Below are 115,343 nucleotides of genomic sequence, written 5' to 3' on the forward strand. Positions count from 1 at the left end.
CTGGCGATTCGGCGATGCGCACGATGGTCGCGCCCCGGTCGCCCCAGACGGCGATGGCCACCGTCTGGCCGATCTGCTGCGCCAGCTCGGCGATCAGCGGCGTCGCGACGTGCACCGGATTGGCCTGCTGCAGGCTGATCAAACCCAGTTGCAAGGCAAGCGGTCCAAGCAGATAGTGGCCGCTGGTGCGGTCCTGCTCGATCAGCCCGAGGCGGCCGAAGCTGACCATGTAGGGATGCGCCTTGGCGGGGGACATCTCGGCCTCGCGCGCCAGGTCCTTCAGGGCCATCGGCCGGCCGTGGTGCACCAGGGCGCGCAGCAGCTGCCCGCCGACTTCGATGCTCTGGATGCCGCGTTGCGCGCGGTCGCTGTCAGTGCTCATGGCCTTGCCCGTCGTTCGTTCATGCAGAAGACATTAGACATTATCCAATCCTCGAATTACACTCCGCTCATTCGTTCCATGCGAATTCGTTCACCTTAGACAAATCAAGGAGACCCACGATGTCAGAGACCAAGAAGTTCGCCAGCCAGGCCGACCTGGAAGAAAAGCAGATCACCTTCAGCCAGATTTCCGAGCACGCCTGGGCCTACACGGCCGAGGGCGACCCCAACACCGGCATCGTCATCGGCGACGACTGCGTGCTGGTGGCCGACACCCAGGCCACGCCCGCCATGGCGGCCGACGTGGTCCGCCGCATCCGCGAGGTGACCGACAAGCCCATCAAGTACGTGGTGCTGACGCACTACCACGCGGTACGCGTGCTGGGCGCGGCCGGCTACAAGCCGGAGCACATCATTGCGAGCCAGGACACGCGCGACCTCATCGTCGAGCGCGGCGAGCAGGACAAGGCGAGCGAGATCGGCCGCTTCCCGCGCCTGTTCCAGAACGTCGAGACCGTGCCGCCGGGGCTCACCTGGCCCACCATGACCTTCAGCGGCAAGATGACCCTGTGGCTCGGCAAGCTCGAAGTGCAGCTGATCCAGCTCGGCCGCGGCCACACCAAGGGCGACACCGTCGTCTGGCTGCCGCAGGAGCGCACGCTGCTCTCGGGCGACCTGGTGGAGTTCGACGCCACGCCCTATGCCGGCGACGCCTATTTCCAGGACTGGCCGCAGACGCTGGACAACATCGCCGCCCTCCAGCCCAAGGCGCTGGTGCCCGGCCGCGGTGCCGCGCTGACCACGCCCGAGGAAGTCGCCAAGGGCCTGGCCGGCACGCGCAGCTTCATCGCCGACGTCTACAGCAGCGTGCAGGAAGGCGTGAAGGCGGGCCGCGACCTGAACGCGGTCTACAAGGACACCTACGCCAGGCTCAAGCCCAAGTACAGCCAGTGGGTCATCTTCGATCACTGCATGCCTTTCGACGTGAGCCGCGCGTACGACGAAGCCTCGGGCCATGCCGACCCGCGCATCTGGACGGCACAGCGCGACATCGAGATGTGGAAGGCCCTGGAAGGCTAGGCTGGCTGGAGACGAGCACCGTGGACGCACTCGCATCAGGCACCGCGCCAATCGACTACCAGTCGCTGCGCTTCGACTACCGCCGCCACCCGGACCAGGACGCAGCGTCGCCGGTCCGCCACCCGGTCGTGGTGGTCGGCGCGGGCCCCGTGGGCCTCGCCCTGGCCATCGACCTCGCGCAGCGGCGGATCCCCGTCGTGCTGCTCGACAACGACTGCACTCTCTCGACCGGCTCGCGCGCCATCTGCTTCGCCAAGCGCACGCTGGAGGTGTTCGACCGCCTCGGCTGTGCAGAGCGCATGGTCGCGAAGGGCGTGTCCTGGCACGTCGGCAAGGTGTTCTTCCGGGACGAGCAGGTCTATCGGTTCGACCTGCTGCCCGAGACCGGGCACGAACGCCCCGCCTTCATCAACCTGCAGCAGTACTACGTCGAGGGCTACCTCTCGGAGCGCGCGGCGGAACTGCCGCTGATCGACCTGCGCTGGAACAACAAGGTGATCGGCGTCGAGCAGGCCGCAGACCACGCTCTGCTCACCATCGAGACGCCGGAAGGCAATTACCAGCTCGCCGGCGAGTACGTGGCGGCTTGTGACGGCTCGCGCTCCAACATGCGGCAACTGCTCGGCCAGGAGGCCAAGGGCCGCGTGTTCCGCGATCGCTTCCTGATCGCCGACGTGACGATGGACGCCGACCTCCCCACCGAGCGGCGCTTCTGGTTCGACCCGCCTTTCCATCCGCGACAAAGCGTGCTGCTGCACAAGCAGGCCGACGGCATGTGGCGCGTCGACTTCCAGCTCGGCTGGGACGCCGATCCGGTGGAAGAGCGCAAGCACGAGAACATCATCCCGCGCGTGCGTGCGCTGCTCGACAGCATCGGCCATGAGAAGGTGCAGTTCCAGATCGGCTGGGCCAGCGTCTACACCTTTGCCTGCCAGCGCATGGAGCATTTCCGCCACGGGCGCGTGCTGTTCGCGGGCGACTCCGCGCACGGCGTGTCGCCCTTCGGTGCGCGCGGCGCGAACTCCGGGGTGCAGGACGCCGACAACCTCGCGTGGAAGCTCGCCGCCGTGGTCCAGCGCGAAGCGCCGGACGCGCTGCTCGACAGCTATGCGAGCGAACGCGAATACGCGGCCGACGAGAACATCCGCAACTCGACCCGTGCCACCGACTTCATCACGCCCAAGAGCGAGGTCAGCCGGTTGTTCCGCGATGCGGTGCTGGACCTTTCCAAGCGCCATGCCTTCGCGCGTGCGCTGGTGAACAGCGGGCGCCTGTCGGTTCCGACCACCCTGCAAGGGTCGCCGCTGAACACGGCCGACGTCGATGTCTTCGCCGGCCCGATGGTGCCCGGCGCCCCGGCCGCCGATGCGCCGATCGTGTGCGCCCATGGCGGCGCGGGCTGGCTGCTGCGCGAGCTGTGCCCCGCGTCGTCCTCCGAAGCCGCGACGCGCTTCACCGCCGTGGTCTTCGGCGAAGGCGAGGCCGCGGAGCGCAGCCTTCAGGCGCTGGCGCAAGCCGACGCGCCGCTGCACATCGTGCGCGTCGCCGCCACCGGCGAGGGCGAGCTTGCAACGCAGCGCTACGACGCCCGGCCCGGCACCGTCTACCTGCTGCGCCCCGACCAGCACGTGTGCGCGCGCTGGCGGAACCCCACCCCCGAGGCCGTGCGCGCAGCGCGCGACCGCGCGCTGGCAAAGGCATAGAGCCATGGAACTGATCACCACGCCCAACCTCGACGCGCCCGACGACTTCTACGAGGCGCTGATCGAGGCGCACCAGGGCCTGTCGACCGACGAGAGCCACGCCTTCAACGCACGCCTCGTGCTCGTGCTTGCCAACCACATCGGTTCCACCGCCGTGCTTCGGCAAGCCTTCGAGGCCGCCGCGCCATCCCGCTGAACTTCAAGAGAGAGGACACCATGACCAACGCAGCCGCCGAGCGCCGCTACCAGAGCGGTTTCGGCAACGAGTACGCCACCGAAGCCGTTCCCGGCGCCTTGCCGCAGGGCCGCAACAGTCCGCAGCGCGCGCCCTTCGATCTGTATCCGGAGCTGATCTCCGGCACGGCCTTCACCGCGCCGCGCCATGAGAACCGCCGCACGTGGATGTATCGCCGCCAGCCCTCGGTGGTCTCCGGCCGCTACAAGCCCTACGCGCAGGCGCAGTGGACCACCGGCGCCAACCGCGAGATCGCGCTGCCGCCCGAGCCGCTGCGCTGGGCGCCGATTCCGTTGGACAACGCGGACGTCGATTTCATCGATGGCGTCCACACGCTGGCCGCCAATGGCGATGCAGAGGCGCAGACCGGGATCGCCGCGCACGTCTACGTCGCGAGCCGTTCGATGGAGCGCCGCGCCGTCGTCAACGCCGACGGCGAGATGCTCTTCGTGCCGCAGCAAGGCCGGCTGGTCGTCACCACCGAAATGGGCGTGCTGGACGTCAAGCCCGGCGAGATCGCGCTGGTGCCGCGCGGCGTCGTCTTCAAGGTGGCATTGCCCGACGGCTTGTCGCGCGGCTACCTGTGCGAGAACTACGGCGCGCAGTTCCGCCTGCCGGAACTGGGCCCGATCGGCTCGAATGGCCTCGCGAACGCACGCGACTTCCAGGCGCCGGTCGCCGCCTTCGAGGATGCGAGCGGCGGCTATGAGCTCATCAAGAAATCGGGCGGACGGTTCTGGTCCGCGCCCACGAAGCAATCGCCCTTCAATGTCGTCGCCTGGCACGGCAACCTCTCGCCGGTGAAGTACGACACGGTGCACTTCATGACCATCGGATCGATCAGCTTCGACCATCCGGACCCGTCCATCTTCACCGTGCTCACCTCGCCGAGCGACACGCCCGGCACGGCCAACTGCGACTTCGTGATCTTCCCGCCGCGCTGGCTGGTGATGGAGGACACCTTCCGTCCGCCCTGGTACCACCGCAATCTCATGAGCGAGTTCATGGGGCTGGTCTACGGCGAGTACGACGCCAAGCCCGGCGGCTTCAAGCCCGGCGGCGCCAGCCTGCACAACTGCATGGTGCCGCACGGCCCCGACGAGGAAGCCTTCGAGAAGGCGAGTCACAGCGACCTCAAGCCGCAGAAGCTCGACAACACGCTGGCCTTCATGTTCGAGAGCCGCTACCGCTTCATTCCCACCGAGTTCGCGATGCACAGCCCCGCGCTCGACAACGACTACGCCGACTGCTGGGCCGGCCTCAAGGACATGTACAAGAGCTAACCCTCAGGCGTGCCACTTCGTGTGGCCGCCGGCCCCCTTGCAGGGGGCAACACCAGCGGACCGGCGGAGCCGGCTCCGCGGTGTCCCTTGAACAACCGAATCGAAAGACCTGCCATGACTGCACTCAATCCCACCCATGACCCGAAGCTGCGCAGCTGGGTGGCCTCGGCCAACGAAGCCGGCTGCGACTTCCCGATCCAGAACCTGCCCTTCGGCCGCTTCCGTCCTGCCGGTGGCAGTGAAGGCTTCCGCATCGGCGTCGCCATCGGCGACCAGGTGCTCGACCTGAGGGCAGCGGGGCTCGTCGACACCGATGACATGAACGTGCTGCTGGCGCATGGCGCGGCCGAGCGGCAGGCGCTGCGCACCGCCATCTCCGAGGGCCTGCGCGAAGGCAGCCCGAAGCAGGCCGCCTGGAGCAAGGCCCTGCTCGCCCAGTCGGCCGTCGAGCTGACCGTGCCCTGCCGCATCGGCGACTACACCGACTTCTACACCGGCATCCACCATGCCACCACCGTCGGCAAGCTGTTCCGCCCGGACCAGCCGCTGATGCCCAACTACAAGTGGGTGCCCATCGGCTACCACGGCCGCGCGTCGTCGATCGGCGTGAGCGGCCAGCGCTTCAAGCGCCCGCAGGGCCAGACCAAGGCGCCGGGCACCGATCCTTCGGAGGCGCCAAGCTTCGGTCCGTCGAAGCGGCTCGACTACGAGCTGGAACTGGGCTTCGTCGTCGGCCAGGGCAACGCGCTGGGCGAGCCGATCGACATAGCCAGTGCCGAACAGCACCTGTTCGGCGTGACGCTGCTCAACGACTGGTCCGCACGCGACCTGCAGGCCTGGGAATACCAGCCGCTCGGTCCCTTCCTCTCGAAGAGCTTCACGACCACGCTGTCGCCCTGGATCGTGACGATGGAAGCGCTCGCGCCCTTCCGAGCGAAGTTCGAGCGGTCTGCGGGCGACCCCCAGCCCTTGCCCTACCTTGATTCGCCCGCCAACCGCGAAGCCGGCGCGCTCGACATCACGCTCGAGGTCTGGCTGCAGACCGCGAAGATGCGCGAAGCCGGAGAAGAGGCCGTGCGCCTGACGCGCGGCAACACGACGCAGGCCGCCTACTGGACCGCCGCGCAGCTCGTCACGCACCACACGGTGAACGGCTGCAACCTGCAGCCGGGCGACCTGCTCGGCTCCGGCACGCTGTCGGGCCCGCAGCCCGACGAAGCGGGATCGCTGCTGGAACTCACGCTGGGCGGCAAGCAGCCGATCACGCTGCCCAACGGCGAGCGCCGCACCTTCCTGGAAGACGGTGACACCTTGAGCCTGCGCGGCTATTGCGAGCGGGCAGGCGCCACGCGCATCGGCCTGGGCGAAGTCAGCGGAACAGTGCTGGCCGCGGCCTGACCGGACGACCCGCCTCGCAGGGTCGGGCGACGTCCGATCGCAACGGGCGCGATGGCCGGCATGGACCACGCGCCTGACCCGTCGCCCAAAGCCCCTGAACCCCTTTCCGGTGACCGAGAACCAGCCGTCGTCCCGACGCGGCCGGCTCGGATTCGCGCGCTCGCGAATTGCCCCGGTGGCGCTGTGCACTATTGCAAGCGCGCGCCTCCGTTGATTGCTCGCTGGCAGTAAAAAAGGTAAATGAGATTCGGCGGTTGGAATTTGGGAAATTTCACCCTAAGAATATTCTCATTTCCTATTTCTTATCTGCTCTCCCTTTCATAGAGTTCTTGGTTCAAACCAAGTAGATAGGGAGGGGGCGCCGTTTCCTGCGGCATCCCCGAAGCAGTGCACACGCACTGCGTCACCGAGGCTCGTGTCCTGAGTGGAGCGGGCTGCACGGGGTGACGCAGCCGCAATTGCTGCAGTCGCGCGCGTCATGACGTACACGTCTTCAAATGCGCCGCGCGATGCGACATATCCATTTGAGTTTGCGCCGGTTCGCGGGTCTTGCCGTTTGGCTTGGCCTGTCTGTGCTGATTTTATAGTTTTTAACTTTTCAATTCAACAGTCAGGGGAATTAAGTGGCAAAAAAGAAGACAGCGCTCGCCATCAACAAGCACGGGAAAAAGCCGGGCGACGCGATTGCCTTGGACAGCGCAGCGCCGCTCAAGATCAAGGCCCTGCCGAACGTCAAGTACCTGCTCAAGGTCGAGAGTGGCGTCGCCCCCGAGGAGGCCTCGCTGGTTCGCGTCGGCAACGATCTGCATGTCATCCTGGAGGGTGACAGCACCCCCGCGTTGGTGCTGGAGGGCTATTTCGACCTGGCCGACCCCTCGGGCCTCTACGGCGTGGCCGAGAACGGCCAGCTCTATGCCTACGGTCGCACCGACGGCGGCGACATCTTTGCCTTGGCGGACGGCGAAATGGCGCCGGTCGCGCTCGCCGGCAATCCGGTTCCGCCCGGCCCTGTCGGCGAGGATGACGGCTTTGCTTTCTGGCCGCTGCTGCTGGGCGCCGCCGCGCTGGCGGGCCTGATCGCCGTGGCGCGCGACGACGGTTCCGTCAATCCGGTTCCTCCGGACCCGGAGAAGCCGGAGCCGCTGCCATCCCTGAAGCCCGTCACCCGCGGTGTCGATCGTGCGATCGACGACGTCGGCCCGGTGACCGGCGACATTCCTGCCGGTGGATCGACGGACGACGCCCAGCCGACTTTCGTCGGCACTGGCACCCCGGACAACGTCATCCATATCTATGACCATGGCAGGTTGATCGGTTCGACCCAGGTCGACGGGGGCGGCAACTGGCGCTTGACTCCGAACGTGCCGCTGACGGAGGGGCCGCATTCCATCACCACGACCGAGACCGACCGGGAAGACGTCAGCAACATCAGTGATCCGTCGCGCCCTCTTGAATTCGAGGTCGACCTGACGGCGCCGAGCGCACTGGCGAAGCTGGTGTCGATCACGGAGGACACGGGGACGTCGGCGAGCGACTTCGAGACGAACGATGCGAGCCTGGTGCTGGGCATCGCGGTGGAGGGCGATCTGGGCGCGGACGAGCGCGTGCAGGTGTCGCTGGACGGCGGCGCGACGTGGCTGGACGCGACCCGGGACGCGGGTGGGTTGTGGAGCTACGACAACACGGGCGTCGACCTGGCCGAAGGCGAGCACGCCATCCAGACGCGGGTGATCGATGCGGTGGGCAACCCCGGCGTGGCCAGCAGCCAGACCGTGAAGATCGATACGACGCCGCCCATCGAGGGCAATGAGATCGCGATCACGGCCTACGGTGACAACGTGGCGCCCCAGGAAGGCGACTTCGGCAGCGGGACATCGACCAACGACACCTCGCCGCTGCTCAAGGGCAGTGTCGCTGGCCTGCAGGATGGCGACGTGGTGCATGTGTACGAAGGCACGAGGCTGTTGGGCCAGGCGATAGTGAGCGGAGGCAGCTGGAGCCTGCAGCTCACGGGCGTGAGCCCGGGCCTGCACAGCTACACGGCGGTGATCGTGGACGCGGCGGGCAACAAGGGCACGATCTCGAATGAGTTCAATTTGACGGTGGACCTGACTGCGCCGCCGCCGCTCGACGCGCTCAGCCTGCTCGACGACGTGGGCGACAAGGTTGGCCTGATCGCCCGGGGCGACCTGACGGACGATAGCCAGCCGACCTTCAGCGGCAAGGCCGATGCGACGGCGGTGAAGTACGTCGTCGTGTACGACAACGGCGTGCTGCTGGGCAGCACCGAAGTGAGGGCGGACGGCACGTGGAGCTTCGATCCGGCGGCGGCGCTGAGCAGCGGGGCGCACAACTTCACGGCCAAGCCGGTGGACGCTGCAGGCAACGTGGGTCCGGAGACCACCCCGGGATGGAACTTCACGCTGGCGGGTGAGGCGCCGCCGGCGCCGGCGATCACGCGAGTGGAGTCGGACGACGGCTCGGTGACCGGTCCGCTGGCCAAGGGAGATTCGACCAACGACACCACGCCGGTGATCAGCGGCACGGGCACGATCGGCACGACGGTGACGGTGTTCGTGGACGATGTTCCCGCGGGCAGCGCGGTGGTGCAGGGCGACGGCCGCTGGACGGTGACGGTGAACCCGCCGCTGTCGGGCGACGGCACCAAGAACATCACGGCACAGGCCGAGGACGGTGCGGGCCAGAAGAGCCCGAAGACGGGCGAATACCCGATCGTCCTGGACACGAGTGCGCCTGCGACGCCGACGCTGCAGGCACTGGACGACCAGGGCGGCGTGACGGGCCCGATCGGTTCGGGCAGCGTGACCGACGACGACCTGCCGGCGCTCAGCGGCACGGGCGAGGCCGGCGCGACGGTGAGCGTGTACGACGGCACGACGCTGCTGGGCACGGCCACCGTGCAGGGCGACAACACGTGGACGCTGTCGCTGAGCAGCCCGCTGGCTCAGGGGGGACACTCGCTGACGGCGAAACAGACGGACAAGGCGGGCAACGCGAGCGGGTCGAGTGATCCGCTGGCGTTCGAAGTGAATCGCGACCCCGTGATCGTGAGCGTCACGCGCGCGGACGACGACTACGGCAGCAAGACCGGCCCGATCGCCAATGGCGGCGTGACCGACGACGAGACGCCCACGCTGGTGGGCCAGGCGACACCGGGCGCGGTCGTGACGATCAAGGAAGGCCAGGCGGTGCTGGGCTCGGCGACGGCGGACTCGACGACCGGCAACTGGAGCTTCGCCCTGCCGGTGCAGGCCCCTGGCGCACATACCTACACGGTGGTGGCGAAGAACCTGGCGGGCACCGAAGGCAGCGCGGAGTTCAGGCTGGAGATCGACCGGACGGCGCCGTCGGTGCCCGAGATCGACAAGGTGGTCGACGACGTGGGCCTGGTGAAGGGGCCGTTGACCAGCGGCGACACGACGGACGACACGACGCCCACGGTGTCGGGCAGGGGTGCGACGCCCGGGGACACGGTGAAGGTGTACGACGACGGCAAGCTGCTGGGCTCCACGCAGGTGAAGGACGACGGCACGTGGGAGTACACGCCGCTGTCGGAGCTGACGCCGGGCGAGCACAGGCTGACGGTGACGGCGACGGACCCGGTGGGCAACGAGAGCGGGCCTTCGCAGCCCTGGCTGCTGACGGTGGACGTGACGGCGCCCAGCGCACTGGCGAAGCTGGTGTCGATCACGGAGGACACGGGGACGTCGGCGAGCGACTTCGAGACGAACGATGCGAGCCTGGTGCTGGGCATCGCGGTGGAGGGCGATCTGGGCGCGGACGAGCGCGTGCAGGTGTCGCTGGACGGCGGCGCGACGTGGCTGGACGCGACCCGGGACGCGGGTGGGTTGTGGAGCTACGACAACACGGGCGTCGACCTGGCCGAGGGCGAGCACGCCATCCAGACGCGGGTGATCGATGCGGCGGGCAACCCCGGCGTCGCCAGCAGCCAGACCGTGGTGATCGATACGACACCGCCCGTCGAGGGCAATGAGATCGCGATCACGGCCTACGGCGACAACGTGGCGCCCGAGGAGGGCGACTTCGGCAACGGGACGTCGACCAACGACGCCGGTGGCGGTCGTTCGCGCTGGGATGTGGCCATCGAGTCCCTGCGCGAGCTGCTCGACGGGTACGAGAGGTCGTATTCGACGGACACCGAGTTCCAGGTGAACCTCGTGTTCTTCGACGAGGAGCTGTATCGCCCCTACGCCACCCTCGACTCGCTGGAGGCGGCCGCGAACTTCCTCGCCTCGGCCGCGCCAGGCCACGGCGGCACCTACTACGAGCCTCCGATGGACAAGGCCCAGGAACTGATCCAGGCGTCGATGAACAGGCATCCCGACTGGGACCAGAAGGTGTATTTCCTCACCGACGGCAAGCCGCAGGACGACGGTGTGCCGCAGTCCTGGAAGGACTTCGTGAAGACGAACAAGGACGCGATCGACGTGTATGGCGTGGCTTACGGCTCCGAAGTCGCGGGGGATCCGACCGCCAGGGATCGCATCAAGGCAGCCCTCCATCTGGAGGAAGGCTCCGGCGACAAGTACATCGAGGTGAAGAACCCGCAGGATCTGCGCGACGAGCTGGAGGACACCCTGCCGACCATCGAGGGCAACCTGTTCGCCGCGGGCGTGGGCCTGGATGGCGACGGCGGCTTCAGCCTGTCCAACAAGGTCGTCTTCAAGGGCCAGGACTACGTGTTCGTCGGGGACGAGCCGGTCACCATCCCGGTGGTGGCGGGATTGACGATGAAGCTCTACCGCGACGGCAACTACAAGCTCACCTCCTCGCTGCACGAGCCCAATGTCAATGTGGAGATGACCTTCGACGTGACCGACCAGGATGGCGACACGGCGACGATCGTGCAGAAGCTTCACTTCGGCCTTCCGCAGGCGGCACCGGCCACCGTGCAAGCCACGCTCGAGGACGCGGCGGCCCTGGCCCTCGCGCCGGACGCTCCCGTCGAGGCGCACCCGCTCGCCGACGAGGCGGTCCAGGCGGCGGACGACGGCGCGGGATGGACCCTCAGCGGCATCCATGACGCCTACGGCGGCGTGGATGGGATCGGCATTGCCCTCGGTGGCTTCGATCGGGCCGGCGACGACACCGTCGCCATCGCCGCCATCGCCGGCGATCACCCCGAGCGCGTGGACGGCGGCGCCGGCATCGATACCCTGGTGCTCGACGGCGAGGCCATGCACATCGACCTGTCCGCGCTGGACGGCAGCGACGGCGAAGTCGACCTGCATGGCGGCGACGCCGGCGACGCCGGCGGGGACTGGAGCAGCACCGGCGCGGCCAGGGTGGATGGCGTGAACTACGTCTACACCAACGTCGCGGGCACCGGCGAACTGCTGGTCCAGGACAAGGTCCACGCCACGATCCTCTAAGCGCCTGCGGCGGCGCAGGGCGGCTTGCCGGTCGCCCTGCGCTGCGCCAGTGCATCCCCCGAGAGCCTACACACATCCCTTACCCATGCAAAACCAAAACTCGATTCGCCGGCGCTCGCATGCCGGCCGCACCTTCCTGGCGTCCGCGCTGCCAGTCCTGTGCCTGATGGTGGCGCCGTGCGCCTTCGCGCAGAACTCGCCGAAGTTCTATAGCGCGGTGCCGCCGGTCTCGGCGCAGCAGGCGCAGGTCGTCTTCTTCAGGAAGCCGGTGGACAGCGTGCCCGTGGACGGCGAAGCCGCGCACGTGTATGTCAACGGCGCCTTCCACACCGCGCTGCAACCGCACTCGTACACGCGCTTCTGCGTGGACCGGGGCAACTATTCGATCGAAGCCCACATCGGCGACGCGCCGAAGTTCGAGGCCAAGGCCCGCCCGAGCACGCAAGTCAACCTGGAAGGCGGCAAGACCTACTTCGTGGCCGTGTCGGAGAACCGCACGGGCGAGCCCGCGCCGGTGCGCCGAGCCGATGCCGAGCAGCTCCTGGAGGGCGCCTACGAGCAGCGCCATTTCGTCAACCGCGCGGGCGCCATCGTGCCCTGCCAGGAGACCGCGCCGGTGCCGCAGGCCCCCGAGAAGGTCAGCTACACGATCAATGCGGACGTGCTGTTCGAGTTCGACCGGGGCGACTACGCATCGATCACCCCGATCGGGCGCGAGGAACTGCGCAGGGTCGCGCAGCAGATCCGCGAGCACTCGCCGAGCACGGTGAGCCGTGTCGCGGTGCGCGGCCACGCCGACCCGATCGGCACGCCCCCGTACAACCAGCGCCTGTCCGAGCAGCGCGCGCGCACCGTTGCTCGCGTGATGACGGAAGAAGGCATCGCCTCGGACCGCGTGAGCGTCGAAGGCGTCGGCAGCGCCGAACCCGTCGTGTCCTGCCCCACCACCGGCGCCAAGTCGGCGCGGGTGGCCTGCAATGCACCGAACCGCCGCGTCGAGGTGATCGGGGGAGGGACCAAGTAGCGGCAATTGACGAATTGAAGGATTGACCTTAGGTTGGGTGCTTCGCAGAAGCACCCGATGGAGGGCCGCACCCATGAGCCTCGGCACGAACGAAACCGCGAGCCCGCAAGCCAGGCCCGCCGGACAGCCCGCGGCGCCTGCAGTACGCAAGCCCGTTCCCTGGGGCCTCTACATCGCCGCAGCAGCGATGCTCGGGGTGCTTGCCCTCCCGCTGCCGGAGGGCCTGCCGGTCGCCGGACATCGCATGCTGGCGATCCTTGTCTTCGCGGTCATCGTCTGGATCAGCGAAGCGGTGAGCTACGAAGCCAGTGCCATCATGATCACTTCGCTGATCGCAGCGCTGATCGGGCTGGCGCCCAAGGTGGGCGACCCTTCCGCCACCTACGGCACGGGGCAGGCCTTGGGCATGGCGCTGGCCGGGTTCTCCAGCACGGCGCTGGCGCTGGTGGGTGCTGCGCTGTGCATCGCTGCGGCCATGACCATCACCGGGCTGGACCGGCGCATTGCGCTGGTCACGCTTTCCACCATCGGCACCAGCACGCGGCGCATCCTGATCGGCAGCATCGTGGTCACGATCGTCCTGTCGCTCGTGGTCCCGAGCGCGACGGCTCGCAGCGCCTGCGTGGTCCCGATCATGATGGGGGTCATCATGGCCTTCGGTGTCGATCGCCGCTCGAACATCGCCGCCGGCATCATGATCACCGTGGCGATGGCGACCAGCGTCTGGAATGTCGGCATACAGACCGCCGCTGCGCAGAACCTCCTGACCGTGGGCTTCATGGACAAGCTGCTGGGCGAGCGGGTCAGCTGGATCCAATGGCTGATTGCCGGCGCCCCCTGGGCTGTCGTGATGTCGATCGTGCTTTATTTCGTCGTTCGCTGGCTGCTGCCGCCCGAGGCGGAAGCGATCGCCGGCGGCAAGGAAGCGGTGCAGCGCGAACTGAGCGCGCTGGGCCCGATGACCGGCCCGCAGAAGCGGCTGGCCGCGGTGTCGATCGCCCTGCTGCTGTTCTGGTCCACCGAGGGCAAGCTGCACGAGATCGACACGGCCACCATCACCTACGTCGGCCTCGTGGTGCTCATGCTGCCGCGGCTCGGCGTGATGGACTGGAAGACGCTCCAGGGGCGTATTCCCTGGGGCACGCTGATCGTCTTCGGCGTGGGCATCAGCCTGGGGACCGCGTTGCTCTCGACGCAGGCGGGCCAGTGGCTGGGCGCTTTCGTGGTTGCGCATTCCGGCCTGGCCACGCAGGGGCCGGTGGCCGTGTTCGCCGTGCTGGCCGCCTTCCTGATCCTGATCCATCTCGGCTTCGCCAGCGCGACCGCGCTGACTGCCGCGCTCCTGCCCATCCTGATCTCCGTGCTGCAGACACTGCCGGGCGATTTCAACAAGGTGGGCATGACGATGCTGCTCGGCTTTACCGTGAGTTTCGGATTCATCCTGCCGATCAATGCGCCGCAGAACATGGTGTGCCTGGGCACCGAGACCTTCAATGGCAAGCAGTTCGCGCGTGTGGGCGTTCCTATCACCGTGGTCGGCTACCTGCTGATGCTGGTGTTCGCGGTGACCTACTGGCGCTGGCTGGGCTGGACTTGAGGGAGTCGCCATGAAAATCACGCTGGAAGGCGCCCGCTCGCTGGGCACGCAACTCCTCGCGGCACAGGGAGTGCCGGACGACATCGCAGCGGATGTGGCCGAGCACCTGGTCGAATCCGACCGCTGCGGCTACACGAGCCACGGGCTGTCGATCCTGCCGACCTATCGCAATTCGCTCCAGCGCGGCCACCTTCAGGCCGCCGCGCGTGCCGAATGCATCTCCGATCGCGGCGGATTGCTGGTATTCGATGGTCATTCAGGCTTCGGGCAGCACGTCGGCAAGACCGTGATGCAGGCCGGCATCGATCGCGTGCGGCAGACCGGCCATTGCATCCTCACGCTCAGGCGGTCCCATCATCTAGGCCGGATGGGCCACTACGGAGAAATGGCGGCCGCGGCGGGATTCGTATTGCTGAGCTTCACGAACGTCATCAACCGCCCTCCGATGGTCGCGCCCTACGGCGGCAAGGTGGCGCGGCTGACCACCAATCCGCTGTGCTTTGCCGGCCCGATGCCCAACGGCCGTCCTCCGTTGGTGGTCGACATCGCGACCAGCGCAGTCGCATTCAACAAGACGCGCGTGGCGGCCGAGAAGGGCGAGCCGCTTCCCGAGGGCTGCATCATCGACGCCGATGGCCTGCCGACCACCGATGCCTCCGTGATGTTCGCAGACCCGCCGGGCGCATTGCTGCCTTTCGGCGGGCACAAGGGCTACGCGCTGGGCGTCGTCGCGGAACTGCTGGCCGGCGTGCTCTCGGGCGGCGGCACGATCCAGCCCGTCAACCCGCCTGACGGCATGGCCGTCAACAACATGTTCGCGGTGTTGATCGACCCGGCGCTGGAGTTCGGGATGGAATGGAAAAGCGCGGAGGTCGAGGGCTTTCTCGACTACCTGCACGACACGCCGCCGTCTCCCGGTTTCGATCGCGTGCAGTATCCCGGCGAGTTCGAGGCGCAGCACAGGGAACGCAACGCGACCCATCTGGAGATTGCGCCGGCGATCTGGACCTCGCTGGCCCGCCTCGCGGAGGCGCTCGCCGTGCCGATGCCTGCTCAGGCGTGATCCGGACGCGGACTACGTCCCCGCGGCGGCGCGCGAGGCTTCGAGGTGCTGCCGGGCCCGTTCGGCCAGCGCCATTTCACCCGGCGTACCGGGCGTGAAGGCATCGACCGGCAGCGTGCGCCCATGCGAATCGACCGAGACGAAGACGACCAGGCATTCGGTCGTCTTCTGCATCTCGCCGCCCTTCATGTCGCCGCTGCGAACCTCGACCGAGATGTTCATGCTGCTGTTGCCGGTGTAGGCCAGCCGGGCCTCGACCTCGACCAGGTCGCCGATCATGATCGGGCGGTGGAAGCGGATGCTGCCGATGAAGACCGTCACGCAATAGCGCTTGGACCAGCTCGTCGCGCAGGCGTAGCCAGCTTCGTCGATCCACTTCATGACGGTGCCGCCGTGAACCTTGCCCCCGAAATTGACGGTGCTGGGTTCGGCAAGAAAGCGCAAGGTGATGGAAGACATGAGTGCCTGGGCGATGAGTTGATCGGGAGGGCGCCGGTTCCGATTATGCGAGCGCCGCGACAGTCTTTGGGCCAAAGAGTTGCGCCACGGTGCGCCGCAGCCATGCGTTGCCCGCATCCGCGTGGAAGCGCTCGTGCCAGTGCTGCTTGACGGCGTAGGGCGGCAGCGTGAAGGGCGGATCCAGCAGCCGCACCGGCTCCTGCGTCTCCAGCACCTCGCCAAGGATGCGCGGAACGATCACGATCAGTTCCGTCTGCGCCACGATGCGCGCCACGCTCAGGAAGCTGGACAGCCGCGCCACGACGTTGCACTCGATGCCCAGGCGCGTGATCGTCTTGTCGACGATGGCGTGGCCGGTGCCCGAGGACGAGATCACCGCATGCGCCTCCGCCTCGAAGCGCTTGCGCGTGAGCCGGGCGCCGATGCGGGGATGGTTCCGCGCCGCCAGGCAGACGAAGTTCTGCATGAAGAGGGTCTGCTGGTAGAAGCCCGCGTCGAGCTGCGGCATGAAGCCCACCGCCAGGTCGACCTCGCCGTCTTCCAGCCGGCGGCCGCTTTCGGTCGAGATGATCTCGGTCTCGATGTGCACGCCCGGCGCGACGCGCCGCAGGTGATCGAGCAGGCCCGGCAGCAGCACCACTTCGCTGATGTCGGTCATGCAGACGCGGAAGTTGCGCCTCGCCTCGCCCGGGTCGAAGCCGCCGCGGCTGCCGCGCGCCTGGTCGAGCTGCGAGAGCACCTCGCGCACGTGGACGACCAGCCGCTGCGCGTAGGGCGTTGGCTGCATGCCCAGCGCGGTGCGCGCGAACAGCCGGTCGTCGAAGTGCGCGCGCAGCTTGTTCAGCATGGTGCTGGCCGCTGCCTGCGCCATGCCCAGGCGGTCGGCCGCCTTGGACACGCTGGCGGTCTTGTAGACCTCGTCGAACACGGCGAGCCATTCGAGATCGAGCTTGGACATGGGGACTTTCCTCGGAATGCGGCAGGACCCATTATCGAAAAACAATATTCAAGGTATTGGATGCAGGTCTTGAACAAATAGTGGGGTCGTCCAACAATCTGTCCCATCGGCGGCCCACCGCCAGGAGACAAGCCCCATGAACACCGCCCCGCAGGCCGTGCGTACCGACGCCGCCGAACGCCGCGCCTATTACGAGCGCATCCGCCCGCTGAATCTCACGCCGCTGTGGGAGTCGCTCCACGCGCTGGTGCCGCGCGAGCCCCAGACCCCCTGCGTGCCCGCGCTGTGGCGCTACGACGAGATCCGCCCGCTCCTGATGGAGTCGGCCGAACTGATCACCGCCGAGGAAGCCGTGCGCCGGGTGCTGGTGCTGGAGAACCCGGCCATCCCGGGCCGCTCGTCGATCACGCAGTCGCTCTACGCCGGGCTGCAACTCATCATGCCGGGAGAGGTGGCGCCCTCGCACCGCCACGTGCAGTCGGCTCTGCGCTTCATCGTCGACGGCAAGGGCGCCTACACCACGGTGGCGGGCGAGCGCACCACCATGTACCCCGGCGACTTCATCATCACGCCGTCCTGGGCCTGGCATGACCACGGCAACGAAGGCATCGGGGGCGTGAGCGAACCCGTCGTATGGCTCGACGGGCTCGACATCCCGATGCTGCGCTTCTTCGACGCCGGCTTCGCCGAGAACGACGATGCCAAGGTGCAGCACGTTGCGCGGCCCGAAGGCCACAGCCTGGCGCGCTTCGGCCACAACATGGTGCCCGTGCGGCACGACCACAGCACGCCGACTTCGCCGATCTTCAACTACCCCTATGCACGCAGCCGCGACGCGCTGGCCCAGTTGCAGAAACAGGAAGCACCCGACGCCTGGCTCGGCCACAAGCTGCGCTACATCAATCCGCTGACCGGCGGCTCGCCGATGCCGACGATCGGCACCCACCTGCAACTGCTGCCCGCAGGCTTTGCCGGGAAGACGCACCGGGCGACCGATGGCGCCATCTACAGCGTGGTCGAAGGCCGTGGCGTCGCGGAAATCGGCGGGCAGCGCTTTGCCTTTGGCCCGCGCGACACCTTTGTGGTCCCGTCGTGGGCGCCGCTGCGCCTGTCGGCGAGTGAAGAAACGGTTCTGTTCAGCTTCTCGGACCGTCCGGTGCAACAGGCCATGGGCGTGCTGCGCGAAGCCTTTCTCAACGAGGGCTGAACCGGTGCTGCCGCCGCCGGCGGCCGCGGTTTTGCCTTCCCGGTCTTTTTCTTGATCAACGTGCCGCACGCCGCGGCAGGAGTCCCCATGCCTTTCGTCGTTTCCCCTCCGGCCGTCGTCGGCCTTCCCGTGGCCGGCTCGGCCGACCTGTTCCCTGTACGCCGCGTCTACTGCGTCGGCCGCAACTACGCGGCGCATGCACGCGAGATGGGATTTGATCCCGATCGCGAGCCGCCCTTCTTCTTCTGCAAGCCGAACGACGACGCGTCGATCGTGCCGGTGCCCGCCGCCAAGTCCGCGAGCATTCCCTACCCGGGCCAGACCGCGAACTACCACTACGAGGCCGAGTTGGTGGTGCTGATCGGCAAGGCCGGCCGCGACATCGCGGTCGACGACGCGGTCAACCACATCTACGGCTACGCGGTCGGCCTCGACATGACCCGCCGCGACCTGCAGATGAAGATGCGCGAGCAGGGGCGCCCCTGGGAGATCGGCAAGGCCTTCGACTTCTCCGCGCCAGTCGGCGTTGTGCGTCCGCGCGCGGCAATGGGCGAGATGAAGGACGGCGAGATCGTGCTCGAAGTCGACGGCGAAGTCCGCCAGAAGAGCAATATCCGCAACCTGATCTGGTCGGTGAGCGAAGTCATCGCCAACCTGTCGACCCTGTTCGCGCTGCAGCCGGGCGACCTGATCTTCACCGGCACGCCCGAAGGCGTCGGCGCGGTGAAAAGCGGCCAGACGATGAGCGTGCGCATCGACGGCCTGGAGCCGATTTCCGTACGCGTGGACTGATCACTCTCCGGAAGGCAAGCACATGAACACGAAATCCCACGCAAAACCGACGGTCCTGCTGGTGGGCGGCGGCATTGGCGGCATGGCCGCCGCGCTGGCCCTCGCACGGCTCGGCATCTCGGTGGATCTGCTGGAGCAGAGCGCCGCCATCGGCGAGATCGGCGCTGGTTTGCAGCTCGGGCCCAATGCCTTCGCGGCCCTGGACGCGCTGGGCGTCGGCGAGGCGGTGCGGCGCGGGTCCGTCTTCACCGACCGGCTCGTGATGATGGATGCGGTCGATTGCAGCGAAGTCGCTTCGGTGCCCGTCGGCGAGGCCTTTCGCGCGCGCTTTCGCAATCCCTACGCGGTGAGCCATCGCGCCGACCTGCACGGTGCGATCCACGATGCCGTCAAGGATCATCCGTTGATCCGCTTCCACACCTCGGCGCAGGTCGAGGCGCTGGACATCGGTACCCGCGGCGTGACCGCCGTGACGCGGGATGGCCGGCGCTTCAGCGCGGATGCCATCGTCGGCTGCGACGGCGTCAAGTCGGTGGTCCGCTCGAAGCTCATCGGTGATGCGCCGCGCGTGTCGGGCCATGTGGTGTACCGCGCCGTGGTGCCCGCCGCCGACATGCCGGAGGACCTGCGCTGGAACGCGCCCGTGGTCTGGGCCGGCCCCAACTGCCACCTGGTGCACTACCCGCTGCGCCACGGCGAGCAATACAACCTGGTCGTGACCTTCCACAGCCGCGATCGCGAAGAGTGGGGCGTGAGCGACGGCAGCAAGCAGGAGGTGCTGTCGTACTTCGAGGGCGTGCACGCACGGCCGCGCCAGTTGCTGGACCGGCCCACCTCGTGGCGCCGCTGGAGCACCGCCGACCGCGACCCGGTGGCGAACTGGAGCGAAGGCCCCGCCACGCTGCTGGGCGACGCGGCCCATCCGATGATGCAGTACCTCGCGCAGGGCGCCTGCATGGCGCTGGAGGATGCGGTGACGCTGGGCAAGGCCGTCGAGGCCTGCGATTTCGATCTGCCGGCGGCCTTCCGCCTGTATGCCGCGGCGCGCATTCCGCGCACGGCCCGTGTCGTGCTGTCGGTGCGCGAGATGGGGCGTCTCTATCACGCGAAGGGGGTCGAGCGGCTGGTCCGCAACAACCTCTGGACGGGTCGTTCGCCAGAGCGTTTCTATGACGCGGTCGAGTGGCTCTATGCGTGGAATCCCGAACAGTGCCTGGCCGACGCGCGCCTGGCCGCCGCCTGATACTTCGCACCCTCATCCAACCATCCGGAGACAAGCCTTTCATGAAATCCATCCTCTCGCTGATTGCCGGCACCGCCGCGGCACTCCTGGCCGCGACTGCTACCGCGCAATCGCCTGCCGCCGACTTTCCGAGCAAGCCCGTCACCATCGTCACGCCCTTCGCCGCCGGCAGCGGGCCCGACGCGGTGCTGCGCCTGGTCTCGGACAAGCTCGGCCGGCTGTGGAATCAGCGCGTGCTGGTGGACAACAAGCCGGGTGGCGGCGGCTTCATCGCCATCGAGCAGGTGCGCCGCGCTGCGCCGGATGGCTACACGCTGCTGCAGCTCGACAGCGAGCACATCGCGGCTCTGCCGCATCTCTACAAGTCGCGCAACTTCGTGACCCTGCAGCACTTCGATCCTGTGGCGTCGCTGTTCCGCACGCCCTTCTTCGTCGCGGTGCCGACCGACTCGAAGTGGAAGAACATGACCGATCTCATCGCCTCGGCAAAGGAGAAGTCGGGACAGGTCAGCTACGGCTCGTGGGGCGTCGGCAGCCCGGGTCATCTCGGCGGGCAGCAGCTCGAAGCGCTGACCGGTACGCACATGCAGCACGTGCCTTATCGCGAGGTGTCGCAGCTGTTCGCCAACGTCGGTTCGGGCGAGGTGCAGTGGAGCTTTGCGAGCATTCCGTCCAGCCAGGGCATCTACAAGGCCGGCAAGCTGCGCTACATCGCCATCGCGGCGCCCAAGCGCATTCCGCAGATGCCGGACGTGCCCACCATGGCCGAGGCGGGTGGGCCGGCCGGCCTGGAGGTCAACTCCTTCGTGTCGCTGCTGACGCCCAAGGGCGTGCCGCCCGCCATCAAGGCGAAGATCAACGCGGACGTCGCCAAGGTCATTGCCGACCCCGAGATTCGCGCGCGTTTCGACACCTTCGCGTTCGAGCCGCTGGCATGGTCGCCGGAGGAGATCGAGCGCAACGCCGAGGCCAAGTCGAAGATCTACGGAGAGCTGGTGCGCCGGGGCAATATCAGTCTCGAATGACCAATTGACGTCTTGTTACAAGCGGGGCTTATCCTTCGTTTCCTCATTTCCCTTCCCCTCGCTTCACTTTTTATGCACGCATCCAAGAGAGCCCTCCTGATTGCTGCCTGCGGCCTGGCCGCGGGCACCTTGCCCATGGCGGCTTCGGCCCAAGCCGCCGCGTGGCCCACCAAGCCCGTGCGCCTCATCGTCGGCTTCCCCGGCGGATCGACGCCCGACATCGCCGCGCGCACCATCGCCGAGCCGCTGGCGAAGGCCCTCGGCCAGCCGGTGGTGGTCGACAACAAGCCCGGCGCGTCGGGCAACATCGCGGCCGACCAGGTGGCCAAGGCGACGGACGATCACACGATCGGCATCGTCATCAACGGCAACCTGACCTCGTCGAAGATGCTGTACCCCAAGCTGCCCTACGACCCGGCCAAGGACTTCACCTACCTGTCGCTGATCGCCACGGCGCCGCTGGTGCTGGTGTCGCAAAGCAGCCTGCCCACCGGCGCGGCCTTCTTCGACGCCGCGCGCAAGGGCGGCGACAAGTGGAGCTACGGCTCCGTGGGCGTCGGCTCGGTCGGCCACCTGGGCATGGAACTGCTCAAGAGCCGCGTGCCGGGCCTGAAGGCCGAGCACGTGCCCTACCAGGGCAATCCGCAGGTGATGACCGACCTGATCGGCAATCAGATCCAGATGGCGCTCATTCCGCCGGGCGTGGCGCTGCCGCAGATCAAGGCAGGCAAGGTCAAGGCCGTCGGTCTCACGAGCGGCCGCAGCACCCTCGCGCCGGACGTTCCGCCGCTGTCGGATGCCGGCGTGCGCGATTTCAGCCTCGAGGTGTGGACCGCACTTCTCGGGCCCGCGAATCTCTCGAAGACCGCGCAGGACCGCATCTCGAAGGAACTCGCGACCATCATGAAGTCGCCGGAAGTGCGGCAGAAGCTGTTCGAGCAGGGCTGGCAGGCGGTGGGGACGTCGCCGGATGGCATGCGCGCACGCGTCAAGGAAGAAGCGGCCATCATGAGCCGAATCATTTCTACCAACGGCATCAAGTTGCAGTAGCTCGCCCCTTCAATAGCTCGCCCCCAGGCTTGCTCACCTCGTGTAGCCGCCTCCCCCCTGCCGGGGGCAACACCGGCGGCCCGGCTGAGCCGGTTCCGCGGTGTTTTCCGAAGGGCAGGGTCCCTTGGAACCATTGATATGAATTCGATCCTTCGTGAACCGGCGCGTGATCTGCCGGTCTTTGGCGAGTACGACGTCGTGGTGGTCGGCGGCGGGCCCGCCGGCATCGCGGCCAGCGTGAGCGCGGCACGCCATGGCGCGCGCACGCTGCTGGTGGAGCGCTACGGCTTTCTCGGCGGCATGGGCACGGCCGGCGGCGTGACGAACTTTGCCGGCCTGTACGGCAAGCGCAATGGCGAGATGACGCAACTCGTGCACGGCGTTGCCGACGACCTGCTTGCGCGCATCGACGCGTTGGGCGGGCTGAACAAGCCGCAGGACGGGATGCAGGGGCGTATCCGCGTGCGTTCCTACGACACCTCGATCTACAAGTGCGCCGCCGACCGGTTGCTGCTGGACGCGGGTGTGCATCTGCTTTTCCACGCCTGGGCTGCAGCCGTCGTCATGGACGGCAGCCGCATCGCCGCGCTGGTGGTGGAGACCAAGTCGGGCCGCCAGGCGATCCGCGCCAACGCTTTCATCGACGGCAGCGGCGATGCCGATGTCGCGGCCTTTGCGGGCGTGCCTTTCGCGGTCGGCGACGGCCACGGCAGCGGGCTGTTCCCGTCGACCATGTTCCGTGTCGGCAACGTCGATGCGTCGCGTGCGCTGGCGGCGGTGGGCGAGTTCAAGGCCATCAACGACCTGATGGCGAAGGCGCGCGAGCGCGATCCGCAGGCCTACCGCTTCCCGCGCGAAGGCGCGATCCTGCGGCCGCAGATCGACCCGCGCGAGTGGCGCGCCAACGTCACGCAAATCTGCAATGCCGAGGGCGGCGCGATGAACGGCGTCGATGCGCGCCAGCTCAGCGACGGCGAGATCGAAGGACGGCGGCAGATTGGCGAGTACTTCCGCTTTCTCAAGGCCGAGGTGCCGGGCTTCGAACAATCGGCGATCGTCGAGATCGCGCCGCAGGTCGGCATCCGCGAGACGCGGCGCATCGAGGGCCTCTATGCGCTGACCGGAGAGGACATCCTTTCGTCCGCGCGCTTCGACGACAGCATCGGCATCAACGCCTGGCCGATGGAGATGCATGCGGCGGGCAAGATCGAATGGGCTTTCCCGCGCGACGACAAGCGCACCTACAACCAGTTGCCCTGGCGCATGCTGGTGCCTCGCGGCGTCGACAACCTGCTGGTGGCCGGCCGCTGTGCGGCGATGACGCACGAGGGCCAGTCCGCGGCGCGGGCGAGCGGTGGCTGCTTCGTGATGGGCCAGGCCGCAGGGACCGCCGCGGCGGCGCTGGGCAGTGGCGCCTTTGATGCCGTCGATGTGCCGAAGCTCCAGCAAAAGCTGGCCGCCGACGGCGCTGACCTCGACCGTTGACTTCGGCCGGGTGACAGCCGCGGGACAGCGCCGCGGCTCTCTCTTTGCTATCGTTGCAGGCTCTCCCACGCTGCCTGTGACTGCTTTCCCCCCCGATGACCGATTCCGCCACCGCCGCCCGCCTCGTCGACGAGCTTGTCGAACTGATGCGCCTTGAACCGCTGGGCAATGACCGCTTCCTGGCCCAGAGCGAGGACATCGGCACGCCGGCCGTGTTCGGCGGCCAGGTGCTGGGGCAGGCGCTGATGGCAGCCAGCCAGACCGTTGCCGCGGACCGCCCGGCGCACTCGATGCACGCCTACTTCCTGCTGCCCGGCGAGCACGCACCCACCGAATACGCGGTGGACCGCGTGCGCGATGGCCGCAGCTTCACCACGCGGCACGTCGTGGCGCGGCAAGGCGAGCGCATCATCTTCGAGATGTCCGCGTCCTTCCAGACGGTGGACGACGGCATCGATCACCAGCTTCCGATGCCCGAAGCGGCCGGCCCCGAGGGCCTGCCGAGCGAGCTGGACCAGCGCATCGCCCTGGGCGATCGCCTGCCCGAGCGCTGGCGCGTCAAGGGCCTGGCGCCGCACGGCATCGAGTACCGCCGCGTCGAGCCCGACGACCTGCTCACGCCGGAACCGCGCCCCTCCGAAAGCGCGATCTGGATGCGTGCGATCGCGCCGATGCCGGATGACCCCAACGTGCACCGCGCACTGTTGGCCTATGCATCCGACCACGGCCTGCTGCGCGCCGCGATGCTCCCGCACGGCCTGAGTTTCATGAGTGGAAGGGTGCGTCCCGCGAGCCTCGACCACGCGATGTGGTTCCACCGCGATTTCCGGATGGACGACTGGCTGCTCTACAGCCTCGACTCGCCGAGCGCAAGCGGCGCCCGCGGGCTGTGCCGCGGCAGCATCTTCACGCGCGACGGCCGGCTCGTGGCCTCGACGGCGCAGGAAGGCATGCTGCGGATTCTTCGCGAGGGAAGTCCTTCGTCGAGCGCTGGCGGCGCGGCACCGATATAAGGGACGGCTTCATTCCCTTCCGGTCGCCGCCATGAGTGTCCTGTTCTCGCCCTACGCCCTCGGCCCTCTGCAGCTTCGCAACCGCATCGTCATCGCGCCGATGTGCCAGTACTCCGCCGAGAACGGCAATGCCGGCGACTGGCACATGATCCATCTCGGGCAGCTCTCGCTGTCCGGCGCAGGGCTGCTCATCATCGAGGCCACTGCGGTCGAGGAGACCGGGCGCATCACCCCCGGCGACCTCGGCCTCTACTCCGACGACAACGAGGCGGCGCTGGCGCGCGTGCTGGCCGCCATCCGCCGCCATTCGCGCATCCCGGTGGCGATCCAGCTCGCGCATGCCGGCCGCAAGGCGTCGAGCCATGCGCCGTGGGAAGGCGGGCAATGCCTGACGCCGGACGAAGGTGCCTGGCAGACGGAGGCCCCGTCCGCCCTCCCGCATGCGCCTGGCGAGCCGCCGCCCGTCGCCCTCGATTCCGGAGGCCTGTCTCGCGTGAAGGCCGCCTTCGTGCGCGCGGCGCAGCGAGCCGACGCCCTGGGCCTCGACGCGATCGAGCTGCATGCGGCGCATGGCTACCTGCTGCATCAGTTCCTCTCGCCGGTCTCGAACCAGCGCGACGATGCCTATGGCGGCTCGCTCGAGAACCGCATGCGCTTCCCGCTGGAGGTGTTCGATGCGGTGCGCGCCGCCGTGCCGCCGCGCATGCCCGTCGGCCTGCGCATTTCCGCCACCGACTGGGTGGAGGGCGGATGGGATGCGGAGCAGAGCATCGCGTTCGGCAAGGCCCTCTCAGAGCGCGGCTGCAGCTTCATGCACGTGTCGTCGGGTGGCGTGTCGCCACAGCAGAAGATCCCCTTGTCGCCTGGCTACCAGGTGCCGATGGCCGAGCGCGTCAAGGCGGCGGTGGGCCTGCCGACCATCGCGGTGGGGCTCGTGACCGAGCCGGCGCAGGCCGAGGCCATCGTCGCGGCGGGTCAAGCTGATCTGGTCGCATTGGCCCGGGCGATCCTGTTCGAGCCGCACTGGCCGTGGCGCGCCGCGGCTGAACTGGGGGCGCAAGTCGAGGCGCCGCGGCAGTACTGGCGCTCCCAGCCGCGCGAACTGAAGGCACTGTTCGGCGACACCCGCATCGGGCAGCGCTGAGCGGCTCAGGCAGAGCCCGCGAGCGCCGCCCGCATGCCGCCGAAGCGCCGCCGGTACTGCGCCGGCGTCAGGTTCACGCTGCGCCGGAAGAGGCGGCCGAAGAAGGCCGCGTCGTCGTAGCCCACTTCCCCGGCGATGGCTTCGATGCCATCGACGGTCGTTTCCAGCAGGTGCTTGGCTTCCTCGATGCGAAGCGTCTGCACGTACTCCATCGGCGTCATGCCGGTCGCGAGCTTGAAGCGGCGCTGGAACGACCGCTCCGCCAGCCCGCTGTGCCCCGTCATCGCTGCGACCGGCGCGGGGTGCGCGTAGTGGTCGGCAATCCAGGCCTGGCAGCGGCCGATCACCGCGTCCTCCACCTGGCGAGTGCTTCCCACGCGCGCGAAGGGTTGCTGGCCCACGTGGTGCCAGTCGATCAGATTGATCCGCGCGACCTGCATCGCGGCCTCGATGCCGGCGCAGCGCGCAATCAGGTAGAGCGCGAGATCCATCCACGAGCTGCCGCCACCCGCCATCACCAGGCGCTGCCCGTCGCCCGAGGCGACCAGCGCGCGCTGCGGCCGCACGCGCACGCGCGGATAGCGGCGCTGCATCACCTCGCAGAAGGCCCAGTGGGTGGTGGCATCCTCGTCGTCGAGCAGGCCCGCTTCGCCCAGCAGCATCGCGCCGGAGCAGGCCGTGGCGATGAGCGCACCGCTGGCGTGGCAACGGCGGACCCAATCGACCTCGGCGTCGAAGAGGCCGTCGAGCGGACTATGCGGCGCGATCATGAGTTCCGGCACGCAGACCACCGCAGGTTCGCTGACCTCGCCAAGGCCGTGGTGTGCCTCGATCGGCACGCCGTTGGCGACGTGCACGACACCGGCCCGCCTGCTGACGATCACCGGGTCGAGCAGCGCGGGACCGGGTTCGCCGCCGACCACCATCGGCCAGTCTCGGCCCGCGCACTTGAAAAGGTCGAACATGCCGTAGACCACCGAGGCCGCGCTCTCGGGCGTGACCAGGATGGCGATCTGCGGAAGACCGTGGTCGGCGGGCATCGTCGGCGGTTGGCGGAATCGTCAGGCTTGTTGCGGGAATCGCTGCGGGCGATTGCGCGATCCGAACTTACGCTCGTCCCGTCATTCATTCAAGGAGCGGCGATGAATCAGCATGATGCGCGAGGGGAAGCACTTTCCACTGACCGGCCGGCCTCGGTGGCCGTCTACGAGCATGCGCTCGACCTCTTCAACAGCCTGCGTCTCGACCCCGTCGCCGTGCTGCAGCCGGCGCTGGAAGCGGACCCGGACTTCGTCTCGGGCCACCTGATGATGACCGGCTTCATGCTCAGCGCCTTCGATGCGCAACTGCTGCCAGCGGCGCGCGCGAGCCTGGAGGCGGCCGCCGCTAGTGGCCGCCCGCCCACCGCGCGCGACCAATCGTTCCAGGCAGCGTTGCACCTGTGGGCGGAAGGCGATCTGGGCCGCGCCCATCGCCTGCTCGACCGCCATGTGATCGACCACCCGCGCGATCTCTTCGCGCTGCAGCTCACGCACATGAGCGATCTCGTGCTCGGCCAGCCCACCATGCTGCGCGACCGCATCGGCCGCGCGCTCGGGCAGTGGAGCGAAGGCGATGCGGGCTATGGCTACGTACTCGGCATGCATGCCTTCGGGCTGGAAGAGTGCAACGAGTACGCACGTGCCGAGTCACTGGGCCGGCGTGCGCTGGACCTCAATCCGCACGACACCTGGGCCGTGCATGCGGTCGCGCATGTGTACGAGATGCAAGGCCGGGTGGACGAAGGCATCCGTTGGCTCACCACCGGCACGGCGCATTGGCAGCAAGGCAACGCGCTCGCAGTGCACAACCACTGGCATCTCGCGCTGATGCATCTGTGGAACGAAGACCACGCATCCGCGCTGGCGCTCTATGACCGCGCGATCGCGCCGGGCGCCGCATCGATGGCGATGGATCTGGTCGACGCGAGCGCACTCCTGTGGCGGCTCGGACTGCGCGGCGTCGACGTGGCTTCGCGATGGGCCGCGCTGGCGTCACGTTGGCGCGATCAGGCGGCATGGGGATGGTCGGTCTTCAACGACGTGCATGCGCTGCTGGCGTTCGTGGGCGACGGCCATTCCCCCTATATAGAGACCGCGCGCCGCGCTATCGAAGCCGTGCCGCCGACTGCGCCCGCACCTTGGTGGAACGAAGCGGGCACGCTGTGCGAAGCGGTGATGGCCTTCGGCGAGGGCCGGTACGCGCATTGCGCGGATCTTCTCCTGCCTCTGCTGCCTGACACGCGCGGCTTCGGCGGCAGCCAGGCGCAGCGCAGTCTCATCTACCTGACGGCGACCGAGGCATCTCGCCGCGCGGGCGATACCGCGCTGTGGAAGGCGCTGCGCAGCGAGGGGATGGCTCGGAAGGCCCCGGTTGTGCAGGTTGCCCGCCACGAGCGCCTGCTCAAGGCCGCCTGAGCGCCGCGCGTCAGCCCCGGAAGGGATTGGCCGTGGCGAACCACAGGCCGATGCCGGTCGCGATGATGAAGGCCCCGTCGGTCACGCCCGCGATCAGGAAGAACAGCGTCTGCAGCGTGTCCTTGAGTTCCGGCTGCCGGGCCGTGCCTTCGAGAAGCTTCGACCCGACGATGCCGATGCCGATGCAGGAGCCCACGGCGGCGATGCCGATGAGAAGCGCGACGGCGAGGGGGAGGATGTCGAAACCTGAGGTCATGGTGCTCTTTCGTGGCCTGGGAAGTTCGGCCTGGTTGCTGCCGGCGCCGCCCTGGCTCCGGCTTGCATCCAATGTCGTCGAGCGCCTGCGCGGCGTCGATGACCTCGCAGGTCATGGCCGGGCAGCGGCGCCGTCTTCTCAGCCCGGCAGCAGCCGCTTCAGGTAGCGCCCGGTGTGGCTCGCCTCGTTCGCCGCGATGTCCTCGGGCGTACCGACGCCCACCACCGTGCCGCCGCCGGCGCCGCCTTCCGGCCCCATGTCGATGAGCCAGTCCGCGGTCTTGATCACGTCGAGGTTGTGCTCGATCACCACGATGGTGTTGCCCGCGTCGCGCAACTGGTGAAGCACCTTCAGCAGCAACTCGATGTCCGCGAAGTGCAGGCCGGTCGTCGGCTCGTCGAGGATGTAGAGCGTTCGGCCCGTGTCGCGCTTGCTGAGTTCGAGCGCAAGCTTCACGCGCTGCGCCTCGCCGCCCGACAGCGTGGTCGCGGCCTGGCCCAGCTTGATGTAGCTGAGGCCGACGTCGAGCAGGGTGCGCAGCTTGCGCTCGATGGTGGGCACCGCCTTGAGGAAGTCGTGCGCGGTCTCCACCGTCATGTCGAGGATCTGGGCGATGTTCCGGCCCTTGTATTGCACTTCCAGCGTCTCGCGGTTGTAGCGCTGGCCGTGGCACACCTCGCAGGGAACGTAGACGTCGGGCAGGAAATGCATCTCGACCTTGACGACGCCGTCGCCCTGGCAGGCCTCGCAGCGCCCGCCCGCGACGTTGAAGCTGAAGCGTCCCGGTCCGTAGCCGCGCTCGCGGGCCGTGTTGGTCTCGGCCATCAGCTCGCGGATCGGGGTGAACAGGCCGGTGTAGGTCGCAGGGTTGCTGCGCGGCGTGCGGCCGATCGGCGACTGGTCGACGTTGATGACCTTGTCGAAGTACTCGATGCCTTCGATCGCCTCGTGCGCGGCGGGCTCTTCGTGCGCGCGATAGAGCGTGCGTGCCACTGCGGCGTAGAGCGTGTCGTTGACCAGCGTGGACTTGCCCGATCCCGAGACGCCGGTCACGCAGGTCAGCAGTCCGACGGGAAAAGCCACGTCGACGCTCTTGAGGTTGTTCCCCGACGCGCCGATCACGCGGATTTCCTGCAGGTCCGTTTGCGATGCCAGATGTGCGGCTTCACGCGCCGCGCGCCGCTCCGCCGCGGGGCTTTGTGGAAAGCGCGACGGCTTCTTGCCCTCGTTGAACGCCGGCTTGGCGACCACCGGCAGCCATGGCGTGCGGCGTTGAGGCACCGCGATCTTCTTGGTGCCCGCGAGGTATTGGCCCGTGAGCGACTCCGGACTGGCCGCGACTTGCTCGTAGGTTCCCTGCGCCATGACGCGCCCGCCATGCACGCCGGCGCCCGGGCCCATGTCGATCACGTGGTCGGCCGCGTGGATCATGTCCTCGTCGTGCTCGACGACGATCACGCTGTTGCCGATGTCGCGCAGATGCTTGAGCGTGCCGATGAGCCGGTCGTTGTCGCGCTGGTGCAGGCCGATGCTCGGCTCGTCGAGGACGTACATCACGCCCGTGAGGCCGGAGCCGATCTGCGAGGCGAGGCGAATGCGTTGCGCCTCGCCGCCGGACAGGGTCTCGGCGCTGCGGTCCAGGCTCAGGTAGTTGAGGCCGACATCGTTCAGGAACTTCAGCCGCAGGCCGATCTCGCGCACCACCTTGTCGGCGATCTCGGCCTTGGCGCCGCGCAGGTGCAGCTTCTGGAAGTACGCGAAGCTCTCGCGCAAGGTGGCGCGGCTGATCTCGTAGATCGCCATGCGCTGCGGCTCGGGGCCGGTGTCGTCGACCAGGAACACGTTTCGCGCCTCGCGCCGCAGGCGCGTGCCTTCGCAGTCGGGGCAAGGCTGCATGTTGCGAAAGCGCGAGAGGTCCTCGCGCACCATCGTCGAGTCGGTCTCCCGATAGCGGCGCGCCATGTTCGGGATGATCCCCTCGAACGGATGCTTGCGCACCAGCTTCTTGCCGGCCTGCTGGCCGCTGTCCATCACGTAGGTGAACTTGATCTCTTCCGACGCGGAGCCGTGAAGCACGGTCTGCTGGATGGAGGCGGGCAGTTCCTCGAAGGGATTGTCGATGTCGAACTTGTAGTGCTTGGCCACGCTCTCCAGCATGCTGAAGTAATAGCCGTTGCGGCGGTCCCAGCCCTTGACGGCGCCGCTCGCGAGGCTCAGCGACGGAAACGCGACCACGCGTGCAGGGTCGAAGAACTCGCGGTGGCCGAGGCCGTCGCAACTCGGGCATGCGCCGACCGGCGAGTTGAAGGAGAACAACCGGGGTTCCAGTTCGGCCAGCGAGTAGTGGCAGATCGGGCAGGCGAACTTGGCGTTGAAGAGATGTTCGCGTGCAGGCTTCGGCGCAGGCGCCGATTCAGGCTCGCTCGCAGGTGCATCCATCTCGAGTGCGATGGCGCGGCCGTCGGCGAGCCGCAGCGCCGCCTCGAAGCTCTCGGCCAGCCGCTGCTGCATGTCGGGGCGTGCGCGCAGGCGGTCGATGACCACGTCGATGTCGTGCTTCTCGGTCTTCTTGAGCTTGGGCAGGTCGTTGTACTCGTAGGTCTGCCCATCGACGCGGAAGCGGATGTATCCCTGCGCCTGCATCTCGGCGAAGAGTTCGAGGAACTCGCCCTTCTTCTCGCGCGCGACGGGCGCCAGGATCATGAGGCGCGGCTCGTTGGGAATGGCAAGCACCGCGTCCACCATCTGGCTCACCGTCTGCGCCTGCAGGGGCAGGTGGTGGTCGGGGCAGTAGGGCGTGCCGGCGCGGGCGTAGAGCAGCCGCAGGTAGTCGTGGATCTCGGTCACCGTGCCCACGGTCGAGCGCGGGTTGTGGCTGGTGGCCTTCTGCTCGATGCTGATCGCGGGCGACAGGCCCTCGATCACATCGACATCCGGCTTGTCCATCAGTTGCAGGAACTGTCGCGCATAGGCCGAGAGGCTCTCGACGTAGCGGCGCTGGCCTTCGGCATAGAGGGTGTCGAAGGCCAGGCTCGACTTGCCCGAGCCGGACAGGCCGGTGATCACCACCAGCTTGTTGCGCGGAATGTCGAGATCGACGTTCTTGAGGTTGTGCGTGCGCGCGCCGCGGATGCTGATGCGTTGCTGCGCGAGCACGGCGCCGAGGTAGGCGTCATCGGAGGGGGAATTCACGGGCGGTCGGTCCTGGGCAACCGGACATGATAAGTCCCCGGGGATTTCGGGGCCTGCGCGAGGAATCGTCGGGCAGGACGGAGCGGCCGCCGGGGTGCAATTGATCCCGATTCGAGGAATATTCTTGAAAGCTTCTTCGGAAAAATCTGAAAAGGGTCCCCGATACGGTCGGGCTGATGAGGTCGCCGCTATGCTTCGGCGCCTGCGAGCCATGACTTGCGTTCACACGGAAGCCACGCCCATGTCAAAGGGCCAGCCGGGCGGTTCGGACATCGAACCGATTCATCCCTGTGGATGCGCAGCATGGGTCAATTTTTCAACCCAGGGGATACAAATGCACTCAGTCGTTCTAGTCGATGATCATCCGGCCATCCGGCTGGCCGTCCGGTCTGCCTTGGAGGCGACCGGCGATTTCAGCGTGGTGGCCGAAGCGGCCGATGGACCGTCGGCGCTCGCCACCATCCGCGAACATCAGCCCGACCTGGTGATCCTTGATGTCGACCTGCCGCGCCTGAACGGCCTCGATGTCATCGAGCGCGTGAGGAAGCTCCAGCGCCAGACCAAGTTGCTTGTCCTCTCGGGCCAGCAGGAATCGATTTTCGGCGCCCGGGCCGTGAAAGCCGGCGCCAACGCCTTCATCAGCAAGACGGAAGACCTGGAACGTGTCGTCCAGGCCTCCTACACCGTGCTGGCCGGCTACAGCATGTTCGCGACTTCCGTACTGAAGGACCAGGCGGTCCTCGGAGACGGAAAGCCCGGCACCTTGATCAAGAGCCTGTCCGATCGCGAATTGACGGTTCTGCAATACCTCGCTCGTGGTCTGAGCAACAAGGAAATCGCCGACACGCTGCTCATCAGCAACAAGACGATCAGCGGCTACAAGACGCGCATCTTCGAGAAACTGAGCATCTCCACGCTCGTGGAACTGGTCGATTTTTCTCGTGCACATCATCTGGTTACCTGAGCAATCGCGTTATTTCCAGGCGCCAGCGCCGAACTTGAACCTCCGGTTGACAAGGGAGGATGTTCGGTCTGATAGTTCCTGCAGCCTTCGAGCCGGGCGGGCTTATTGCATGCGACGGTTTTCGGGAACGCTTCAAAAGGACGATCGGATCGTGACGCTGCGCTTGATCATTGCTGACGACCATCCGTTCATTCGTGCAGGCGTCAAGATGCTCCTCGAAGGAGATCGCGGCTTGAGCGTCGTCGCCGAGGCCGATTCGCCTGAACAGGTGTTGTCGGCATTGCGTGACACGCCCGCCGACCTGCTCATCACCGATTTCTCGATGCCTGGCGGTCAGACGGCCGACGGACTGGGCTTGATCCAGCGAATCCGGCGCGACCATCCGGCCATGCCGATCATCGTCCTGACGATGATTTCCAACGCGGCCGTGCACGGAACCATCCTGGAGACGGGCGTGCGCGGCCTGGTCGACAAGTCAGCCGGCATGACCGAGGTGTCTCTCGCGATCCAGGCGGTGCAACAAGGCCAGACCTTCGTCAGCACGACATTCCGGCAGACCCTGTTCGAAAGCGAGTTCAACCTGAAAGCGGGGGAGTCGGCCCGGCTTTCTCCGCGCGAGGTCGAAGTGCTGCGACTGTTCGCATCAGGCATGACGGTCACGGCGATCGCCGAGCGCCTGTCGCGCAGCATCAAGACAGTGAGCCGGCAAAAATCGGACGCGATGGTCAAGCTGGGTCTGAAGAGCGATCTCGACATCTATACCTATGCGCGCGAGAACGGCATGATTTCCTGAGCCCCTGGACTCAGGCCTGCCGGCGCGTGAAGTCCGACGCGCGCTCCAGCACCGAAGACAAGTCTTTCCTGGCGGCATCGTAGAGTTGGCGCAGCGCGTCCGTCCGCCGGGAGTCGTCCGGTTCTTCCATGTGCTCGATCGCCCGCAGCCGGGTGACCGTGCCGGATTCGCCGAGCTGGTGGCACGCCGAACTCAACCGGTGCGCCAGTTGTCGCAGCACGGCATGGTCGCCGGCCTCGAATGCCCGATCCATCGCCTTCAAGTCCTCCGAGGTCGCCGCTACGAAGATGTCGACCAGCTTCGCGACCTTGCCGAGGTCGCCTCCGCACAGTTCCGCGAGGTCTTCGTAGGCGGGTTTCGACCCCGCCTTGGCTGAATCCGTTGCCCCTGGCGCTCGCTCGGCGGCATTCGACGCCGGCTGCCTCAGCATGACTTCGGCCAGCGTCTTGCGAAGGTCGTCGATCTGCAACGGCTTGGACATGTAGGCGTCCATTCCAAGCGCGATGCAGCGCTCGGCCTCGCCCTGCAATGCGTTGGCCGTCAGCGCGACGATCGGCAGCCTCGCCAGTCCCAGCCTGGCCTCGCGGTCGCGCAGGCGTTGCGTCAGTTCGTACCCATCGAGCCGCGGCATGTGGCAGTCCGTCAGCAGCATCGAATAGGACGCACTTGGCGAGGTGAGGCTGTCCCACGCCTGCTCGCCATCCTCCGCGCAGTCGCATTCGTAGCCGAGCTTGGAGAGCTGCCGCGTGATGACTTCCCGATTGATCGGATGGTCTTCCGCGAGGAGAACCTTGTGCCCGGTGGAGGGCCGGGTCGATTCGTCGGATGCAGCAGGGTTGGCCGCCGCATGGCCATGCGCCGAAGCCGCGCTCGGAATCCACGCATGCAGCGGCAAGGTCACCGCGAACCGGCTGCCCGCGTTCAGCCGGCTTTGACAATCGATGCGGCCCTGCATCAGCTCGACCAACTGCTTGACGATGGTGAGTCCCAGCCCGGTGCCACCATAGCGCCGGGTGGTGGCAACGTCGGCTTGCCGGAAGGGCTGGAAGAGCGACTTCGTCACGCGCGGGTCGATGCCGATGCCGGTGTCTTCCACCGCGAACTCGAACTGCGCGTCCGATATCCGACGCGCCTCGACCTTGACACCGCCCTGGTGGGTGAACTTGACCGCATTGCCGATGAGATTCGTGAGCACTTGCCGCAGACGCACGGAATCGCCAACGATGAAAGGGGGAATCCCTGCATCGACCTTGCAATCGAGTCGAATCCCTTTGCGATTCGCTTCCGGCGCCATCGACGCGCACACGTCTTCGATGAGTCCGTCCAGCGACAGCGGCCGACGCTCCAGAGCGAGCATGCGCGCCTCGATCTTCGAGAAGTCGAGGATGTCGTTGATGATCGTGAGCAGGGCAACGGATGATTCCCGGCTTCGCAGCAGCATGCTTCGCTGGTCTTCCGTCAGCGGCGTGTCGATGACAAGATCGATCATCCCCAGCACGCCGTTGAGCGGCGTGCGAACTTCGTGGCTCATCATTGCGAGGAAGTGCGCCTTGGCCTCCACGGCGGATCGCGCTTCCTCGGCCTTGGCCATGAGGTCGGTCTTGAGTGCTTCTTCCTTCGTGATGTCCTTGGCGATGCCCGTGAAGGAGATGTCCACGGTGTCGCCGTCACCGTGGACGCGCCTCGTCATGCTGCCCTGCATATCGAGCGTGCGGACCACGCCGTCACGGCTGCATACGCGGAAATGGTCGCTGTAGGCCGTCTGTCTGCGGCGATAGGTCAGGTCGAGCCGTGCCGCAACGCGATCGCGATCCTCCGGATGCAGCATCGTGAGCAGATCGCGGTAGGTGATGACCGCACGCTCTTCGCAACCGAGGAACTCGCGGACCTTCGCATCCGTCGTGAGGGCGGTGTCGAGAAATGCCGCATCCGCCAATTGGGCGCGCCTGGGCAACACGGTCAAGGATCGCCACACGCCCAACCCTCCGATGCTCAGCGCCAGCGCCAGGTTGTTTCGGGACAGCTCGAGTTCGGCGAGCGCCCGATCGGCTCTCCGCTTCGCTTCATTGAGTTCGAGTTCGCTGCGGCGGCGTTCGGTGATGTCGCGATTGACGCCGATCAGGTAGTCGGAGCCTCCCCGTGCCCGGTCGATCGAGGAGAAGCCTTCCACCCAGCGCTCCTCGCCGGACGGATGGATGACCCGGAACTCGTAGGCGGCAATCTCCTTGCGTGTGCGCACGACTTCGATGCGCGCCATGATGCCGTCGACGTCATCGGGGTGCAGGTTGGCGAATGCCGCGGTCGCATCATGAATGGTGTCGTCGAAGCCAAGGATCTCGCGAGCGCGCTCGTCGGCGCGAATCTCGCCGGTTGCCAGGTTCCATTCCCAGAAGCCCATGCGCGCCGCTTCGAGCGCAATGCCGAGTCGAACGTTGGAATCCTCCAGCTGACGCTGGATCAGCCGCTGATCCGTGACGTCGATCGCCACGCCCACGATGCCGAGAAGTTTTCCGCGGCGATCGAAGACCGGGCGCTTAGCGTCTGGACGGTGCGCAGGCCGCCGCTGCCGAACACGACCTGTTGTTCGTACGTGTGGGCCGCTCCCGACGCGAGGAGTTCGCGGTCCTGGGACGCCAGGCGCTCCTGGATCTCGGGCGCAAAGGTTTCCTTGTCGGTCTTGCCCAGCACAGTGTCCACATCGAGGTCGAACACCTTCTCGAACTCCGCATTCAGGGTCCGATACCGGAACTGGGTGTCCTTGAAGAAAACGACGTGCGGGACCGCATCCACGATCGCCTGCAGTTCATCGTCCCTGCGCTGTACCCGGCGAGCCCGGACGTACTGCAGGACGGCCAGGCTGACGATGCAGAGCGAGCCCAGCGCCACCCAGAACCAGCTCAGTTCGATCGCCGACGGCTGCCCGACGAAGTAGCTCGCCACACCGAGCAGACAGGTCAGCGCCATGGTGCCGACACCGCCGTCGAGCGTCCGAATGATTCGACGGACCTTTGGGGTCATGGAAGCTCCGCGTCCGTTGGACAAATGCAGAACGAGACTAATCGATCCTCGCTCCGGCCACCATCACATCGACACTGGACCGAAGCTTCCCTGGCGGCGGCTCGAAAGGTCGTTCGTAGTACCAGACCGGTCTCGTAGACGCGCGGGAGCGGCGTTTCTAAAGTCAGAGGTCCGCTGGACCGATCGCCGGTTCGGCTCTCTACAACGCAAGAAACGAAGAAGGTATGCAATGGGACTAAGAACGGGCGTGTTGCTCATCGTCATGGTGCTGATCGCGGCCCTGGCCGCCTTGAACTGGGGCGTCCTGGCCGCGCCGGTCGCCATGTCGCTCGGCTTCATGCGCATGACAGCGCCGCTGGGGCTGGTCATGCTGGCGCTGACGGGGCTCCTGGTCGTCGTCTCCGCGACCTACGTGGTGTATCTGCAGAGCTCGATGCTGCTCGAAACGCGCCGGCAATCGAAGGAGATCCAGGCCCAGCGCACGCTCGCCGACAAGGCGGAGGCTTCGCGATTCACCGAACTGCGCAACTTCCTGGAGGCGCAGGAAAACACCCACACGGAGCGCAATGCCGAGCGCCATGCCTCGCTGCTGGCGCGCGTGGAGCAGGTCGAGGCCTCGATCAAACTGCGCTCCGAACTGCTGGAGCGCGCGATTTCCAGCCGCGCCGAGCCACTGAAGGCTTAACGGCAAGCCCGCGCTCAAGCAAACTGCGGGTTGTCCAAGAAACTGGTGACCCTCATGACCGATCCTCGCTCCGACCTTGCCAAGATCACCTTTGGCGTACTGAGCATCGTCCTGCTCATCGGCTCGTCCCTCTGGATTCTTCGCCCCTTCCTGGGCGCGACGATCTGGGCAGTCATGGTCGTGGTGGCCACGTGGCCGGCACTGCTATGGTTCGAGGCCCGGCTGTGGAGGCGTCGCAGCCTCGCGGTGCTGGTGATGGTGCTGATCCTGCTGCTGCTGTTCGTGCTGCCGCTGACGCTGGCCATCTCGACCATTGCCGCCAACGCGGACGAAGTCGCCGACTGGTTCAGGCTGCAGATCAGCCAGGGCCCTCCGCAACTGCCGGGGTGGGTGGGAGGCCTGCCGTTCATCGGCCCCAAGCTGACGTTGGCCTGGGACGAACTCGTGGCTTCGGGCGTGGCCGGCGTCGAGGCCAAGGTCACGCCTTATGCCAAGCAGGTCACGGGCTGGCTCTTTTCGCAGGCCGGCGTCGTGGGTGCGTTGACGCTGCAATTCCTGCTGACCGTGGTCATTGCGGGCGTGATGTACGCCCAGGGTGAGACGGCCGCGGCGGAAGCCCTGCGTTTCGGCCGCCGGCTCGGGGGGCCGCGCGGAGAGGGCGCCGTCGTCCTGGCCGGCAAGGCGATCCGCGGGGTGGCGCTGGGCGTGGGCGTCACGGCCATCGTCCAGGCGGTGGTGGGCGGCATCGGGCTCGCCATTGCCGGCGTGCCATTCGCTGCGCTGCTGACGGCGGTGATGTTCATGCTGTGCATCATCCAGATCGGACCGACGCTGGTGCTCGCGCCGGCCGCGATCTGGGTCTTCTGGCACGGCTCGACCGGCTGGGGCATCTTCCTGGGGGTGTGGACGCTGATCGTCGGCACCATGGACAACTTCCTGCGCCCGATGCTCATCAAGCGTGGCGCCGACCTGCCCCTGCTCCTGATCTTTGCCGGCGTCATCGGCGGCCTGCTCGGCTTCGGGCTGGTCGGCATCTTCGTGGGACCGGTCATGCTGGCCGTGTCCTATACGCTGATCGACGCCTGGCTCGCGGACGCCGATCCACCCGATAGCGAGGCCGGGCGCTGAGCGGGGCTCGCTGATCCAAATGGATCGGCGATGCGTATACGTCCTGCCGGCACACGCATCCGTGTGTCACCGACACGGAGACGCGCATGCCGCAAAACGCCGCCGTTGCGATCCATTGGGTCGAACAGGGCATGGTTCCCGACCGGGTGGTGCGCCTGGGCATTCGTCGGTTGTTGAAAGCACGCCTCGCGGAATTGCACAGCGGCGATGCGGCGGCGACTGCGGAACTGACCCAGGCGTTCGCGGACGAGATCCGCTCCGCCGAACTGGCATTGCTGCCCGGGAAGGCGAACGAGCAGCACTACGAACTGCCCGCCGAGTTCTTCGGCGCCGTGCTCGGTCCACATCGCAAGTACAGCAGTTGCTACTGGCCCGAGGGCGTCGACACGCTGCCGGACGCCGAGGCGGCGGCCCTCCAGGTCACCTGTGAGCGCGCCGGCCTGGTCGATGGCCAGCAAGTGCTGGAACTGGGTTGCGGCTGGGGCTCGCTGACCCTGTGGATGGCCGAGCGCTACCCCCTCAGCCTCATCACGGCCGTCTCGAACTCGCACGCCCAGCGCGAGTACATCGAGGCGCAGGCGATCGAGCGCGGCCTGTGCAACGTCTGCGTGATCACGCGCGACTTCAATGATTTCGACACCGCGGAGCGATTCGACCGGATCGTGTCGATCGAGATGTTCGAGCATCTGCGCAACTGGCCGCGCGCCTTTGCCCACGTGGCGCGTTGGCTGCGGCCGCACGGGCGCTTCTTCTTGCACGTCTTCGCGCACCGCGAGGCGCCGTATCCGTTCGTCGAGCGCGACGCGAGCGACTGGATGAGCAAGCACTTCTTCTCGGGCGGAATGATGCCGAGCGATGACCTGGCCCTGCATTTCCAGGATCACCTTCGCCTGGCGAGACGCTGGCGTTGGGATGGCACGCACTACCAACGCACCGCCGAAGCCTGGCTGCGCCAAATGGACGAGCGCCGAAGCGAACTGTGGCCCTTGTTCGGCGGCATCTATGGCGACGAAGCGGGCGCATGGTGGATGCGCTGGCGCCTGTTCTTCATGTCGGTGTCCGAACTGTTCGGCTATGACGCCGGGCGGCAATGGTGGGTCGGCCACTACCTGTTCGAAAAGCGCGAATGACAGGCCGGTCATCGGAACTCGGCATCGCGCTGGCGGGCCTGGCCGTGGCCCTTGCGTTCGCCGGCCTGACATGGCTCGCGAGCCTCGCGCGCCGCGACGTGAGCCTTGTGGATCGCACGTGGTCTTTCTTCATCGCTGGCGCCGGGGTCGTGTACTTCGCACTTCTGCCCGCGCCGGGCCGGCGCGGCCTCTGGATGCTGGTGCTCGTGCTGGCCTGGGCGCTGCGCCTGAGCCTTTTCATCACCTGGCGCAACAGGGGTCGCGGCGAGGATCGGCGATACCGGGAGATCCGCGAGCGCAACCAGCCTGGCTTCGCATGGAAGAGTCTCTATCTGGTCTTCGGCCTGCAGGCGGTGTTGGCGTGGACCGTGTCGGCTCCTCTGCTGGTCGGCATGGCGGCCAACCGATCCGCGGGATGGCTCGATGCACCGGGCTTCGCGCTGGCGGCCTTCGGGATCGTCTTCGAGACGGTCGGCGACGCACAGATGGCGCGCTTTCAGGCTGATCCTTCGCACCGCGGAAAGGTCATGGACCGGGGACTGTGGCGCTTCACCCGTCATCCCAACTACTTCGGCGAGGCCTGCGTCTGGTGGGGCCTGTGGCTCATGGCGATGGCAGGGGCGGGCTGGAGCGGGGCCTGGAGCCTTGTGTCTCCGGTCCTGATGACGGTCCTGCTGCTGAAAGTATCGGGCGTGAGCCTGCTCGAAAAGAACATCGCCGAACGCCGTCCCGGCTACCGGGAATACGCCTCGCGGACCAACGCCTTCATCCCTGGGCCACCACATCCATGACCTTCCGACGCAACGCCATCGCCTACCTGTCCACGGCAGTGACTTTTCTTTCGCTCGACGCGGTCTGGCTGTTCACGATGGCCGATCGCCTCTATCGCCCGGCCTTGGGGAACATGATGCTCGAGCGATTCGCAATCGGCCCGGCCCTGGCGTTCTATGCAATCTATTTCGCCGGCATCGTCGTGTTCGTCGTTGCACCGGCGCTGAACAGGGAACGCTGGCGCTCGGCCTTCGCGCTGGGCGCGCTCCTGGGGCTCGTCGCGTATGCAACCTACGATCTCACCAACCAGGCCACGCTCAAGGGTTGGCCCTGGCAAGTGACGCTGGTGGACCTGGTCTGGGGCAGCCTGCTCACTGCGACATCGGCGACCGTCGCCTACGGCATGACGCGCAAGCTTGTTCGCGATTGAAGGCGTGCACGACCTACATGCCGACCAGCGCGCCCAGCATCCGCGCGACTGCGCCATCGAACAGCACCTTGCCCTGGACCGAAGCGAGGCAGACGCATTCCCCGGCAGCCTCCACCGTGGGCTGGTGCCGGATGCTGCCGTCCGTCTCGTCGAAGTCGCCCGGACCGAACAGTGCGCGGCCGTCGTGGAATGTTCCGTAGAGCACCTGGGTGAGTTCGGAGTCGCTGTGCGTGTGCTGCGGCAGCATCTTGCCCGCGCCGATGCGCAACAGGAACACGTTGGCCGCGTCATCACCGGGAAGCGTCACACGGCTCCAGCGCATTCCCGGCCCGAGCCAGCGCCAGCGCGTGGATGTGCAGCCCCGGAGTGCGCGCGGCCATGGAAGACCTTCGGGCAGTTCGGCGCGCATGCCCGGGCCCGCACCCGGGGGCGTCACGACTGGAGGCGGTGTATCGATCGCGGCCATGGTGCGCGCCAGCGCCTGGGACTCGAGCACTTCAGGCACCAGCTCTTCCAGCATGGCGCCGCCCATTGCTTCGAAAAGGCGCACACGCTCACGGCAATGCGCACAGCCCTCGACGTGGCTGGCCATGACCAGGGAATGGCCGTTGGAAAGCTGGCCTGCTGCAAATGCCAGCAGGAGGTCTTCGGCGGGATGGTGAAGGATCATGGTTCGAATTGGTCGAGCAAGCGACGCAGATGGTTCACGGCAAGGCGCACCCGCGACTTGACGGTGCCGAGCGGAATGCCCAGTTCGCTTGCGATCTGGGCATGGGGCTGTTCCTCGAAAAAGGAAAGGCGAAGCACCTGCGCCTGCTCTTCGGGCAGGTGCCGCAATGCGTCGCGCACGCCGATCTCGCGCTGTTTGACATGGGCCTGCTCGTCGGGCGACGGCAGGTCACTGGGCATGGCGTCGCAATCCAGGTCGCCCCCATCGACCAGTCCTTGGCCGTGATGCCTGAAGTGGTCGACGCGAAGGTTGCGCGCGATGGTGAATATCCAGGTCGAGACGCTGGCCCGATCAGGGTCGAACATGGCTGCCTTGCGCCAAACGCTCACCATCGCTTCCTGGGTGAGTTCCTCGGCCAGGCCTTCGGCGGTACCCGATCGCACCAGGTAGGACTTCACGCGAGGCGCGAAGTGCTTGAAAAGGGCCGCGAAGGCTTCCCGGTCGGCGTCGAGCGCTACAGCCCTGGCAAGCGCGTTCAATTCCTCGATGGTCGGCATCGCTCCCCGGCCCTGGTGGGGTGTCACAACCGACAGGTAGGGCGATCGCGGCCGGATCTGCATCGCGGTCACTCCCGATGACGGTCGGACGGTATTCATGCTGCTCTTACGCAGGACTGGCGAAATTAGATCACGGGGTCCGAAAAAATGATCCAGGGGGCCGGCCTTTGCGTACAAGGACCAATCCTGCAACAAGGAGTTTCGAGGATGGCCCCATGAGCTTCGCTGCCGCGCCTGAATGGCATCCACCGCCCGCCATCGTTCCGGACGGCGCCGCGCTGGACGTGGCTGTGATCGGAAGCGGGATCTCCGGCCTGTCGGCGGCCTGGCTGCTGGCACGGCGACATCACGTGACCGTGTTCGAAGCCGACAGCCGTCCCGGTGGCCACAGCAACACGGTGGAGGCGCCGTCCGCGGGTGGGCCCGTTCCGGTCGACACCGGCTTCATCGTCTACAACGAGGCCGCCTATCCGAACCTCGCCGCGCTGTTGGCCCACCTGGGTGTCGAGACTCAGGCTTCCGAGATGTCGTTCGCGGTCAGCCTCGACGATGGCGCTCTGGAATACGCCGGCACCAGCCTGCGGACGCTCTTCGCACAGCGCCGCAACCTGTGCAGTCCGCGCTTCTGGTCGATGCTGCGCGACATCGTCCGCTTCTATCGCCGGGCGCCGGCCGATGCCGCCGTCGTAGGCCTGATGCCACTCGACGACTACCTCCGGATGCGCGGCTATGGGCGCGCGTTCCGGGAGGATCACCTTTATCCGATGGCGGCGGCGATCTGGTCGACCTCCGCGGATCGCATCGGCGCCTATCCGACCGAGGCCTTCATACGCTTCTGCGAGAACCACCAGCTTCTGCACCTGGCGGAGCGCCCCGCCTGGCGCACGGTGCGGGGCGGAAGTCGCCGCTATGTCGAGCGCATGACGCAGGTTCTGGGCGATCGCCTTCGGTTGGACTGCCCGGTCGTCGAAGTCCGTCGCGATGCCGGGGGGGTCGGGGTCCTGACCGACGAAGCGTGCGAGCCCGAGCGCTTCGATCACGTCGTGATCGCGACCCATGCCGACCAGGCGCTGCGCCTGCTGTCCGACGCCAGTGCCGACGAGTCGCGCGTGCTGGGCGCATTCGGCTACAGCCGCAACCGCGCACTGCTGCACAGCGACCCCTCATTCATGCCCCAACGCCGCGCGCTGTGGTCGAGCTGGAACTATGCCGCCCGTCGTCGCGCGCCGTCCGCGTTGTGCGTGACCTACTGGATGAACCGCCTGCAAGGGATTCCCGAACAAACGCCGTTGTTCCTGACGCTCAACCCCCCGCACGAGCCGCGACGCGAGCATCTCGTTCACTCGGAGATCTACGAGCATCCGCTGTTCGACGGCGCGGCCATCCGCGCGCAGGGCGAACTCTGGTCGCTACAGGGACGGCTTCGGACCTGGTTCTGCGGCGCCTACTTCGGCGCGGGTTTTCACGAGGACGGATTGCAGGCCGGCCTGGCGGTGGCCGAAGCCTTCGGTGGCGTGCGCCGGCCCTGGACCGTCGCGAACGAGTCCGCCCGCATCCGCCTGGGTTCGATCTCGGAAGCGGCAAGCGCATGAGCAGCCGCAGCGCGCTCTACGCAGGTTCCGTGATGCACCGGCGATCGGGACCGGCGCGGCATCGCCTGCGCTATCGCATGTTCTCGCTGCTGATCGATCTGGATGAACTCCCCCAACTCGGGCGGGAGCTTCGGCTGTTCTCGTTCAACCGCTTCAACCTGTTCAGCCTGCATGAGCGCGACTATGGCGACGGTCGCGGCCTGCGGGCCCATGTGGAGCGTCAGTTGGCCGCGGCAAGCCTGGCTGCCGGCGGTTCCATCCGCCTGCTGAGCATGCCGCGCATCCTCGGCTATGCGTTCAACCCGCTGAGCGTCTATTTCTGCGAGCGCCCGGACGGCGGCGTGCAGGCCATCCTCTACGAGGTGAACAACACCTTCGGCGAGCGGCACAGCTATCTGATCCCGGTGGATGCATCCGAGCGCCATGCCGAGCGCATCGAGCAGCGCTGTGCCAAGGAGTTTCATGTGTCGCCCTTTCTCGCGATGGAGATGGCCTACCGCTTTCGCGTCGAGCCGCCGGGCAGCGAACGGAAGGGTCTGCACATTGGCGTGGACGCCGAAGGTCCCGAGGGCGTGGTGCTCACGGCATGCTTCGACGCCCGCCGGCGTGCGTTGAGCGACGCCGCCCTGTTGCTGGCGTTCTTCTCCCATCCTCTGCTCACGATCAAGGTCATGGGCGCCATTCATTGGGAGGCGCTGCGCCTGTGGTTCAAGGGGGCGCGCCTGCACCGGCACCCGGCGGCGCCGGCGCGGGCGGTCACCATCGTCGGGCCGACGAAGCGATGAGCGTCTCGTCGTCGGGCGCGAACGGTCTCCGGCAGGGCAGCCCACGCCGCGGAAGGGCTTTCCTGCCGTCGGAACTGGTCAGATGGCCCTTGCGGCGGCTGCTGGAGCGCCTGCTGCAGAGGCTGAGTGCCGGGTCGCTGTCGATCGAACTGCCCGACGGCAGTCGCGTCGATGGCCATGGCGAACTGGCAGGGCCGCACGCAGCCATGACGCTGCATCGCTGGCGACCTCTCGCGCGCCTGCTGTTGCGGGGAGACATCGGCTTTGCGGAGTCCTACCGCGACGGGGACTGGTCGAGCCCGGACCTGTCCGCACTGCTGGAACTGGGTTTGCGCAACGAAGCCGGCTGGGGCCGCGCGCTGGACGCTTCATGGCCGGCGCGCTGGCTGGGCCGCCTCATGCACTTCGCCCGTGTGAACTCGCGCAGCGGGAGCCGGCGGAACATCGCGTTCCACTACGACCTGGGCAACGCCTTCTACGCACTGTGGCTGGATCCGGAGATGATCTATTCGAGCGCGCTCTACGCCCAGGGGAGCGAATCCCTGGAGCAAGCCCAGGCGCTCAAGCTGGACCGAATCGTCGAGCTGCTCGACTTCCGGGGCGGCGCGACGGTGCTGGAAATCGGCTGCGGATGGGGCGCGCTCGCTCTTGCGCTCGCCCGGCGCCAGGGCGTCCACGTCACGGCGCTGACGCTGTCGAAGCAACAATTGGCGCATACGCGGCAGCGCGCTGGCGAACTGGGGCTGGCCGATCGGATCGATGCCCGCTTGCAGGACTACCGCGACGTCCAGGGGCTGCACGACCGGATCGTTTCCGTCGAAATGGTCGAAGCCGTGGGCGAGCGCTACTGGCCCGTCTATTTCGACGCGCTGCGGCAGCGCCTGAGGCCCGGCGGCGTTGCCGTCGTCCAGGCGATCACCATCGCGGACGAGCACTTCGATCATTACCGGCGCCATGCCGATTTCATCCAGCACTTCATCTTTCCGGGGGGCATGCTGCCGTCCGCGGCCGCCCTGCAGGCGCAGGCCCGGCGCGCGGGCCTGGAACTCGTCCGGGACCTGTGCTTCGGCGAGAGCTATGCCCTGACCCTCGCCGAGTGGAGGCTGCGGTTCCTGCGGGCCTGGCCGCAAGTCGAGGCGCTTGGTTTCGACGCCTCGTTCCGGCGGCTCTGGGAGTACTACCTCTGTTATTGCGAGGCCGGATTCCGCGCCGGCAGGGTGGATGTCGGCCTCTATACCCTGGCGCATGCCGAAGCGCCCCCGCCCGACCTTGCGCCCGACGCCGCCCGCCGGTGACCGGGTCGGCGAGGTAGACTCGTTGGTTCAATCCTTCGTTTTCTTGGACTTCTGATATCTCAGGGGCAGCGCATATGGCATCGGTCAATAAAGTCATCCTCGTCGGCAACCTCGGACGCGATCCGGAAACACGCACGTTCCCGAGCGGAGATCAGGTGTGCAACGCGACCCTGGCCACGACCGACAAGTGGAAGGACAAGCAAAGCGGCGAAATGCGCGAGGCCACCGAGTGGCACCGTCTCGTGTTCAACGGCCGCCTCGCCGAAATCGCCGCGCAGTACCTGCGCAAGGGCTCGCAGATCTACGTCGAAGGCCAGATCCGCACTCGGAAGTACACGGACAAGGACGGCGTCGAGAAGTACGCTACCGACATCCGCGTCGACCAGATGCAGATGCTCGGCAGCCGCCAGGGCCAGGGCGGCCCCTCGGGCGGCGACGATGACGGCGGCTACTCGCAAGGCGGAGGCGGCTATTCGCGCCCGCCCGCCGCGGCGGCACCCCGCGCGCCCGCTCCCGCACCCCGTCAGGCACCGGCCAAGTCGTCGTCAGGTTTCGACGACATGGACGACGACATTCCCTTCTGATTTGCGCCACCGGGCGCTTGCAACTTGCAGTGCCCGGAAAGGCATGGGCCGCTCTTGCAGCCACGAGGACGATTCGAGGCGGCCCGGGCTGGGTGTGTAGTTCTTCACGGCAGAAGAAAGTATTCACCCAGTGAATCGCTACGCGACAAGCGATTACCTCCGGAGAGGTACGATCGCCCTGCTGGCTTTCGGCAACGAGAGCCTGGCGTGTATCAGAGGAATGGATCTGCGATCTGAAACACATCGAGCGCGCAGCATCATTTCCAGAAACATCGCCGATTTTCAAGGCCGGCCCAATTCCCGTGACACTGCGCATAGTCATTGCTGACGACCACCCACTGATTCGCGGTGGAGTCCGGATGTTGCTGAAGGACAGGCGCGACCTCTCGGTGGTGGCCGAAGCCCATTCGACGGACACGCTGTTGAGCGTGTTGAAGGAAACGCCGGCCGATCTGCTGATCACGGACTTCTCGATGCCGGGTGGGCAGGCGTCGGACGGCCTCGGTCTGCTTCAGCGCCTTCGGCGCGATTTTCCCGATCTGCCCATCGTGGTCCTGACGATGATGGCCAACGTTGGCGTTCACAGCAGCATGCTGGAAGTCGGCGTCCGAGGCCTCGTCGACAAGGCCTCCGACATCTCGGAGGTCGTCATGGCCATCGACGCAGTCTCCGGTGGGCGGGAGTACGTCAGCGCTGCATTCCGAAAAGGGCTGTTCGAGAACCCCAACAAGATCAACTACGGGGCCTCGACACAGTTGTCGCTTCGGGAGGTCGAGGTCCTGCGGCTCTTCGCGTCGGGTTTGACGGTATCCGCCATCTCCGAGCGACTGGCTCGCAGCATCAAGACGGTGAGCACCCAGAAGACCGTCGCCATGTTGAAGCTCGGTCTCAAGAACGACTACGACATCTTTGTCTACGCGCGCGAGCACGGAATGAATGCCTGAGCCCGGCGCGCGGAGCGCCGGGTTCGTCAAGCGCGCCCGATGAACTCCGATGCACGGGCAAGGGCCGAGCAGACCTCTTGTCGCGCCATGACGTAGAGCGTGCGCACGGAAGCCAGGACGACGGCTCCCCCGGTTTCTTCCAGGTGCTCGATGAGTTGCAGCAAGTCAACAGCCTTTGTTTCATCGAGCTGATGGCAGGCCGAACTCAAGCGGTGCGCCAATTGTCGAAGGCTGACGTGGTCGCAGACCTCCGTTGCCCGCTCCATCGCCTCCAGGTCCTTCGACGTGGCATCGACGAAGAGGCGCAACAGCCTTCGCGACTTCGCGGGCGTTGCCCTTGCACAGCGATGCGAGCGTCGGGTAGGCGTTGGCGGCTTCCGATCCCGTGGCTTCAGATGCCTGGACGGCCGATGCCGCTGCGTGCGAAGCCTGGCCCGGGGGCGTGAACTTCATCAGTTCATCTCGCAGCGCATGCATCTGCAATGGCTTGGACAAATAAGCATCCATCCCGGCCGCAATGCAGCGCTCGGATTCGCCCGGCAGGGCGTTGGCGGTCAGCGCGATGGTCGGCAATCGGCGGAGGCCGAATCGCATCTCGAAGTCGCGCAGGCGCCTGGTCAGTCCGTAGCCGTCGAGTCGCGGCATGTGACAGTCCGTCAGGAGCATTGAATAACTCGCACCGGGCGATGTGAGCTTTTCCCACGCTTCCTCTCCATCCTCCGCGCAGTCGCATTCAAAGCCGAGTTTGACGAGCTGACGCGTGATGACCTCCCGGTTGATTGGATGATCCTCGGCGAGCAACAGCTTTTGCCCCCGCGCGATCGGTTTGACACCCCTCGTTGCGCCGTCGGCAGGGATTTCATCCGCGGCCGAGCCTGCCGTCGAGTAGGCTTGCAGCGGAAGCATCACCGTGAAGCGGGTGCCTCGGCCCGCCTCGCTGTCGCATTCGACGCTGCCTTGCATCAGGGTGACCAGTTGCTTCACGATGGCGAGACCCAGCCCCGTGCCGCCGTAGCGCCTCGTGGTCGTGATGTCGGCCTGTGCGAACGGCTCGAAGAGCGCGTCCATGGCCTCCCGGGCAATGCCGATGCCGGAGTCCTCGATGGTCATCTGCAGCCGGCCGTCTGCTCCCTTGCGCATTTTGACTTTCACGCCGCCGCGTTCGGTGAACTTCACGGCATTGCCGACGAGGTTGGTCAACACCTGCCGCAGACGCACCGGATCGCCGATGATGAACAACGGCAGTCGTGGATCGATGCTGGAGTGCAGGCTGATGGACTTCAGCCGTGTCTCGGCGATGAAGTTGCCGCAGACGTCGTCGACGAGTGCCGTCAGTCGCAGCGGCCGATTCTCGAGGTCGAGCTTGCGCGCGCGGATCTTCGAATAGTCCAGCAGGTCGTTGATGATGGTGAGCAGTTCGAGCGAAGACTCGCGACAGCGGTCCAGCATCGCGCGCTGCTCGTCGGCGAGGCGGCTGTCGAGCACCAGGTCGATCATTCCGAGCACCCCGTTGAGCGGCGTGCGGATCTCGTGGCTGATCATCGCGAGGAACGCGCGCTTGGCCTCGACGGCCAGGCGGGCTTCCTCGGCCTTCGCGACCAGGTCGGCCTTGAGCTTCTCTTCCTCGGTGATGTCCTTCGCGATTCCAGTGAAGGAGATCATCAGGGTGCCGCCGCTTCCCTCCGAAGCAACCCTCAGGATGCCCCGCACGTCGAGCGTGCGGACGATGCCGCCGCGGCTGCGGATCCGGAACTGGTCGCGATAGGCGCCCTTGTTCTGCCGATACGTTGCCTGGACGTTCGCCGCGACGCGCTCCCGATCATCCGGATGCAATAGCTGGAACTGATCGCGGTAGGTGATGACGGCATCGGGTTCGTGGCCGTAGATCTCGCGGATCTTCTGGTCGGCCGTGATGACCGTGTCCATGAACGCCGAATCGGACAGTTGCGTATCCTTGCCCATGCGGGTGACCGAGCGCCACACGCCCATGCCGCCGACGATCAAGGCCAGTTCAAGATTCGAGCGGAACTGATCGAGCTCGCCCAACGCCCGGTCTGCGCGCTCCTTGGCTGCCGCGAATGCCAGTTCGCCCGTGCGGCGCTCGGTGATGTCGCGGGTGACCCCGACCACGTAGACCTTGCCGGAGCGCACGCGATTCGGCGACGCGAACCCTTCGACCCAGCGTTCCGCGCCCGAATCGTCCAGGACGCGAAACTCCACGGCTTCCATATCCCGGCGTGCATGGGAGAGATGCTCCATGCGGCGCGTGATGTGGCCGACGTCCTCGGGATGCACCCTGGCGAACACCGCCGACAGATCGTGTGCGTTGCCTTTCAGCCCGAGGATGCGCCTGGCGCGTTCGTCGGTGTGAACCTCGCCCGTGGTCATGTTCCACTCCCAGGTGCCCATCTGGGCGCCTTCCAGTGCCATGTCCAGCCGCGCATGCGCTTCCGCGAGTTGGCGCTGCAGCAGCTTCTGCTCGGTGACGTCGATCGCCAGGCCCACTGTGCCGCAGAGCTTGCCGCTCCGGTCATACACCGGCCGCTTGCGTGCCTGGATGTTCCTCAGCACGCCGTCGACCTGTATTTCCTCATCGTACGTACGTGCCTCCCCGGAGGAGATGAGCTCCCTGTCTTGCGCCACGAAGCGTTCCTGAAGCTCGGAGCCGAAGAGCTCCTCGTCGTTCATGCCGACCGCTGCCTGCGCGTCGAGGTTGAACACGCGCGCGAACTCCGCGTTGAGCGCGCGATACCGGAAATCCCGATCCTTGAAGAACAGGATGTGGGGCACGGCATCGAGGATCGCAAGGAGTTCGTCGCCCCGGCGCTGGACATGGCGTGCACGCACGAACTGGAGGATCGCCAGCCCGATGATGCAAAGCAATCCCGAGGCCAGCCAGATCCACTGAATCTCGATGGATATCTTCTGGCCAAGGAAGTAGCTCGCGCCTCCGAGCAGGCAAGTCAACACCATCGTGATGACGCCTCCGTTGACGGCATTGGCGGAACGGCTTCCAGGCATCCGGCTCAGGTGGCCGCGGCCGCAGGCCAGGGCCGCACCGCGCGAGCGCCACGGGCCGCGTCCCGCATTGCGCCGTGCCACGACGATGCGCTCCTGACGGGGGAGCGCTTGTCCAGCAGGGCTGAATGCGTGTGCGAGTACTCCGTCCACTCCGCCGCACGGTCGAGAACTTCGAGGGAGCTGCGAAGTCCGAGTCCAGTCAGTGCGGACAGGGAATAGTCTTCCCATGAGGCGTAGTGCAGCCGTGCCCTGGCGGCCAGCGTCTCCAGCAAGCTGTCTGCTTCGTCGCGAGTTGCATAGCCGATGGCGAGGGCCAGCCGGACCAGATAGGCGAGTTGCTGCACATCCCAGGCGAGGACACTTCGGTGGTCATGGCTTGGCTCGGAGCTTCGGTCGACCATGGTCCGACGATCGCGCCTGGCGCCGTTGTTCTCGCCGTACTGTTCGGACGGCCGCCATGCGGCGATGGCCCGCGTTTTTTCTTGCGACATGCAACCCAGTCGGCGGAGTGCTTCGCCCAAGGTGCGATGGCAATCGGCACGCGAGGCGATGCCCCAGTGCCCGGCAAGCAAGCTCTTGATGCGGCGCACAGGCAATGCGCTCGCGAGCTGGTTGAAGTCGTCGCGCATCAGCAGGGCGAAGTTCCCGCTCAACAAGCACCCGAAGAGTTGCTCGGGCGAGAGCTTTTCCTTCGGCTCGAATGCGATGGAGCGCGACAAGACTTCGGAGGGGCGCAATCTGCTGCGCAGAAAGGCCCACATCAGAAGAGTCCATAACGAGATCGCAACAATCCACATGTTCATGATGATTCCTAGGCGCTTGACACTGACCGGATGCCGTCACCCGATCAGCGCAGTGGCGGGCGACGAAAGCGAATGAGCACCTGTCCTGCGAGCCGAGCCGCGAGACGTGGCGCATCGAACCTGGCGCCGCGTCGACCGGGCGCCGAATCGCCCTCACCCGATGACACTGGGGCGGAGCGCTTATCTCGGGAGCGGGAGCTAGGGCCAGGAAAGAAGGCGCTTGGCGCGCCTGTCTCTCAGTGACCGCTTGAGTCTTGGTTTTCGCCTGTCAGCACGGCGCGGATGACGCCGATGGACAAGGGAAAAAGCATGAAGGGATGGTATGAACCGTGCGGATTCGCGCCTATCAGAATCGTCCGAAAGACGACTTCCGAGGACACGCCCGAGGGCCCTCGACGCACGAGTTGCGGCGTGACTTGTCGAGGCGGCAGGCCTCCGACGATCAGGGCAACAGGCGAATCTGCTCCACCTCGAACTCGGTCTTGGTCAAGTCCTTGTCGACCTCCACCAGGATCTCGACCTGGCGGTCGGCGCCGATGGGCTGCCCTGCAGGAAATCGGTGCGCGGAGATTTCAACGGACAGCCGCCCGCTTTCGTCCGCGAAGGTGTACTTCTCGCCACCGTCGTGCGAAACGATGCGTCCCTGCAGCCGGACATACTGTTTGTCGCGTGCGCTGTCGACCAACTGCCTGGCCGTGGTGACCGGGGACCCGCTCGGGCCGACGTACTGGGCGACAGCGGCGTTGCCGCTTGTCAGCAAGGCGGCGATCAGGCCGCCTTTGATCATGGCTTGTTTCATGTCCGGATCCTTGAATCGAGAGAGGGAGAGGCGCCATCGCGACGGGCACCGAAGGGGCGACAAAGGCCGCGCCATAGACTCTAGGAGGCTCGACCGCAATCAATCCATGGGAACAGTCTGATTCCGCTAGAAGGGCAGAAGCCACGGAACAAGCAGCACACTCACGACCAGCGTCAGAAGGACGAGCGGCACGCCAATGCGGACGAAGTCCATGAAGCTGTAGTCGCCGGGCCCCACCACGAGCGTATTGACGGGCGAGGACACCGGTGTCATGAAGGCCGCCGAAGCCGCCAGTGCCACCGTCATGGCGAAGGGATACGGCGACGCCTGCAGGTGCTTGGCGACGGCCAGGGCGACCGGCGCCATCAGCACGGCGGTGGCCGTGTTGGAGATGAACATGCCCAGCACCGCCGTGACCGCGAAGATTGCAGCGAGCACCGCGCGCGGGCTGGCTTCGCCGACGATATCCAGCAGCATCTGCGCGGCCAGGTCGACCCCGCCGGTCCGCTGCAGCGCGAGCGAGAAGGGCAGCATGCCCACGATCAGCAGCAGGCTCTGCCAGTAGATGGAGCGATAGGCGGTGGACAGGTCCATGCAACCGAACAAGCCCATCAGCAGGCAGCCGATGAGCGCGGCCTGCACGTTCGGCAAGACGCCGGTGACCATGAAGGTCACGACCAGCGCGAGAGAGAACAGCGCGAAGGGAGCGCGTGCTGCTGCCGGCGCGATCTCGTCGAACTCCGCCGGCAGGTTGAAGATGACCAGGTCCATGTCCGACTTGAGCTTGCGGATGGCCTTCCAGATGCCGACCACCAACAGCGTGTCGCCAGCCTTCAGCGGAATGGAAAGTACGCTGTCCGCCGCCACCGGCTCGCTGCCACGCTTGAGTCCGATGACGGACACATCGTGAATGGCGCGCAGGCGCGATTCGGCCACCGTCTTCCCGATCAGGCTGGAGCCGGGAGGCACCAGCACCTCGGCCATGCCGATGTCCTGCGCGTGCTCGGAGAAGTAGGCGCCGGCCAGCGGAACTCTTTCCAGTGCGAGTCGACCGCTGAGATCCTCGATGTCGGCCGCCGGATTGGACACGTCGACGAACAGCACGTCGCCCGCTTCGATCGTGGTGCCCGGTGGCAGCAGGTTGCGGGTGAAGCGAACACTGCGCTCGATCGCCAGGACATTCACGCCAGGCACGTCCTCCAACTCGAGTTCGTCGATCACGTGACCCACGGTCGGCGAGTGCGCCGCCACCCGAAAACGATGCTCCCGCCCGGCCAAGGCGTATTCCTCGATCCAGTGGCCGAGCCCCGTGCGCCTGCTGGGCGGAATCGCAGGGCCCTCCGGCCCCGCCAGCCAGCGCCGCGTGAGCAGCATGTAGGCGATGCCCATCATCAGCAACGGCACGCCGAAGGGCGTGAAGCTGAAGAACTGAAAGCCTTCGAAGCCCTCGCGCACGAGCTCGCCGTGAATGAGCAGGTTGGGCGTCGTCGCCACCAGCGTCAGGGTGCCGCTCATCAGCGCGGCCACGCTGAGCGGCATCATCAGGCGCCGCGCCGCGATGCCGGTGTTGCTCGCGATGCGCAGCACGATGGGGACGAAGATCGCGACGACCGCCGTCGAGCTCATCACGGACCCCACGCCAGCCACGATCACCATCAGCAGCGCGATGAGCCGCGTCTCGTTCGGCCCTGCCCGGACCACGAGCAGGTCGCCCAGTCGTCGCGCCACGCCGGTATGCACGAGCCCCTGGCCGATCACGAACAGCAGCGCGATCAGCACGACGTTGGGATCCGCAAACCCGGCCAGCACTTCCTGCATGCTGACCACGCCGGTGAACGGCAATGCCGCCATCATGATGAGAGCGACCACGTCGGTGCGTGGCCGGTTGATCGCGAACATCGTGATCGCGGCGGCGAGAAGGGCCAGCACCATGCCGAGCTGGTAGGTCATGGCTCGGGGTCGATCCCGCTCATGGCGCCGGGGACGCGTCGCGCTTGTCGATCCCTGCGTCCTTCATGACGAATTGGACATGGCCGATGCGATCCGGCGCGCGATCAGTTCATTGCGCCTGCGGAATGACGCGCGCGCCGTCGCCCTTGCCCTCGATGTAGACGCGCTGTCCCACACGCAGGCCCGGCGTGGCGGGCTGTGTCACTTCGACCAGAACGCCGCTGGTCGTGCGGACGAAGACCTGCTGTCCCGCGATGGGCTGGTCGTAGCGCCGCGCGACTTCGGCCCCCGCCATCGTGCCGCCGACGGCGCCCACGACCATCGCCACGTCGCGCCCCGTGCCACCGCCGATCAGGCTGCCGAGGCCGACACCAGCGAGGCCGCCGAGGACAGCTCCGACACCGGTGTGATGCGAGCTTTGAATCTGAGTCGGCGAGATCTGCTCGATCACGCCCTGCCGCACAGTCATCGAGTCCGACTGCGAGCCCGGTGCCGCACAGGCCGCAAGCAGGAAGGCCAGCGCGAGAGCCGCGAAACGGGAGAGAAGCTGCGTTGTCGTTCTCATGGGTCATCTCCTTCAGTCAGGTTGGAAAAATCATGGCATCGAACACGTGCGTGAGGCGATGGCCCGAAGGTGCAGCAACGATTGCCCTTTGGGGCAAACGCGCTGAACGTCGCTAGCCCAGGAAGGTCACCACGCCGTTGCGCAGGTCGGACATCGACCCGACGATCTTGATCCGGCCCTTCGTCTCCAGGTCCTGAGCGTGCGCCGTCGTGCAGCAACTCGTGATCGCATGGCAAGGTCCTTTGCAAGGTCCGGGGGCTCGATCATCTGCGCAGCAAGGCAAAAAATCCAGCCACCGCCACTGTGCGGCGCGGCCCGCTCGCCCCTCCCTTGCAGGCTTGACAAAGATTCGAACGCCACTGATGCTAGATCGCGCCTGTCCAAGAGACATCGACACAGGAGATCCTCATGGCGACAGATGCGAAAGCCACTGACCCGGCATGACCACCCCTCAGGACCAGCAACTCTCGCGCGGTGCACTCACGGCCCTGGTCGTCGGCTCGATGATCGGTTCGGGCATCTTTGCCGTGCCGTCGGCGTTCGGTCGCTCGACAGGCGGTCTCGGCGCCTTGATTGCCTGGGCGATTGCCGGCACCGGCATGCTGATGCTGGCGTTCGTGTTCCAGACCCTGTCGCGGCGGCGGCCCGATCTCGACACCGGCATCTATGCGTACGCCAAGGAAGGCTTCGGCAACTATCTCGGCTTTGCGTCGGCGGTGGGCTACTGGATCGGCTGCTGCCTTGCCGACGTCGCCTGCCTGGTGTTGATCAAGGCCACTCTGGGGCAGTTCTTTCCCATCTTCGGCGATGGAACGACCGTCGTGGCGATCCTGTCCGCGTCAGTCCTGCTGTGGGCCGTGCACATCCTGATCCTGCGCGGCGTGAAGGAAGCAGCGGCGCTGAACACCATCGCGACCGTCGCGAAGATCGTGCCGATCGCCGTCTTCATCTTCGTCGCGATCGCCGGGTTCAAGGCCGACATCTTCGCGATGAACTTCTGGGGCGGCGAAGAGCAGTCCCTGTCGAGCCTGGCCACCCAGGTCCGCAACACGATGCTGGTCACGGTGTTCGTGTTCGTCGGCATCGAAGGAGCCAGCGTCTATTCGCGCTACGCGAAGAAGCGCGAGGACGTGGGCATCGCCACCGTGCTCGGCTTCCTCGGCGTACTGTGCCTGCTGATCATGGTCACCATGCTCTCCTATGGGGTGCTGTTGCGTCCCGATCTCGCGGCGCTCCCCACGCCGGCGATGGCAGGCGTGATGGCGTCCATCGTCGGCCCCTGGGGCCTGATCTTCGTCAGCATCGGACTGCTCATCTCGATCCTCGGCAACTACCTGTCCTGGTCTCTCCTGGCTGCGGAGGTCCTCCACTCGGCGGCCAAGAACAAGACCATGCCGAGCTTCCTCGCCGGCGAGAACGAGAACGGCACTCCTTCCGCCGCGCTGTGGTTGACGAACATCGTCATCCAGGTCTTCCTGCTCGTCACCTGGTTCGCCGAGTACGCCTTCACGCTGGCGCTGAAGATGACCAGCTCGATGACGCTCATTCCGTACCTGCTCGTCGCGGCCTACGGCCTCAAGCTCGCATGGACCGGCGAAACCTACAAGCCGGATGAACGCGGTCGCTCGGTCGACCGCGTGCGCGGCGCGATTGCAGTCGCCTATGCCGCGGGCATGCTGTACGCCGGCGGGCCGAAGTACCTGCTGTTCTCCGCGGTCCTCTACGCGCCCGGGACCTTCCTCTACTTTCTCGCGCGGCGCGAGCAGAAGAAGCAACTCTTCACCTTCCCCGAGATGATCGCCTTCGCCGTGTTCGCCATCGCGGCGATCGCGGCGGTGTACGCGCTGGCGACCGGCATGCTCACCGTGTAGTCGACGTCATGTTCCGTTCTTCCTTCTGGAGTAAACCCCATGCATCGCTATGTCTACATTGCCCTGATCGTGATCCTTGCCGGCATCGTGATCCTGTTCAAGGTCCAGAACCTGGAGACGGCGACGGTCTCGCTGTTCTCGATGAGCGTGACGCTGCCGGTCTCGGTCCTGGTGTTCGTCGTCTACGTCCTCGGCATGTTCACCGGCGGGTTCGTCCTGGGACTTCTGCGTTCATTGACCAACAAGGCGACAGCCCGTCCGCGTTGACCGGCGCCGCTGCCACCGCTTTTCAATCGCCATAACTACGAGAGGAAATGAAATGAGCAATTTCTGGGATCTGATTCTTCTGATGCTGTCGACCTTCGTGTTGATCGCATACCTCCTGATCCTTTTTCAGATCGTCGTCGACCTGTTCCGCGATTCGGATCTGGGCGGCGGATCCAAGGTACTCTGGCTGATCGGCTTGATCTTTCTGCCGGGGCTGACTGCCATCGTCTATATCGTCGCGCGCGGCAGGGGAATGGCCGAGCGGCAACGCGCCAGCGTGCAGCGGGCCAAGTCCGACACGGATGCGTACATCCGCCAGGTGGCCGGCAAGTCGCCGGCCGAACAGATCTCCGACGCCAAGGCGCTGCTGGATGCCGGCACGATCAACCAGGAGGAGTTTGCGAAGCTGAAGGCCAAGGCCCTGGCCTGACGCCTGCGGCGGCGGCGGCGGCCACCTCGCGGAAGATTCACAGAAGGTCTTCGGGCACGAGCGGATTCAGCAGAAGCCGTTGCAGCGCGTTCCATGCCGACACGCCCGGCTCTTCGCTGAGCGCCTGGTCGTCGTCCTCGTTGGGCGGAATCCACGACAGCGCCCCGCCTTCGGGCTCCAGCCGAAGGCGGTAAGCCTCGGCCTTCATGGCCTCGACGATGCGAAGCGCCTGCTTCGCCAGCTCGGGGCTGTCGACGGCGACGCCCAGCTCCGTGTTCCTGCGCGCGGAGCGCGGGTCGAGGTTGAGCGATCCCAACAGCACGACTTCCTCGTCGATGACTGCCAGCTTCGCATGCAGGCGGCCGCGCGACGAGCCGCCGCCGAACACCGGCTTGCTGTCGCGCGACGTGCTCGCGCTGACCTCGTAGACCTCCACGCCGGCCTTCAGGATGCGGGGCCGGTAGCGCGCATAGCCGAAGTACACGAAGGCCGAATCGGTTGCGGGCAGCGAATTGGTCACGAGCGTCATGCGCACGCCTTTGCGCTGCAGGCTCTGCAGTACGTGCATGCCGGGCTTTCCCGGGACCAGGTACGGCGAAGTCACCACCAGCTCCGAACCGGCACCGAGCATCTGATTGACCGCGCCGGTCATCAGGCTGCCGGACTCCAGTTCCTCGGGTGGCAGGAAGCGCTTGGAGGGACGGTCGGCGACCGCATAGGCAAGGCCGGGGACCAGCGTCAGATGGTTGGCGCGGAGCTCCTTGCTGACCGGCTCCAGCTCGAGGAGGTCCTTGTCGGGAAGCTCCAGTTCGATTCGCCCCGCATCCGGCGGCAGAAGCCTCTGCAACAACCCGGCATTGAATCCGGGGTCGCGCGAATTCGAGAAGTACGTCACGGGAAAGGATTCGTCGCTGTTCCAGTAGCGATCGAAGTGCATGGCCAATTGCGGAACCACGCGGCCTGCTGCGATCGCGTCGAGGTCGATGAAGTTCGCCACCCGGTTGCGAGCAAAGTATTCGTCCGCGACGTTGCGGCCGCCGACCATCGCCAGCGCGCCGTCGGCGACCAGCAGCTTGTTGTGCATGCGATGGTCGAGCCGGGGCAGGTCGCCCATGGACGTCGCGATGCGACCCGCCAGGCTGGTACGTGCACAGCAGAAGGGATTGAACAGGCGAATTTCCATGTTCGGTACGCTGGAGAGGGCCTGCAGGAGTTCTTCGACACCGGCGGTGTTCAGGTCGTCCAGCAGCAGCCGAACGCGGACGCCGCGCTCGGCCGCATCCTTCAGGGCGCTGAAGACCGCGCGACCCGATTCATCGTTGTCCCAGATGTAGTACTGCACATCCAGCGTCTGCGTGGCGCGACGGATCAGCGCGAGCCGCGCGTCGAGCGCGTACGAGCCCAGCGGCAGCAGGCGAAAGCCGGATTGGGCTCCTGCCGGCAACTGGTCCGCCGCAAGTCGCGCGATCGGACTCTTGTCGGGCGAGGCCGGCAGGCTGTGAGAGACCGGGCGCTGGATGTTGGCGGGAAGTGAGCCACAACCGACCAATGCCAGCATGAAGAGGGCCGCCAGGAGCCTGAATGAACGCAATGCCATGGACCGAGACTACCCGCAGTCGGGCGAATATCCCTTCATCGCTTGAAGCGACGGGATCCGGGCCAAGATAGCGCCATGACTCCGTTTTCGATCCTCGATCTTTCCCCCATCACCGAAGGCAGCGACGCCGCGCAGTCGTTCCGCAACTCGCTCAGCCTGGCGCAGCACGGCGAAAAACTGGGCTATCGCCGCTACTGGCTGGCCGAGCATCACGGCATGCCCGGCATCGCGAGCGCGGCCACGGCCGTGCTACTGGCCCATATCGGCGCTGGCACGTCGACCATCCGCATCGGCGCCGGCGGCGTGATGCTGCCCAATCATTCGCCGCTGGTCATTGCCGAGCAGTTCGGCACGCTGGAGTCGCTCTATCCGGGCCGCATCGACCTCGGCCTCGGCCGCGCCCCGGGCTCGGACCAGCGCACCGCGCAGGCGCTCCGGCGCAATCTCCAGTCCGATGCCGACCAGTTCCCGCAGGACGTGATCGAACTCATGGACTTCATGTCCAAGGAGCCCCGGCAGCCCGTACGTGCCGTGCCGGGCATGGGGCTCGAAGTGCCGGTGTGGATCCTCGGGTCGAGCACCTTCGGGGCGCAGCTCGCGGCGCACCTGGGCCTGCCCTACGCCTTCGCCTCTCACTTCGCGCCGCAGCAGCTCATGCAGGCGATCCGGATCTACCGCGAGACCTTCAAGCCCTCGGCGCAACTCGCCAAGCCCTACGTGATGCTCGGCTTCAATGTGTTCGCGGCCGAGACCGATGAAGAGGCGGAATTCCGTGCGACTTCGTGGCAGCAGGCCTTCGTGAACCTGCGCAGCGGGCGGCCGGGGCGTCTGCCGCCGCCGGTCGAGGGCTATCGCGAACGCGTGGGGCCGGCCGAGAACGCACTGCTGGATTCGGTGCTGTCCTGTTCGGCCGTCGGCTCGCGCGGCACGGTGAAGGCGAAGCTGCAGGAGTTCGTGGATCGCACCGGCGCGGACGAATTGATGATCACCTCGCAGGTCTTCGACCATCAGGCCCGCTTGCGGTCTTACGAGATCGTGGCGGAGCTGTCTTCGCTGACGCGACCGGCTTCTTGACCGCCGGCTTGCGCTTCGCTACCGGCTTGGCAGGGAGCGTTGCAGCCGCCGGCGCCGCCTTCGGTTTCTCGGCCTCCGGTTGTGCGCTGCGATCGTGTTGAAGAACGAGCGACAGCAGCTTCTTGTGTTCCGCGACGACATAGTCGGCAAGGTCCGCCACGTCCGGCACCGCACGCCGGCAGGCGGTGAGCCCGAACTCGAGCGAGCCGTTGTAGCTCTGCACGGTCATGTTGAGCGCCAGCCCGTGCCCAGGGATCGATACCGGGAAGTAGGTCGCGAGCTTGGCCCCCGCGAAGTAGAGCGGGAACGAGGGCCCCGGCACGTTCGAGATCGCCACGTTGGCGATCGGCGGCAGCTTGTCGGCAAGGCCAGAGCGCCCATAGAGCGATGCCAGCCCCGACACGATCGACGGCATGCCCAGCGATGGAAAGTCCATCGGTATGGCCGCCTTGACGTTGCCCGTGAGCTTCTTGCCTTCGCTCGACGATTCGTGGATGGCCGCGATTCTTTCGAGCGGGTCCGAGATGTCGGTGGCCAGGCTCACCAGCATCGTCGACACCTGGTTGTTGAGATCGGTGTTGCCCTCGCTGCGCAAGGACACCGGCACCGCGGCCATCAGCGGCTTGTCGGGCTTGCAGCCGTAGTCCGCCAGGTAGCGCTTGAGCGCGCCCGCGCAGATCGCCAGCACGACGTCATTGAGGCTGACGTTGGCCGCCTTTGCCATCTGCTTGATCTCCGCCAGCGGCACGGACCGGCCCGCGAACGAGCGCTGGTTGGTGATCGACACGTTGAGCGGCGTCTTCGGCGCGGTCTTCATGCCCTTGGGCAGCTCGAAAGTCCGCTGGCCGGTGGCCTCCGACACCGGCATCAGCACGCTCGTGATCGCCTTGGCCGTGGTCGGAATCGACTGGATGAGCTTCACGTACTGCTGCACCGTGTTGCTCAGTGCCGCGCTGGCAAGCTCAGCCATGCCGAGTTGCGATGAATCTCGCCGGCGCGTGGCGCGTGGCGCCTTGACCACCGAAGGCGTCTCCGAAATGTCGAACAGCGCCTTCGCCACGGCGACGCCGGCCTGGCCGTCGATCGCCGCGTGGTGCATCTTGCTGTAGAGCGCCACCTGGCCCGTCTGCAGGCCCTCGATGATGTGGATCTCCCACAAGGGCCGGCTGCGGTCGAGCAGCGACGAGTGCAGCCGTCCGACCAGGCGCTCGAGCTGCGCCATCGTTCCGGGCCTCGGCATGATCACGTGGTGGATGTGGTGCTCGAGGTCCAGGTCGTCATCGTCCACCCATACCGGGTTGGCGAGGTCGAAGGGCATCATCGCCAGCTTGCGCACGAACACCGAGGCCAGGTGCAGCCGGCCGCTCAGGTACTTCTTGGCGTCCTCGGCGAAGTCGCCTTCGTAGTCCGCGGGGAGGTCGAGCAGTTGCAGGCTGCCCACGTGCATCGGCGACTCGGGGGTTTCGAGGTGCAGGAACGATGCGTCCATGCCGCTGAGGTGAATCATGACGCGCTCCTCGCGGAGGCCGCCTGGCTCCGCCTGCGATCTTCCTCGTCGACCAGATCCTTCTTCGACAGCTTGCCGACGGGGGTCTTGGGCAACTCGTCGCGGATCTCGATCGCACCCACCATCTCGTGCTTGCCCAGGCGGTCCTTCAGGAACAGCTTGAATTCGTCGAGAGTGAAGCCCGGCGCGCCTTCCTTCAACTTGATGAAGGCCTTGGGCGACTGGCCGCGGTATTCGTCGGGAATGCCGATCACGCACACCTCGGCGATGCTCGGGTGTTCGTACATCGCCTCCTCCAGCACGCGCGGGTAGACGTTGTAGCCGCCGCACAGCAGCATGTCCTTGGTGCGGTCGACGATGTAGAAGAAGCCGTCTGCATCCATCTTCGCGACGTCGCCGCTCTTGAAGTAGCCGTCGGGTGTCATGGATGCGGCGGTGGCGGCCTCGTTGTTCCAGTAGCCCTTCATGACGTTGGGGCCCCGGATGCACAGCTCGCCAGGCTCGCCGATCGCGGCTTCCTTCGACGGATCGTCCAGGCTCAGGAGCTTGAGGCGGATGCCCGGCAGCGGCATGCCGCAGGAGCCGGCCTTGCGGATGCCGCGCGCGGGCGTGAAGGTGCCGGTCGGCGACGTCTCCGTCATTCCCCAGCCTTCGTTGAGATGGCAGCCAGTGAGCGCGAAGAAGCGGTGCTCGACCTCGACCGGCAATGGCGCGCCGCCCGAGCCGCAGAACTTCAGCGCGCGCAGGTCTGTCTCGCTGGCCTTCGGGTGATTGATGATCGCGGTGAACATCGTCGGCACGCCGGGGAACGTCGTGATCTTCTTGGCCGCGAGATCGTGCATCACCGCATCGAGGTCGAAGCGCGTGTGGAGTACCAGGTGCGCGCCCAGGCGGATGCCGAGCATCATGTTCACGCTCAGCGAATAGATGTGGAACAGCGGCAGAACGACCAGCACCCGCTCGCTTCCCGGGTCGAGGATCGGCGGATCGCCGCCGGTCGATTCGAGGTACTGCGCACACGCGGATGACAGGTTGGCGTGCGTGAGCATCGCGCCCTTCGGCAGCCCGGTGGTGCCGCCGGTGTATTGCAGCACCACGATCTCGTCGTCGACCGAGGCGACGGCGTGCGGCTGGTAGCGGCCGTCGTTCGCAAGGAGCTGGGTGAAGCTCATGTGCCGGTCGTCCGTAGGCACCGCGGCGAGCTGGCCCGCGGCCTGCAGGTGCGCGCGCACCGCATCGCGGGCGCCGCCGTAGTCCGTGAGACTGCCCACGACCAGCTTTTTCAGGCGCGAGTTGCCCAGCAGCCGTGCCATCTGCGGGTAGAGCGTGGCGAGATCGAGGGTGACGAGGATGTCCGTCCGGCTGTCCTCGATCTTGTGGGCCAGCACCCGTTCGGCGTCCAGCGGGGAGTAGTTCACCACCGTGCCGCCGGCCTTCAGCACCGCGAAGAATGCGATCAGGTAGTGCGGGGTGTTGGGCAGGAAGAGGCCGACGTGCACGCCTGGTTGGACGCCCAGCGCCTTCAGGCCCGCGGCCGCATGCTCCACGGCGTCGCCGAATTCGCGGTAGGTGATGACCTGCCCCATGAACTCGATGGCCGGCCGGTCGGGCCATTGCGCCACGGCCTCGTCGAGGATCTGCTGCACAGGGCGGGTGGGCAGCTCGGCATCCCAGCGCATGCCGCTCGGATAGGACTTCGTCCAGGGCGTGGCGCTGGAGGGAGAAGAAACCATGATTGTCTCCGGTTGGTCAGTCCATTGTGGGAGCCGGCCGGCGGCGCGGGCGCGTCCGCCTCTCGGTGATTTCCCGGATGCGGGCACCGGCTTGCCGGTGCTGGGACAATCCGCACCCTATGGAAAAGCAGCGCATCGTGGTGGGCCTGAGCGGCGGAGTGGACTCCGCGGTCACGGCGCACCTGCTGAAACAGCAAGGCCACGAGGTGGTCGGCATCTTCATGAAGAACTGGGAAGACGATGACGACAGCGAGTACTGCTCGTCGAACATCGACTTCGTCGACGCGGCCAGCGTGGCCGACGTGCTGGGCATCGAGATCGAGCACGTCAACTTCGCCGCCGACTACAAGGACCGCGTGTTCGCCGAATTCCTGCGCGAGTACCAGGCCGGGCGCACGCCCAATCCCGACGTCCTGTGCAATGCCGAGATCAAGTTCAAGGCCTTTCTCGACCATGCGATGCGGCTCGGGGCAGAGAAGATCGCCACCGGCCACTATGCCCGCGTCCGGCGCAACGACTCCACCGGCCGGCACGAACTGCTCAAGGGCCTCGATCCGGCCAAGGACCAGAGCTATTTCCTGCACCGCCTGAACCAGGGCCAGTTGTCGAAGACCCTGTTTCCGGTCGGCGAACTGCGCAAGACCGAGGTGCGGCGCATTGCCGACGAGATCGGGCTGCCCAATGCGAAGAAGAAGGATTCGACCGGGATCTGCTTCATCGGCGAGCGGCCCTTTCGCGAGTTCCTCAATCGCTACATCTCGAAGGAGCCGGGGCCGATCCGCGACGAGCGCGGTCGCCAGATCGGCGAGCACCAGGGCTTGAGCTTCTACACGCTCGGGCAACGCCAGGGCCTCGGCATCGGTGGCATCAAGGCCAAGGGCGCGCAACGGGGCGCGGGCGACCACTCGCCGTGGTTCGTGGCGCGCAAGGATGTCGAGACCAACACCCTCTGGGTGGTGCAGGGGCATGACCATCCATGGCTGCTGTCACCGGTGCTGGAGGCCGATGACGCGAGTTGGGTGGCGGGCGACGCGCCGGCCGTTGGCGCCTATGGCGCGAAGTCACGCTACCGGCAGGCCGATGCGAGCTGCGAACTGCGCGACGGCGGCAACGGTGCTTTCCGGCTGAAGTTCGCGGAGCCCCAGTGGGCGGTGACGCCGGGGCAGTCGGCGGTGCTGTACGACGGGGAGATCTGCCTCGGTGGCGGGGTCATCAGCTCACCCTCAGGCTCCGCGCACTTCGTGTCGAATCACTAGGCTCGCCCCCAGGCTTGCCCACTTCGTGTGGCCGCGACCCCCTACCGGGGACAACACCGGCGGACCGGCGGAGCCGGATCCGCGGTGTTTCGGGAAATGGGTTCGGCGCTATTGCACCGAGTCGTCGATGTGGATGAGGGTCAGGGGGTGGCGTTTGCCTGCGAGGTAGTCTTCGACACACTGCAGGAGCAAGGGGCTGCGGTGGCGGGCGGTGCTGGCGCGGATCTCTTCGGCGGTCATCCACAGCGTGCGGACGATGCCGTGGTCCAAGGCGCGTCCCGATTCCAGTTCGCCGAGCGTGCCGGCGAAGGCGAAGCGGAGGTAGGTGATGTCTTCCTGCCGCCGCGTTCGCGCCATGTAGATGCCGATCAGGGCAGTGGGCGTGAAGTGGTGGGCTGTTTCTTCCAACGTCTCGCGCGCGCAGCCTTCGGCCGGGGATTCGCCGGGGTCGAGATGGCCGGCCGGCGTGTTGAGGAGTAGCCCCTCGTCGGTTTCTTCCTCGACAAGCAGGAAGCGGCCGTCCTGCTCGATCACCGCGGCCACTGTGACATTGGGCTTCCAGCGTTCTGCCATGTTCGTCATGCCTCGTGCAATGCCAGTGCCTCGCGCTCGACGGACGTCGGCTTCGGAAGCACCAGCGTGACGATACAGCCGGCGCCTTCGGCGCTGTCGATTTCCACCGATCCGCCGTGGCGCTGCACCACGGTTCGCACCAGCAACAGCCCGAGTCCGACCCCGTGGACTTCGGGATGGGCCTCGTGATTCAGTCGGTGGAAGGGCTGGAACAGTTGCGACTGCAGCTCGACCGGAATTCCGGGACCGTGGTCGCGGAACGCCACGCGCCAGTGCCGCTCGTCTTCCTGCACGCTGCATTCGAGGTCGGCGCCCGTCGGGGAATACTTGAGCGCGTTGCTCAGCACATTGGCCAGAGCACGCATCAACAGGTTGCGGTCGGCGATGCACTGCGCTTCGTCGAGCGCCTTGACCAGGACGATGCGCACCTGGCGCCGGCGCGCGCGCGCCCAGCTGTCGTCGATGGTCTGCTGGAGCAATGCGACCAGTTCGAGCAGTTCGGCACGAAAGGGCTCGGCCTCGGCGCGTGCGAGGTTAACGAAGCCATCGGCCAGTTCGAGCCCTGTGTGGGCCTGGCGTTCGATGCGCGCGAGCAACGATCCGTCGGCGAAGGTTTCGGGCCGCTCGCGCGCCAGTTCGATGATGGTGAGGATCGTCGCGCTGGGCTCGCGCGCGTCGTGCGCGATGAAGCGGAGCGCTTCGTCGCGCTGGCCCTGCGCGCGCCGCATTTCCGTGATGTCGACCAGCGATACCATCCAGCCGGCGTGTTCGTTGCCCGCGTCGAAGAAGGGCACGCAGCGCAGGAGGACGGCGCGGCCTCGGGGATCTTCACCCTCGCCCAGGATCGCTCGCAGCTCGCCGAGCAAGGCGCCTTTCGGCATCATCGGCGCGCCGTTGCTGCGCGAGCGGATGCCGGCCAGGAGCCCATGGGCGTCCTGGCCGTGGATGCCGCTGGTGCCGCGCTGCCAGTAGCGTTGCGCCGCGACGTTGGCGAGCACGACCCGGCCCTCGGTGCTGAGGGTCAGCGTCGGGTCGGGCAGATGGTCGATCCCGTCGCGCACGAATCGGTGCACGTCCTGCATGCGGCGCGCGGCGGCCCACGTGGCGTCCATCTGGCGGTCGAGAAAGTCGCCGACGTTCCGCTGCGCGGCGACGGGCCGGCGGCCGACATCGCGCAAGAGTTCTTCGGTGCCGCGGCGCAAGGATCGGATGGCCGCCGAAAGCCGCATGTGGCTCCACAGCGGATAGAGCGCCAGCAGCCCGGCAACGCCCGCCGCGGGAGCGAACAGCACGTTGATCGAAGGTTGGCCCAGGATGCCGATCAGCAGCGCGAGCATGGCCCCGATCAGCGCCATCACACCCAGCGGCCTCAGCCACAGCACGCCCAGCAGCGCCACCAGCAGCGGCCCCAGATTGAAGAGCAGGTCCTGCCAGGGAGCGGCGAACTTCACGTGCTGCCCGGCGAGCGATGCCTGCAGCATGTTGGCGAAGATCTCCACCCTGGGCATGAGGCCGGGCCGGTTCGGCGCCGAGTTGGCATGCGCATCGCCGAGTCCCGGCGCCGTGGAGCCCACGAGCACGTAGCGATCGCGAAACACGTCGGGATCCACGTTGCCGCGAAGCACGTCGACGTAGGAGACCGTCCTGAAGTGGGCGGGGCCGCGGGTGAACATGATCGCCTCCAGGTCGCGACGCAGCCAGGCGCGCGGCGTGTCATCGGGGTCCGGCGCAACGGCATCCGCGGGCTCGACGTCGGTTGGCGGCGTCGATGGCGCGCCAGCAGCCGCACGTGCAGCCGCAGCGTCGCGCAGCGCGATCGCGAAGTGCGGACGCATGCTTTGCGCGAAGCCTTCACGGAGATAGGCGCTGCGCGCGAGGCCATCCCCGTCGACCGACAGGTGGATGTGCCCGATGCCGGCAGCGGCCTTGGCCAGCACGGGGATGGGCAGAAGCTCCTGCGGCGAGCGCTGCCCGAAGGCCTGGAGGGCCGTTGGCAGCACCACGCAGCCGCTGTCGCGCACGGCGTTTGCGAGCACCGCATCGTCGCCCGGATGGCTGGCGTCGGGCTCGGCCGACAGCAGGTCGAAGCCGATGCACTTCGGCGACTGCGCGGCGATGGCGCGCAGCAATTCGGCATGCTGTGCGCGGCGCCACGGCCAGTGGCCGATCGCATCGAGGCTTTCCTGGTCGATGGCCACGATCACGATGGCGTCTGACGGCGGCGCGGCCAGCGCGGCGCGCGCGCTGTCCTGCAGCAGCCGGTCCGCCCTCGGCATCGGCTGGGTCAGGCTGAGCACGCTGACCAGCGACACCAGCGCGGACGCCAGCATCAGCCAGGGGCCGCGCCGCTGCGCCCAGCGCCAGCGTCCGGAAGGTAGCGCCAGGTCCGCCGGGTGCCGCGGACGCCCAGGGCTCATTCCGAATGGCTCGTCGTGTTGTAGAGCGGGCTGAGGACGGTGGCGTCGATGGACTCCAGCCGGTAGCCGAGGCCGTACACAGCGGAGAGAAGAAATCCGTTGGATGGCATCAGGTCCAGCTTCACGCGCAGGCGGGAGATGTGCGTGTCGAGCGAGCGCGAAGGCGATTCGCCCCCGACGCCCCACACCGCTTCGCGCAGATGTTCGCGCGACAGCAGGCGGCCGATGTTCTGGAACAGGAAGAGGGCCAGCTCGTATTCGCGGTGGCTCAGATCGGTCGTCTTTCCGTGCACCCGCAGGCTGCGCGTCGCTGGAACGAAGTGATAGGCGCCGAAGACCAGGTCGGCATCGTGCTGCGCCGGATAGGAGCGACGCAGCAGCGCGCGAACGCGGGCCTGCAGTTCGGCTACGCGGATCGGCTTGACCATGAAGTCATCGGCGCCGGCCGCGAGCCCCTCCACCATGTCCTTTTCTTCGCGCCGGTTCGTCACGAAGAGGATGGGGATGCGGCTGCTGAGATCCTCGCGGATCCATCGCACCACTCGCGGTCCCTGCACGTCGGGGAGGGTCCAATCGAGGATCAGCAGGTCGTATGTCTGCTGGCGGAGATCGCGCAACAGCGTTTTCCCATCGCTGAAGCCATGGCATTCGTGACCAATGCCTTCCATCGTGTGGCGGATCAGTTCGAGCTGGACCGCCTCGTCGTCGAGCGCTGCAATTCGCATTCCATTCCCTGTATCTCGTTATTCGTGCCGAAGTCTCTTGATCGGTCACGTGCCGGGAGTGTACCTATTGACGCGCGTTTCGGCGTGGCGATTTGTTCACGCGATCAATGGGTGCATACCCCAATGTCGCTATCGATTTGGTAGCGTCAAGCGCTGTGTGGACGCAGACGCAACATACTTGAAGCAGCGCCTCTGGGACAACTTGTGGGGCGCGTCTTCATGTAAGCTCGGCGCGAAATTTCAATGCTGCCCTGAGGAGAAGTCCATGCTGATAGGCGTGCCGGCCGAAACTGCGCTAGGCGAAACCCGTGTCGCCGTCACTCCGGAGACGGCGAAAAAGCTCACGGCGCAGGGCCACACCGTGCGTGTGCAGTCAGGCGCCGGCGTTGCCGCCAGCGTCACCGATGCGGCCTACCAGGCCGCCGGTGCCGAGATCACCGACCAGGCCGGGGCCTTCGGCGCCGACATCGTTCTCAAGGTGCGCTCGCCGTTCGACAACGAGATCGCGCTGATGAAGCCGGGCACCGTTGTCATCGGCATGCTCAATCCCTTCGATACCGCCGGCCTGCAACGGCTTGCGGCGGCAGGGCTCGCCGCCTTCGCGCTCGAGGCCGCCCCGCGCACCACGCGCGCGCAGAGCATGGACGTGCTGTCCTCGCAGGCCAACATCGCGGGCTACAAGGCCGTGATGATCGCGGCCGACAGATACCAGCGCTTCTTCCCCATGCTGATGACCGCGGCCGGCACGGTGAAAGCGGCGCGTGTCGTCATCCTGGGTGTCGGCGTTGCGGGCTTGCAGGCGATCGCCACGGCCAAGCGGCTGGGCGCCGTCATCGAGGCTTCGGACGTGCGCCCGAGCGTCAAGGAACAGATCGAGTCGCTGGGCGGCAAGTTCATCGAGGTGTCCTACGACACGGATGAAGAAAAAGAAGCCGCTGTCGGTGTCGGTGGCTACGCCAAGCCGATGCCGCCGAGCTGGCTGGCGCGCCAGCAGGTCGAGGTCGCCAAGCGCGTGGCGCTGGCCGACATCGTGATCAGCACCGCGCTGATCCCGGGCCGCGCCGCGCCGACGCTGATCACCGAGGACATGGTGAAGTCGATGAAGCCGGGTTCGGTCATCGTGGACATCGCCGCAGGCAAGGGGCCTGATGGCGTCGGCGGCAACTGTCCGCTTTCCGAGGCCGACAAGACGGTGGTGAAACACGGCGTGACGATCGTCGGAGAGACCAATCTCGCTGCACTGGTCGCGGCGGACGCCTCCTCGCTCTATGCGCGCAACGTGCTCGACTTCCTGAAGCTCATCGTGACCAAGGAAGGCACGCTGAAGATCGACCTCGAAGACGACATCGTGGCGGCCTGCCGCATGGCGCAAGACGGCCAGGTCACGAAGAAATAAGCGAACCAGCGAACCGCGAGGAGAAGCAGCCATGGATCCCGTTTCACACACCGTCATCAACCTCATCATCTTCGTGCTGGCCATCTACGTCGGCTATCACGTGGTGTGGACTGTCACGCCGGCGTTGCACACGCCGCTGATGGCGGTCACCAACGCCATCTCGGCGATCGTGATCGTCGGCGCCATGCTGGCGGCGGCGCTCACCGAAAGCGGCCTGGGCAAGACCATGGGCGTGCTGGCGGTCGCGCTCGCGGCGGTGAACGTCTTCGGCGGCTTCCTGGTCACCCGGCGCATGCTGGAGATGTTCAAGAAGAAGGACAAGAAGGCACCTGCTGCCGAAAAGGGGAATGCAGCATGAGCGCCGCACGACCGCTCGAAGGCGCGGGCCCCCTTGAGGGGGTGCGCGAAGCACACGAAGTGGCAAGCCTGGGGGAGAGCCAATAATGTCCATGAACGTTGTCACGCTGCTGTACCTCATCGCGTCGGTCTGCTTCATCCAGGCCCTCAAGGGCCTCTCCCACCCCACGACGTCCATCCGCGGCAACATCTTCGGCATGGTCGGCATGGCCATCGCCATGCTGACCACCGCGGCATTGATCGTCCAACTCTCCGGCGGCAAGGCCATGGGCATGGCCTGGGTGCTGCTGGGCGTGGTCGTCGGCGGCGGCTACGGCGCCTACCGCGCCAAGACCGTCGAGATGACGCAGATGCCCGAGTTGGTGGCCTTCTTCCACAGCATGATCGGCCTGGCGGCCGTCTTCATCGCGGTGGCCGCGGTGGTCGAGCCCTGGGCCTTCGGCATCACGCCGGCACCGGTCGCGGCTGCCGTGGGTGTCAACACGCCCGAAGGGGCTGCCGTCATCGACGGCTTCCTGCGCTACGCCATTCCAGCGGGCAACCGGCTGGAGCTGTTCCTGGGCGCGGCCATCGGTGCCATCACCTTCAGCGGCTCGGTCATCGCCTTCGGCAAGCTCTCGGGCAAGTACAAGTTCCGGCTGTTCCAGGGTGCGCCGGTGCAGTTCAAGGGCCAGCACATGCTCAACCTCGTGCTGGGCCTGCTGACCATCGGCCTCGGGCTGGTCTACATGGCCACCGAGAGCTGGGCCGCCTTCCTCGCGATGCTGCTGCTGGCCTTCGTGATGGGCGTGCTGATCATCATCCCGATCGGCGGCGCCGACATGCCGGTGGTGGTGTCGATGCTCAACAGCTACTCGGGCTGGGCGGCGGCGGGTATCGGCTTCAGCCTGAACAACGCGATGCTGATCGTGGCCGGTTCGCTGGTGGGCTCCTCGGGTGCGATCCTGAGCTACATCATGTGCAAGGCGATGAACCGCTCGTTCTTCAACGTGATCCTGGGCGGCTTCGGCGGTGAGGCGGCCAGTGCCGCTACCGGTGCCAAGGAGCAGCGCCCGGTCAAGAGCGGCAGCGCCGATGACGCGGCCTTCGTTCTCTCCAATGCCGAGACCGTGATCATCGTGCCGGGCTATGGCCTCGCCGTGGCGCGCGCGCAGCACGCCGTGAAGGAGCTCGCCGCCAAGCTCACCGAGCACGGCGTGACCGTCAAGTACGCGATCCATCCCGTGGCGGGGCGCATGCCGGGCCACATGAACGTGCTGCTGGCGGAAGCCGAAGTGCCCTACGACCAGGTGTTCGAGATGGAAGACATCAACGGCGAGTTCGGCCAGGCCGACGTCGCGATCATCCTGGGCGCCAACGACGTGGTGAACCCGGCCGCGCTGCAGAAGGGAACGCCGATCTACGGCATGCCGATCCTGGAGGCCTACAAGGCCAAGACGGTGATCGTGAACAAGCGTTCGATGGCCGCGGGCTACGCAGGCCTGGACAACGAACTGTTCTACATGGACAAGACCATGATGGTCTTCGGCGACGCCAAGAAGGTGGTCGAGGACATGGCGAAGGCAATCGAGTAATTTTCGGCGCCGCGCTTGAAAACCACGGGCCGCGCAGTGTCGCGGCCCGTGCCGCATCCGATCGTCAAGTTACGATGGCGGCAAATTTCCTTACAAGATTTCGCACTGGAGACTCACTGTGACTGATCGCCCCTGGCTCGGCAGCTATCCGCAAGGCGTGCCCGCCGACATCGACGCCTCGCGCTACCCCTCGCTGGTCGCGCTGATGGAAGAAAGCTTTTCCAAATACGCCGACCGTACGGCCTATAGCTTCATGGGCAAGGACGTGAGCTACGCCGACGTCGACCGTCAGAGTCGCGCCTTCGCTGGCTATCTGCAGGGCCTCGGCCTCGTCAAGGGTGACCGCATCGCGGTGATGATGCCCAACTGTCCGCAGTACCCGATCGCGGTGGCCGGCCTGTTGCGCGCCGGCCTGATCCTCGTCAACGTGAACCCGCTCTACACGCCGCGGGAGCTGGAGCACCAGCTCAAGGATTCCGGCTCCAAGGCGATCGTCATCATGGAGAACTTCGGCACCACGCTGCAGCAATGCATCGCGGCCACGCCGGTCAAGCACGTCGTGCTGGCCGCGATGGGCGACCGGCTGGGCCTGCTCAAGGGAACGCTGGTCAACTACGTGGTGCGAAACGTCAAGAAGATGGTGCCCCAGTACAGCCTGCCCGGCGCGGTGCGTTTCAACGAGGCGCTCGAAAAGGGCGCGTCGCGCACCGTCCAGCCGGCGGCGATCGGCCCCGACGACGTCGCGGTGCTGCAATACACCGGCGGCACCACGGGCGTGTCGAAGGGTGCGGTGCTGCTGCATCGCAATGTGATCGCCAACGTGCTGCAGTCTGAAGCCTGGAACGATCCGGTCATGCAGAAGGTGCCCGCCGGCGAGCAGCCGACCAGCGTGTGCGCGCTGCCGCTGTATCACATCTTCGCCTTCACCGTGAACATGATGCTGAGCATGCGCACGGGCGGAAAGCTGATCCTGATCCCGAACCCGCGCGACATCGCCGGCGTGCTCAAGGAGTTGTCGAAGCACACCTTCCACAGCTTTCCCGCCGTCAACACGCTGTTCAATGGCCTCGCGAACCATCCTGATTTCAACACCGTCAACTGGAAGAACCTGAAGGTCTCCGTCGGCGGCGGCATGGCGGTGCAGGGCGCGGTGGCCAAGCTGTGGCTCGACAAGACGGGCTGCCCGATCTGCGAAGGCTATGGCCTTTCCGAAACCTCGCCCTCGGTCACCTGCAATCCGACGACGAGCATCGCGTACACCGGCACGATCGGCGTGCCCTTGCCCAGCACCTACGTGAAGCTGCTCGATGACGACGGCCATGATGTCGCCCCGGGCCAGGCCGGCGAAGTCGCGGTCAAGGGGCCGCAGGTGATGGCCGGCTACTGGCAGCGGCCCGACGAAACAGCCAAGGTCATGACCGCCGACGGCTACTTCAAGACCGGCGACGTCGGCGTGGTCGACGAACGCGGCTACTTCAAGATCGTCGATCGCAAGAAGGACATGATCCTGGTATCGGGCTTCAACGTGTACCCGAACGAGATCGAGGACGTGGTCGCGCAGATCCCTGGCGTGCTCGAATGCGCCGCGGTGGGCGTTGCCGACGACAAGACCGGCGAGACCGTGAAGCTCGTGATCGTCAAGAAGGACGCCGACCTCACCGAGGCCGCGATCCGCGAGTTCTGCCGCGCGAACCTCACCGGCTACAAGCAGCCGCGTGTCATCGAGTTCCGTACGGACCTCCCCAAGACGCCGGTCGGCAAGATCCTGCGACGCGAACTGCGCGACGTCAAAAAGTAAGGGTTCGGCCCGGGACGCGACCCGGCATCGCTCTTGCATATTGGGACTGAATGTTCCGATTCATCCTGACCCGCGCCAGCCTCCTCGTGCCGACCTTCATCGGCATGACGCTGCTCGCGTTTTTCCTGATCCGGCTGGTGCCGGGCGACCCCATCGAGACGCTCGCCGGCGAGCGCGGCATCGATCCGGTGCGGCACGCGCAGTTGCTGAAGGACTATGGCCTCGACAAGCCGCTCTTCACGCAATACGGCATCTATATCGAGCGCGTGATGCACGGCGACCTGGGCAAGTCGGTCATCACGCAGGAGCCGGTGATGAGCGAGTTTCTCGCGCTCTTCCCGGCCACCGTCGAGTTGGCGGTGTGCGCCATCCTCTTCGCGCTCTTGCTCGGCATTCCGGCGGGCATCATCGCGGCGGTCAAGCGCAACTCGCTGTTCGACCACGGGGTGATGGCGACCTCGCTCACCGGCTATTCGATGCCCATCTTCTGGTGGGGGTTGCTGCTGATCCTGTTCTTTTCGGTGCAGCTCGGATGGACGCCGGTCTCGGGCCGCATCGCGGTGCAGTACTACATCGAGCCAGTGACCGGCTTCCTTCTGATCGACTCGTTGCTGTCGGATGACAAGGGCGCGTTCTTCTCGGCGCTGCAGCACCTGATCCTGCCGGCCATCGTGCTGGGCACCAACACGCTGGCGGTGATCGCGCGGATGACGCGGTCGGCCATGCTCGAGGTGCTCGGCGAGGACTACATCCGCACTGCGCGCGCGAAGGGCCTTGCGCCGCTGCGCGTGGTGGGCGTGCACGCGCTGCGCAACGCGCTCATCCCGGTGGTCACGGTCATCGGGCTGCAGGTGGGTGTGCTCTTCACGGGCGCCATCCTGACCGAGACGATCTTTTCCTGGCCCGGTGTCGGCAAGTGGCTGATCGAAGCCATCGGCCGGCGCGACTATCCGGTGCTCCAGGGTGGCATGCTGCTGCTCGGCGTCATCGTAATGGTGGTCAACGTCGTGGTCGATCTGGCCTACGGCTTCATCAATCCCCGAATCCGGCAATCGCGATGAATACGGCCGCTGTTCCTGTCGAAAGAAACTCGGCGCCGCCAGGGCCCTGGCGTGAGTTCTGGGGCTCGTTCTCGGCCAATCGCGGCGCGGTCATCGGCCTGGGCGTGGTGGTAGTGCTGCTGCTGGTGGCGCTGTTTGCACCGTGGATCGCGCCCCATGCGCCCAACCAGACCGACAGCACGGCGTTCCTGCGGCCTCCCGCCTGGCAGGAGGGAGGCACGGCAACGCACGTTCTGGGCACCGACGCCATCGGCCGGGACATCCTGTCGCGGCTCATGTACGGCGCACGGCTCTCGCTGTCGATCGGCATGGCCGTCGTTGCGATCTCGGTCGCGGTCGGCATCGCGCTGGGACTGATCGCGGGCTTCTTTCGCGGCGTGCTCGAGATCGCGATCATGCGGCTGATGGACGTGATCCTCACGCTGCCGAGCCTGCTGCTCGCGATCGTGATCGTCGCGATCCTCGGCCCGGGGCTGATCAATGCGATGCTGGCGGTCGCGATCGTGGTGCTGCCGCACTACGTGCGCATCACGCGCGCCGCCGTGATCTCCGAGGTCTCGCGCGATTACGTGACGGCCGCGCGCGTGAGCGGCGCAGGCACGCTGCGCCTGATGTTCCGCGAGGTGCTGCCCAACTGCGCCGCTCCGCTCATCGTGCAGGCTTCGCTGGGTGTCTCGACCGCCATCCTCGATGCGGCGGCGCTGGGCTTTCTCGGCCTGGGCGCGCAGCCGCCGTCGCCGGAGTGGGGAACGATGCTGGCCGATGCACGCGAGTTCGTCTTGCGCGCGTGGTGGGTGGTCACCTTTCCGGGTCTCGCGATCCTCGCAGCCGTCCTCGCGTTCAACCTGCTGGGTGACGGCCTGCGCGATGCGCTCGATCCCAAACTGAAGCGCTAGTCATGAAGCTCGCCCCCAGCCTCGCCCACTTCGTGTGGCTCGGACACCCCCTCCGGGGGCAACCCCTGCGGACCGGCAAGGCCGGTTCCGTCGGGTTCCTGGACTCGGCCGCGACGGGTTCGCGTGCGGAGGGCGCCGATGCCGCTGCTTGATATACGCGATCTGCATGTCGAGTTCCCCACGCAAGGCGGCACGCTGCACGCGGTCGATGGCGTGAGCCTTCGCCTGGAGCAGGGCGAGGTGCTCGGCATCGTCGGCGAATCGGGCTCGGGCAAGAGCGTCACGATGATGGCGCTGATGGGTCTCATCGGCTGGCCCGGCCGCGTGCGTGCGCAGCACCTGCGCTTCGCCGGCCATGACTTGCTCGGCATCTCCGACAAGGAGCGGCGCAGCCTCGTCGGCAAGGACGTCGCCATGATCTTCCAGGAGCCGACGACGAGCCTCAATCCCTGCTTCACCATCGGCTGGCAGTTGATGGAGACCTTGCGCCTGCACCTGAACCTCGACAAGCGCGAGGCGAAGAAGCGCGCGACCGAACTGCTCGAGCAGGTGGGCATCCCGGCCGCGTCGTCGCGCCTCGGTGCCTATCCGCACCAGTTGTCGGGCGGCATGAACCAGCGCGTGATGATCGCGATGGCGATCGCCTGCAATCCGCGCCTGCTGATCGCCGACGAGCCGACCACCGCGCTCGACGTGACGATCCAGGCACAGATCCTCGACCTGTTGCGCAGCCTGCAGAAGGAGCGCGGCATGGGGCTGGTGCTGATCACGCACAACATGGGCGTGGTCAGCGAGATGGCGCAGCGCGTGGCCGTGATGTATGCGGGGCAGGTGATGGAGGAGCGCGGCGTGGCCGAGCTGTTCGCCGCGCCTCAGCACCCTTACACGGCGGCGTTGCTCGCGGCCTTGCCCGAGCGCACGGCGGGGGAAGGTCGGCTGGCCACCATCGCGGGCGTGGTGCCGGGGGTGCACGACCGGCCGGTCGGATGCCTCTTCGCGCCGCGCTGCACCTATGCCACGGCGCACTCGCGCACCGTTCGGCCCGAGCTGCGGGAGTGGATGGGCGGGCAGGTGCGTTGCCACTACGCGCTCGGCGATCCGCAGCGCAACGAGGCGCTGGCACGCGATGGTTCGCAGGTGGTGGAGTTCGTGCGATGAGCGAAGTAGTCGTCGAGGCGAAAGGGCTGCAGCGCGTCTATTCGGTCCGGCGCGGGCTCTTCCGGGCGCCTGCGCATCTGCAAGCGGTCGGCAACATCTCCTTCAAGCTGGAGAAGGGCCGCACGCTCGCTGTGGTCGGCGAATCGGGCTGCGGCAAGTCGACCTTGGCGCGCATGGTCGCGCTGATCGAGAAGCCCACGGCGGGCTCCCTGACCTTGGTGGGCCACGATGCGGTCGACCCCCCCGCGGAGCGCCGGCGCGAACTGCGGCAAGCCGTACAGCTCGTGTTCCAGAACCCCTACGGTTCGCTCAACCCGCGCAAGAAGATCTCGGCCGTGCTCGAAGACCCGCTGGCGATCAACACATCGCTCGGCAAGTCGGAGCGCGCGGCGAAGGCCCGCGACATGCTGGCGCGCGTCGGTCTGCGGCCCGAATACGCCAACCGCTATCCGCACATGTTCTCGGGCGGCCAGCGCCAGCGCATCGCGATCGCGCGCGCGCTGATGCTCGACCCGCGCCTGCTGGTGGCCGACGAGCCTGTGTCCGCGCTCGACGTGTCGATCCAGGCACAGGTGCTGAACCTGCTCGCGGACCTGCAGGCCGACCTGGGGTTGTCCTATCTCTTCATCTCGCACGACCTCGGTGTGGTGCGCCACATCGCGCACGACGTGCTGGTGATGTACCTGGGCCATGCGGTGGAGCAAGGCCCCAAGGCGCGCATCTTCGCGCGGCCGCTTCACCCTTACACGCAGGCGCTGCTGGCCTCGACGCCCGGTCTCGCGGCGGAGCGCATCGTGCTGAAGGGCGAGCTGCCTTCGCCGCTGTCGCCGCCGTCGGGATGCGTGTTCAACACGCGGTGCGCGCACGCCACCGAGCGCTGCCGCACGGAACGGCCACTGCCGCGCCTGCTCGACGAACGCATGGTGGCCTGCCACCATGCCGAAAAGTTTCTCGATGGTGCGGCGGAAGTCCGTGCCGATCATTCCCTGCCCGCGTAAGTGCGGATTCAACCCTGAAGGAGTCGACCGACATGTCCCCCACTTCCAAACTCTCGCGCCGCCTACGCACCGCAGCGCTGCTGGCGCCGGCGGCGCTCGCGCTCGCCTGCGGCGCCGCTTCGGCCAAGACCCTGGTCTATTGCTCGGAAGGCAGCCCCGAGAACTTCTATGCGGCAGTGAACACCACCGGTACCTCCTTCGACGCCACCACGCAGGTCTACAACAACCTCGTCGACTTCGAGCGCGGCACGACCAAGGTGGTGCCGGGCCTCGCCGAGAGCTGGACCATTTCGCCCGACGGCACGGAATACACCTTCAAGCTGCGCAAGGGCGTGAAGTGGCACAACACGGCCAAGAGTTTCAAGCCGACGCGCGACTTCAATGCCGACGACGTCATCTTCATGATGGAGCGCCAGTGGAAGGAGAACGACCCCTATTTCAAGGTCACGAGCCCGAACCACTCGTACTTCAACGACATGGGCATGCCCAAGCTGCTGAAGTCCATCGACCGCATCGATGACTACACGGTGAAGTTCACGCTGAACAAGCCCGAGGCGCCCTTCCTGGCCAACCTCGCGATGCCCTACGCCGGCATCCAGTCAAAGGAATATGCGATCGCGATGCTCAAGGCCGGCACGCCGGAGAAGATCGACCAGGATCCGATCGGCACCGGACCGTTCTATCTCGTGCAGTACCAGAAGGACGCCATCGTTCGCTTCAAGGCCTTTCCGCAGTACTGGGGTGGCAAGGCCAAGATCGACGACCTGATCTTCGCGATCACGCCCGACGCATCGGTGCGCTGGGCCAAGCTGCAGAAGGGCGAGTGCCATGTGATGCCCTACCCGAACCCCGCCGACCTGGACGCGATCCGCAAGGACCCCAACGTGCAGGTGCTGGAGCAGGCCGGCCTCAACGTCGGCTACCTCGCCTACAACACGCAGAAGAAGCCCTTCGACGACGTGCGCGTGCGCAAGGCGCTCAACATGGCGATCAACAAGAAGGCCATCATCGACGGCGTCTACCTCAGCACCGGCGTCGCCGCCAAGAACCCGATCCCGCCGACCATGTGGTCGTACAACGATGCGATCAAGGACGATCCGTACGACCCCGAAGCCGCGAAGAAGCTGCTTGCGCAGGCGGGCTACCCGGATGGCTTCACCACCGACCTGTGGGCGATGCCGGTTCAGCGCCCCTACAACCCGAACGCCAAGCGCATCGCCGAACTGATGCAGGCCGACCTCGCGAAGATCGGCGTCAAGGCCGAGATCAAGTCCTTCGAATGGGGTGAATACCGCAAGCGCATGCAGGCCGGCGAACACCAGATGGGCATGCTCGGCTGGACGGGCGACAACGGCGATCCGGACAACTTCCTCTACACCCTGCTGGGCTGCGCCTCGGCGCAATCGAACGGCAGCAACGTGGCGAAGTTCTGCTACAAGCCCTACGAGGATCTGGTCGTGCAGGCGAAGAACGTGCCCAAGCAGGCCGAGCGCGATGCGCTCTACAAGAAGGCGCAGGTGATGTTCAAGGAGCAGGCGCCGTGGTTCACGATCGCACACGCCGTGCAGTTGAAGCCGGTGCGCAAGGAAGTCGTCGACTTCAAGCTCAGCCCGTTCGGCCGCCACACCTTCTACGGCGTGGATATCAAGCAATAGTGGAATAGCGGCTTGAGCCACGAAGCGCGATGAGCGATTCGCCTCGTCTGCCCATCGCCATCGTCGCTGCCATGCACGAGGAGTTGGCGGCGCTGCTCGCGCAGATGCCCGACGAGCAGCGCATCCACGTGGCCGGCCGCGACTACTGGGTCGGCCACTTGCAGGGCCAGCTCGTGGTCGCGGTGCTGTCGCGCATCGGCAAGGTGGCGGCGGCCACCACGGCGACGGTGTTGATGGAGCGGTTCGCCGTGCGCGCCATCGTGTTCACCGGCGTTGCCGGTGGCCTGGCGCCCGGCGTCGAGGTCGGCGATGTCGTCGTGGCGACCAGACTCCTGCAACACGACCTGGACGCGTCGCCGATCTTCCCGAAGTACGAAGTGCCTTTGACCGGCCATGCGCGCTTCGCCACCGACACCGCGATCAGCGATGGGCTGGCCATCGTGGCGGCCGACTTGTTGAGCGATCCGGTGACCCTGCTCGGCGAGAAGGTGGTCGAGGACTTCCGGTTGACGGCGCCGAAGGTCCATCGCGGCCTGGTGGTCAGCGGGGACCGCTTCGTGTCGACCTCGGCCGAGAGCGAAGCGCTGCGCCTTGCGTTGCCGGATGCGCTCGCCGTCGAGATGGAAGGCGCGGCCGTGGCGCAGGTGTGCCACGACTACGGCGTTCCCTTCGCCGCGGTGCGCACGATTTCAGATCGGGCGGACGACGCGGCGCATGGCGATTTCACGCGCTTCGTCTCGTCGGTCGCGAGCCGCTACAGCCTCGCCGTGGTCGACGCCTGGCTGGCCACGCTGCCGTTGGACCCGCACGCGCCTATTTGAGCCAGCCGCGTCGGCGGAAGTACCACATCGGCACCAGCGCGCTCGCGATCATCAGCACGATCGCGTAGGCGTAGCCGTAGCTCAGATCGAGTTCGGGCATGAACTTGAAGTTCATGCCGTACACGCTCGCGATCAATGTCGGCGGCAGCAGCGCCACGCTCGCGACCGAGAAGATCTTGATGGTCTTGTTCTGGTTGATGTTGATGAAACCGACGGTCGCATCCATCAGGAAGTTGATCTTGTCGAACAGGAAGGCCGTGTGGTTGTCGAGCGATTCGATGTCGCGAAGAATCTGCCGCGCTTCCTCGAACTGCTCGGCGTTGAGCATGCGGCTGCGCATCATGAAGCTCACCGCGCGGCGGGTGTCCATCACATTGCGGCGGATGCGTCCGTTCAAGTCTTCCTGCCGCGCGATCAGGCCGAGCACTTCGCCAGCCAGTTCGTCGCTCACGTTGCCCGAAAGCACCTTCTTGCCGGCGGATTCGAGTTCGTCGTAGATGTTCTCCAGCGTGTCGGCCGAGTATTCGGCGTCGGCATCGAAGAGCTTCAGCAGCACTTCCTTGGCATCCTCGATCAGGCCGGGGGCGCGGCGGGCGCGCATGCGCAGCAGGCGAAACACCGGCACGTCTTCGTCGTGGATGGAAAACAGCACGCCGCGGCTGCGCAATTCGGTGTTGTGCTGGTTGAGGATGAAGGCCACGCGCACCGAGCGCGGGTTCTCGTCATCGTCGATCAGGAAGTCGCTGCGGATGTGGAGTTCGCCGTTGTCCTCTTCATAGAAGCGCGCGGATTCCTCGATGTCCTCGTCCATCGCGTCTTCGGGGATGGAGAGGCCGTAGTACTGCTTGATCCAGCGCTTTTCTTCGACGGTGGGCGATTCGAGGTCGACCCAGATGGGCTGGAACCGGGAAAGCTCTTCGAGCGCCTCGATCTCTTCCTGGACGAGGCGGCCGTTGGCGAGCGTGAAGATGTTGAGCATGGCTCACTCCCGTGATTGGTCTGGCGGTTGGGCGAAGGGTGGGGCGCTTTCAGCTCCCTCGCCAACGGACGTGTCAGAGGGGGAGTGAAAGCTGCCGAGACGGGTCGATTTCCATATGAATGGCTCCGGTTTGCAGCGAGGCGCGATTATGTCATCCGACCTCCAGGCACGGCCGGCGGCATCTGGATGGACATACAGTAAAGTGGCGTCGATGCAGAGCATCGCCCGACCCACTCCCGCCACGCAGGCCGAGCGCCTCGCGGCCGCGCTCGCCCAGCTCAACGACGCGCAGCGCGCGGCGGTGGAGCACGGCGTGGGCGCCGCGCTGGGCGAGACAAGGCAGGACGATCGGCCCCTGCTCGTGATCGCCGGGGCGGGCTCCGGCAAGACCAGCACCCTGGCGCATCGCGTGGCTCACCTGATCGCGCGGGGCGCCGATCCCCAACGCATCCTGCTCCTGACCTTCTCGCGTCGTGCCGCGCAGGAGATGGAGCGCCGGTCAGGGCAGGTGCTGGCGCGCGTGCTCGGCCTGAAATCAGAGGCACCCCCGGCACTGCCCTGGGCGGGCACCTTCCACGGTATCGGCGCGCGGCTTCTGCGCGAGTACGCGGCGCAGGTCGGTCTCGACGAGAACTTCACCATCCACGATCGCGGCGACGCCGAGGACTTGATGGGGCTGGTACGCAACGACCTTGGGCTCTCGTCCACGACGCGGCGCTTTCCGCAGAAGGGCACCTGCCTTTCGATCTACTCGCGCACCGTGAACACCTGCGCGCCGCTGGCGGAGGTGCTGAAACATGCGTTTCCCTGGTGCGCGGAGTGGGAGGTCGAACTCAAGCGGCTGTTCGGCGCCTATGTCGAGGCCAAGCAACAACAGCACGTGCTCGATTACGACGATTTGCTGTTGTACTGGGCCGAGATGGTGGCGGAGCCGACGCTGGCCGAGCACGTCGGCGCGCGCTTCGACCATGTCCTGGTCGACGAATACCAGGACACGAACCTGCTGCAAGCCGCCATCCTGCGTTCGATGAAGCCCGACGGGGCCGGGGTCACGGTGGTGGGCGATGACGCACAGTCGATCTACTCGTTTCGCGGCGCAACGGTTCGCAACATCCTCGACTTTCCGCAGCACTTCAGCCGGCCCGCGCGCATCGTCACGCTGGAGCGCAACTACCGCTCGACGCAGCCCATCCTCGATGTCTCGAACGCGGTGATTGCCGCCGCCGCGGAGCGCCACGCGAAGACGCTCTGGACCGACAAGCCCTCGGCCGGCCGGCCTCAACTCGTGCTGGTGCCCGACGAGGCGCAGCAGGCGCGCTGGGTCGCGGACCGCGTGCTGGCGCATCGCGAAGGCGGGCTGGCGCTCAAGTCCCAGGCGGTGCTGTTTCGCACATCGACGCACAGTGCCGCGCTGGAGCTTGAATTGACGCGGCGCAACATTCCCTTCGTCAAGTATGGCGGGCTCAAGTTTCTCGAGGCCGCCCATGTCAAGGATCTGCTCGCCGTGCTGCGCTTTGCGCAGAACCCGCGAGGGCGCATGGCGGGTTTCCGCGTGACGCAACTGATTCCGGGCATCGGGCCGGTCACTTCTACCCGATTGCTTGACGCAATGGCCGAGGCGGCGGATCCGGGGGCGGTCGTGCGGGATTTCGTGCCGCCCTCCGCCGCGCAGGCCGAGTGGGCGCGGTTCGCGGCGATCTATGCGGCGCTGCGGGAGCCGTCGCTTGCCTGGCCTGCGGACATGGACCTGGCGTTGCAGTGGTATCTGCCGCATCTGGAGCGCCTTCACGACGACGCCGGACTGCGCCGTGGCGACGTCGAGCAGTTGGCCCGGCTGGCGTCGGGCTACGCGTCGCGCGAGCGCTTTCTGACAGAACTTACGCTCGATCCGCCAGAAGCCACCAGCGACCGGCCGGGGCCTCCGCTGCTCGACGAGGATTACCTGATTCTTTCGACCATCCATTCGGCCAAGGGGCAGGAATGGACCTCGGTGCACGTGCTGAATGTGGTGGACGGCTGCATCCCGGCCGACGTGGCGCAGGGGGCGCAGGAGCTCGAAGAGGAGCGGCGGCTGCTGTACGTCGCGATGACCCGGGCGCGCGACCATCTGCATCTGCTGGTGCCGCAGCGCTTCTACGTCACCCAGCAGGCGGTTCGCGGCGACCGGCATTTGTACGCGGGGCGCACGCGCTTCATCACGGCGTCCGATGCCGAACGCTTCGAGCACCAGACCTGGCCCCCGCCACCGGAGCGCGCTCCGCACGTGCCGCCGCCAGCCGCCACGATCGACCTGCTGAGCCGGATGCGGGCCACCTGGAGGTGATGCCCGCCCGGGGCTGCGCGCACTTCCGTATCGCTTCGCCGGCTGCGCCTAGTCCTAATTTCGTAGCGGCGGGAAACCCCTACCGGGAATGGCCCTTTGTACGTGTTCGGAAAGATTGCATTTCGATGACAGCATGGCATAGTGAACCGACCGTCCCCCGGCTTCTCCTCTCTTCCCCTCTCCCTCTTTCTCCCCACTCTCCATTCGTTTCCCCGGCTGTACCTCCCTACCAAGGGGTGCGGCTATTTCCCCAACCGTCAATTCCAGGAGGTCATTCATGAATTTGACGATCAGCGGTCATCACCTCGACGTCACACCCGCCTTGCGCAACTACGTTACGAGCAAGCTGGACCGAATCACCCGCCATTTCGACCAGGTGGTCGATGTCAAGGTGATCCTTACGGTGGAAAAGCAAAAGGAAAAGGAGCGCCGCCAACGCGCCGAATGCAACATTCACGTCAAGGGCAATGACATGTTCGCGGAGTCGAGCCACGCTGATCTTTACGCTGCTGTCGACGAACTGGTCGACAAGCTCGACCGGCAGGTCGTCCGCCACAAGGACCGCCTGCAGGACCACCATCACGAAGCGCCCAAGCGTGTGATGTAGTACCACTCCGGGCAAATACTCTTGCGGGCCACCTTCGGGTGGCTCTTTGCTTTTTGCAGCGTGGGTGCATAATCGCCCCCGCCCCGCCCCAACATGAACCGACTCGCGTCCATCCTGCCACCCGCTCAAGTGCTTGTGAGCGTTGACGCCACCAGCAAGAAGCGTGCTTTTGAAGAAGCAGGCTTGCTGTTTGAAAACCTGCACGGCCTCGGCCGGGCCCTCATCACCGACAGCCTCTTTGCCCGCGAACGCCTGGGTTCGACCGGCCTGGGCCATGGGGTGGCGATCCCGCACGGCCGCATCAAGGGCCTCAAATCGCCCATGGCTGCAGTGTTCCAACTGGCGAACCCGATCGGGTTCGACGCGCCGGACGAGCAGCCTGTGGTCCTGCTGATCTTCCTGCTCGTGCCGGAAGCGGCCACGCAGAAACATCTTGAAATACTTTCCGAGATCGCCGAACTCCTGAGCGACGCCAACCTGCGCGAGCAGATCAAGTCGAGTTCGGACGCCGCGGCACTGCACGCCCTGATCGCAGGATGGCAATCCGCGCAGGTCGCCTGATCCGCGCGGGCCTGGGACGGTCTGGCCTATGAAGCCGACCGTCATCAGCGCCGACGCGATGTTCGAGGAATTCCGCGGCTCGCTCCGGTGGGAGTGGCTGGCGGGATTGGGCGCCTCGGAGCGCCAGTTTGACCCCGACGTCATCAGCCGGGCCCAGTCCGCCGCTGACCTGGTGGGCTACCTCAACTACATCCACCCCTACCGCGTACAGATCCTGGGCGCCCGGGAGGTGGCCTACCTCACGCGCGGCACGCCGGAGGACTGCGTGCGGCGAATCGCCCGCATCGTCACCCTGGAGCCGCCGATGCTGGTGCTGGCGGACGGCCAGCCGGCGCCCGACGAACTGCTGTCGATCTGCGAGCGCGCGCAATTGCCCCTGTTCGCGACGCGTGAATCGTCGGCTTTCGTCATCGACCTGCTGCGGGCCTATCTTTCCAAGCACTTCGCCGAGCGCACGTCGATGCACGGCGTGTTCATGGACATCCTGGGGCTGGGCGTGATGATCACGGGCGAGTCCGGACTCGGAAAGAGCGAACTCGGCCTGGAGCTGATCTCGCGCGGCAACGGTCTCGTGGCCGACGATGCCGTCGATCTCTACCGCATCAACCAGACCACGCTGGAAGGGCGCTGCCCCGAACTGCTGCAGAACCTGCTCGAAGTGCGCGGCATCGGCCTGCTCGACATCCGGGCGATCTTCGGCGAGACGGCCGTGCGCCGGAAGATGCGGCTCAAGCTGATCGTCCACCTCGTGCGGCGCGACAGCTTCGAGCGCGACTACGAGCGCATGCCCTCGGCGCCGCTCACGCAGGACGTGCTGGGTATTCCGGTGCGCAAGGTGATCATCCAGGTCGTGGCAGGCCGCAACATCGCGGTGCTGGTCGAGGCGGCCGTGCGCAATTCGATCCTGCAACTGCGCGGCATCGATACCTATGCCGACTTCGTCGCCCGCCATCACAAGGCCATGGAAAGCGCCAGGGAAGACGACTAGCGCGAAGCCCAGGAACGCCGCGGAACCGGCTTTGCCGGCCCGCCGGTGTTGCCCCCGGCAGGGGGTGGGCGGCTACACGAAATGAGCAAGCCTGGGGTCGGGCGAGCCTATGGTGCTCAGTGCTTGCTCGTGCAGTCGGCGCAGAGGCCGTACAGGGACATCGCGTGGTCTTGCAAGATCCAGCCCTTGTCCGTCGCGATCATCTGCTGGCGGCGTTCGATCTCGGGATCGTAGAACTCCTCGACCTTGCCGCACGACGTGCACACGAGGTGATCGTGGTGCTTGCCTTCGTTGAGTTCGTAGACCGCCTTGCCGCTCTCGAAGTGGCTGCGTTCGAGGATGCCGGCCTGTTCGAACTGCGTCAGCACGCGGTACACGGTGGCCAGGCCGATGTCGGAATGGTCGTTGAGGAGGACGCGAAACACGTCTTCCGCCGTCATGTGACGTTGCCCGCCGTTCTGGAAGATCTCGAGAATCTTGAGGCGCGGCAGAGTGGCCTTGAGGCCGGTGTTCTTGAGTTCGTCGATGTTAGCCATGTTGGTTCGTTCCCTGCGCCAGCCTTGCGGGAAGGGCCCGCCGGGGGCCAGCCGCTACAATGATTTGATCATATCGCCCAACCCTTTTTCCATGCCTGCCATTCCACAACGCCGCCTCTGGCCGCTCTTCGGCGCCGTCGCCGCGGGCCTGTGCCTCGGCGCTTGCAGCAGTGTCGGCGACAGTGCGCGCGGCGCCCTGACCGCCGTCACGCCCTACAAGGTCGAAGTGGTTCAGGGCAATTTCGTGTCCAAGGAACAGGTCGCGGCGCTCAAGCCCGGCATGTCGCGCCAGCAGGTGCGCGAAATCCTCGGTACGTCGCTCCTGACCGATGTCTTTCACTCCAATCGCTGGGACTACGTGTTCACGATCCGCCGCCAGGGCGTCGAGCCGCAGCAGCGCCACCTGACGCTGTATTTCAACGGCGAGGTGCTCGATCGCTTCGAAGGCGATCCGATGCCGAGCGAGGAGGAATTCGTCGCCCAGCTCGACACCCGCAAGCGCACCGGCAAGGTGCCTCCGCTGGAGGCCACCGAAGACCAGCTCAAGAAGTTCGACCCGGCCAAGGACAAGAAGGTCGATGGCGATGCGCCGGCGGCGCCTGCAACTCCGCCGGCACTGCCTGCGGCCTACCCTCCGCTCGAATCGCGCTGAGCACGCGCTGGCCGCTTCCGGCCGTCGCGCCCTTTCTCGAATTCCGCATTTCCAGAGGCTGAAACGCGTGACCGACTCTTCTTCTCCATCCACTTCCCTGCGCCGCGTCGCGATCGCGGGCGCTTCTGGGCGCATGGGCCACATGCTGATCGAGGCCGTGCGCGAGGCGCAGGATTGCCGCCTCGCCGGCGCGCTCGATGTTGCTGGCAGCGCGGCGATCGGCAGCGATGCGGCTGCGTTCCTGGGTTTCACGAGCGGCGTCCCCGTCGTGTCCGACCTTCGCGCAGGGCTCAAGGATGCACAGGTACTGATCGATTTCACACGGCCCGAAGGCACACTGGCGCACCTCGCCGTGTGCCGCGAATTCGGCGTGCAGCTCGTGATCGGCACCACCGGCTTCAGCGATGCGCAGAAGGCCGAGATCGCCGATGCCGCGAAGGACATCGCGATCGTGATGGCGCCGAACATGAGCGTGGGCGTCAACGTCACCTTGAAGCTGCTCGAAATGGCCGCCAAGGCGCTGTCGACCGGCTATGACATCGAGATCATCGAGGCGCACCACCGCCACAAGGTCGACGCGCCCTCGGGCACGGCGCTCAAGATGGGCGAGGTGATCGCCGATGCGCTGGGCCGCGACCTCAAGGACTGCGCCGTCTACGCGCGCGAAGGCGTCACCGGCGAGCGCGACCCGTCGACCATCGGCTTCGCGACCATCCGCGGCGGCGACATCGTCGGCGACCACACGGTGCTGTTTGCCGGCACCGGCGAGCGCATCGAGATCACGCACAAGTCGGCCAGCCGCTCGACCTACGCGCAGGGCAGCCTGCGTGCCGTGCGTTTCCTGGCCAGCCAGCGCGCCGGGTTGTTCGACATGTTCGATGTCCTGAGCCTGCGCTGACCCCGAGCATGAGCATCCTCGCGCTGCTCGCCCACGGTGACGCCGTCAGTCGCTCGGTCGCGGCGCTGCTGCTGGTCATGTCGGTGTCGAGCTGGGTCGTGATCCTCTGGAAGGCCTGGCTTTTGCGCGGCGGTACGCGCGATGTGGTGCGCAGCATCGCGGCCTTCTGGCAGTCGCCATCCATCGGGGACGCTGAACTCAGCCTCAAGGCCTTCGACCGCGCGGCGCTGGTCCTGCCGGCGGTGAGCGCGGTCAGGAAGCTTGCGACGCACACCGACAGCGCGACGCTCGGCGGCGCCGTCGATCGGGCCCAACGTGTCACGCGCGTCCTGCGCGATGCCCTGCATGCGGCGCTTCGGCGGCTGCAATCCGGCCAGATCCTGCTCGCGACCGTCGGCGCCACCGCGCCCTTCGTCGGCCTGCTCGGGACGGTCTGGGGGATCTACCGTGCTCTCGTCGGCATCGCCGGCGAAACGGGTGGCTTCACCATCGACAAGGTCGCCGGCCCGGTCGGCGAGGCGCTGATCATGACGGCCTTCGGCCTCGCGGTCGCGATTCCCGCCGTGCTGGCCTACAACGTGTTCGGACGCGTCGTCAGCCGTATCGAAGCCGAACTCGAAGGCTTCGCGCACGACCTGCTGGGCATGCTCGGCGAGCCTGCGCCGCGCGAGATCCCGTTGCCGCCCGCCCGGCCCATGCCTGCCTGAGAGCGGCGCCCAAGCAGCATGGCCTTCGGTCGCACATCGCTCGGCAGCACGGCCACCGGCGGCCGATCGACCGGCGCAGGCGGACAGCGGCCGCTGTCCGACATCAACGTCACCCCGCTGGTCGACGTGATGCTCGTGCTCCTGGTGATCTTCATCATCACCGCGCCGCTGATGGCCAGCTCGATCAAGCTCGACCTGCCGCGCACGGATGCAGGCCATTCCGGCGACACGCCGAAGTTCGTGTCGCTCGTGGTCGATGCGGCCGGCAAGGTCTACCTGAACGACAAGCCGGTCACGCAAGAGGAGTTGGCGGCCGGCCTCGCCAATGCCGCCACCGCGAGCCGCGATACCGAAGTCCAACTCCGCGCCGACCAGACCGTGCCCTACGGCAAGGTCGTCGAACTGATGGGCATCGCCAACAAGGCCGGCCTGACCCGCATCGGCTTCGTCACCGAAGCACCCCCAACCACCCCGCCACCCAGATAGCCGCCGGCGAAGCCGTGCGCGTTCGCGAGACACCGCGGAACCGGCTTTGCCGGGCCGCCGGTGTTGCCCCCCGGCCCACGCGTCAGCTTAACGCCACCGGCCTGGTCTTCCAGATCTCGTGCGCATACTGCGCAATCGTCCGATCCGAGGAAAACGCCCCCATCCCCGCCACATTGAGAATCGCCATCCGCGTCCACGCATCCTGATCGCGATACAGCGCGTCGACTTTCTCCTGCGCCTCGATGTAGCTCGCATAGTCGGCCAGCAGCAGGTAGTGGTCGCCCCAACTCACCAGCGCATCGAAGATCTGCTGGTAGCGCGCCGGCTCGGTGGGCGAGAAGGCGCCGTCGCGGATGCTGTCGAGCACGCGCTGCAGTTCCGGATTGGCTTCGTAGATGTCGCGTGGCTGGTAGCCGCTCGCGCGGATGTCGGCCACCTGCGGCGTGGTGTTGCCGAAGATGAAGAAATTCTCGGGGCCGACGTTCTCGCGCATCTCGACGTTGGCGCCGTCGAGCGTGCCGATGGTCAATGCACCATTCAGCGCGAACTTCATGTTGCCGGTGCCCGAAGCCTCGGTCCCGGCCGTGGAGATCTGCTCCGAGAGGTCGGCAGCCGGCATGATGACCTCGGCCAGGCTCACGCTGTAGTTCGGGAGGAACACCACCTTCAGCAGCTTGCCCACGCGCTCGTCGTTGTTGATGACGTGCGCCACGTCGTTGATGAGGCGGATCACGAGCTTGGCCATGTGGTACGCCGAAGCGGCCTTGCCGGCGAACACGACCACGCGCGGCACATGGCCGGCGTCCGGTGCGTCCAGGATGCGGTGATAGCGCGTGACCACGTGCAGCACGTTGAGCAATTGCCGCTTGTACTCGTGCATGCGCTTGACCTGCACGTCGAACAGCGCATCGGTGTCGATGTCGATCCGCAAGTGCTCGTCGATCCAGTTCGCCAGCCGCAGCTTGTTCTCGCGCTTGGCATGACGGAAGGCGCGCACGAAGGCCGGCTGCTGCGCCATCGGCCGCAGCACTTCGAGCTGAGTCAGGTCGCGACGCCAGCCGCGTCCGATGCGCGTATCGAGCAGCGCCGCCAGCGACGGGTTGGCCTGCGCCAGCCAGCGGCGCGGCGTCACGCCGTTGGTCTTGTTGTTGAAGCGCTCGGGAAACAGCTTCGCGAAGTCCGCGAAGATCGATTGCTTCATGAGTTCCGAGTGCAGTCCCGACACGCCGTTGATCGAATGGCTGGCGAGCACCGCCACGTAGGCCATGCGCACGCGCCGCTCGCCGGATTCGTCGATCAGCGACAGCCGCCGCAGCAACTCGACGTCGTGGCCATGCGCCTGCGTCACTGTGGCGAGAAAGCGCGAGTTCATGTCGAAGAGGATCTGCAGGTGGCGCGGCAGCACCCGCCCGAACATTTCCACCGGCCAGGTTTCAAGCGCCTCGTGCATCAGCGTGTGGTTGGTATAGCTGAACACCTTCTGCGTGTGGGCCCATGCCGTGTCCCAGGGCAGGTCATGCTCGTCGATCAGCAGGCGCATCAGCTCAGGCACGGCCAGCACCGGGTGCGTGTCGTTGAGATGGATGCTGACCTGATCCGGCAGCGCATCGAAGTCGGTGTGGTTGCGCAGATAGCGCCGCACGAGGTCCTGCACGCTCGCGCTGACGAAGAAGTATTCCTGGTGCAGCCGCAGCTCGCGGCCCGACGGCGTGGAATCGTCTGGGTAGAGCACGCGCGACACGTTCTCGGAGTGGTTCTTGCTTTCCACCGCCTCGAAATAGTTGCCGCGGTTGAAGGCCGAGAGATCGATCTCCTCGGTCGCGCGGGCGGACCACAGGCGCAGCGTGTTGGTGGCCTGCGTGCCATAGCCGGGAATGATGGTGTCGTAGGCCACGGCCAGCACGTCGTGGGTGTCCACCCAGTTCGCTGCGCCGTAGGGCGCGCCCTTGCCTTCGCGTCGCTGCACGTGGCCGCCGAAGCGCACGCGGTAGGTCACTTCGGGTCGCTGGAATTCCCAGGGATTGCCGCGCGTGAGCCAGTAGTCGGGTGTCTCGACCTGCTGGCCGTCGACGATGCGCTGGCGGAACATGCCGTACTCGTAGCGGATGCCGTAGCCCAGGCCCGGCACGCCGAGCGTGGCCATCGAGTCGAGGAAACAGGCCGCGAGGCGGCCGAGGCCGCCGTTGCCCAGGGCGGCATCGGGCTCGCGTTCGGCCAGCGTCTGGATGTCGACGCCGAAATCGGCCAGCGCCTGCTTCACGGTGTCCTGCAGTTCCAGCGCAAGCAGGGCGTTGGTGAAGGTGCGCCCGATCAGGAACTCCATCGACAGGTAGTAGACGCGCTTGAGCCGCTGCGCATAGATCGCCCGGGTGGTGCCCATCCAGCGCTCGACGATCTGGTCGCGCACGGCGAGTGCGGTGGCATGCAGCCAGTCGTCGGGGCTGGCTGCCACGGGGTCCTTGCCGACCGCGTAGATCAGCTTGTTGGCGACTGCGCGCTTGAAGGCGGCGACGTCGCGGTCGGGGTGGTCGTACTTGAATTCTGCGATGGTCATGGTGGGACGGTGTGGGTTCTCTGGCGGACGGCTTCAGGCCAAGGCCTCGGCGTAGACATCGAGGTAGCGGGCGGCGGCGGTGCCCCAGTCGGCGGGGCGGCGCATGGCATTCGCGCGAACGGCACGCCAGTCGGCCGGCCGCCGGTAGAGCGCGAAGGCGCGGCGAAGCGCTCGTGCATAGCCGGCAGGATCGAAGTCGTCGAAGGCAAAGCCCGTGGCTTCGCCGCTGGCCATGTCTTCCAGCGTGGCATCGACGACGGTGTCGGCCAGGCCGCCGACGCGGTGCACGAGCGGCAGGCTGCCGTACTTGAGCCCGTACATCTGCGTGAGGCCACAGGGCTCGAAGAGCGACGGGACCAGGGTGACGTCGCCTGCGCCGAACAGGCGGTGGGCCAGGTCCTCGCTGTAGCCCAGCGTGACGCTGACAGATTCCGGCGCGGCGGCAGCGCGCTGGCGGAAGGCCGTTTCCAGTGGCGCGTCTCCACTGCCGAGCAATGCGAGCTGGCCACCCTGCGCCAGCAGCGCGTCGAGCCCGCCGAGCACGAGGTGCAGGCCCTTCTGCTCGGTCAGCCGGCTCACCACCACGAAGAGCGGCGCGTCCGCTTGCGGCGCCAGGCCGAGCTCTTCCTGCAGCGCGGCCTTGCACTGCGCCTTGCCGCCCAGCCGCCGCAGGTCGTAGCGGTACGGAATCAGCGCGTCGGTGGCCGGGTTCCAGACCTGGTCGTCGACGGCATTGAGGATGCCCTTGAGCACGTGCGATCGGCTGCGCAGCAGGCCGTCCAGTCCGCAGCCCTGTTCGGGCGTCTGGATTTCGCGAGCGTAGGTCGGACTCACGGTGGTGATGCGGTCCGCGAAGCAGAGCCCACCTTTCATGAACGACACCTGGCCGTAGTACTCGAGCCCATCGACCCCGAAAGCCGCCGGCGGCAGTCCGAGTTCGGGGAAATGCCGCGGGGCGAACAGGCCCTGGTAGGCCAGGTTGTGCACGGTGAACACGCTGCCTACGCGTGGGCGTCCGCCGGGCGGCGCGAAGGCGAGGTAGGCCGGCGCCAGGGCGGCATGCCAGTCGTGGGCATGCACGATGTCGGGCTGCCAGTCGGAATCCAGCCCTTGCGCGATCTGCGCCGCGGCCCAGCCCAGCAGCGCGAAGCGACGGTGGTTGTCGCCGTAAGGCTTGCGGGCGAGGTCCTCATACGGATTGCCGGGCCGGTCGTAGAGCGCCGGCGCATCGATCACGTAGGCGGGAATGTCGCGCGCGCCAGGCGTCACGATGCGCCCGAGGCGCAGCCTCGCGGGTTCGCCCCAAGGCGCCGCGAACTCCTTCACCGCCACCGCGTCGCGTACCCCGGCCGCGATGGCCGGAAATCCAGGCAGCAGCACCCGCACATCCTGCCCCGCCGCCATGAGCGCCAGCGGCAGCGCACCCGCGATGTCGGCCAGCCCTCCGGTCTTGAGCAGGGGAAACAGTTCGGCGCTGACCTGGAGGACCCGCATGCGCTTGCTATGGCTCCAGACGCTTGAGCATTTCGCGCGTGATCAGGACCACGCCGCCCTCCGTCCGCTCGAAACGTGCCGCATCGGCCACGGGGTCTTCGCCCACCACCATCTCGTCGGGAATCACGCAGGCGCGGTCGACCACCACCTTGTTGAGCCGGGCGCCGCGGCCGACTTCCACGTCCGGCAGCAGCACGGCCTCGTTGATCTCGCAGAAGGAATGCACCCGAACGCCCGAGAACAGCACCGAACTGCTCACCTTGGAGCCCGAGACGATGCAGCCGCCCGAGACGATGGTGTTGACCGTCATGCCGTGCTTGCCTTCGCGATCGAGCACGAACTTCGCCGGGGGCAATTGCCGCTGGTAGGTCCAGATGGGCCAGTCGGTGTCATAGATGTCGAGCTCCGGGGTGATGGAGGCCAGGTCCAGATTGGCTGCCCAGAATGCATCAATCGTGCCCACGTCGCGCCAGTAGGCGTTGGCGTCCGCCCCGCGCCGGGCCCGCGTGACGCAGGACATGCCGAAGGGATGCGCCACCGCCCGGCCCGCGGCGACCACCCGCGGAATGATGTCCTTGCCGAAATCGTGGTTCGACTCCGGGTTGGCGTTGTCTTCCTCGAGCAGCTCGTAGAGGTACTCGGAATCGAAGATGTAGATGCCCATGCTCGCCAACGCCACATCGGGGTTGCCAGGCATCGCGGGCGGGTCGGCCGGCTTTTCCAGGAACTCGGTGATCTTGCGGTCCTTTTCGATCGCCATGACGCCGAAGGCCACCGCTTCCATGCGCGGCACCTCGATGCAGCCGACCGTGCAGCCCAGGCCGTGCGCCACGTGGTCGGTCAGCATGATCGAGTAGTCCATCTTGTAGACATGGTCGCCGGCCAGCACCACCACGTAGTCGTGCGGCGTCGACCGGGTCTGGATGATGTCCAGGTTCTGGTAGACCGCGTCGGCGGTGCCGCGGTACCAGTGCTCGTCGCCGACGCGCTGCTGGGCCGGCAGCACGTCGACCATCTCGTTGAGCTCGGCGCGCAGGAAGCTCCAGCCGCGTTGCAGGTGGCGCATCAGCGAGTGCGACTTGTATTGCGTCACGACCGCCATGCGCCGGATGCCGGAGTTCAGGCAGTTCGACAGCGCGAAATCGATGATGCGGAACTTGCCGCCGAAGTAGACCGCGGGCTTGGCCCGTCGGTCGGTGAGCTGCTTGAGTCGGGAGCCTCGTCCACCGGCCAGCACCAGGGCGATGGTGCGGCGGACGAGTTGGTGAGCCTGCAGTGTCGGTTGCTCGATTTGGGCCATCAGATGTCTCCGTTGGTTTTTTCCGTTTCCCGGTGATCCAGCCTAGCACCCCGGCGGGCGGTTGGCTCCTATGTTTTTGCGACCCAGAGGCTGCCGGGGCGCAAGACCTGGGTTCCGTCGAGGAGCGATGCGGTCAATGGCTCGTCCGTGTCGCTCGCCAGCCGGTGCAGCCAGCGGCCCGGCGGCAGCCTGAACTCGACATCGCGCTCTTCGGCGTTCACCAGCACCAGCCAGCTCGCATCGGGCGGCACGGCCTCGAACACGATCGCCAGCGCATGCCTGCCAGCGCGCTCCCAGTCGGCCGGAGCCATGGCGTGGCCCTCGGGCGTCAGCCATCGCAGCGCGGCGGCACCTGCGGGCGGCACGGCCGGCCACCATTGGGCGCTGCGCAGCGGCTCGGCTTCGCGGCGAAGCGCCAGCACACGGGCGACGAAGGCCGTCAGGGCGGCATCGGCGCGGTGCCAGGCCAGCCAGGTGGTGTCGTTGTCCTGGCAGTAGGCGTTGTTGTTGCCGCGCTGGGTGTGGCCGAGTTCGTCGCCGCCGAGCAGCATCGGCGTGCCTTGCGAGAGAAGCAGCGCAGCCAGCAGCACGCGCTGCAGCCGCCTGCGCTCGGCCAGGACGATCGCGTCGTCGGTGTCGCCTTCGACGCCGCAGTTGCGGCTCAGGTTGTGGCCGTGGCCGTCGCGGTTCTGTTCGCCGTTCGCGAGGTTGTGGCGCTCGTTGAAGCTGAGCAGATCGCGCAAGGTGAAGCCGTCGTGCGCGGTGACGAAGTTGACGCCGGCGGTGGGCGAGCGGCCGTCATGCCTGAAATCCTCGCTCGACGCGGTGAAGCGCTGCGCGAACTCGCCGAGGCCCGCGCTGCGGTGGAGCCAGAAGCCGCGCTGTGCATCGCGAAAGCGGTCATTCCACTCCAGCCAGCCGGGCGGGAATTCGCCGAGGCGATAGCCGCCCGGTCCGATGTCCCAGGGCTCGGCGATCAACAGGGCCTGCGCCAGCACCGGGTCTTGCGCGATGGCTGCAAGGAACGGCGCGCGGGGATCGAACTCGCCGCCTTCCCGACGCGCGAGCACCGGTGCGAGATCGAAGCGGAAACCATCGACGCCAAGCTCGGTCACCCAATGGCGCAGACTGTCCAAGACGAGTTGCACCACGCGCGGCTCGGCCAGGTTCAGGCAATTGCCGCAGCCCGTCCAGTTCTGGTAGAGCGACCGGTCGTCCGGTCGCAGGTGGTAGTAGAGCGCGTTGTCGATGCCGCGCAGGCTCAGCGTAGGCCCGTATTCGTCGGTCTCGCCACTGTGGTTGTAGACCACGTCGATCACGATTTCCATGCCGCGTGCGTGCACCGCGTCGGCCATCGTGCGGAACTCGCTCGATGGCGTGGTTCCGGGCCGGCCGCTCCAGTAGCGGGTTTCCGGGGCGAACCAGCCGATGGGGCTGTAGCCCCAGTAGTTGCTCAGGCCCAGCGCCAGCAGCCTCGATTCGTCGGCGCGGTGCTGCACGGGCATCAGGTTCAGGGTGGTGACGCCGAGCCGCTGCAGGTGGTCGAGCACCGCCGGTTCCGCGAGCCCGGCGTAGGTGCCGCGCAACGCGGCAGGCACGTCGGGATGCAACTGGGTGTGGCCGCGGACGTGGAGTTCGTAAATCACGCGGTCGCCGGGCAGGACACGAGGGCGCGCCGGGCCGGTGGGCGGCATCGGCGCAGTGACTCTGGCCTTGAGCGCAACGGATGCGTTGTCGCGCGGGTCGCGCCGGATCGGATCGGCGGAGTCATGGCCGAGGAACAGGTCTTCACCGCGGTACTGGCCGACCACCTCGCGCGCGTACGGATCGAGGAGCACCTTGGAAGGGTTGAAGCGCTGGCCTTCGTGGGGCGCCCAGGGGCCATGCACGCGCCAGCCATAGACCAGGCCGGGCCGGGCGCTGGGCAGGCGGGTGTGCCAGACGCCGTTGGTGCGCGCGGTCAACCTGAGGCGCTGCTGCTCGTTCTGTCCGGTGGTGTCGAAGAGGCACAGCTCGACGGCGGTGGCGTTGGGGGCGGCAAGGGCGAAGTTGACGCCGTCGGCGCCGGGACTGGCACCCAGCGGATAGGGAGAGCCGTTGCCGGACGTGGAACGGGCGCCGTTCACTCCAGCACCCACATCACGGTTCCCAGCGGCGGCACGGAAATCACCAGCGATTGCGCCTGTCCTTGCCAGGCCGACGCTTCGCTCTGGATCACCCCGTTGCCTACGCCACTGCCCCCGTACACCGCGTTGTCGGTGTTGACGATTTCCCGATACCGGCCCGCGGCCGGAACCCCCAGCCGATAGCCATGCCGCACCACCGGCGTGAAGTTGCACACGGCCACCACGAACGCGCCATCCCGCGCTCGCCGCACGAAGGCGAACACCGAATGCTCCGCATCGTCATGGCTGAGCCAATCGAAGCCCTGCGGCTCGCAGTCGAGTTCGTGCAACGCGGGGAAATGGCGATAGACGTTGTTCAGGTCCCGCACCAGCCGCCGGATGCCCTGGTGCGAAGCCTGTTCCAGCAGATGCCAGTCCAGGCTGCGGTCCGCGTCCCATTCCGCCCACTGGGCGAACTCGCCGCCCATGAACAGCAGCTTCTTGCCCGGATACGCCCAGAGGTAGCCGTAGAGGTTGCGCAGCCCCGCGAACTTCTGCCATGTGTCGCCCGGCATCCGGCCGATCATCGAGCCCTTGCCGTGCACCACCTCGTCGTGCGACAGCGGCAGCACGAAGTTCTCGGTGTGCGCGTACATCAGCCCGAAGGTGATCTGCTGGTGGTGGTGCTTGCGATAGACGGGATCGATGCCGGTATAGGCCAGCGTGTCGTTCATCCACCCCATGTTCCACTTGTAGTGGAAGCCGAGGCCTCCGTTCTCTGGCGGGCGCGTGACGCCGGGGAAGCTGGTCGACTCCTCCGCGATGGTCGCCGCACCGGGCCGCTCGACGCCGACCACGCGGTTCATGCGCCGCAGGAAGTCGATGGCCTCCAGGTTCTCGCGGCCGCCTTGGGCGTTGGGCACCCACTGGCCCGGCTCGCGGCTGTAGTCGCGGTAGAGCATCGAGGCGACCGCATCGACGCGCAGCCCGTCGACGCCGTAGCGCTCCAGCCAGTAGAGCGCATTGCCGACAAGGTAGTTGCGCACCTCGGTGCGCGCGTAGTTGAAGATCAGCGTCTGCCAGTCGTTGTGGAACCCCTCGCGCGGGTCTGCATATTCATAGAGCGCGGTGCCGTCGAAGTTGCCCAGCCCGTGCGAGTCGGTCGGGAAATGCGCTGGCACCCAGTCGAGGATCACGCCCAGCCCGGCCGCGTGCGCGGCCTCGACGAAGGCGCGGAAGTCGCCGGGCGTTCCGAAGCGCGAGGTCGGCGCGTAGAGGCCGATCGGCTGGTAGCCCCATGAACCGTCGAAAGGATGCTCGCTGATCGGCAGCAACTCGATGTGGGTGAAGCCCATGTCGCGGGCATAGGGCACCAGCGTGTCGGCCAGTTCGCGGTAGTCGAGCCATTCGTGGCCGTTCTTTCGTCGCCACGAGCCGAGGTGGACTTCGTAGATGCTGATGGGTGCGCCGCGCGCGTTGGCCTCGGCGCGGCCGGGGGGCACCTTCGCGGGCTGGGGCAGCGGCTGCACGACGCAGGCCGTGTCCGGCCGCAGCCGCGCGGAGAAACCGAAGGGATCGGCCTTGCGCAGCACCTGCCCCTGTGCCGACAGGATCTCGAATTCGTAGCTGTCGCCGGGCGCCACGTGCGGTGCGAAGATTTCCCACACGCCGCACTCGCGGCGCAGCCGCATCATGTGGCGACGGCCGTCCCACTGGTTGAAATCACCGACCACCGACACGCGCCGTGCGTTCGGCGCCCACACAGCGAACGCCACGCCGCGCACGCCGTCGATTTCGCGCAGGTGAGCGCCCAACTGCTCGAAGGGCCGCAGGTGCGTGCCTTCGGCCAGCAGCCAGACGTCGGTTTCCCCGAGCACGAAGGAAAAGCGGTACGGGTCGTCGAGAAGCGAACTGTGCGTGCCCCAGTCGACCTTGAAGCTGTAGCCCAGCCGGGCCTCCGAAGCGGGCACGAGCCCGGCGAAGAGATCGCTGCCGCCCTGGCGGTCGAGTTCGGCCAGCGGCCAGCCCGAGCCGGAATGCATCACCGCCACCGCCTTGGCGCCGGGCAGCAGGGCGCGAACCCACAGGCCTTCGTCGCTGTCGTGCGGTCCGAGCACGGCGAAAGGATCGCCATGCTCTGCGCGCATCAGGGCGCGGACTTCGGCATCAGGGAGCATGGAGCGGTTCTCCGAAGAAGACGCCGAAGGGCGGCAAGTCGAGCGTGCGGCCTTCGAGCCGCGCGCCGGCGAAAGGGGCGCCCTCGATCGGTGCGAGGGCTTGCGGCAAAGCCAGCGACGCGGGCCCGTCGGAGAGATTGAAGACGGCCTGGAGCGAGGCGCTCCCCTCCCGTCGCTCGAACCACAACAAGGGCTCGGGCGCATCCAGGAACTTCATGCCGCCCGTGCGAAGCAGCGGCTGGCCGCGCCGCCAACGCAACAGCGCGCGGCTGAAGTTGAGCATCGACTGCGGATCGCCCTCCTGCTGGTCGATCGCCAGTGGAATGTGCGTGTCGGATACCGGCAGCCACGGTGCGCCGCTGGTGAAGCCCGCGTGCTGTGCGGCGGCGAGCCAGGGAATCGGCGTGCGGGCGCCGTCGCGGCCCTTGAATTCGGGCCAGAAGGCGCGTCCGTAGGGGTCCTGCAGCAACTCGAAAGGCACCTCCGCTTCGGGCAGGCCCAACTCTTCGCCCTGGTAGACGCTGGCGCTCCCGCGCAGCGACACCAGCAGCGCGAGCCAGAGGCGGTCGCGGCGGGTGTCGTCCGCGCCGTTGGCATTCCACCGGCTGGCGACGCGTGGCACATCGTGGTTCGAAACGGCCCAGCAGCCCCAGCCGTCGGTTTCGGCCAGCGCCCGGTCCAGCGCCTCGACCTGGGTGCGCAGATGGCGCGCGCTGTGCTCGCTCGTCAGCAGGCTGAAGCTGTAGGCCAGGTGCAGCCGCCTGCCGCGCTCTGTGTACTGGGCCATCACGGGCGGCGCGTTCTCGTCGCCGACCTCGCCGAGCGCGACCGCCCCGAATTCATCGAGCAGCCGGCGCAGCCGTTCGAGGAAGAACAGGTTCTCGGGCTGGCTCTTGTCGTGCAGGTGCTGCTGCATTGCGTAGGGGTTGTCGGCGCGCACCGTGCTGACAGCACCGCCGTCGGCGGATGGGTTGTCGCGCAATTGCGCATCGTGGAACTGGTGATTGCAGGCGTCGAAGCGGAAGCCGTCGACACCGCGTTCGCACCAGAAACGGACTTCGCCGAGCAGCGTGTCCTGCACCGCGGGGCAATGGAAGTTGAGATCCGGCTGCTCGGTCAGGAAGCTGTGCAGGTAGTACTGCCGCCGACGCGAATCCCACTGCCAGGCCGAACCGCCGAAGACCGACAGCCAGTTGTTGGGCGGCGTGCCGTCGGGCCGCGGGTCGGCCCAGACATACCAGTCGGCCTGCGGGTTCTCGCGGTTTGCCCGGCTGGCCGCGAACCAGGCGTGCTGGTCGGAGGTGTGGGAGAGCACCTGGTCGATGATGACCTTGAGGCCCAGCTCGTGGGCCCGCCCCAGCAGGGCGTCGAAGTCCGCAAGCGTGCCGAACATCGGGTCGACGGCCCGGTAGTCCGCCACGTCGTAGCCGAAATCCTTCATCGGCGACCGGAAGAAGGGCGAGACCCAGATGGCGTCCGCGCCCAGCCCGGCGACGTGGTCGAGCCTTGCCGTGATTCCCGGCAGGTCGCCGATCCCGTCGCCGTTGCTGTCCATGAAGCTGCGCGGGTAGATCTGGTAGATCACCGCTCCGCGCCACCAGTCCTTGACCATGCGTGCCTCTGTCAATTCGAAATCATTGTGGCATGCGAGAAGTGGGCCATTGCCCAACCCGCGATAATCCGTCTTCCCCCGGCCGCCTGGTGCCGGGCTGTTGCGAAGCCCAATGAACCCCAGCTATAAACCCAGCGACGTCGAGTCCGCAGCCCAGGCCCACTGGACCGCCGCCGATGCCTATCGCGTGACCGAGGACACGCGCAGGAAAAAGTACTACGCCTGTTCGATGCTGCCGTATCCCAGCGGCAAGCTGCACATGGGCCATGTGCGCAACTACACGATCAACGACATGCTCACGCGCTACCTGCGCATGAGCGGCTACAACGTCCTGATGCCCATGGGCTGGGACGCCTTCGGCCTGCCGGCCGAGAACGCGGCGCTCAAGAACGGCGTGCCGCCGGCCCAGTGGACCTACGAGAACATCGGCTACATGAAGAGCCAGCTCCAGGCCATGGGGCTCGCGATCGACTGGAGCCGCGAGATCGCGACCTGCGACCCGGCCTACTACAAGTGGAACCAGTGGCTGTTCCTGAAGATGCTCGAAAAAGGCATCGCCTACCGCAAGACCCAAGTCGTCAATTGGGACCCGGTCGACCAGACCGTGCTGGCCAACGAGCAGGTGATCGACGGCAAGGGCTGGCGCACCGGTGCCACCGTCGAGCGCCGCGAGATCCCGGGCTATTACCTCAAGATCAGCGACTACGCCGAGGAACTGCTCGACCACACCCAGCACAAGCTGCCCGGCTGGCCCGAGCGCGTCAAGCTGATGCAGGAAAACTGGATCGGCAAGAGCGAAGGCGTGCGCTTTGCCTTCACGCACCAGATCAAGGACGCCAAGGGCGGGCTGATCCAGGGCGGCCGCATGTACGTCTTCACGACGCGTGCCGACACCATCATGGGCGTCACCTTCTGCGCGGTGGCGCCGGAGCATCCGCTCGCGCAGCACGCCGCAAAGACGAATCCCAAGGTCGCGGCCTTCATCGAAGAGTGCAAGAGCGGCGGCACCACCGAGGCCGAACTCGCCACGCAGGAGAAGAAGGGCGTGCCCACGGGGCTCACCGTCACGCATCCCATCACCGACGAGCAGGTCCCGCTCTGGGTCGGCAACTACGTGCTGATCGGCTACGGCGACGGTGCCGTGATGGGCGTCCCCGCGCACGACGAGCGCGATTTCGCCTTCGCCAACAAGTACGGCATCGAGATCATCCAGGTCGTGCTGGTCGACGACGAGCCGCATTTCGATTACCACCGCTGGCAGGACTGGTACGGCGACAAGCAGCGCGGCGTGACCATCAACTCCGACAACTTCAGCGGCATGCACTACGCCGAGGCCGTCAAGGCGGTCGCCCATGCCCTCGAACAGAAGGGCCTGGGCGACACGCAGACCACCTGGCGGCTGCGCGACTGGGGCGTGAGCCGCCAGCGCTACTGGGGCACGCCGATCCCGATCATCCATTGCGATGAGCACGGTGCGGTTCCGGTGCCTGAGAAGGACCTGCCGGTCGTGCTGCCGACGGAGTGCGTGCCTGACGGCTCGGGCAATCCGCTCGCGAAGCACGAAGGCTTCCATGCCGGTGTCGTCTGCCCGGTCTGCGGCAAGGCCGCGCGCCGCGAGACCGACACGATGGACACCTTCGTCGACAGCTCGTGGTACTTCATGCGCTACTGCGATCCGAAGAACGACGATGCCATGGTGGCCGACGGCGCCAAGTACTGGATGCCGATGGACCAGTACATCGGTGGCATCGAGCACGCGATCCTGCATCTGCTCTACGCGCGCTTCTGGACCAAGGTCATGCGCGACCTCGGCCTGGTGACGGTCGACGAGCCTTTCAGCAAGCTGCTGACGCAGGGCATGGTGCTCAATCACATCTTCTACACGCGCGGCGAGAAGGGCGGCAAGGACTACTACCCGCCCTCCGAGGTCACCCCTGTGCTCGATGCGCAGGGTCGCATCACCGGCGGGACGCTGGCCGACGGCACCCGGTTGGAATACGGCGGCGTCGGCAAGATGGGCAAGACCGAGCGCAACGGCGTCGACCCGCAGGACCTGATCGAGAAGTACGGCGCCGACACCGCGCGGCTCTACACCATGTTCACCGCGCCGCCCGAGGCGACCCTCGAGTGGAACGACGCGGCGGTCGAGGGCAGTTACCGCTTTCTGCGCCGGGTCTGGAGCTTCGGCGTGGCGCTGCACGGCGCGGCGGCCGAGACCGGCGCCGCGGCCAAGGTGCCTGCGTTCGGCAAGGACGCCAAGGGGCTCCGGCACGAAGTCCATACGGTGCTGCGCCAGATCGACTACGACTACCAGCGCATGCAATACAACACGGTGGTGTCGGGCGCGATGAAGCTGCTCAACGCGCTGGAAGGCTTCAAGCCCGCCGCGGCCGATGCGGGCGACCGGGCGGCGGTGCGCGAGGGCTTCGGCATCCTGCTGCGCTGCCTGTATCCGGCGACGCCGCACATCGCGCACCAACTGTGGCAGCAACTCGGCTACGACAAGGACATGGGCGGACTGCTCGATGCGCCCTGGCCCGTGGTCGACGTCGGCGCGCTCGAACAGGACGAGATCGAGCTGATGCTGCAGGTCAACGGCAAGCTGCGCGGTTCGCTGCGCGTGCCGGCCGCCGCCTCGAAGCAGGAGATCGAGAAGATCGTGCTGGCGAGCGAGGTCCTGGCCAAGCACGCCGAAGGCGCGATGGCCAAGCGCGTGATCGTGGTTCCGGGCCGGCTGGTCAACGTGGTCCTGTGAAGCGCATGACGTCACGCACCGCCCTGCCGCGCCGCGGCTTCCTGGCCCTGGGCGCGGCGTCGCTTGCGCTCGCAGGGTGCGGCTTCCAGTTGCGCAAGGCGCCCGATTTCGCGTTCAACAGCATCGCCGTGCCCGGCAACACGGCATTCGCGAACTATCTGCGGCGCAACCTTCGGGCGGCGGGGACGGTCGAGGTCCTCCCGGCCGACCAGGCCGACAAGGCCGACGCGGTGTTCGAGATACTGGGCGAGAACCGCGACAGCATCGTGATCTCCACCAATGCCTCGGGCCAGGTGCGCGAACTCAACCTGCGATTGACCATCCGCTTCCGGGTGCGCGGGCAGGGCGGCAAGGAATTGATGGGCCCGACCGCGATCCAGCAGACCCGCGACATTACCTACAACGAAACCGCTGCGCTGGCCAAGGAAGGCGAATCGGAGCTGCTGTACCGCGACATGCAGACCGACATCGCGCAGCAGATCCTGCGTCGGCTCGCCGCAATCAAGCCGGCCTGATCTCCCGTGCAACTGGCGCCGGCCCAACTTTCTGCCCACCTCGCCAAGCGGGTGGCGCCGCTGTACGCCATCCACGGCGACGAGCCGCTGCTCGCGCAGGAGGCGGCCGATGCGATCCGTGCGGCGGCACGCACGCAGGGCTACACCGAGCGCAGCGCGTACACCGTGGCCGGTGCGCATTTCGACTGGAGCGCGGTGCTCGCGGCGGGCGGTTCGCTGAGCCTCTTTGCAGACCGGCAGATCGTCGAGATCCGCATTCCCTCGGGCAAGCCGGGCAAGGACGGCAGCGTGGCGCTCCAGCAGATCGCCGAGGCCGCGCAGGGCAACGACAGCACGCTCACGCTGGTGATGCTGCCGCGCCTCGACAAGGCCACGCGCACCGGCGCCTGGTTCACGGCGCTGGAGAACAACGGCGTCAGCCTGCAGATCGAGACCATCGAGCGCAACGCGCTGCCTCAATGGATTGCGCAGCGCCTCGCGCAGCAGGGCCAGCGCGTGAAGACCGGCGAGGAGGGCCAGCGCACGCTGCAGTTCTTCGCCGACCGCGTGGAAGGAAACCTGCTCGCGGCGCACCAGGAGATCCAGAAACTGGCGCTGCTGCATCCCGAAGGCGAGCTGAGCTGGGAGCAGGTCGAAGGCGCCGTCAACAACGTGGCGCGCTATGACGTGTTCAAGCTCTCCGAGGCCGTCCTGGCCGGCAACCCGCAGCGCGTCTCGCGCATGCTCGAAGGGCTGCAGGCCGAAGGCGAGGCCGAGGTGCTGGTCCACTACACACTGGCCGAGGACATCCGTGCGCTTAAACGCGTGAAGGACGCCATGGCCGCCGGCCGCCCATTGCCCATGGCGCTGCGCGAAAACCGGATCTGGGGACCGCGCGAGCGGGCTTTCGAGCGCGTGCTGCCGCGCCTGGACGACCGCGCGCTCGCACGCATGCTGCGTTCGGCGCATGTGGTCGACGGCATCGTCAAGGGCCTGAAGCAGCCCGACTGGCCGGCCAACGGCTGGCAGTCCCTGCAGCGGCTGGCGTTGATGCTGTGCCGTGCCTGCGCGGGTGGCAAGGGCATCGGAACCGCCGGCTGACGTGCTCTCAGGTCGTGGCGGGACTGCCAGATGCACCATGGCGGTGCGTCGGTGCCCCTTCACGCCCGCTGACCTTCGGGCGCGCGGCACAATCCGGGGGATGAATATGTTGAATGTCCCCGAGTACGTGCGAATGCTCGGTGAGCAGGCCAAGCAGGCCTCCGTCCAGATGGCGCGCGCCGATGCCGCCACCAAGAACAAGGCCCTCCGGGCCCTCGCGCGCAAGCTGCGCGCTGTCGGCGGCCCGCTGGGCGAGGCCAATGCCCAGGATCTGGCCCGTGCCGAAGGCGCCGGCCTGTCCGCGCCGATGGTCGATCGGCTCAAGCTCACGCCGAAGGTCATCGAGACCGTCGCCCTGGGTTGCGAGCAACTGGCGGCCATGCCCGACGTGATCGGCGAAGTGATCGGGATGAAGCAGCAGCCCAGCGGCATCCGCGTCGGCCAGATGCGCGTGCCGATCGGCGTCTTCGGCATGATCTACGAGAGCCGGCCCAACGTGACCATCGAGGCCGCGAGCCTCGCGATCAAGAGCGGCAACGCGGCGATCCTGCGCGGCGGCTCGGAGGCGATCGAGTCGAACAAGGCGCTCGCGCTACTGGTGTCCGAGTCGCTCGCCGAGGCGGGCCTGCCGGTGGACGCGGTGCAACTGGTGCAGACCACCGACCGCGAGGCCGTCGGCCAGCTGATTGCCATGCCGGAATTTGTCGACGTGATCATTCCGCGCGGCGGCAAGGGCCTGATCGAGCGCATCAGCCGCGACGCCAAGGTGCCGGTGATCAAGCATCTGGACGGCAATTGCCATGTGTACGTGGACGACACGGCCGAGCTCGACATGGCGCTGAAGATCGTCGACAACGCCAAGACGCAGAAATACAGCCCCTGCAACGCGGCCGAGGGGTTGCTGGTGGCGGCATCGATCGCCGAGACCTTCCTGCCGGAAATCGGCGCGATCTTCGCGGCGAAGGGCGTGGAAATGCGCTGCGACCCGGCCGCGGCCAGGATCCTGCGCGAGGGGCTGCACGCACCGGCCAAGTCGGTCGTCGATGCCGTGGAGTCGGACTGGTCGGAGGAATACCTCGCCGCCGTGATCAGCATCAAGGTGGTCGAGGGGGTGGACGAAGCCATCGCGCACATCAACCGCTATTCGAGCCACCACACCGATGCGATCGTCACGCGCGACCACATGAATGCGCAGCGCTTCCTGCGCGAAGTGGATTCGGCCAGCGTGATGGTCAACGCCAGCACGCGCTTTGCCGACGGTTTCGAGTTCGGACTGGGGGCGGAAATCGGCATCAGCACGGACAAGTTCCATGCGCGCGGGCCGGTGGGCATCGAGGGCCTCACGTCCTTGAAGTACGTGGTGCTCGGCCAAGGCGAAACTCGAAGCTGACCCCCGGGGCTGCTCGCTTTGCGTAGCCGCCCGCCCCCTTTCAGGGGGCAACGACGGCGGACCGGCGGAGCCGGTTCCGCAGTGTTTCCAGATTGAATCCGCGGCGTTGCTGCAGCTTGTCATTGGGGCATCAGGCCCCAAATCTACAATCCGCTCTTAGCTCAAGCTGCAAATCCAAGAAGGCCGCCGCATGGTCCCCCATCTCGTCACCGCCCTGACCGGCCCCATCAACGAACTCGAGCAGCGCATACTCGATTCCACGCCGGCCATCGAGCGCTGGTTCCGGCTCGAATGGATGGAGCACACGCCGCCCTTCTACAGTTCGGTGGACATCCGCAATGCCGGCTTCAAGCTGGCGCCGGTCGACACCAATCTCTACCCCGGCGGCTGGAACAACCTCACGCAGGAGATGCTGCCGCTGGCGGTGCAGGCCGCGCAGGCGGCGATCGAGAAGATCTGCCCCGAGGCGCGCAACCTGCTGGTGATTCCGGAGAATCACGCGCGCAATACCTTCTACCTTGCCAACGTGGCGCAACTGGTGCGCATCTTCCACATGGCGGGCCTCAACGTGCGCGTGGGGTCCATCGATCCGGCGATCAAGTCGCCGAAGAAGATCGAGTTGCCGAACGGCGAGACGGTGTGCCTGGAGCCGGTGGTGCGAAGCAAGCGGCGCCTCGGGCTCAAGCACTTCGACCCCTGCACCATCCTGCTCAACAGCGACCTTTCGGCCGGAGCGCCCGGCATCCTCGAAGACCTGCATGAGCAGTACCTGCTGCCGCCGCTGCATGCCGGCTGGTCGGTGCGCCGCAAGAGCAACCACTTCCACAGCTATGAAGAGGTCTCCAAGCGCTTCGGAAAGCTGCTGGGCATCGATCCCTGGCTGATCAACCCGATGTACGCCAAGGCGGGCGATGTCAGCTTCACAAGCGGCCAGGGCATCGACGTGCTCACGAGCCACGTGGACGCGCTGCTCACCAAGGTGCGCCGCAAGTACAAGGAATACGGCATCAACGAAAAGGCCTTTGTTGTCGTCAAGGCCGACAACAGCGCCCACGGCATGGGCGTCATGACGGTGCGGGACGCCAAGGAGATCGAGGCGCTCGCCCAGCGATCGCGCAGCAAGTCCGCTGCCGCCAAGGATGGCCAGGACCTGAACGACCTGATCGTGCAGGAAGGCGTGCTCACCAACGAACGCGTTCACAACGGCGTCGCCGAGCCCGTGGTCTACATGATGGACCGCTACGTGGTGGGCGGCTTCTACCGCGTGCACGCCGAGCGCAACCCCGACGAGAACCTCAACCTGCCGGGCGCGAGCTTTGTGCCGCTGGCATTTTCGGAGAGTGCCCACTTACCGCAGCCGGGGGCGAAGCCCGGGGCCAGCGCCCCGAACCGGTTCTATATGTATGGCGTGATCGGCCGGCTGGCGATGGTGGCGGCCAGCTACGAGCTCGAGGCGACGGATCCGGACGCCGAAGTCTATGAATGATTTCGCACTACACCTTGCGAGCCTTCGCGACAGCGGCAAAATAGCGACCCCATAGCAACGCAAATTCGAGGGTGGAGGTGATGCGACGGCCATCCAGGCCGGCGACGCGCCCGGGCGAACCTGCCCGACAGCCCTTTGCATCGACCTCGTGTCCGCCCCCAAATCCTCCTCCCTCGCGTTGATCATCGCGGCCGTCGGCGTCGTCTATGGCGACATCGGCACGAGCGTGCTCTATTCCGTCAAGGAGGTGTTCGGCCACGGCCACGTCCCCTTCACCGTCGAGAACGTCTACGGCATCCTGTCGATGTTCTTCTGGACGCTGACGGTGATCGTCTCGCTCAAGTACGTGGTGCTGGTGCTTCGGGCCGACAACGAAGGCGAAGGCGGCCTGGTCGCGATGCTGGCCCTGGCCTCGCAGGCCGTGGTCGACAAGCCGCGGCTGCGCCACGTGCTGCTGCTGATCGGAATCTTCGGCACATCGCTCTTCTACGGCGACGGCGTCATCACGCCGGCCATTTCGGTGCTGTCGGCGGTCGAGGGCCTGGAAGTGGTGTCGCCGCAGTTCCGGCACTACGTGATCCCGATCACGCTGGTCGTGCTGTTCTGCCTGTTCGCGGTCCAGAAGCGCGGTACTGCGGGTATCGGCCGCTTCTTCGGCCCGATCACGCTGGTGTGGTTCCTGGCGATCGCGTTGCTCGGCGTGTCGCAGATCCTGACCCACCCGGAGATCCTGAAGGCGATCAGCCCGCACTATGCGCTGCGCTTCATGTGGGACAACCCGGGCACCAGCTTCATCATCCTGGGCGCCATCGTGCTGTGCGTGACCGGTGCCGAGGCGCTCTACGCCGACCTCGGGCACTTCGGCAAGCGGCCGATCCGTGTCGCATGGTTCTCGGTGGTGATGCCGGCGCTGACGCTCAACTACTTCGGCCAGGGTGCGCTGCTGCTGGAGAACCCGCTCGCGGTGCAGAACCCCTTCTTCATGATGGCGCCCGAGTGGGCGCTGCTGCCGCTGGTGTTCCTTGCCACGGCTGCGACGGTGATTGCGTCGCAGGCCCTCATCACGGGCGCCTTCAGCGTCACGCGGCAGGTGATCCAGCTCGGCTACCTGCCGCGCCTGAACATCGAGCACACCAGCGTGCGCACGGCGGGCCAGATCTACATGCCCTTCGTCAACTGGGGCCTGTTCGTCGCCATCGTGCTGGCGGTGGTCATGTTCCGCTCGTCGAGCAACCTGGCCGCGGCCTACGGCATTGCCGTGACCACCGACATGCTGATCACGACCGTGCTGACCTTCTTCGTGATCCGCTACGCGTGGAAGTACCCGCTGGCCCTGTGCATCGCCGCGACCGGCGCCTTCTTCGTGGTCGACTTCCTGTTCTTCGCATCGAACCTGCTCAAGCTCTTCGAGGGCGGCTGGTTCCCGCTTCTCATCGGCGGCTCGATCTTCATGCTGATGCTGACCTGGAAGGAAGGCCGGCGCCTCATGGGCGAGATGCAACTCGCCGAGGCGATCGACCTGAAGGACTTCCTGGGCTCGGTCTTCGTGAATCCGCCGGCGCGTGTCGACGGAACCGCCGTTTTCATGACCGCGGAGCCGGGCGTCGTGCCCAATGCGCTCCTGCACAACCTGAAGCACAACAAGGTGATGCACGACCAGAACCTGTTCGTCACCGTGCGCAACCACGAGGTGCCGTGGATTCCGATGGACAAGCGCATCGAGATGGAGCCGCTCGGCCACCACTGCTGGCAGGTGATCGTGCACTACGGCTTCAAGAACGACGTCGACCTGCCCCGCGCGCTCGAGCACGCCCGCCTGCGGGGCTGCCAGTTGGAGCCGATGGCGACCAGCTACTTCCTGTCGCGCGACGTGGTGATTCCCACGCTGGGCAGCGGCATGGCGCCGTGGCGCGAGAAGCTCTTCGCGCAGATGCACCACAACGCGAGTGGTGCGGCGGACTTCCTGGGGCTGCCGAATAACGCCGTCGTGGAGCTGGGCTCGAAAATCGAGATCTAGGCTCGCCCCCAGGCTCGCGCACTTCGTGTCGCTCTCCACCCCCTGCCGGGGGCAACACCGGCGGGCCGGCGGAGCCGGATCCGCGGTGTTTCTGGCTCGAATACCCCCCGGGGCACAATTGCCGGCATGCGTTTTTTCAAGGATCTGAGCCTCTCGGCTTTCACCGCGGGCTTTGTCGCGGTGCTCGTGGGTTTCACGAGTTCGGTGGCGATCGTGTTCCAGGCCGCGCAGGCCTTTGGTGCCACGCCGGAAATGATCTCGTCGTGGATGTGGGCGCTGGGCCTCGGCATGGGGCTGGCGTCCGCGCTGCCCTCGCTGTGGTGGCGCAAGCCCGTCATGATCGCCTGGAGCACACCCGGCGCGGCGGTGCTGGCGGTGGCCGGGGCCGGCTACGGCATGAACGAGGCGGTCGGCGCTTTCATCGTCTGCGCGCTCTTGATGACCCTCGCGGGCGCGACCGGCTGGTTCGAGCGCGTGATGAACAAGATCCCGATGGCCCTGGCCTCGGCGCTGCTGGCCGGCGTGCTGGCGCGCTTCGGGCTGCAGGCTTTCGTTGCCGCGCAGACAGCGCTGCCGCTGGTGCTGCTGATGCTCGGCACCTACCTGCTCGGCAAGCGGCTCCTGCCGCGCTACGCGGTTCCGCTCACGCTGCTGGTCGCCATCGTCTTCGTGGCGGCACGCGGCGAACTCGCCTGGAGTGCGGTGCACTTCAGCGTGGCGGTGCCGGTGTTCACGATGCCTGTGTTCACCTGGCAAGCGGCCGTCAGCCTCGCGCTGCCGCTGTTCGTGGTGACCATGGCATCGCAGAACCTGCCGGGCGTGGCCGCCATCCGCGCCGCGGGCTACGACCTGCCGGTGTCGAAGCTCATCACCATCAGCGGGCTGCTCACGCTGGTGTTCGCGCCCTTCGGCGCGTTCGCGCTCAACCTCAGCGCGATCACGGCGGCGATCTGCATGGGCCGCGAGGCGCACGAAGATCCCGCGCGTCGCTACACCGCGGCGGTGAGTTGCGGCGCGATCTACGTGGTGATCGGGCTGTTCGGCGCGGCGGTCACCGGCCTGCTGACGGCTTTTCCGAAGGAACTGGTCGCCACCATCGCAGGCCTGGCGCTGCTGGGCACCATCGGCAGCGGGCTCGCCGCGGCGGTGCGCGATGAATCGCACCGCGAGGCCGCGCTGATCACCTTCCTCGTCACGCTCTCGGGCGTCACGCTCGTGGGCATCGGTTCCGCCTTCTGGGGCGTGGTGGCGGGCGCCGCCGCGCTGGGCATCCAGCAGCTCGGCCGCAAACCCTTTGCCGGCAAGGACATCGCCGCTGCCTGCAAGATCAAGCTCGACAACCGGGCCGCTGATGAAGCGGCGCCTTCCAAGCCATCCAACGTTTCCGCGGGAAAGACCTCCTGACATGCACATCCTCTTCGTCGCCGACCCGCTCGAGCACTTCAAGATCTACAAGGACACCACCTTCTCGATGATGCGCGAGGCGCAGCGCCGCGGCCACACGCTCTCGGCCTGCGAGCCGCGCGATCTGAGCTGGCAGCGTGGCCGGCCGGTCACGGCCAAATCGCGAGCGATCACGCTGACGGGCGATCCGGATGCGTGGTTCAGCGAAGATGCGATCGAGGAGCGTCCGCTGCGCGAGTTCGACGCCGTGCTCATGCGCAAGGACCCGCCCTTCGACGCCGAGTACATCTACGCGACGCACCTGCTGGAGCAGGCCGAGCGCGAAGGCGCCCGGGTGGTGAACAAGCCGCGGGCCCTTCGCGACCATCCGGAGAAGCTCGCGATCATGGAGTTCGCGGAATTCACCACGCCGACGCTGGTGACGCGCGACGCGGCCGCCGTGCGCGCCTTCCATGCCGAGCACCAGGACATCATCCTGAAGCCCCTCGACGGCATGGGCGGCATGGGCATCTTCCGCGTCAAGGCCGATGCGCTGAACCTCGGCTCGATCGTCGAGACCCTCAACAAGAACGGCGCCGAGACGATCATGGTGCAGCGCTTCGTGCCGGAGATCTCCGAAGGCGACAAGCGCGTGCTCGTGATCGGCGGCCAGCCCGTGCCCTACAGCCTCGCGCGCATCCCGCAAGGCACGGAGGTGCGCGGGAACCTCGCGGCGGGCGGCAAGGGCGTGGCCCAGCCGCTGACCGAGCAGGACCGCAAGATCGCCGAGGCGATCGGCCCGGTGCTGAGCGCACGCGGGCTGCTGCTGGTCGGGCTGGACGTGATCGGCGGCTCGCTGACCGAGATCAACGTCACCAGCCCCACGTGCTTTCAGGAGATCACCGAACAGACCGGCTTCGACGTGCCGGCCATGTTCATCGATGCGCTGGAAGCGCTGCTGAAGTCGGCTTGACGACGGGCCCGGCCGGGCCCGCCGCGGCCGGGGTCATCAGAACTCGACGGAGGCCGTCAGGGTGAAGGTGAGCGGATTGCCGAGGACGAGGTAGCCGGCCCCCGGATAGCCGCCCACCGATGCCCAGTAGTTGCGATCGGCCACGTTGTTGATGCGGCCACGCACCGTCAGCAGCTTGCCCGCCACTTCCGTGACATAGCGAGCGCCGATGTCCAGGCGCCCCCAGCCCGGAACGCGCAGGGTGTTCAGGTCATCCGCGTAGCTGGCGCCGGTCGCGATGACGCGGCCGTCGAGCGTGAGGCCGGGCACGCCCGGCACGTCCCATTCCACCCCGATGGTGCCCTGCTGGTTCGGCACGCCGATGACCTTGTTGCCGTTGGTCGCGATGTTGCCGGTGTTCCGCTGTTCGGCATTGAGGAAGGTCACCCCGCCCAGGACACGGAAGCCCTTGATCGGCTCGCCGAAGACGTTCAGTTCGAGACCCTGGTGGCGGTCCTGGCCTTCGGCCACGAAGAACCCGGCCGCATTGCGCAAGGCACGCGGCTTCTCGATCGAGAACAGGGCGGCCGTGGCGCCGAGCCCGGCGCTTTCGTACTTGACGCCGATTTCCTTCTGTTTCGCGACGTAGGGCTGCAGCGTTTCGCCGACGTTGACGACGGGGAGCCCGCCGACCTGCGCCGGCGCCGTCTCGCCCGGGGCGAGGTTCTCGACGTAGTTCGCGTAGGCAGACACTTCCTTGCTGACCTTGAAGACGAGGCCCGCGGCGGGGCTGGTGTGGCTTTCGTCATTGCCGCCCGAACGCACGCCCGTGTCGTAGGCGAAGTTGTCGATCCTGAGGGTCTGGCGACGTGCGCCCAGCGTGAACAGCAGGGTGTCGTCCAGGAAGCCCATGGTGTCGCCCACGACGTAGCTCGTCAGCCGCTTCTCCTGCGTGAGCGCCGGGTTGGCCAGGTCGTTTCCTCCGAACGCGAAGGGTCCGAAGGCAGGCAGTGGCGAGTAGACGGGGTTGTAGAGGTTCGTGGCCTGGGTGTTGAGGAAGTCGAAGCGATAGGCGTTCTTGCGCTCCGAATTGAAATAGTCGTACCCGGCCACCAGCGTGTGCTTGACCGGGCCGGTCCTGACGGTGCCGCGCACACCCACCTGCGCGGCCTTCACGTCCTCGTCCGCCGTGTTGTCGAAGCGGTATGTGGTGCCGGCGCCGGTGAGCGCGTTGTCCACCGTGATGTTGGCGAGCGAATTGGCTTCGCTGCCGCTGCGCGCCCCTGCAGCGAACCAGCCGGTGACGTTGTCGCTGAAGTCGTACTCGCCCCGCACGGTGCCGAAGGTGTCGCGTTCGTTCGAATAGGTCCAGGGCTGCGCCCAGTTGGTCTTGGCATCCGGCGCCTTCGGCACCAGGACGAGGCTGTTCGCCAGCGTGACGTTCGTGCGCGTCTGGCTCAGGCGATGGTCCTGGTAGCCGATGTCGGCCGACAGCCGGGCATTGCGGCTGCGCCAGTCGAGGCCGACGGATGCCACGTCGAGTTCCACGTTTTCGTGGTCGATGCCGGTGCCGCCGTCGCGACGGGCTGCGTTGACGCGGATGCCGACGCTGTCGTCAGGTCCGAAGCGGCGCGCGACGTCGGCCGCACCATAGAACTGCGAGCCGGTGGAGCCGCCCAGCGTGATCTGCGTGAGGGGCTCGTTGCCGGCGCGCTTGGGCAGCAGGTTGACCGAGCCGCCGATGCCGTCGCCGCCGGGCGCGGAGCCGTTCAGGAAAGCGCTGGGGCCGCGAAGCACTTCCACGCGTTCGAAGAGTTCGGACGAGATGTACTGGCGCGGCAGAAGGCTGTAGATGCCGTTGTAGGCAATGCTGTCGGAACCCAGCAGGAAGCCGCGGATGAAGTAGGTTTCCTGGAAGTTGCCGAAGCCCCGCGCCACGCGCACGGACGGGTCGTTCAGCAGCACGTCGCCCACGCTGCGGGCCTGCTGGTTCTGGATCAGCTCGTTGGTGTAGGTCGTCGCGCTGAAGGGCGAATCCATGTTGTCGAGCGTGCCCAGGATGCCGATGCGGCCGCCGCGCGCCACCTGTCCGCCCGCGAAAGGTTTCGTCAGGCCGGCGGCTGAGGCGTCGGCGCTGGCCTCGACCGTCACGGTGGTCAAGGTTCCGCCGGCCGCTTCGGCCGGTGCGGCAGGTGTCGTTTGCGCCGTCGCGACCAGCGCCTGGAGCGCGAGGGTGGTGGCGAGGGCGACCGGACGAAGGGGGAAGCGGACTGAGGGCATGTGAGGCTCTTTTTTTTGAACGGGAATGAGAATGGTTATTATCTTCGTCTGCTTGCAGTCGAAGGTTCTCAATCGCTGGAAAAGAAGCCAGCGCGTTGTTTTCAAGCCAAACCGTGCGCCCGGCGGCGCCGTGCGGACGCAGGCCTCAGCCGTTGCGCTGCCCGTCCACGAACACCGCCAGTTCCTGCGGTGCGAAAGCCGTCCAGCTCTCGTTCGTCGTCAACGGTGCGGTCACCACCACCGCGACCCGGTCGTTCGGCGTGGTGTGCTGGGCGAAGTCGATGCTCAGGTCTTCATCGGACAGTTCGGCCGTCACGAAGGGATGCTTGCGCTCGACGTACCAGAGATGGGTCGATGCATGCGCCCACAGGGCCTGCCCGTTCGACAGCATGAAGTTGAAGGTGCCCTGGGCCGCCAGGCGCGGCGCCAGCTCGCGCAGGGTGAGCGTGAGTTCTTCGATGCTGGGCACGTCGGCGTGGGACTTGGCCAGCTCCTGCATGATCCAGCAGAAGGCGTGCTCGCTGTCCGTGCTGCCCACCGGGTGGAAGCTGCCATGCAGTCGCGGGCGGAAATCCTTCAGGTCGCCGTTGTGCGCGAACACCCAGTAGCGGCCCCACAACTCACGCACGAAGGGATGGCAGTTCTGGAGGTTGATCGCGCCCTGAGTCGCCTTGCGGATGTGCGCGATGACGTTGCGGCTCTGGATCGGGTAGCGCCGGATCAGCTCTGCGACGGGTGATTCGCAAGCCGGCTGGTGGTCGACGAAATGCCGCAGGCCGCGATCCTCGAAGAAGGCGATGCCCCAGCCATCGGCGTGGTGGTCGGTGCGGCCGCCCCGCTGCGCGAACCCCGTGAAGCTGAAGGTCACGTCGGTCGGCGTGTTGCAGTTCATTCCCAGCAACTGGCACATTTGGATTACCCCCAGGCTCGCGCACTGCGTGTCGCTCTCCACCCCCTTGCAGGGGGCGCTCCTGGCGGACCGGCGGAGCCGGATCCGCGGGAGCCTGCGGGGGCGGCGCGCTTTGCGCAGCCGGGGAGTGGGGTGGTGGTCACGGTGGGGTCCAGGTTAATCGACTGCGGGGGTGGGGCGATTCTTGGGGGCTTGTTCTCGCAGTTGCCAGGCGGCGCAGATGGCCAGGGCGCACAGGGCCGCCAGCATGGCGAACACCTCGTCGAAGGCTGCGATGCGGGCGGGGCTGGTGGTCACGTTGGCGAGCGAGTCGCCGTGCGCCGCGATGCGCCATTCGAGGACGATGGCGCAGAGGCTCACGCCGGCGGCGCCGCCGAGCATGCGCAGGAAATTGATGGCGCTCGCGCCTTGAGGAATCAGCGGCTTGGCCAGCGGCCGCATCGAGCCGAGATTGAGCGAGGGGAGGATGAAGCCCAGTCCCACCCGTCCGACGACCGCGAACACCACCAGCAGCCAGATGGCGCTGTCGATGCGCAGCACCATCATCAGCGCGAAGGAGGCTGCCAGCAACCCCAGGCCGATGCTGACCAGCAGGTACGTCGGATGCTTGTCGGCCAGCCGCCCGACGCCCGCGATGGTCAGCGCCAGTACGATGCCCGCCGGCAGCAGGATGGTGCCGACGTGCGAGGCCGAGAGGTGAAGTCCGACCTGCATGTAGACCGGCAGCAGGTAGGTCGAGCCGAACAGCGCCGTGCCGTAGATGAAGGCCACCACGCTGCCCATCGCGAACTGCCGGTACTGGAAAAGCGCCAGGTTCATCAGCGGCAAGCCGCCCCCCGCCGCGAGACGCTTCTGCCAGGCGATGAAGGCGGCGAAGGCGACGGCTGCGGCGGCCAGCAGCGCGACGGCCTGCCAGGGCGAATCGCTGCGCAGTTCGACCAGCCCGTTCAGAAGGCACAGCGTGCCGACGGTACCGAGCGCGAGCCCGCGCCAGTCCAGCCCGCCGCTGCGGGCAGCCACCACGCCGCCGGGCGCCGTGGTGGGCACGAACTTGTAGGCCAGCCAGATCGACGCCAGGCAGAAGGGCACCACCATGAAGAAGATCGAACGCCAGCCGAACAGGTCGACCAGCACCCCGCCGATGCTCGGGCCGATGGCCGGCGCCAGCACCACGCCCATGCCAAAGATGCCGCTGGCGCGGCCCTGCTCGTGCGGCTCGAAGGCGCGCAGGATGATGATGGCCGGGATCGGCTGCACCACGCCCGCCGCAAGCCCTTCGGCCACCCGCGCGATCAGCACCAGCGAGAAGTTGTTCGCCAGACCGCCCATCACCCCGCCCACCAGCAGCAGCACCATCGTTCCGACATAGGTGCGCCGGTAGCCGTAGCGCGACAGCAGCCAGGGGGTCGTGAGCATCGACACGGTCATCGCGACCATGAAGCCCGAACTCACCCATTGCGCCCGCTCCTGCCCGAGCGAGAAGAAATGGC

General features: G+C 66.7%; 94 protein-coding genes (2 of these 94 running past the window's edge). 61 read left to right on the forward strand and 33 right to left on the reverse strand.

Features of this window, described 5'->3' with window-relative positions; genetic code table 11:
- A protein-coding gene (locus QTH97_RS14490; protein WP_286568916.1) for an IclR family transcriptional regulator crosses the window boundary here: on the reverse strand, nt 1-382 show its 5' end (the start). It extends 449 nt beyond the left edge of the window; 382 of the gene's 831 nt are visible here — the first part of the coding sequence; it begins with the start codon at nt 380-382; its stop codon lies off the left edge, out of view.
- Nucleotides 383-501: 119 nt separating this feature from the next.
- Between QTH97_RS14490 and QTH97_RS14495 the strand changes: the two genes are divergently transcribed.
- From QTH97_RS14495 to QTH97_RS14535, 9 genes are all read left to right on the forward strand, one after another.
- Nucleotides 502-1,461 (forward strand): MBL fold metallo-hydrolase, encoded by a 960-nt coding sequence (locus QTH97_RS14495; protein WP_286568917.1) that lies wholly within the window; start codon nt 502-504, stop codon nt 1,459-1,461.
- Between the two features lie 20 nt (nt 1,462-1,481).
- Nucleotides 1,482-3,164 (forward strand): FAD-dependent oxidoreductase, encoded by a 1,683-nt coding sequence (locus QTH97_RS14500; protein ID WP_286568918.1) that lies wholly within the window; start codon nt 1,482-1,484, stop codon nt 3,162-3,164.
- A 4-nt stretch (nt 3,165-3,168) separates the two neighbouring features.
- Nucleotides 3,169-3,360: a DUF2783 domain-containing protein gene (locus tag QTH97_RS14505; RefSeq protein ID WP_286568919.1), complete on the forward strand. Its 192-nt coding sequence runs from the start codon at nt 3,169-3,171 to the stop codon at nt 3,358-3,360.
- A gap of 20 nt (nt 3,361-3,380) precedes the next feature.
- Nucleotides 3,381-4,682 (forward strand): homogentisate 1,2-dioxygenase, encoded by a 1,302-nt coding sequence (hmgA, locus tag QTH97_RS14510; RefSeq protein ID WP_286568920.1) that lies wholly within the window; start codon nt 3,381-3,383, stop codon nt 4,680-4,682.
- A 114-nt stretch (nt 4,683-4,796) separates the two neighbouring features.
- Nucleotides 4,797-6,080 carry a fumarylacetoacetase gene (gene fahA, locus QTH97_RS14515; RefSeq protein WP_286568922.1) on the forward strand — a complete coding sequence of 428 codons (1,284 nt, stop codon included), beginning with the start codon at nt 4,797-4,799 and terminating at the stop codon, nt 6,078-6,080.
- Between the two features lie 623 nt (nt 6,081-6,703).
- Complete coding sequence (locus tag QTH97_RS14520; protein WP_286568923.1) at nt 6,704-11,494, forward strand: Ig-like domain-containing protein; 4,791 nt, start codon at nt 6,704-6,706, stop codon at nt 11,492-11,494.
- 85 nt (nt 11,495-11,579) lie between these two features.
- Nucleotides 11,580-12,518 (forward strand): OmpA family protein, encoded by a 939-nt coding sequence (locus QTH97_RS14525; protein WP_286568924.1) that lies wholly within the window; start codon nt 11,580-11,582, stop codon nt 12,516-12,518.
- 73 nt (nt 12,519-12,591) lie between these two features.
- Nucleotides 12,592-14,115, forward strand: a complete 1,524-nt coding sequence (locus QTH97_RS14530; RefSeq protein WP_286568925.1) for a DASS family sodium-coupled anion symporter — start codon at nt 12,592-12,594, stop codon at nt 14,113-14,115.
- A gap of 10 nt (nt 14,116-14,125) precedes the next feature.
- A complete protein-coding gene (locus QTH97_RS14535) occupies nt 14,126-15,178 on the forward strand; it encodes an Ldh family oxidoreductase (protein WP_286568926.1) in 1,053 nt (350 codons plus the stop codon).
- Nucleotides 15,179-15,190: 12 nt separating this feature from the next.
- Here QTH97_RS14535 and QTH97_RS14540 read toward each other — a convergent pair whose 3' ends face one another.
- Together QTH97_RS14540 and QTH97_RS14545 are read right to left on the reverse strand one after the other, a co-directional pair.
- Entirely contained in the window at nt 15,191-15,637 is a 447-nt protein-coding gene (locus tag QTH97_RS14540) for an acyl-CoA thioesterase (RefSeq protein WP_286568927.1), read from the reverse strand.
- A gap of 43 nt (nt 15,638-15,680) precedes the next feature.
- A complete protein-coding gene (locus QTH97_RS14545; RefSeq protein WP_286568928.1) occupies nt 15,681-16,595 on the reverse strand; it encodes a LysR family transcriptional regulator in 915 nt (304 codons plus the stop codon).
- Between the two features lie 136 nt (nt 16,596-16,731).
- Between QTH97_RS14545 and gtdA the strand changes: the two genes are divergently transcribed.
- The 8 genes from gtdA to QTH97_RS14585 all read left to right on the forward strand — a co-directional run bounded on the left by gtdA (nt 16,732) and on the right by QTH97_RS14585 (nt 25,554).
- Nucleotides 16,732-17,802, forward strand: coding sequence for a gentisate 1,2-dioxygenase (gene gtdA, locus QTH97_RS14550; RefSeq protein WP_286568929.1), 1,071 nt, complete (start codon nt 16,732-16,734; stop codon nt 17,800-17,802).
- A gap of 87 nt (nt 17,803-17,889) precedes the next feature.
- Nucleotides 17,890-18,594, forward strand: a complete 705-nt coding sequence (locus QTH97_RS14555) for a fumarylacetoacetate hydrolase family protein (RefSeq protein WP_286568931.1) — start codon at nt 17,890-17,892, stop codon at nt 18,592-18,594.
- Nucleotides 18,595-18,616: 22 nt separating this feature from the next.
- Nucleotides 18,617-19,837, forward strand: coding sequence for a 3-hydroxybenzoate 6-monooxygenase (locus tag QTH97_RS14560; RefSeq protein ID WP_286568932.1), 1,221 nt, complete (start codon nt 18,617-18,619; stop codon nt 19,835-19,837).
- A 41-nt stretch (nt 19,838-19,878) separates the two neighbouring features.
- Nucleotides 19,879-20,862 (forward strand): Bug family tripartite tricarboxylate transporter substrate binding protein, encoded by a 984-nt coding sequence (locus QTH97_RS14565; RefSeq protein ID WP_286568933.1) that lies wholly within the window; start codon nt 19,879-19,881, stop codon nt 20,860-20,862.
- Between the two features lie 72 nt (nt 20,863-20,934).
- Complete coding sequence (locus tag QTH97_RS14570; RefSeq protein ID WP_286568934.1) at nt 20,935-21,912, forward strand: Bug family tripartite tricarboxylate transporter substrate binding protein; 978 nt, start codon at nt 20,935-20,937, stop codon at nt 21,910-21,912.
- Between the two features lie 138 nt (nt 21,913-22,050).
- Entirely contained in the window at nt 22,051-23,397 is a 1,347-nt protein-coding gene (locus QTH97_RS14575) for an FAD-dependent oxidoreductase (protein ID WP_286568935.1), read from the forward strand.
- A gap of 95 nt (nt 23,398-23,492) precedes the next feature.
- Nucleotides 23,493-24,410: an acyl-CoA thioesterase gene (locus tag QTH97_RS14580; RefSeq protein WP_286568936.1), complete on the forward strand. Its 918-nt coding sequence runs from the start codon at nt 23,493-23,495 to the stop codon at nt 24,408-24,410.
- 31 nt (nt 24,411-24,441) lie between these two features.
- Complete coding sequence (locus tag QTH97_RS14585) at nt 24,442-25,554, forward strand: NADH:flavin oxidoreductase/NADH oxidase (RefSeq protein ID WP_286568937.1); 1,113 nt, start codon at nt 24,442-24,444, stop codon at nt 25,552-25,554.
- A gap of 5 nt (nt 25,555-25,559) precedes the next feature.
- Here QTH97_RS14585 and QTH97_RS14590 read toward each other — a convergent pair whose 3' ends face one another.
- Nucleotides 25,560-26,594: a GlxA family transcriptional regulator gene (locus tag QTH97_RS14590; RefSeq protein WP_286568939.1), complete on the reverse strand. Its 1,035-nt coding sequence runs from the start codon at nt 26,592-26,594 to the stop codon at nt 25,560-25,562.
- A 102-nt stretch (nt 26,595-26,696) separates the two neighbouring features.
- Between QTH97_RS14590 and QTH97_RS14595 the strand changes: the two genes are divergently transcribed.
- Nucleotides 26,697-28,010, forward strand: a complete 1,314-nt coding sequence (locus QTH97_RS14595) for a tetratricopeptide repeat protein (RefSeq protein WP_286568940.1) — start codon at nt 26,697-26,699, stop codon at nt 28,008-28,010.
- Nucleotides 28,011-28,020: 10 nt separating this feature from the next.
- Here the strand turns inward: QTH97_RS14595 and atpE are convergent, their stop codons facing one another.
- Together atpE and uvrA are read right to left on the reverse strand one after the other, a co-directional pair.
- A complete protein-coding gene (atpE, locus tag QTH97_RS14600) occupies nt 28,021-28,266 on the reverse strand; it encodes a F0F1 ATP synthase subunit C (RefSeq protein ID WP_286568941.1) in 246 nt (81 codons plus the stop codon).
- A gap of 138 nt (nt 28,267-28,404) precedes the next feature.
- Nucleotides 28,405-31,458, reverse strand: coding sequence for an excinuclease ABC subunit UvrA (uvrA, locus tag QTH97_RS14605; RefSeq protein ID WP_286568942.1), 3,054 nt, complete (start codon nt 31,456-31,458; stop codon nt 28,405-28,407).
- 241 nt (nt 31,459-31,699) lie between these two features.
- Between uvrA and QTH97_RS14610 the strand changes: the two genes are divergently transcribed.
- Both QTH97_RS14610 and QTH97_RS14615 read left to right on the forward strand, forming a co-directional pair.
- Nucleotides 31,700-32,422 (forward strand): response regulator transcription factor, encoded by a 723-nt coding sequence (locus QTH97_RS14610; RefSeq protein WP_286568943.1) that lies wholly within the window; start codon nt 31,700-31,702, stop codon nt 32,420-32,422.
- On the forward strand, nt 32,400-33,215 hold the full coding sequence (locus QTH97_RS14615; RefSeq protein ID WP_286568944.1) for a response regulator: 816 nt from the start codon (nt 32,400-32,402) through the stop codon (nt 33,213-33,215). The genes QTH97_RS14610 and QTH97_RS14615 overlap by 23 nt, the downstream gene beginning before the upstream one ends.
- Nucleotides 33,216-33,225: 10 nt before the next feature.
- On the opposite strand, the gene QTH97_RS14620 is transcribed toward QTH97_RS14615, so the two are convergent.
- Entirely contained in the window at nt 33,226-35,703 is a 2,478-nt protein-coding gene (locus tag QTH97_RS14620) for an ATP-binding protein (RefSeq protein WP_286568945.1), read from the reverse strand.
- Nucleotides 35,673-36,233: a PAS domain-containing protein gene (locus QTH97_RS14625; protein WP_286568946.1), complete on the reverse strand. Its 561-nt coding sequence runs from the start codon at nt 36,231-36,233 to the stop codon at nt 35,673-35,675. The genes QTH97_RS14620 and QTH97_RS14625 overlap by 31 nt, the downstream gene beginning before the upstream one ends.
- Nucleotides 36,234-36,462: 229 nt before the next feature.
- Here QTH97_RS14625 and QTH97_RS14630 point away from each other — a divergent pair, with 229 nt between their 5' ends.
- From QTH97_RS14630 to QTH97_RS14650, 5 genes are all read left to right on the forward strand, one after another.
- Complete coding sequence (locus QTH97_RS14630; RefSeq protein WP_286568947.1) at nt 36,463-36,918, forward strand: LapA family protein; 456 nt, start codon at nt 36,463-36,465, stop codon at nt 36,916-36,918.
- 54 nt (nt 36,919-36,972) lie between these two features.
- Nucleotides 36,973-38,046: an AI-2E family transporter YdiK gene (gene ydiK / locus QTH97_RS14635; RefSeq protein WP_286568948.1), complete on the forward strand. Its 1,074-nt coding sequence runs from the start codon at nt 36,973-36,975 to the stop codon at nt 38,044-38,046.
- An 86-nt stretch (nt 38,047-38,132) separates the two neighbouring features.
- The gene (locus tag QTH97_RS14640) at nt 38,133-39,176 is read left to right on the forward strand and encodes an SAM-dependent methyltransferase (RefSeq protein WP_286568949.1); all 1,044 of its coding nucleotides are present in this window, start codon (nt 38,133-38,135) and stop codon (nt 39,174-39,176) included.
- On the forward strand, nt 39,173-39,967 hold the full coding sequence (locus tag QTH97_RS14645) for a DUF1295 domain-containing protein (RefSeq protein WP_286568951.1): 795 nt from the start codon (nt 39,173-39,175) through the stop codon (nt 39,965-39,967). The genes QTH97_RS14640 and QTH97_RS14645 overlap by 4 nt, the downstream gene beginning before the upstream one ends.
- A complete protein-coding gene (locus tag QTH97_RS14650; protein ID WP_286568952.1) occupies nt 39,964-40,377 on the forward strand; it encodes a DUF2177 family protein in 414 nt (137 codons plus the stop codon). Before QTH97_RS14645 ends, QTH97_RS14650 begins: the two co-directional genes overlap by 4 nt.
- 13 nt (nt 40,378-40,390) lie before the next feature.
- On the opposite strand, the gene QTH97_RS14655 is transcribed toward QTH97_RS14650, so the two are convergent.
- A complete protein-coding gene (locus tag QTH97_RS14655; protein WP_286568953.1) occupies nt 40,391-41,047 on the reverse strand; it encodes a ChrR family anti-sigma-E factor in 657 nt (218 codons plus the stop codon).
- Nucleotides 41,044-41,781 carry a sigma-70 family RNA polymerase sigma factor gene (locus QTH97_RS14660; RefSeq protein ID WP_286568954.1) on the reverse strand — a complete coding sequence of 246 codons (738 nt, stop codon included), beginning with the start codon at nt 41,779-41,781 and terminating at the stop codon, nt 41,044-41,046. Before QTH97_RS14660 ends, QTH97_RS14655 begins: the two co-directional genes overlap by 4 nt.
- Before the next feature lie 38 nt (nt 41,782-41,819).
- On the opposite strand from QTH97_RS14660, the gene QTH97_RS14665 reads away from it, so the two are divergent.
- The 5 genes from QTH97_RS14665 to QTH97_RS14685 all read left to right on the forward strand — a co-directional run bounded on the left by QTH97_RS14665 (nt 41,820) and on the right by QTH97_RS14685 (nt 46,804).
- Complete coding sequence (locus QTH97_RS14665; RefSeq protein ID WP_286568956.1) at nt 41,820-43,196, forward strand: NAD(P)/FAD-dependent oxidoreductase; 1,377 nt, start codon at nt 41,820-41,822, stop codon at nt 43,194-43,196.
- Nucleotides 43,193-43,981: a DUF1365 domain-containing protein gene (locus QTH97_RS14670; RefSeq protein WP_286568957.1), complete on the forward strand. Its 789-nt coding sequence runs from the start codon at nt 43,193-43,195 to the stop codon at nt 43,979-43,981. Before QTH97_RS14665 ends, QTH97_RS14670 begins: the two co-directional genes overlap by 4 nt.
- A gap of 89 nt (nt 43,982-44,070) precedes the next feature.
- Complete coding sequence (locus tag QTH97_RS14675) at nt 44,071-45,276, forward strand: SAM-dependent methyltransferase (RefSeq protein ID WP_286568958.1); 1,206 nt, start codon at nt 44,071-44,073, stop codon at nt 45,274-45,276.
- A 74-nt stretch (nt 45,277-45,350) separates the two neighbouring features.
- Complete coding sequence (ssb, locus tag QTH97_RS14680) at nt 45,351-45,860, forward strand: single-stranded DNA-binding protein (protein WP_286568959.1); 510 nt, start codon at nt 45,351-45,353, stop codon at nt 45,858-45,860.
- 302 nt (nt 45,861-46,162) lie between these two features.
- Nucleotides 46,163-46,804, forward strand: a complete 642-nt coding sequence (locus tag QTH97_RS14685) for a response regulator (protein ID WP_286568960.1) — start codon at nt 46,163-46,165, stop codon at nt 46,802-46,804.
- A 26-nt stretch (nt 46,805-46,830) separates the two neighbouring features.
- Here QTH97_RS14685 and QTH97_RS14690 read toward each other — a convergent pair whose 3' ends face one another.
- From QTH97_RS14690 to QTH97_RS14715, 6 genes are all read right to left on the reverse strand, one after another.
- Entirely contained in the window at nt 46,831-46,968 is a 138-nt protein-coding gene (locus tag QTH97_RS14690; RefSeq protein WP_286568961.1) for a hypothetical protein, read from the reverse strand.
- Between the two features lie 16 nt (nt 46,969-46,984).
- The gene (locus QTH97_RS14695) at nt 46,985-49,906 is read right to left on the reverse strand and encodes an ATP-binding protein (protein ID WP_286568962.1); all 2,922 of its coding nucleotides are present in this window, start codon (nt 49,904-49,906) and stop codon (nt 46,985-46,987) included.
- Nucleotides 49,831-50,397: a DUF1266 domain-containing protein gene (locus tag QTH97_RS14700; RefSeq protein ID WP_444813438.1), complete on the reverse strand. Its 567-nt coding sequence runs from the start codon at nt 50,395-50,397 to the stop codon at nt 49,831-49,833. Before QTH97_RS14700 ends, QTH97_RS14695 begins: the two co-directional genes overlap by 76 nt.
- Before the next feature lie 673 nt (nt 50,398-51,070).
- Nucleotides 51,071-51,427 carry a YgiW/YdeI family stress tolerance OB fold protein gene (locus tag QTH97_RS14705; RefSeq protein ID WP_286568964.1) on the reverse strand — a complete coding sequence of 119 codons (357 nt, stop codon included), beginning with the start codon at nt 51,425-51,427 and terminating at the stop codon, nt 51,071-51,073.
- Nucleotides 51,428-51,553: 126 nt separating this feature from the next.
- Nucleotides 51,554-53,377, reverse strand: coding sequence for an SLC13 family permease (locus QTH97_RS14710; RefSeq protein ID WP_286568965.1), 1,824 nt, complete (start codon nt 53,375-53,377; stop codon nt 51,554-51,556).
- Between the two features lie 109 nt (nt 53,378-53,486).
- On the reverse strand, nt 53,487-53,942 hold the full coding sequence (locus QTH97_RS14715; RefSeq protein ID WP_286568966.1) for a glycine zipper 2TM domain-containing protein: 456 nt from the start codon (nt 53,940-53,942) through the stop codon (nt 53,487-53,489).
- Between the two features lie 440 nt (nt 53,943-54,382).
- Between QTH97_RS14715 and QTH97_RS14720 the strand changes: the two genes are divergently transcribed.
- From QTH97_RS14720 to QTH97_RS14730, 3 genes are read left to right on the forward strand one after another with little or no spacing between them, the layout of a single operon-like run.
- Nucleotides 54,383-55,813, forward strand: coding sequence for a basic amino acid/polyamine antiporter (locus QTH97_RS14720; protein WP_286568967.1), 1,431 nt, complete (start codon nt 54,383-54,385; stop codon nt 55,811-55,813).
- A 39-nt stretch (nt 55,814-55,852) separates the two neighbouring features.
- Entirely contained in the window at nt 55,853-56,080 is a 228-nt protein-coding gene (locus QTH97_RS14725) for a LapA family protein (RefSeq protein WP_286568968.1), read from the forward strand.
- Nucleotides 56,081-56,132: 52 nt separating this feature from the next.
- Complete coding sequence (locus QTH97_RS14730) at nt 56,133-56,510, forward strand: SHOCT domain-containing protein (RefSeq protein ID WP_286568969.1); 378 nt, start codon at nt 56,133-56,135, stop codon at nt 56,508-56,510.
- A gap of 37 nt (nt 56,511-56,547) precedes the next feature.
- Here the strand turns inward: QTH97_RS14730 and QTH97_RS14735 are convergent, their stop codons facing one another.
- Entirely contained in the window at nt 56,548-58,107 is a 1,560-nt protein-coding gene (locus QTH97_RS14735; RefSeq protein ID WP_286568971.1) for a phospholipase D-like domain-containing protein, read from the reverse strand.
- 75 nt (nt 58,108-58,182) lie between these two features.
- Between QTH97_RS14735 and QTH97_RS14740 the strand changes: the two genes are divergently transcribed.
- Nucleotides 58,183-59,181 (forward strand): LLM class flavin-dependent oxidoreductase, encoded by a 999-nt coding sequence (locus QTH97_RS14740; RefSeq protein ID WP_286568972.1) that lies wholly within the window; start codon nt 58,183-58,185, stop codon nt 59,179-59,181.
- Here the strand turns inward: QTH97_RS14740 and QTH97_RS14745 are convergent.
- Both QTH97_RS14745 and QTH97_RS14750 read right to left on the reverse strand, forming a co-directional pair.
- Nucleotides 59,093-60,688, reverse strand: coding sequence for a WS/DGAT/MGAT family O-acyltransferase (locus QTH97_RS14745; protein WP_286568973.1), 1,596 nt, complete (start codon nt 60,686-60,688; stop codon nt 59,093-59,095). The genes QTH97_RS14740 and QTH97_RS14745 overlap by 89 nt on opposite strands.
- Nucleotides 60,685-62,421, reverse strand: a complete 1,737-nt coding sequence (locus QTH97_RS14750) for a long-chain-fatty-acid--CoA ligase (RefSeq protein WP_286568974.1) — start codon at nt 62,419-62,421, stop codon at nt 60,685-60,687. Before QTH97_RS14750 ends, QTH97_RS14745 begins: the two co-directional genes overlap by 4 nt.
- Nucleotides 62,422-62,540: 119 nt before the next feature.
- On the opposite strand from QTH97_RS14750, the gene mnmA reads away from it, so the two are divergent.
- Complete coding sequence (mnmA, locus tag QTH97_RS14755) at nt 62,541-63,677, forward strand: tRNA 2-thiouridine(34) synthase MnmA (protein WP_286568975.1); 1,137 nt, start codon at nt 62,541-62,543, stop codon at nt 63,675-63,677.
- Nucleotides 63,678-63,785: 108 nt separating this feature from the next.
- Here mnmA and QTH97_RS14760 read toward each other — a convergent pair whose 3' ends face one another.
- Genes QTH97_RS14760 through QTH97_RS14770 form a run of 3 tightly spaced genes read right to left on the reverse strand, consistent with a single transcriptional unit; the run spans nt 63,786 to nt 67,392 of the window.
- Nucleotides 63,786-64,250 carry an NUDIX hydrolase gene (locus QTH97_RS14760; RefSeq protein WP_286569106.1) on the reverse strand — a complete coding sequence of 155 codons (465 nt, stop codon included), beginning with the start codon at nt 64,248-64,250 and terminating at the stop codon, nt 63,786-63,788.
- 5 nt (nt 64,251-64,255) lie between these two features.
- On the reverse strand, nt 64,256-66,667 hold the full coding sequence (locus tag QTH97_RS14765; RefSeq protein WP_286568976.1) for a CHASE2 domain-containing protein: 2,412 nt from the start codon (nt 66,665-66,667) through the stop codon (nt 64,256-64,258).
- Nucleotides 66,664-67,392 carry a response regulator transcription factor gene (locus QTH97_RS14770; protein WP_286568977.1) on the reverse strand — a complete coding sequence of 243 codons (729 nt, stop codon included), beginning with the start codon at nt 67,390-67,392 and terminating at the stop codon, nt 66,664-66,666. The genes QTH97_RS14765 and QTH97_RS14770 overlap by 4 nt, the downstream gene beginning before the upstream one ends.
- A 265-nt stretch (nt 67,393-67,657) precedes the next feature.
- Here QTH97_RS14770 and QTH97_RS14775 point away from each other — a divergent pair, with 265 nt between their 5' ends.
- The 10 genes from QTH97_RS14775 to QTH97_RS14820 all read left to right on the forward strand — a co-directional run bounded on the left by QTH97_RS14775 (nt 67,658) and on the right by QTH97_RS14820 (nt 79,106).
- Nucleotides 67,658-68,788, forward strand: a complete 1,131-nt coding sequence (locus QTH97_RS14775; RefSeq protein WP_286568978.1) for a Re/Si-specific NAD(P)(+) transhydrogenase subunit alpha — start codon at nt 67,658-67,660, stop codon at nt 68,786-68,788.
- A gap of 31 nt (nt 68,789-68,819) precedes the next feature.
- On the forward strand, nt 68,820-69,146 hold the full coding sequence (locus QTH97_RS14780) for an NAD(P) transhydrogenase subunit alpha part 2 (RefSeq protein WP_286568979.1): 327 nt from the start codon (nt 68,820-68,822) through the stop codon (nt 69,144-69,146).
- 85 nt (nt 69,147-69,231) lie between these two features.
- Nucleotides 69,232-70,719 carry an NAD(P)(+) transhydrogenase (Re/Si-specific) subunit beta gene (locus QTH97_RS14785; protein WP_286568980.1) on the forward strand — a complete coding sequence of 496 codons (1,488 nt, stop codon included), beginning with the start codon at nt 69,232-69,234 and terminating at the stop codon, nt 70,717-70,719.
- A 118-nt stretch (nt 70,720-70,837) separates the two neighbouring features.
- Entirely contained in the window at nt 70,838-72,517 is a 1,680-nt protein-coding gene (locus QTH97_RS14790) for a long-chain-fatty-acid--CoA ligase (protein WP_286568981.1), read from the forward strand.
- Between the two features lie 50 nt (nt 72,518-72,567).
- Nucleotides 72,568-73,578, forward strand: a complete 1,011-nt coding sequence (locus tag QTH97_RS14795) for an ABC transporter permease subunit (RefSeq protein WP_286568982.1) — start codon at nt 72,568-72,570, stop codon at nt 73,576-73,578.
- Nucleotides 73,575-74,474 carry an ABC transporter permease subunit gene (locus QTH97_RS14800; RefSeq protein ID WP_286568983.1) on the forward strand — a complete coding sequence of 300 codons (900 nt, stop codon included), beginning with the start codon at nt 73,575-73,577 and terminating at the stop codon, nt 74,472-74,474. The genes QTH97_RS14795 and QTH97_RS14800 overlap by 4 nt, the downstream gene beginning before the upstream one ends.
- 138 nt (nt 74,475-74,612) lie before the next feature.
- A complete protein-coding gene (locus QTH97_RS14805; RefSeq protein ID WP_286568984.1) occupies nt 74,613-75,632 on the forward strand; it encodes an ABC transporter ATP-binding protein in 1,020 nt (339 codons plus the stop codon).
- Entirely contained in the window at nt 75,629-76,630 is a 1,002-nt protein-coding gene (locus QTH97_RS14810; RefSeq protein WP_286568985.1) for a peptide ABC transporter ATP-binding protein, read from the forward strand. The genes QTH97_RS14805 and QTH97_RS14810 overlap by 4 nt, the downstream gene beginning before the upstream one ends.
- 32 nt (nt 76,631-76,662) lie before the next feature.
- Entirely contained in the window at nt 76,663-78,285 is a 1,623-nt protein-coding gene (locus tag QTH97_RS14815) for an ABC transporter substrate-binding protein (RefSeq protein ID WP_286568986.1), read from the forward strand.
- 29 nt (nt 78,286-78,314) lie between these two features.
- The gene (locus tag QTH97_RS14820) at nt 78,315-79,106 is read left to right on the forward strand and encodes a 5'-methylthioadenosine/adenosylhomocysteine nucleosidase (RefSeq protein ID WP_286568987.1); all 792 of its coding nucleotides are present in this window, start codon (nt 78,315-78,317) and stop codon (nt 79,104-79,106) included.
- On the opposite strand, the gene corA is transcribed toward QTH97_RS14820, so the two are convergent.
- Nucleotides 79,099-80,085, reverse strand: coding sequence for a magnesium/cobalt transporter CorA (gene corA / locus QTH97_RS14825; RefSeq protein ID WP_286568988.1), 987 nt, complete (start codon nt 80,083-80,085; stop codon nt 79,099-79,101). The two genes, QTH97_RS14820 and corA, sit on opposite strands and share 8 nt — an antisense overlap.
- A 211-nt stretch (nt 80,086-80,296) precedes the next feature.
- Here corA and QTH97_RS14830 point away from each other — a divergent pair, with 211 nt between their 5' ends.
- From QTH97_RS14830 to hprK, 4 genes are all read left to right on the forward strand, one after another.
- Complete coding sequence (locus QTH97_RS14830) at nt 80,297-82,408, forward strand: ATP-dependent helicase (protein WP_286568989.1); 2,112 nt, start codon at nt 80,297-80,299, stop codon at nt 82,406-82,408.
- Nucleotides 82,409-82,685: 277 nt separating this feature from the next.
- Nucleotides 82,686-83,015: a ribosome hibernation-promoting factor, HPF/YfiA family gene (gene hpf / locus QTH97_RS14835; RefSeq protein WP_068640485.1), complete on the forward strand. Its 330-nt coding sequence runs from the start codon at nt 82,686-82,688 to the stop codon at nt 83,013-83,015.
- 93 nt (nt 83,016-83,108) lie between these two features.
- Nucleotides 83,109-83,576 (forward strand): PTS sugar transporter subunit IIA, encoded by a 468-nt coding sequence (locus QTH97_RS14840; protein ID WP_028251657.1) that lies wholly within the window; start codon nt 83,109-83,111, stop codon nt 83,574-83,576.
- Between the two features lie 28 nt (nt 83,577-83,604).
- Complete coding sequence (gene hprK, locus QTH97_RS14845; RefSeq protein ID WP_286568990.1) at nt 83,605-84,564, forward strand: HPr(Ser) kinase/phosphatase; 960 nt, start codon at nt 83,605-83,607, stop codon at nt 84,562-84,564.
- A 116-nt stretch (nt 84,565-84,680) separates the two neighbouring features.
- Here hprK and fur read toward each other — a convergent pair whose 3' ends face one another.
- A complete protein-coding gene (gene fur / locus QTH97_RS14850; RefSeq protein ID WP_286568991.1) occupies nt 84,681-85,100 on the reverse strand; it encodes a ferric iron uptake transcriptional regulator in 420 nt (139 codons plus the stop codon).
- 91 nt (nt 85,101-85,191) lie between these two features.
- On the opposite strand from fur, the gene QTH97_RS14855 reads away from it, so the two are divergent.
- The 4 genes from QTH97_RS14855 (at nt 85,192) to QTH97_RS14870 (ending at nt 87,843) form a co-directional block, all read left to right on the forward strand.
- Nucleotides 85,192-85,752 carry an outer membrane protein assembly factor BamE gene (locus tag QTH97_RS14855; RefSeq protein ID WP_286568992.1) on the forward strand — a complete coding sequence of 187 codons (561 nt, stop codon included), beginning with the start codon at nt 85,192-85,194 and terminating at the stop codon, nt 85,750-85,752.
- A 97-nt stretch (nt 85,753-85,849) separates the two neighbouring features.
- The gene (gene dapB / locus QTH97_RS14860; RefSeq protein WP_444813439.1) at nt 85,850-86,650 is read left to right on the forward strand and encodes a 4-hydroxy-tetrahydrodipicolinate reductase; all 801 of its coding nucleotides are present in this window, start codon (nt 85,850-85,852) and stop codon (nt 86,648-86,650) included.
- 8 nt (nt 86,651-86,658) lie between these two features.
- On the forward strand, nt 86,659-87,357 hold the full coding sequence (locus tag QTH97_RS14865) for a MotA/TolQ/ExbB proton channel family protein (RefSeq protein ID WP_286568994.1): 699 nt from the start codon (nt 86,659-86,661) through the stop codon (nt 87,355-87,357).
- A gap of 18 nt (nt 87,358-87,375) precedes the next feature.
- Nucleotides 87,376-87,843 carry an ExbD/TolR family protein gene (locus tag QTH97_RS14870; RefSeq protein WP_286568995.1) on the forward strand — a complete coding sequence of 156 codons (468 nt, stop codon included), beginning with the start codon at nt 87,376-87,378 and terminating at the stop codon, nt 87,841-87,843.
- A gap of 82 nt (nt 87,844-87,925) precedes the next feature.
- Here the strand turns inward: QTH97_RS14870 and QTH97_RS14875 are convergent, their stop codons facing one another.
- From QTH97_RS14875 to QTH97_RS14900, 6 genes are all read right to left on the reverse strand, one after another.
- A complete protein-coding gene (locus QTH97_RS14875; protein WP_286568996.1) occupies nt 87,926-90,397 on the reverse strand; it encodes a glycogen/starch/alpha-glucan phosphorylase in 2,472 nt (823 codons plus the stop codon).
- A gap of 33 nt (nt 90,398-90,430) precedes the next feature.
- Nucleotides 90,431-91,891, reverse strand: coding sequence for a glycogen synthase GlgA (gene glgA / locus QTH97_RS14880; RefSeq protein WP_286568997.1), 1,461 nt, complete (start codon nt 91,889-91,891; stop codon nt 90,431-90,433).
- Between the two features lie 7 nt (nt 91,892-91,898).
- Entirely contained in the window at nt 91,899-93,191 is a 1,293-nt protein-coding gene (gene glgC / locus QTH97_RS14885; RefSeq protein WP_286568998.1) for a glucose-1-phosphate adenylyltransferase, read from the reverse strand.
- 68 nt (nt 93,192-93,259) lie between these two features.
- Nucleotides 93,260-95,317 carry a glycogen debranching protein GlgX gene (gene glgX / locus QTH97_RS14890; RefSeq protein ID WP_286568999.1) on the reverse strand — a complete coding sequence of 686 codons (2,058 nt, stop codon included), beginning with the start codon at nt 95,315-95,317 and terminating at the stop codon, nt 93,260-93,262.
- Nucleotides 95,314-97,473, reverse strand: a complete 2,160-nt coding sequence (gene glgB, locus QTH97_RS14895) for a 1,4-alpha-glucan branching protein GlgB (RefSeq protein WP_286569000.1) — start codon at nt 97,471-97,473, stop codon at nt 95,314-95,316. The genes glgX and glgB overlap by 4 nt, the downstream gene beginning before the upstream one ends.
- On the reverse strand, nt 97,463-99,085 hold the full coding sequence (locus QTH97_RS14900; RefSeq protein WP_286569108.1) for an alpha-amylase family glycosyl hydrolase: 1,623 nt from the start codon (nt 99,083-99,085) through the stop codon (nt 97,463-97,465). Before QTH97_RS14900 ends, glgB begins: the two co-directional genes overlap by 11 nt.
- 112 nt (nt 99,086-99,197) lie before the next feature.
- On the opposite strand from QTH97_RS14900, the gene leuS reads away from it, so the two are divergent.
- From leuS to gshB, 8 genes are all read left to right on the forward strand, one after another.
- On the forward strand, nt 99,198-101,840 hold the full coding sequence (gene leuS, locus QTH97_RS14905) for a leucine--tRNA ligase (RefSeq protein ID WP_286569001.1): 2,643 nt from the start codon (nt 99,198-99,200) through the stop codon (nt 101,838-101,840).
- A gap of 5 nt (nt 101,841-101,845) precedes the next feature.
- Nucleotides 101,846-102,355 carry an LPS-assembly lipoprotein LptE gene (locus QTH97_RS14910; RefSeq protein WP_286569002.1) on the forward strand — a complete coding sequence of 170 codons (510 nt, stop codon included), beginning with the start codon at nt 101,846-101,848 and terminating at the stop codon, nt 102,353-102,355.
- Between the two features lie 6 nt (nt 102,356-102,361).
- The gene (holA, locus tag QTH97_RS14915) at nt 102,362-103,435 is read left to right on the forward strand and encodes a DNA polymerase III subunit delta (RefSeq protein ID WP_286569003.1); all 1,074 of its coding nucleotides are present in this window, start codon (nt 102,362-102,364) and stop codon (nt 103,433-103,435) included.
- Nucleotides 103,436-103,535: 100 nt separating this feature from the next.
- Entirely contained in the window at nt 103,536-104,825 is a 1,290-nt protein-coding gene (locus tag QTH97_RS14920; RefSeq protein WP_286569004.1) for a glutamate-5-semialdehyde dehydrogenase, read from the forward strand.
- Between the two features lie 190 nt (nt 104,826-105,015).
- Nucleotides 105,016-106,311, forward strand: coding sequence for a glutamate--cysteine ligase (gshA, locus tag QTH97_RS14925; protein WP_286569005.1), 1,296 nt, complete (start codon nt 105,016-105,018; stop codon nt 106,309-106,311).
- Nucleotides 106,312-106,459: 148 nt separating this feature from the next.
- Entirely contained in the window at nt 106,460-108,328 is a 1,869-nt protein-coding gene (locus tag QTH97_RS14930; RefSeq protein ID WP_286569006.1) for a potassium transporter Kup, read from the forward strand.
- A 126-nt stretch (nt 108,329-108,454) separates the two neighbouring features.
- Nucleotides 108,455-109,732 (forward strand): benzoate/H(+) symporter BenE family transporter, encoded by a 1,278-nt coding sequence (locus QTH97_RS14935; RefSeq protein ID WP_286569007.1) that lies wholly within the window; start codon nt 108,455-108,457, stop codon nt 109,730-109,732.
- A 1-nt stretch (nt 109,733) separates the two neighbouring features.
- Nucleotides 109,734-110,684: a glutathione synthase gene (gshB, locus tag QTH97_RS14940; protein ID WP_286569008.1), complete on the forward strand. Its 951-nt coding sequence runs from the start codon at nt 109,734-109,736 to the stop codon at nt 110,682-110,684.
- 36 nt (nt 110,685-110,720) lie between these two features.
- On the opposite strand, the gene QTH97_RS14945 is transcribed toward gshB, so the two are convergent.
- The 3 genes from QTH97_RS14945 to QTH97_RS14955 form a co-directional block, all read right to left on the reverse strand.
- On the reverse strand, nt 110,721-112,943 hold the full coding sequence (locus tag QTH97_RS14945) for a TonB-dependent receptor (RefSeq protein ID WP_286569009.1): 2,223 nt from the start codon (nt 112,941-112,943) through the stop codon (nt 110,721-110,723).
- A 145-nt stretch (nt 112,944-113,088) separates the two neighbouring features.
- Nucleotides 113,089-113,853, reverse strand: coding sequence for a class II glutamine amidotransferase (locus tag QTH97_RS14950; protein ID WP_286569010.1), 765 nt, complete (start codon nt 113,851-113,853; stop codon nt 113,089-113,091).
- 156 nt (nt 113,854-114,009) lie between these two features.
- Nucleotides 114,010-115,343 carry the 3' portion of a DHA2 family efflux MFS transporter permease subunit gene (locus QTH97_RS14955; protein WP_286569011.1) on the reverse strand. Its footprint extends 139 nt past the window's final position, so the window shows 1,334 of its 1,473 coding nt (coding positions 140-1,473); its start codon lies off the right edge, out of view; its stop codon occupies nt 114,010-114,012.

This window comes from Variovorax gracilis, from assembly GCF_030317115.1.
Classification (GTDB): Bacteria; Pseudomonadota; Gammaproteobacteria; order Burkholderiales; family Burkholderiaceae_C; genus Variovorax; species Variovorax gracilis.

Bases quoted from the DNA above. Each gene is read 5' to 3' on its own strand.
- QTH97_RS14495 (WP_286568917.1), top strand. From the start codon at position 502: ATGTCAGAGACCAAGAAGTTCGCCAGCCAGGCCGACCTGGAAGAAAAG.
- QTH97_RS14505 (WP_286568919.1), top strand. From the start codon at position 3,169: ATGGAACTGATCACCACGCCCAACCTCGACGCGCCCGACGACTTCTAC.
- hmgA (WP_286568920.1), top strand. From the start codon at position 3,381: ATGACCAACGCAGCCGCCGAGCGCCGCTACCAGAGCGGTTTCGGCAAC.
- fahA (WP_286568922.1), top strand. From the start codon at position 4,797: ATGACTGCACTCAATCCCACCCATGACCCGAAGCTGCGCAGCTGGGTG.
- QTH97_RS14525 (WP_286568924.1), top strand. From the start codon at position 11,580: ATGCAAAACCAAAACTCGATTCGCCGGCGCTCGCATGCCGGCCGCACC.
- QTH97_RS14530 (WP_286568925.1), top strand. From the start codon at position 12,592: ATGAGCCTCGGCACGAACGAAACCGCGAGCCCGCAAGCCAGGCCCGCC.
- QTH97_RS14535 (WP_286568926.1), top strand. From the start codon at position 14,126: ATGAAAATCACGCTGGAAGGCGCCCGCTCGCTGGGCACGCAACTCCTC.
- QTH97_RS14540 (WP_286568927.1), bottom strand. From the start codon at position 15,637: ATGTCTTCCATCACCTTGCGCTTTCTTGCCGAACCCAGCACCGTCAAT.
- QTH97_RS14545 (WP_286568928.1), bottom strand. From the start codon at position 16,595: ATGTCCAAGCTCGATCTCGAATGGCTCGCCGTGTTCGACGAGGTCTAC.
- gtdA (WP_286568929.1), top strand. From the start codon at position 16,732: ATGAACACCGCCCCGCAGGCCGTGCGTACCGACGCCGCCGAACGCCGC.
- QTH97_RS14555 (WP_286568931.1), top strand. From the start codon at position 17,890: ATGCCTTTCGTCGTTTCCCCTCCGGCCGTCGTCGGCCTTCCCGTGGCC.
- QTH97_RS14560 (WP_286568932.1), top strand. From the start codon at position 18,617: ATGAACACGAAATCCCACGCAAAACCGACGGTCCTGCTGGTGGGCGGC.
- QTH97_RS14565 (WP_286568933.1), top strand. From the start codon at position 19,879: ATGAAATCCATCCTCTCGCTGATTGCCGGCACCGCCGCGGCACTCCTG.
- QTH97_RS14570 (WP_286568934.1), top strand. From the start codon at position 20,935: ATGCACGCATCCAAGAGAGCCCTCCTGATTGCTGCCTGCGGCCTGGCC.
- QTH97_RS14575 (WP_286568935.1), top strand. From the start codon at position 22,051: ATGAATTCGATCCTTCGTGAACCGGCGCGTGATCTGCCGGTCTTTGGC.
- QTH97_RS14580 (WP_286568936.1), top strand. From the start codon at position 23,493: ATGACCGATTCCGCCACCGCCGCCCGCCTCGTCGACGAGCTTGTCGAA.
- QTH97_RS14585 (WP_286568937.1), top strand. From the start codon at position 24,442: ATGAGTGTCCTGTTCTCGCCCTACGCCCTCGGCCCTCTGCAGCTTCGC.
- QTH97_RS14590 (WP_286568939.1), bottom strand. From the start codon at position 26,594: ATGCCCGCCGACCACGGTCTTCCGCAGATCGCCATCCTGGTCACGCCC.
- QTH97_RS14595 (WP_286568940.1), top strand. From the start codon at position 26,697: ATGAATCAGCATGATGCGCGAGGGGAAGCACTTTCCACTGACCGGCCG.
- atpE (WP_286568941.1), bottom strand. From the start codon at position 28,266: ATGACCTCAGGTTTCGACATCCTCCCCCTCGCCGTCGCGCTTCTCATC.
- QTH97_RS14610 (WP_286568943.1), top strand. From the start codon at position 31,700: ATGTCAAAGGGCCAGCCGGGCGGTTCGGACATCGAACCGATTCATCCC.
- QTH97_RS14625 (WP_286568946.1), bottom strand. From the start codon at position 36,233: ATGACCCCAAAGGTCCGTCGAATCATTCGGACGCTCGACGGCGGTGTC.
- QTH97_RS14630 (WP_286568947.1), top strand. From the start codon at position 36,463: ATGGGACTAAGAACGGGCGTGTTGCTCATCGTCATGGTGCTGATCGCG.
- ydiK (WP_286568948.1), top strand. From the start codon at position 36,973: ATGACCGATCCTCGCTCCGACCTTGCCAAGATCACCTTTGGCGTACTG.
- QTH97_RS14640 (WP_286568949.1), top strand. From the start codon at position 38,133: ATGCCGCAAAACGCCGCCGTTGCGATCCATTGGGTCGAACAGGGCATG.
- QTH97_RS14645 (WP_286568951.1), top strand. From the start codon at position 39,173: ATGACAGGCCGGTCATCGGAACTCGGCATCGCGCTGGCGGGCCTGGCC.
- QTH97_RS14650 (WP_286568952.1), top strand. From the start codon at position 39,964: ATGACCTTCCGACGCAACGCCATCGCCTACCTGTCCACGGCAGTGACT.
- QTH97_RS14655 (WP_286568953.1), bottom strand. From the start codon at position 41,047: ATGATCCTTCACCATCCCGCCGAAGACCTCCTGCTGGCATTTGCAGCA.
- QTH97_RS14665 (WP_286568956.1), top strand. From the start codon at position 41,820: ATGAGCTTCGCTGCCGCGCCTGAATGGCATCCACCGCCCGCCATCGTT.
- QTH97_RS14670 (WP_286568957.1), top strand. From the start codon at position 43,193: ATGAGCAGCCGCAGCGCGCTCTACGCAGGTTCCGTGATGCACCGGCGA.
- ssb (WP_286568959.1), top strand. From the start codon at position 45,351: ATGGCATCGGTCAATAAAGTCATCCTCGTCGGCAACCTCGGACGCGAT.
- QTH97_RS14705 (WP_286568964.1), bottom strand. From the start codon at position 51,427: ATGAAACAAGCCATGATCAAAGGCGGCCTGATCGCCGCCTTGCTGACA.
- QTH97_RS14710 (WP_286568965.1), bottom strand. From the start codon at position 53,377: ATGACCTACCAGCTCGGCATGGTGCTGGCCCTTCTCGCCGCCGCGATC.
- QTH97_RS14715 (WP_286568966.1), bottom strand. From the start codon at position 53,942: ATGAGAACGACAACGCAGCTTCTCTCCCGTTTCGCGGCTCTCGCGCTG.
- QTH97_RS14720 (WP_286568967.1), top strand. From the start codon at position 54,383: ATGACCACCCCTCAGGACCAGCAACTCTCGCGCGGTGCACTCACGGCC.
- QTH97_RS14725 (WP_286568968.1), top strand. From the start codon at position 55,853: ATGCATCGCTATGTCTACATTGCCCTGATCGTGATCCTTGCCGGCATC.
- QTH97_RS14730 (WP_286568969.1), top strand. From the start codon at position 56,133: ATGAGCAATTTCTGGGATCTGATTCTTCTGATGCTGTCGACCTTCGTG.
- QTH97_RS14735 (WP_286568971.1), bottom strand. From the start codon at position 58,107: ATGGCATTGCGTTCATTCAGGCTCCTGGCGGCCCTCTTCATGCTGGCA.
- QTH97_RS14740 (WP_286568972.1), top strand. From the start codon at position 58,183: ATGACTCCGTTTTCGATCCTCGATCTTTCCCCCATCACCGAAGGCAGC.
- QTH97_RS14745 (WP_286568973.1), bottom strand. From the start codon at position 60,688: ATGATTCACCTCAGCGGCATGGACGCATCGTTCCTGCACCTCGAAACC.
- QTH97_RS14750 (WP_286568974.1), bottom strand. From the start codon at position 62,421: ATGGTTTCTTCTCCCTCCAGCGCCACGCCCTGGACGAAGTCCTATCCG.
- mnmA (WP_286568975.1), top strand. From the start codon at position 62,541: ATGGAAAAGCAGCGCATCGTGGTGGGCCTGAGCGGCGGAGTGGACTCC.
- QTH97_RS14760 (WP_286569106.1), bottom strand. From the start codon at position 64,250: ATGGCAGAACGCTGGAAGCCCAATGTCACAGTGGCCGCGGTGATCGAG.
- QTH97_RS14765 (WP_286568976.1), bottom strand. From the start codon at position 66,667: ATGAGCCCTGGGCGTCCGCGGCACCCGGCGGACCTGGCGCTACCTTCC.
- QTH97_RS14770 (WP_286568977.1), bottom strand. From the start codon at position 67,392: ATGCGAATTGCAGCGCTCGACGACGAGGCGGTCCAGCTCGAACTGATC.
- QTH97_RS14775 (WP_286568978.1), top strand. From the start codon at position 67,658: ATGCTGATAGGCGTGCCGGCCGAAACTGCGCTAGGCGAAACCCGTGTC.
- QTH97_RS14780 (WP_286568979.1), top strand. From the start codon at position 68,820: ATGGATCCCGTTTCACACACCGTCATCAACCTCATCATCTTCGTGCTG.
- QTH97_RS14785 (WP_286568980.1), top strand. From the start codon at position 69,232: ATGTCCATGAACGTTGTCACGCTGCTGTACCTCATCGCGTCGGTCTGC.
- QTH97_RS14795 (WP_286568982.1), top strand. From the start codon at position 72,568: ATGTTCCGATTCATCCTGACCCGCGCCAGCCTCCTCGTGCCGACCTTC.
- QTH97_RS14800 (WP_286568983.1), top strand. From the start codon at position 73,575: ATGAATACGGCCGCTGTTCCTGTCGAAAGAAACTCGGCGCCGCCAGGG.
- QTH97_RS14805 (WP_286568984.1), top strand. From the start codon at position 74,613: ATGCCGCTGCTTGATATACGCGATCTGCATGTCGAGTTCCCCACGCAA.
- QTH97_RS14810 (WP_286568985.1), top strand. From the start codon at position 75,629: ATGAGCGAAGTAGTCGTCGAGGCGAAAGGGCTGCAGCGCGTCTATTCG.
- QTH97_RS14815 (WP_286568986.1), top strand. From the start codon at position 76,663: ATGTCCCCCACTTCCAAACTCTCGCGCCGCCTACGCACCGCAGCGCTG.
- QTH97_RS14820 (WP_286568987.1), top strand. From the start codon at position 78,315: ATGAGCGATTCGCCTCGTCTGCCCATCGCCATCGTCGCTGCCATGCAC.
- corA (WP_286568988.1), bottom strand. From the start codon at position 80,085: ATGCTCAACATCTTCACGCTCGCCAACGGCCGCCTCGTCCAGGAAGAG.
- QTH97_RS14830 (WP_286568989.1), top strand. From the start codon at position 80,297: ATGCAGAGCATCGCCCGACCCACTCCCGCCACGCAGGCCGAGCGCCTC.
- hpf (WP_068640485.1), top strand. From the start codon at position 82,686: ATGAATTTGACGATCAGCGGTCATCACCTCGACGTCACACCCGCCTTG.
- QTH97_RS14840 (WP_028251657.1), top strand. From the start codon at position 83,109: ATGAACCGACTCGCGTCCATCCTGCCACCCGCTCAAGTGCTTGTGAGC.
- hprK (WP_286568990.1), top strand. From the start codon at position 83,605: ATGAAGCCGACCGTCATCAGCGCCGACGCGATGTTCGAGGAATTCCGC.
- fur (WP_286568991.1), bottom strand. From the start codon at position 85,100: ATGGCTAACATCGACGAACTCAAGAACACCGGCCTCAAGGCCACTCTG.
- QTH97_RS14855 (WP_286568992.1), top strand. From the start codon at position 85,192: ATGCCTGCCATTCCACAACGCCGCCTCTGGCCGCTCTTCGGCGCCGTC.
- QTH97_RS14865 (WP_286568994.1), top strand. From the start codon at position 86,659: ATGAGCATCCTCGCGCTGCTCGCCCACGGTGACGCCGTCAGTCGCTCG.
- QTH97_RS14870 (WP_286568995.1), top strand. From the start codon at position 87,376: ATGGCCTTCGGTCGCACATCGCTCGGCAGCACGGCCACCGGCGGCCGA.
- QTH97_RS14875 (WP_286568996.1), bottom strand. From the start codon at position 90,397: ATGACCATCGCAGAATTCAAGTACGACCACCCCGACCGCGACGTCGCC.
- glgA (WP_286568997.1), bottom strand. From the start codon at position 91,891: ATGCGGGTCCTCCAGGTCAGCGCCGAACTGTTTCCCCTGCTCAAGACC.
- glgC (WP_286568998.1), bottom strand. From the start codon at position 93,191: ATGGCCCAAATCGAGCAACCGACACTGCAGGCTCACCAACTCGTCCGC.
- glgB (WP_286569000.1), bottom strand. From the start codon at position 97,473: ATGCTCCCTGATGCCGAAGTCCGCGCCCTGATGCGCGCAGAGCATGGC.
- QTH97_RS14900 (WP_286569108.1), bottom strand. From the start codon at position 99,085: ATGGTCAAGGACTGGTGGCGCGGAGCGGTGATCTACCAGATCTACCCG.
- leuS (WP_286569001.1), top strand. From the start codon at position 99,198: ATGAACCCCAGCTATAAACCCAGCGACGTCGAGTCCGCAGCCCAGGCC.
- QTH97_RS14910 (WP_286569002.1), top strand. From the start codon at position 101,846: ATGACGTCACGCACCGCCCTGCCGCGCCGCGGCTTCCTGGCCCTGGGC.
- QTH97_RS14920 (WP_286569004.1), top strand. From the start codon at position 103,536: ATGAATATGTTGAATGTCCCCGAGTACGTGCGAATGCTCGGTGAGCAG.
- gshA (WP_286569005.1), top strand. From the start codon at position 105,016: ATGGTCCCCCATCTCGTCACCGCCCTGACCGGCCCCATCAACGAACTC.
- QTH97_RS14935 (WP_286569007.1), top strand. From the start codon at position 108,455: ATGCGTTTTTTCAAGGATCTGAGCCTCTCGGCTTTCACCGCGGGCTTT.
- gshB (WP_286569008.1), top strand. From the start codon at position 109,734: ATGCACATCCTCTTCGTCGCCGACCCGCTCGAGCACTTCAAGATCTAC.
- QTH97_RS14945 (WP_286569009.1), bottom strand. From the start codon at position 112,943: ATGCCCTCAGTCCGCTTCCCCCTTCGTCCGGTCGCCCTCGCCACCACC.
- QTH97_RS14950 (WP_286569010.1), bottom strand. From the start codon at position 113,853: ATGTGCCAGTTGCTGGGAATGAACTGCAACACGCCGACCGACGTGACC.